Source organism: Companilactobacillus allii (assembly GCF_001971585.1).
GTDB classification, from domain to species: Bacteria; Bacillota; Bacilli; order Lactobacillales; family Lactobacillaceae; genus Companilactobacillus; species Companilactobacillus allii.
Map to the genome: position 1 here is coordinate 1 of NZ_CP019323.1, position 115343 is coordinate 115343.

At 35.4% G+C, this 115343-nt stretch carries 116 protein-coding genes, 1 rRNA gene, 1 other RNA gene, 1 pseudogene, 1 riboswitch and 2 other annotated features; of the genes and pseudogenes, 28 read left to right on the top strand and 91 right to left on the bottom strand.

Features of this window, described 5'->3' with window-relative positions; all coding sequences use genetic code 11:
* Positions 1–165: a sequence feature (23S ribosomal RNA rRNA prediction is too short), on the bottom strand.
* Positions 166–337: 172 nt separating this feature from the next.
* Positions 338–1914: ribosomal RNA gene (locus tag BTM29_RS00010) — 16S ribosomal RNA — on the bottom strand.
* Positions 1915–2256: 342 nt separating this feature from the next.
* Positions 2257–2631 (bottom strand): CvfD/Ygs/GSP13 family RNA-binding post-transcriptional regulator, encoded by a 375-nt coding sequence (locus BTM29_RS00015; RefSeq protein WP_076613494.1) that lies wholly within the window; start codon positions 2629–2631, stop codon positions 2257–2259.
* 78 nt (positions 2632–2709) lie between these two features.
* On the opposite strand from BTM29_RS00015, the gene BTM29_RS00020 reads away from it, so the two are divergent.
* Both BTM29_RS00020 and BTM29_RS00025 read left to right on the top strand, forming a co-directional pair.
* Entirely contained in the window at positions 2710–3702 is a 993-nt protein-coding gene (locus BTM29_RS00020; protein WP_076613495.1) for an NAD(P)/FAD-dependent oxidoreductase, read from the top strand.
* 96 nt (positions 3703–3798) lie between these two features.
* On the top strand, positions 3799–4446 hold the full coding sequence (locus tag BTM29_RS00025; protein WP_076618546.1) for a DedA family protein: 648 nt from the start codon (positions 3799–3801) through the stop codon (positions 4444–4446).
* A 15-nt stretch (positions 4447–4461) separates the two neighbouring features.
* Here BTM29_RS00025 and BTM29_RS00030 read toward each other — a convergent pair whose 3' ends face one another.
* From BTM29_RS00030 to BTM29_RS00055, 6 genes are read right to left on the bottom strand one after another with little or no spacing between them, the layout of a single operon-like run.
* Positions 4462–5067: a TIGR01906 family membrane protein gene (locus BTM29_RS00030; RefSeq protein WP_076613496.1), complete on the bottom strand. Its 606-nt coding sequence runs from the start codon at positions 5065–5067 to the stop codon at positions 4462–4464.
* On the bottom strand, positions 5060–5839 hold the full coding sequence (locus BTM29_RS00035) for a TIGR01457 family HAD-type hydrolase (protein ID WP_076613497.1): 780 nt from the start codon (positions 5837–5839) through the stop codon (positions 5060–5062). The genes BTM29_RS00030 and BTM29_RS00035 overlap by 8 nt, the downstream gene beginning before the upstream one ends.
* On the bottom strand, positions 5836–6393 hold the full coding sequence (locus BTM29_RS00040) for a YutD family protein (RefSeq protein WP_076613498.1): 558 nt from the start codon (positions 6391–6393) through the stop codon (positions 5836–5838). The genes BTM29_RS00035 and BTM29_RS00040 overlap by 4 nt, the downstream gene beginning before the upstream one ends.
* Positions 6394–6418: 25 nt before the next feature.
* A complete protein-coding gene (locus BTM29_RS00045; RefSeq protein WP_076613499.1) occupies positions 6419–7792 on the bottom strand; it encodes a bifunctional metallophosphatase/5'-nucleotidase in 1374 nt (457 codons plus the stop codon).
* Positions 7793–7800: 8 nt separating this feature from the next.
* Positions 7801–8412: a metallophosphoesterase gene (locus tag BTM29_RS00050; RefSeq protein ID WP_076613500.1), complete on the bottom strand. Its 612-nt coding sequence runs from the start codon at positions 8410–8412 to the stop codon at positions 7801–7803.
* On the bottom strand, positions 8412–8747 hold the full coding sequence (locus BTM29_RS00055; RefSeq protein WP_076613501.1) for a hypothetical protein: 336 nt from the start codon (positions 8745–8747) through the stop codon (positions 8412–8414). Before BTM29_RS00055 ends, BTM29_RS00050 begins: the two co-directional genes overlap by 1 nt.
* 102 nt (positions 8748–8849) lie before the next feature.
* Here BTM29_RS00055 and BTM29_RS00060 point away from each other — a divergent pair, with 102 nt between their 5' ends.
* The 4 genes from BTM29_RS00060 to BTM29_RS00075 all read left to right on the top strand — a co-directional run bounded on the left by BTM29_RS00060 (position 8850) and on the right by BTM29_RS00075 (position 14983).
* Positions 8850–10274: a glycerophosphodiester phosphodiesterase gene (locus tag BTM29_RS00060; RefSeq protein ID WP_076613502.1), complete on the top strand. Its 1425-nt coding sequence runs from the start codon at positions 8850–8852 to the stop codon at positions 10272–10274.
* Between the two features lie 67 nt (positions 10275–10341).
* On the top strand, positions 10342–11739 hold the full coding sequence (gene pepV, locus BTM29_RS00065) for a dipeptidase PepV (protein ID WP_076613503.1): 1398 nt from the start codon (positions 10342–10344) through the stop codon (positions 11737–11739).
* A gap of 117 nt (positions 11740–11856) precedes the next feature.
* Positions 11857–14592: a transglycosylase domain-containing protein gene (locus BTM29_RS00070; protein WP_076613504.1), complete on the top strand. Its 2736-nt coding sequence runs from the start codon at positions 11857–11859 to the stop codon at positions 14590–14592.
* 91 nt (positions 14593–14683) lie between these two features.
* Positions 14684–14983, top strand: a complete 300-nt coding sequence (locus BTM29_RS00075) for a hypothetical protein (protein ID WP_076613505.1) — start codon at positions 14684–14686, stop codon at positions 14981–14983.
* 108 nt (positions 14984–15091) lie between these two features.
* Here the strand turns inward: BTM29_RS00075 and ccpA are convergent, their stop codons facing one another.
* The gene (gene ccpA, locus BTM29_RS00080) at positions 15092–16093 is read right to left on the bottom strand and encodes a catabolite control protein A (protein ID WP_076613506.1); all 1002 of its coding nucleotides are present in this window, start codon (positions 16091–16093) and stop codon (positions 15092–15094) included.
* A gap of 167 nt (positions 16094–16260) precedes the next feature.
* On the opposite strand from ccpA, the gene BTM29_RS00085 reads away from it, so the two are divergent.
* On the top strand, positions 16261–17361 hold the full coding sequence (locus BTM29_RS00085; RefSeq protein WP_076613507.1) for a M24 family metallopeptidase: 1101 nt from the start codon (positions 16261–16263) through the stop codon (positions 17359–17361).
* A 56-nt stretch (positions 17362–17417) separates the two neighbouring features.
* Here BTM29_RS00085 and BTM29_RS00090 read toward each other — a convergent pair whose 3' ends face one another.
* The 4 genes from BTM29_RS00090 to murI all read right to left on the bottom strand — a co-directional run bounded on the left by BTM29_RS00090 (position 17418) and on the right by murI (position 19691).
* The gene (locus BTM29_RS00090) at positions 17418–17804 is read right to left on the bottom strand and encodes a YtxH domain-containing protein (RefSeq protein WP_076613508.1); all 387 of its coding nucleotides are present in this window, start codon (positions 17802–17804) and stop codon (positions 17418–17420) included.
* Positions 17805–17807: 3 nt separating this feature from the next.
* Complete coding sequence (locus tag BTM29_RS00095) at positions 17808–18215, bottom strand: DUF948 domain-containing protein (RefSeq protein ID WP_076613509.1); 408 nt, start codon at positions 18213–18215, stop codon at positions 17808–17810.
* Between the two features lie 67 nt (positions 18216–18282).
* Complete coding sequence (locus BTM29_RS00100) at positions 18283–18882, bottom strand: XTP/dITP diphosphatase (protein ID WP_076613510.1); 600 nt, start codon at positions 18880–18882, stop codon at positions 18283–18285.
* Positions 18879–19691: a glutamate racemase gene (murI, locus tag BTM29_RS00105; RefSeq protein WP_076613511.1), complete on the bottom strand. Its 813-nt coding sequence runs from the start codon at positions 19689–19691 to the stop codon at positions 18879–18881. Before murI ends, BTM29_RS00100 begins: the two co-directional genes overlap by 4 nt.
* Before the next feature lie 126 nt (positions 19692–19817).
* Between murI and BTM29_RS00110 the strand changes: the two genes are divergently transcribed.
* Complete coding sequence (locus BTM29_RS00110; RefSeq protein ID WP_083685879.1) at positions 19818–20306, top strand: DUF2507 domain-containing protein; 489 nt, start codon at positions 19818–19820, stop codon at positions 20304–20306.
* 74 nt (positions 20307–20380) lie between these two features.
* Here the strand turns inward: BTM29_RS00110 and trxA are convergent, their stop codons facing one another.
* The 24 genes from trxA to groES all read right to left on the bottom strand — a co-directional run bounded on the left by trxA (position 20381) and on the right by groES (position 48138).
* Positions 20381–20692: a thioredoxin gene (gene trxA / locus BTM29_RS00115; RefSeq protein ID WP_076613512.1), complete on the bottom strand. Its 312-nt coding sequence runs from the start codon at positions 20690–20692 to the stop codon at positions 20381–20383.
* A gap of 76 nt (positions 20693–20768) precedes the next feature.
* Positions 20769–23120, bottom strand: coding sequence for an endonuclease MutS2 (locus tag BTM29_RS00120; protein WP_076613513.1), 2352 nt, complete (start codon positions 23118–23120; stop codon positions 20769–20771).
* 94 nt (positions 23121–23214) lie between these two features.
* The gene (locus tag BTM29_RS00125) at positions 23215–23748 is read right to left on the bottom strand and encodes a CvpA family protein (protein ID WP_076613514.1); all 534 of its coding nucleotides are present in this window, start codon (positions 23746–23748) and stop codon (positions 23215–23217) included.
* A gap of 108 nt (positions 23749–23856) precedes the next feature.
* On the bottom strand, positions 23857–24165 hold the full coding sequence (locus BTM29_RS00130; RefSeq protein ID WP_076613515.1) for a DUF1292 domain-containing protein: 309 nt from the start codon (positions 24163–24165) through the stop codon (positions 23857–23859).
* Between the two features lie 35 nt (positions 24166–24200).
* Entirely contained in the window at positions 24201–24635 is a 435-nt protein-coding gene (gene ruvX, locus BTM29_RS00135) for a Holliday junction resolvase RuvX (RefSeq protein WP_076613516.1), read from the bottom strand.
* The gene (locus BTM29_RS00140; RefSeq protein ID WP_076613517.1) at positions 24635–24892 is read right to left on the bottom strand and encodes an IreB family regulatory phosphoprotein; all 258 of its coding nucleotides are present in this window, start codon (positions 24890–24892) and stop codon (positions 24635–24637) included. Before BTM29_RS00140 ends, ruvX begins: the two co-directional genes overlap by 1 nt.
* A 63-nt stretch (positions 24893–24955) precedes the next feature.
* Positions 24956–27595 carry an alanine--tRNA ligase gene (gene alaS, locus BTM29_RS00145; RefSeq protein ID WP_076613518.1) on the bottom strand — a complete coding sequence of 880 codons (2640 nt, stop codon included), beginning with the start codon at positions 27593–27595 and terminating at the stop codon, positions 24956–24958.
* Between the two features lie 234 nt (positions 27596–27829).
* The gene (locus BTM29_RS00150) at positions 27830–29170 is read right to left on the bottom strand and encodes a DEAD/DEAH box helicase (protein WP_076613519.1); all 1341 of its coding nucleotides are present in this window, start codon (positions 29168–29170) and stop codon (positions 27830–27832) included.
* The gene (locus tag BTM29_RS00155; protein ID WP_076613520.1) at positions 29171–30127 is read right to left on the bottom strand and encodes a DHH family phosphoesterase; all 957 of its coding nucleotides are present in this window, start codon (positions 30125–30127) and stop codon (positions 29171–29173) included. It abuts the gene before it with no gap.
* Positions 30127–31254: a DNA polymerase IV gene (gene dinB / locus BTM29_RS00160; RefSeq protein ID WP_076613521.1), complete on the bottom strand. Its 1128-nt coding sequence runs from the start codon at positions 31252–31254 to the stop codon at positions 30127–30129. Before dinB ends, BTM29_RS00155 begins: the two co-directional genes overlap by 1 nt.
* A gap of 18 nt (positions 31255–31272) precedes the next feature.
* Positions 31273–32715: a glucose-6-phosphate dehydrogenase gene (gene zwf, locus BTM29_RS00165; RefSeq protein ID WP_076613522.1), complete on the bottom strand. Its 1443-nt coding sequence runs from the start codon at positions 32713–32715 to the stop codon at positions 31273–31275.
* 175 nt (positions 32716–32890) lie between these two features.
* On the bottom strand, positions 32891–33382 hold the full coding sequence (gene yajC / locus BTM29_RS00170) for a preprotein translocase subunit YajC (protein ID WP_076613523.1): 492 nt from the start codon (positions 33380–33382) through the stop codon (positions 32891–32893).
* Between the two features lie 90 nt (positions 33383–33472).
* Positions 33473–34615, bottom strand: a complete 1143-nt coding sequence (gene tgt / locus BTM29_RS00175; RefSeq protein WP_076613524.1) for a tRNA guanosine(34) transglycosylase Tgt — start codon at positions 34613–34615, stop codon at positions 33473–33475.
* Positions 34616–34650: 35 nt separating this feature from the next.
* On the bottom strand, positions 34651–35685 hold the full coding sequence (gene queA / locus BTM29_RS00180) for a tRNA preQ1(34) S-adenosylmethionine ribosyltransferase-isomerase QueA (protein ID WP_076613525.1): 1035 nt from the start codon (positions 35683–35685) through the stop codon (positions 34651–34653).
* A 44-nt stretch (positions 35686–35729) separates the two neighbouring features.
* Positions 35730–36746 carry a Holliday junction branch migration DNA helicase RuvB gene (gene ruvB / locus BTM29_RS00185; RefSeq protein WP_076613526.1) on the bottom strand — a complete coding sequence of 339 codons (1017 nt, stop codon included), beginning with the start codon at positions 36744–36746 and terminating at the stop codon, positions 35730–35732.
* Between the two features lie 26 nt (positions 36747–36772).
* Positions 36773–37360, bottom strand: coding sequence for a Holliday junction branch migration protein RuvA (ruvA, locus tag BTM29_RS00190; protein ID WP_076613527.1), 588 nt, complete (start codon positions 37358–37360; stop codon positions 36773–36775).
* 2 nt (positions 37361–37362) lie between these two features.
* Entirely contained in the window at positions 37363–39267 is a 1905-nt protein-coding gene (gene mutL / locus BTM29_RS00195; RefSeq protein WP_164510775.1) for a DNA mismatch repair endonuclease MutL, read from the bottom strand.
* Between the two features lie 14 nt (positions 39268–39281).
* A complete protein-coding gene (gene mutS / locus BTM29_RS00200; protein WP_076613529.1) occupies positions 39282–41909 on the bottom strand; it encodes a DNA mismatch repair protein MutS in 2628 nt (875 codons plus the stop codon).
* Between the two features lie 29 nt (positions 41910–41938).
* Positions 41939–42745, bottom strand: coding sequence for a TIGR00282 family metallophosphoesterase (locus BTM29_RS00205; protein WP_076613530.1), 807 nt, complete (start codon positions 42743–42745; stop codon positions 41939–41941).
* A 286-nt stretch (positions 42746–43031) separates the two neighbouring features.
* Complete coding sequence (locus tag BTM29_RS00210) at positions 43032–43976, bottom strand: ketopantoate reductase family protein (protein WP_076613531.1); 945 nt, start codon at positions 43974–43976, stop codon at positions 43032–43034.
* Positions 43977–44086: 110 nt separating this feature from the next.
* Positions 44087–44767, bottom strand: a complete 681-nt coding sequence (locus BTM29_RS00215; protein WP_076613532.1) for a DUF554 domain-containing protein — start codon at positions 44765–44767, stop codon at positions 44087–44089.
* A 70-nt stretch (positions 44768–44837) separates the two neighbouring features.
* On the bottom strand, positions 44838–45647 hold the full coding sequence (locus tag BTM29_RS00220) for a MerR family transcriptional regulator (RefSeq protein ID WP_076613533.1): 810 nt from the start codon (positions 45645–45647) through the stop codon (positions 44838–44840).
* A gap of 525 nt (positions 45648–46172) precedes the next feature.
* Entirely contained in the window at positions 46173–47804 is a 1632-nt protein-coding gene (groL, locus tag BTM29_RS00225; RefSeq protein WP_076613534.1) for a chaperonin GroEL, read from the bottom strand.
* A gap of 46 nt (positions 47805–47850) precedes the next feature.
* Entirely contained in the window at positions 47851–48138 is a 288-nt protein-coding gene (gene groES / locus BTM29_RS00230) for a co-chaperone GroES (RefSeq protein WP_025023713.1), read from the bottom strand.
* 132 nt (positions 48139–48270) lie between these two features.
* Here groES and BTM29_RS00235 point away from each other — a divergent pair, with 132 nt between their 5' ends.
* Positions 48271–48897, top strand: coding sequence for a CPBP family intramembrane glutamic endopeptidase (locus BTM29_RS00235; protein WP_076613535.1), 627 nt, complete (start codon positions 48271–48273; stop codon positions 48895–48897).
* Positions 48898–49136: 239 nt separating this feature from the next.
* Here the strand turns inward: BTM29_RS00235 and BTM29_RS00240 are convergent, their stop codons facing one another.
* The 4 genes from BTM29_RS00240 to BTM29_RS00255 all read right to left on the bottom strand — a co-directional run bounded on the left by BTM29_RS00240 (position 49137) and on the right by BTM29_RS00255 (position 53018).
* Positions 49137–50417, bottom strand: a complete 1281-nt coding sequence (locus BTM29_RS00240) for a cation:dicarboxylate symporter family transporter (RefSeq protein WP_076613536.1) — start codon at positions 50415–50417, stop codon at positions 49137–49139.
* A 72-nt stretch (positions 50418–50489) separates the two neighbouring features.
* Positions 50490–51302 carry an alpha/beta fold hydrolase gene (locus BTM29_RS00245; RefSeq protein ID WP_076613537.1) on the bottom strand — a complete coding sequence of 271 codons (813 nt, stop codon included), beginning with the start codon at positions 51300–51302 and terminating at the stop codon, positions 50490–50492.
* Between the two features lie 67 nt (positions 51303–51369).
* Positions 51370–52338, bottom strand: coding sequence for a mannose-6-phosphate isomerase, class I (gene manA / locus BTM29_RS00250; RefSeq protein ID WP_076613538.1), 969 nt, complete (start codon positions 52336–52338; stop codon positions 51370–51372).
* 20 nt (positions 52339–52358) lie between these two features.
* A complete protein-coding gene (locus tag BTM29_RS00255; protein WP_076613539.1) occupies positions 52359–53018 on the bottom strand; it encodes a redox-sensing transcriptional repressor Rex in 660 nt (219 codons plus the stop codon).
* A 137-nt stretch (positions 53019–53155) separates the two neighbouring features.
* Here BTM29_RS00255 and BTM29_RS00260 point away from each other — a divergent pair, with 137 nt between their 5' ends.
* From BTM29_RS00260 to BTM29_RS00270, 3 genes are all read left to right on the top strand, one after another.
* The gene (locus BTM29_RS00260; RefSeq protein ID WP_076613540.1) at positions 53156–55072 is read left to right on the top strand and encodes an ABC-F family ATP-binding cassette domain-containing protein; all 1917 of its coding nucleotides are present in this window, start codon (positions 53156–53158) and stop codon (positions 55070–55072) included.
* A 68-nt stretch (positions 55073–55140) separates the two neighbouring features.
* A complete protein-coding gene (locus BTM29_RS00265; RefSeq protein WP_076613541.1) occupies positions 55141–55995 on the top strand; it encodes a DUF368 domain-containing protein in 855 nt (284 codons plus the stop codon).
* A 15-nt stretch (positions 55996–56010) separates the two neighbouring features.
* Positions 56011–56295 carry a DUF1905 domain-containing protein gene (locus BTM29_RS00270; RefSeq protein WP_076613542.1) on the top strand — a complete coding sequence of 95 codons (285 nt, stop codon included), beginning with the start codon at positions 56011–56013 and terminating at the stop codon, positions 56293–56295.
* Positions 56296–56427: 132 nt separating this feature from the next.
* Here BTM29_RS00270 and tsaD read toward each other — a convergent pair whose 3' ends face one another.
* From tsaD to BTM29_RS00430, 32 genes are all read right to left on the bottom strand, one after another.
* On the bottom strand, positions 56428–57420 hold the full coding sequence (gene tsaD / locus BTM29_RS00275; protein WP_076618552.1) for a tRNA (adenosine(37)-N6)-threonylcarbamoyltransferase complex transferase subunit TsaD: 993 nt from the start codon (positions 57418–57420) through the stop codon (positions 56428–56430).
* 33 nt (positions 57421–57453) lie between these two features.
* The gene (gene rimI / locus BTM29_RS00280) at positions 57454–57990 is read right to left on the bottom strand and encodes a ribosomal protein S18-alanine N-acetyltransferase (protein ID WP_076618556.1); all 537 of its coding nucleotides are present in this window, start codon (positions 57988–57990) and stop codon (positions 57454–57456) included.
* Complete coding sequence (gene tsaB / locus BTM29_RS00285) at positions 57974–58693, bottom strand: tRNA (adenosine(37)-N6)-threonylcarbamoyltransferase complex dimerization subunit type 1 TsaB (protein WP_076613543.1); 720 nt, start codon at positions 58691–58693, stop codon at positions 57974–57976. Before tsaB ends, rimI begins: the two co-directional genes overlap by 17 nt.
* Before the next feature lie 99 nt (positions 58694–58792).
* Entirely contained in the window at positions 58793–59314 is a 522-nt protein-coding gene (locus BTM29_RS00290) for a folate family ECF transporter S component (protein WP_076613544.1), read from the bottom strand.
* Between the two features lie 69 nt (positions 59315–59383).
* Positions 59384–59480, bottom strand: a riboswitch (THF riboswitch).
* Positions 59481–59587: 107 nt separating this feature from the next.
* The gene (locus BTM29_RS00295; protein WP_076613545.1) at positions 59588–60325 is read right to left on the bottom strand and encodes an acyl-[acyl-carrier-protein] thioesterase; all 738 of its coding nucleotides are present in this window, start codon (positions 60323–60325) and stop codon (positions 59588–59590) included.
* Between the two features lies 1 nt (position 60326).
* On the bottom strand, positions 60327–61199 hold the full coding sequence (gene rsmI / locus BTM29_RS00300; RefSeq protein ID WP_076613546.1) for a 16S rRNA (cytidine(1402)-2'-O)-methyltransferase: 873 nt from the start codon (positions 61197–61199) through the stop codon (positions 60327–60329).
* Between the two features lie 13 nt (positions 61200–61212).
* Positions 61213–61566: an initiation control protein YabA gene (locus BTM29_RS00305; protein WP_076613547.1), complete on the bottom strand. Its 354-nt coding sequence runs from the start codon at positions 61564–61566 to the stop codon at positions 61213–61215.
* Between the two features lie 8 nt (positions 61567–61574).
* Positions 61575–62531 (bottom strand): AAA family ATPase, encoded by a 957-nt coding sequence (locus BTM29_RS00310; protein WP_076613548.1) that lies wholly within the window; start codon positions 62529–62531, stop codon positions 61575–61577.
* 3 nt (positions 62532–62534) lie between these two features.
* Positions 62535–62858, bottom strand: coding sequence for a cyclic-di-AMP receptor (locus BTM29_RS00315; protein WP_076613549.1), 324 nt, complete (start codon positions 62856–62858; stop codon positions 62535–62537).
* A 1-nt stretch (position 62859) separates the two neighbouring features.
* Positions 62860–63510 (bottom strand): dTMP kinase, encoded by a 651-nt coding sequence (gene tmk / locus BTM29_RS00320; protein ID WP_076613550.1) that lies wholly within the window; start codon positions 63508–63510, stop codon positions 62860–62862.
* A 284-nt stretch (positions 63511–63794) separates the two neighbouring features.
* Positions 63795–64082: a YaaL family protein gene (locus BTM29_RS00325; protein WP_076613551.1), complete on the bottom strand. Its 288-nt coding sequence runs from the start codon at positions 64080–64082 to the stop codon at positions 63795–63797.
* A 1-nt stretch (position 64083) separates the two neighbouring features.
* Complete coding sequence (recR, locus tag BTM29_RS00330) at positions 64084–64683, bottom strand: recombination mediator RecR (RefSeq protein WP_076613552.1); 600 nt, start codon at positions 64681–64683, stop codon at positions 64084–64086.
* A gap of 3 nt (positions 64684–64686) precedes the next feature.
* Positions 64687–65016, bottom strand: a complete 330-nt coding sequence (locus tag BTM29_RS00335; RefSeq protein ID WP_076613553.1) for a YbaB/EbfC family nucleoid-associated protein — start codon at positions 65014–65016, stop codon at positions 64687–64689.
* A gap of 22 nt (positions 65017–65038) precedes the next feature.
* Positions 65039–66766 carry a DNA polymerase III subunit gamma/tau gene (gene dnaX / locus BTM29_RS00340; RefSeq protein WP_076613554.1) on the bottom strand — a complete coding sequence of 576 codons (1728 nt, stop codon included), beginning with the start codon at positions 66764–66766 and terminating at the stop codon, positions 65039–65041.
* A gap of 139 nt (positions 66767–66905) precedes the next feature.
* An RNA gene (gene ffs, locus BTM29_RS00345) (signal recognition particle sRNA small type) lies at positions 66906–66988 on the bottom strand.
* A 30-nt stretch (positions 66989–67018) separates the two neighbouring features.
* A complete protein-coding gene (locus BTM29_RS00350; RefSeq protein WP_076613555.1) occupies positions 67019–67507 on the bottom strand; it encodes a nucleoside deaminase in 489 nt (162 codons plus the stop codon).
* A gap of 4 nt (positions 67508–67511) precedes the next feature.
* Positions 67512–68114, bottom strand: coding sequence for a class I SAM-dependent methyltransferase (locus BTM29_RS00355; protein WP_076613556.1), 603 nt, complete (start codon positions 68112–68114; stop codon positions 67512–67514).
* An 88-nt stretch (positions 68115–68202) separates the two neighbouring features.
* Complete coding sequence (rplL, locus tag BTM29_RS00360; protein ID WP_076613557.1) at positions 68203–68571, bottom strand: 50S ribosomal protein L7/L12; 369 nt, start codon at positions 68569–68571, stop codon at positions 68203–68205.
* A gap of 33 nt (positions 68572–68604) precedes the next feature.
* On the bottom strand, positions 68605–69111 hold the full coding sequence (rplJ, locus tag BTM29_RS00365) for a 50S ribosomal protein L10 (protein ID WP_076613558.1): 507 nt from the start codon (positions 69109–69111) through the stop codon (positions 68605–68607).
* A gap of 45 nt (positions 69112–69156) precedes the next feature.
* Positions 69157–69274 (bottom strand) — a sequence feature (ribosomal protein L10 leader region).
* A 30-nt stretch (positions 69275–69304) separates the two neighbouring features.
* Positions 69305–69985 carry a 50S ribosomal protein L1 gene (gene rplA / locus BTM29_RS00370; protein ID WP_076613561.1) on the bottom strand — a complete coding sequence of 227 codons (681 nt, stop codon included), beginning with the start codon at positions 69983–69985 and terminating at the stop codon, positions 69305–69307.
* Between the two features lie 88 nt (positions 69986–70073).
* Positions 70074–70499, bottom strand: coding sequence for a 50S ribosomal protein L11 (rplK, locus tag BTM29_RS00375; protein WP_076613562.1), 426 nt, complete (start codon positions 70497–70499; stop codon positions 70074–70076).
* A 125-nt stretch (positions 70500–70624) separates the two neighbouring features.
* Positions 70625–71164, bottom strand: a complete 540-nt coding sequence (gene nusG, locus BTM29_RS00380) for a transcription termination/antitermination protein NusG (protein ID WP_076613563.1) — start codon at positions 71162–71164, stop codon at positions 70625–70627.
* 98 nt (positions 71165–71262) lie between these two features.
* Positions 71263–71451: a preprotein translocase subunit SecE gene (gene secE, locus BTM29_RS00385; RefSeq protein ID WP_076613565.1), complete on the bottom strand. Its 189-nt coding sequence runs from the start codon at positions 71449–71451 to the stop codon at positions 71263–71265.
* Positions 71452–71464: 13 nt separating this feature from the next.
* Positions 71465–71614 (bottom strand): 50S ribosomal protein L33, encoded by a 150-nt coding sequence (gene rpmG, locus BTM29_RS00390; RefSeq protein ID WP_076613567.1) that lies wholly within the window; start codon positions 71612–71614, stop codon positions 71465–71467.
* Positions 71615–71698: 84 nt separating this feature from the next.
* A complete protein-coding gene (locus BTM29_RS00395; RefSeq protein ID WP_076613569.1) occupies positions 71699–72250 on the bottom strand; it encodes a sigma-70 family RNA polymerase sigma factor in 552 nt (183 codons plus the stop codon).
* A 177-nt stretch (positions 72251–72427) separates the two neighbouring features.
* Positions 72428–73198, bottom strand: a complete 771-nt coding sequence (rlmB, locus tag BTM29_RS00400) for a 23S rRNA (guanosine(2251)-2'-O)-methyltransferase RlmB (protein WP_076613571.1) — start codon at positions 73196–73198, stop codon at positions 72428–72430.
* Positions 73179–73592: a Mini-ribonuclease 3 gene (locus tag BTM29_RS00405; RefSeq protein WP_076613573.1), complete on the bottom strand. Its 414-nt coding sequence runs from the start codon at positions 73590–73592 to the stop codon at positions 73179–73181. Before BTM29_RS00405 ends, rlmB begins: the two co-directional genes overlap by 20 nt.
* On the bottom strand, positions 73585–74988 hold the full coding sequence (cysS, locus tag BTM29_RS00410) for a cysteine--tRNA ligase (RefSeq protein ID WP_076613575.1): 1404 nt from the start codon (positions 74986–74988) through the stop codon (positions 73585–73587). The genes BTM29_RS00405 and cysS overlap by 8 nt, the downstream gene beginning before the upstream one ends.
* 79 nt (positions 74989–75067) lie before the next feature.
* The gene (gene gltX, locus BTM29_RS00415) at positions 75068–76564 is read right to left on the bottom strand and encodes a glutamate--tRNA ligase (protein ID WP_076613577.1); all 1497 of its coding nucleotides are present in this window, start codon (positions 76562–76564) and stop codon (positions 75068–75070) included.
* Entirely contained in the window at positions 76545–77801 is a 1257-nt protein-coding gene (locus BTM29_RS00420; RefSeq protein WP_076613580.1) for a PIN/TRAM domain-containing protein, read from the bottom strand. The genes gltX and BTM29_RS00420 overlap by 20 nt, the downstream gene beginning before the upstream one ends.
* A gap of 23 nt (positions 77802–77824) precedes the next feature.
* On the bottom strand, positions 77825–79195 hold the full coding sequence (radA, locus tag BTM29_RS00425) for a DNA repair protein RadA (RefSeq protein WP_076613583.1): 1371 nt from the start codon (positions 79193–79195) through the stop codon (positions 77825–77827).
* A 26-nt stretch (positions 79196–79221) separates the two neighbouring features.
* On the bottom strand, positions 79222–79764 hold the full coding sequence (locus tag BTM29_RS00430) for a dCTP deaminase/dUTPase family protein (RefSeq protein ID WP_076613586.1): 543 nt from the start codon (positions 79762–79764) through the stop codon (positions 79222–79224).
* Between the two features lie 165 nt (positions 79765–79929).
* Here BTM29_RS00430 and BTM29_RS00435 point away from each other — a divergent pair, with 165 nt between their 5' ends.
* The 5 genes from BTM29_RS00435 (at position 79930) to BTM29_RS00455 (ending at position 87198) form a co-directional block, all read left to right on the top strand.
* Entirely contained in the window at positions 79930–80229 is a 300-nt protein-coding gene (locus tag BTM29_RS00435; RefSeq protein WP_076613588.1) for a GNAT family N-acetyltransferase, read from the top strand.
* Positions 80230–80919, top strand: coding sequence for a ribose-5-phosphate isomerase RpiA (rpiA, locus tag BTM29_RS00440; protein ID WP_076613590.1), 690 nt, complete (start codon positions 80230–80232; stop codon positions 80917–80919). It begins immediately after the preceding gene.
* Between the two features lie 22 nt (positions 80920–80941).
* A complete protein-coding gene (locus BTM29_RS00445) occupies positions 80942–82285 on the top strand; it encodes a C1 family peptidase (protein WP_076613592.1) in 1344 nt (447 codons plus the stop codon).
* A 273-nt stretch (positions 82286–82558) separates the two neighbouring features.
* Positions 82559–84991, top strand: coding sequence for a Xaa-Pro dipeptidyl-peptidase (locus BTM29_RS00450; protein WP_076613594.1), 2433 nt, complete (start codon positions 82559–82561; stop codon positions 84989–84991).
* 122 nt (positions 84992–85113) lie between these two features.
* Positions 85114–87198, top strand: coding sequence for a KUP/HAK/KT family potassium transporter (locus tag BTM29_RS00455; protein ID WP_076613596.1), 2085 nt, complete (start codon positions 85114–85116; stop codon positions 87196–87198).
* A gap of 162 nt (positions 87199–87360) precedes the next feature.
* Here the strand turns inward: BTM29_RS00455 and BTM29_RS00460 are convergent, their stop codons facing one another.
* The 3 genes from BTM29_RS00460 to BTM29_RS00470 form a co-directional block, all read right to left on the bottom strand.
* Positions 87361–88035, bottom strand: a complete 675-nt coding sequence (locus tag BTM29_RS00460) for a 2,3-bisphosphoglycerate-dependent phosphoglycerate mutase (protein WP_076613599.1) — start codon at positions 88033–88035, stop codon at positions 87361–87363.
* Between the two features lie 109 nt (positions 88036–88144).
* A complete protein-coding gene (locus BTM29_RS00465) occupies positions 88145–89023 on the bottom strand; it encodes a cation diffusion facilitator family transporter (RefSeq protein ID WP_083685882.1) in 879 nt (292 codons plus the stop codon).
* Positions 89024–89113: 90 nt separating this feature from the next.
* A complete protein-coding gene (locus BTM29_RS00470; RefSeq protein WP_225972212.1) occupies positions 89114–89326 on the bottom strand; it encodes a hypothetical protein in 213 nt (70 codons plus the stop codon).
* Positions 89327–89526: 200 nt separating this feature from the next.
* On the opposite strand from BTM29_RS00470, the gene BTM29_RS00475 reads away from it, so the two are divergent.
* Entirely contained in the window at positions 89527–90324 is a 798-nt protein-coding gene (locus BTM29_RS00475) for a DUF4352 domain-containing protein (RefSeq protein ID WP_076613604.1), read from the top strand.
* Positions 90325–90328: 4 nt separating this feature from the next.
* Here BTM29_RS00475 and BTM29_RS00480 read toward each other — a convergent pair whose 3' ends face one another.
* From BTM29_RS00480 to BTM29_RS00505, 6 genes and pseudogenes are all read right to left on the bottom strand, one after another.
* Positions 90329–91069 (bottom strand): CPBP family intramembrane glutamic endopeptidase, encoded by a 741-nt coding sequence (locus tag BTM29_RS00480; RefSeq protein ID WP_076613607.1) that lies wholly within the window; start codon positions 91067–91069, stop codon positions 90329–90331.
* Between the two features lie 540 nt (positions 91070–91609).
* Positions 91610–91997: pseudogene (locus BTM29_RS00485) on the bottom strand (DUF956 family protein).
* A gap of 107 nt (positions 91998–92104) precedes the next feature.
* On the bottom strand, positions 92105–93016 hold the full coding sequence (locus tag BTM29_RS00490; protein WP_076613610.1) for a PTS system mannose/fructose/sorbose family transporter subunit IID: 912 nt from the start codon (positions 93014–93016) through the stop codon (positions 92105–92107).
* Between the two features lie 17 nt (positions 93017–93033).
* Entirely contained in the window at positions 93034–93846 is an 813-nt protein-coding gene (locus BTM29_RS00495; RefSeq protein ID WP_076613613.1) for a PTS mannose/fructose/sorbose transporter subunit IIC, read from the bottom strand.
* A gap of 32 nt (positions 93847–93878) precedes the next feature.
* Positions 93879–94856, bottom strand: a complete 978-nt coding sequence (locus BTM29_RS00500; protein ID WP_076613616.1) for a mannose/fructose/sorbose PTS transporter subunit IIA — start codon at positions 94854–94856, stop codon at positions 93879–93881.
* Between the two features lie 563 nt (positions 94857–95419).
* Complete coding sequence (locus BTM29_RS00505; RefSeq protein ID WP_076613619.1) at positions 95420–95878, bottom strand: helix-turn-helix domain-containing protein; 459 nt, start codon at positions 95876–95878, stop codon at positions 95420–95422.
* Positions 95879–95970: 92 nt separating this feature from the next.
* Between BTM29_RS00505 and BTM29_RS00510 the strand changes: the two genes are divergently transcribed.
* Positions 95971–96510 (top strand): NADPH-dependent FMN reductase, encoded by a 540-nt coding sequence (locus tag BTM29_RS00510; RefSeq protein WP_076613622.1) that lies wholly within the window; start codon positions 95971–95973, stop codon positions 96508–96510.
* Between the two features lie 87 nt (positions 96511–96597).
* Here the strand turns inward: BTM29_RS00510 and BTM29_RS00515 are convergent, their stop codons facing one another.
* Positions 96598–97275 carry a DUF4867 family protein gene (locus BTM29_RS00515; protein WP_076613625.1) on the bottom strand — a complete coding sequence of 226 codons (678 nt, stop codon included), beginning with the start codon at positions 97273–97275 and terminating at the stop codon, positions 96598–96600.
* A 179-nt stretch (positions 97276–97454) separates the two neighbouring features.
* Positions 97455–99437 carry an N-acetylglucosamine-specific PTS transporter subunit IIBC gene (nagE, locus tag BTM29_RS00520; protein ID WP_076613628.1) on the bottom strand — a complete coding sequence of 661 codons (1983 nt, stop codon included), beginning with the start codon at positions 99435–99437 and terminating at the stop codon, positions 97455–97457.
* Between the two features lie 424 nt (positions 99438–99861).
* Between nagE and BTM29_RS00525 the strand changes: the two genes are divergently transcribed.
* The 4 genes from BTM29_RS00525 to BTM29_RS00535 all read left to right on the top strand — a co-directional run bounded on the left by BTM29_RS00525 (position 99862) and on the right by BTM29_RS00535 (position 105337).
* A complete protein-coding gene (locus BTM29_RS00525; protein ID WP_076613630.1) occupies positions 99862–102525 on the top strand; it encodes an HAD-IC family P-type ATPase in 2664 nt (887 codons plus the stop codon).
* A gap of 142 nt (positions 102526–102667) precedes the next feature.
* On the top strand, positions 102668–103093 hold the full coding sequence (locus BTM29_RS13025; RefSeq protein ID WP_211333763.1) for a carboxylesterase family protein: 426 nt from the start codon (positions 102668–102670) through the stop codon (positions 103091–103093).
* 2 nt (positions 103094–103095) lie between these two features.
* Positions 103096–104094: a carboxylesterase family protein gene (locus BTM29_RS00530; RefSeq protein ID WP_250637851.1), complete on the top strand. Its 999-nt coding sequence runs from the start codon at positions 103096–103098 to the stop codon at positions 104092–104094.
* Positions 104095–104167: 73 nt separating this feature from the next.
* The gene (locus BTM29_RS00535; RefSeq protein ID WP_076613632.1) at positions 104168–105337 is read left to right on the top strand and encodes an MFS transporter; all 1170 of its coding nucleotides are present in this window, start codon (positions 104168–104170) and stop codon (positions 105335–105337) included.
* Positions 105338–105453: 116 nt separating this feature from the next.
* Here the strand turns inward: BTM29_RS00535 and BTM29_RS00540 are convergent, their stop codons facing one another.
* Positions 105454–106098 carry a winged helix-turn-helix transcriptional regulator gene (locus tag BTM29_RS00540; RefSeq protein ID WP_225972213.1) on the bottom strand — a complete coding sequence of 215 codons (645 nt, stop codon included), beginning with the start codon at positions 106096–106098 and terminating at the stop codon, positions 105454–105456.
* Between the two features lie 458 nt (positions 106099–106556).
* Here BTM29_RS00540 and BTM29_RS00545 point away from each other — a divergent pair, with 458 nt between their 5' ends.
* The 4 genes from BTM29_RS00545 (at position 106557) to pstB (ending at position 110146) form a co-directional block, all read left to right on the top strand.
* On the top strand, positions 106557–107456 hold the full coding sequence (locus BTM29_RS00545) for a phosphate ABC transporter substrate-binding protein (protein ID WP_076613637.1): 900 nt from the start codon (positions 106557–106559) through the stop codon (positions 107454–107456).
* Positions 107457–107535: 79 nt separating this feature from the next.
* A complete protein-coding gene (pstC, locus tag BTM29_RS00550; RefSeq protein ID WP_076613639.1) occupies positions 107536–108465 on the top strand; it encodes a phosphate ABC transporter permease subunit PstC in 930 nt (309 codons plus the stop codon).
* Positions 108455–109342 (top strand): phosphate ABC transporter permease PstA, encoded by an 888-nt coding sequence (gene pstA, locus BTM29_RS00555; protein ID WP_076613640.1) that lies wholly within the window; start codon positions 108455–108457, stop codon positions 109340–109342. Before pstC ends, pstA begins: the two co-directional genes overlap by 11 nt.
* A 9-nt stretch (positions 109343–109351) precedes the next feature.
* Complete coding sequence (gene pstB, locus BTM29_RS00560; RefSeq protein WP_076613641.1) at positions 109352–110146, top strand: phosphate ABC transporter ATP-binding protein PstB; 795 nt, start codon at positions 109352–109354, stop codon at positions 110144–110146.
* 19 nt (positions 110147–110165) lie between these two features.
* Here the strand turns inward: pstB and BTM29_RS00565 are convergent, their stop codons facing one another.
* Together BTM29_RS00565 and BTM29_RS00570 are read right to left on the bottom strand one after the other, a co-directional pair.
* Positions 110166–110498, bottom strand: a complete 333-nt coding sequence (locus BTM29_RS00565) for a hypothetical protein (protein ID WP_076613642.1) — start codon at positions 110496–110498, stop codon at positions 110166–110168.
* Positions 110499–110582: 84 nt separating this feature from the next.
* On the bottom strand, positions 110583–112343 hold the full coding sequence (locus tag BTM29_RS00570; RefSeq protein ID WP_076613643.1) for a thiamine pyrophosphate-binding protein: 1761 nt from the start codon (positions 112341–112343) through the stop codon (positions 110583–110585).
* A 500-nt stretch (positions 112344–112843) separates the two neighbouring features.
* Between BTM29_RS00570 and BTM29_RS00575 the strand changes: the two genes are divergently transcribed.
* Positions 112844–113155 (top strand): helix-turn-helix domain-containing protein, encoded by a 312-nt coding sequence (locus BTM29_RS00575; protein ID WP_076613644.1) that lies wholly within the window; start codon positions 112844–112846, stop codon positions 113153–113155.
* 165 nt (positions 113156–113320) lie between these two features.
* Here BTM29_RS00575 and BTM29_RS00580 read toward each other — a convergent pair whose 3' ends face one another.
* The 4 genes from BTM29_RS00580 to BTM29_RS00595 all read right to left on the bottom strand — a co-directional run bounded on the left by BTM29_RS00580 (position 113321) and on the right by BTM29_RS00595 (position 115216).
* Positions 113321–113566 (bottom strand): hypothetical protein, encoded by a 246-nt coding sequence (locus BTM29_RS00580; protein WP_076613645.1) that lies wholly within the window; start codon positions 113564–113566, stop codon positions 113321–113323.
* A 62-nt stretch (positions 113567–113628) separates the two neighbouring features.
* Positions 113629–114237, bottom strand: a complete 609-nt coding sequence (locus tag BTM29_RS00585) for a hypothetical protein (RefSeq protein WP_076613646.1) — start codon at positions 114235–114237, stop codon at positions 113629–113631.
* 10 nt (positions 114238–114247) lie between these two features.
* Positions 114248–114562: a PadR family transcriptional regulator gene (locus tag BTM29_RS00590; protein ID WP_076613647.1), complete on the bottom strand. Its 315-nt coding sequence runs from the start codon at positions 114560–114562 to the stop codon at positions 114248–114250.
* A 54-nt stretch (positions 114563–114616) separates the two neighbouring features.
* The gene (locus tag BTM29_RS00595; RefSeq protein WP_076613648.1) at positions 114617–115216 is read right to left on the bottom strand and encodes an undecaprenyl-diphosphatase; all 600 of its coding nucleotides are present in this window, start codon (positions 115214–115216) and stop codon (positions 114617–114619) included.
* Positions 115217–115343 lie beyond the last annotated feature (127 nt).

The following is a 115343-nucleotide window of genomic DNA, read 5'->3' on the forward strand; positions in this document are numbered from 1 at the left end:
GTATTCACATACAAGTAATCATCCATTACGATGATTGGGTTCCCCCATTCGGAAATCCCCGGATCAAAGCTTACTTACAGCTCCCCGAGGCATATCGTTGTTAGTTACGTCCTTCATCGGCTCCTAGTGCCTAGGCATCCACCGTGCGCCCTTTATAACTTAACCTTGACAAAATATGACTTGCGTCATTTTTATCGCGCAGTTTTCGGTGTTTCTTTAATTCATAATATTACTTAATATCCAGTTTTCAAGGTACGAGTTGAGAGATTATAGACCTCTCAAAACTAAACAAAGTTTTAACTTGTGTATTCCGTAGTGCTTTCGCACTTATCCTTAGAAAGGAGGTGATCCAGCCGCAGGTTCTCCTACGGCTACCTTGTTACGACTTCACCCTAATCATTTGTCCCACCTTAGACGGTTAGCTCCTAATAAAAGGTTACCCCACCGGCTTTGGGTGTTACAAACTCTCATGGTGTGACGGGCGGTGTGTACAAGGCCCGGGAACGTATTCACCGCGGCATGCTGATCCGCGATTACTAGCGATTCCAGCTTCATGTAGGCGAGTTGCAGCCTACAATCCGAACTGAGATCGGTTTTAAGTGATTTGCTTACCCTCGCGAGTTCGCAGCACGTTGTACCGACCATTGTAGCACGTGTGTAGCCCAGGTCATAAGGGGCATGATGATTTGACGTCGTCCCCACCTTCCTCCGGTTTGTCACCGGCAGTCTCACTAGAGTGCCCAACTGAATGCTGGCAACTAGTAATAAGGGTTGCGCTCGTTGCGGGACTTAACCCAACATCTCACGACACGAGCTGACGACAACCATGCACCACCTGTATCCATGTCCCCGAAGGGAAAGACTAATCTCTTAGCTTTTCATGGTATGTCAAGACCTGGTAAGGTTCTTCGCGTTGCTTCGAATTAAACCACATGCTCCACCGCTTGTGCGGGCCCCCGTCAATTCCTTTGAGTTTCAACCTTGCGGTCGTACTCCCCAGGCGGAGTGCTTAATGCGTTAGCTGCAGCACTGAAGGGCGGAAACCCTCCAACACTTAGCACTCATCGTTTACGGCGTGGACTACCAGGGTATCTAATCCTGTTTGCTACCCACGCTTTCGAACCTCAGCGTCAGTTACAGACCAGAGAGCCGCCTTCGCCACTGGTGTTCTTCCATATATCTACGCATTCCACCGCTACACATGGAGTTCCACTCTCCTCTTCTGCACTCAAGTTTACCAGTTTCCGATGCACTTCCTCGGTTGAGCCGAGGGCTTTCACATCAGACTTAATAAACCGCCTACGCTCGCTTTACGCCCAATAAATCCGGACAACGCTTGCCACCTACGTATTACCGCGGCTGCTGGCACGTAGTTAGCCGTGGCTTTCTGGTTGAATACCGTCAATACGTGAACAGTTACTCTCACGCATGTTCTTCTTCAACAACAGAGTTTTACGATCCGAAAACCTTCTTCACTCACGCGGCGTTGCTCCATCAGACTTTCGTCCATTGTGGAAGATTCCCTACTGCTGCCTCCCGTAGGAGTTTGGGCCGTGTCTCAGTCCCAATGTGGCCGATTACCCTCTCAGGTCGGCTACGTATCACGGTCTTGGTGAGCCATTACCTCACCAACTAACTAATACGCCGCGGGTCCATCCTAAAGTGATAGCAAAACCATCTTTTAAACATAAACCATGTGGTAAATGTTGTTATGCGGTATTAGCACTTGTTTCCAAATGTTATCCCCCACTTTAGGGCAGGTTACCCACGTGTTACTCACCCATCCGCCGCTCACTCAAATGTTTTATCATTTTGGTGCAAGCACCAAAAATCAAAAACCAGAGTTCGCTCGACTTGCATGTATTAGGCACGCCGCCAGCGTTCGTCCTGAGCCAGGATCAAACTCTCATATTAAAAGTTTGTGACTCAAAAATTAAAAACTAGCGAACATTGACTTCGTCAATGTTTCTTGTTACTTTGTTACAAATTAACCTTAATTAAAAGGCCTACACAATTGATTGTTAAAACTTTGTTCAGTTTTCAAAGGTCTACTGTCTGTCAAGAAGTGAACTTCTTAACAAGCGACTCAATTATCTTATCAAGTAGTCAACTATAAGTCAAGAACTTTTTAAAATAATTTTTCAATGTCTATCGAGTTGGAAGCTCTCAAGACGTTGTCGCCGTTGCACTGTCGCAACAACAAGTAATATATTACCAATCACAATAGATGTATGCAACCCTTTTTGCGAAAAAAGTTCATTTTTTTTGTTTTTCCTTTGAAATCTCACTCATAGCGCTGTTTATCCAGCGTCCTTTTTCACGCTTAATCGTCCTATATCCTATCTCATCTTTGTAATTCGTCCAAAAATGCTTATGAAGAATCGGTCGTCCTATCTTTTTATTATGCAATGCTCGAATGGATAAGCTAATTTTGTCATTGTATTCATCAATACCCATGACGATTACATCTATCTTGTTTCCAACTTGATAACTATTATCTATATTAGAAACAAAGCCATGCTTTAATTCAGAGATATGAATTAAACCTTGTTTACCATTACTTAGATTCACAAATACTCCATATGGTTGAATCCCGGAAATCTCTCCAGAGATTTTATCTCCTATTTTCATAATTTCCTCCTTTAACTTTATATTCAATCTATGCAACAATATATTGTAACAGATTATATAACAGAAACTGGTGACAATATGAATGAAACAACTTATGACATTACAATTATTGGTGGCGGACCTGCGGGGATATTCTCAGCATACTTCGCTCGCCTTAGAAAGTTGAACGTTGCTTTAATAGAAAGTTTACCTAAACTTGGTGGACAGCCTGAAACTCTTTATGCACAAAAGAACATCTACGATGTAGCTGGGCTACCTAAGATATCCGGTACTCAGCTATCTGATCAACTTATCCAGCAGTTGCATTTCTTGGACTGTGATGAGTATCTTAATACTTCAGTAACTAAACTTACTAGAAAAGACGATTTATGGGAGATTACTACTACTAAAGACACCATATACACCAAAGCTGTCATAATCGCTATTGGTAACGGAGCTTTTGAACCTAGGAAGCTTACTTTCGAATACGATAAGGCAATCGAGAAAAACAATCTTAGATATTTTGTTAATGATATAGAAGAATTCCGCAATAAAGACGTGGTCGTTGCTGGTGGAGGTGATTCAGCAGTTGACTGGGCAATAAGTTTAAATAACGTCTCTAACAAAACTTCCCTAATACATAGAAGAAACAAATATCGCGCTATGGAATCCAGCGTTGATGAATTGAATGATTCCTCTGTAGAACAACTTAATCCTTATATTATCAAAAACGTGACATTCAACTCAACTAATCCCGATAAAATAGATATTACACTAAAAATGATCAAATCTGATGAGGTTAAGATAATCACTGCTGATAAGTTACTAGTTAATTATGGTTTCATCTCTGATTCTAAAATTCTTCGTGATTGGAATATTGACTTGACCGGTCCATTCATCAAAGTTGATCAAGAAATGGAAACTAATTTACCAAATGTATTTGCCATAGGTGATATCGTATCTTATCCTGGAAAACTTCAATTGATCACCACATCATTTGCTGAGGGACCTATTGCCGTCACAAAGGCGCTTCGTAATTTATATCCTGACAAGGATTATTTCCAACACAGTACATCATTATTTGAAAAATAATTTTAAGATTACTCTACAATTTAAAGTTATTTTAAGCTAAGCTGGTATAATGAAGTTTAATTTGAAAAATTTGGAGTTGATTGATTGAGTTACGTAATGGGTCTGATCGACTTTATTCTGCACATTGATAGTCACATGGTCAATATCGTGAATAATTTCGGAATCTGGACATATCTTATACTATTTCTAATCATATTCATTGAAACTGGGGTTGTTATACTTCCCTTCTTACCTGGAGATTCACTAATATTTGCTGCAATGGCCTTAGCTGCTAATCCTCAGTATGGATTATCAAGCATTGGATTGTTCTTCTTGTTCTTTGTTGCCGCGGTTCTAGGTGATTCTATGAATTATGAGATTGGAGAACATTTTGGCGAATTTGCGACGAATAACCGGTATTTAAGTAAGCTGATAAATAAGGAACATCTGGATGAGGCACATTCCTTCTTTGAAAAGCACGGTGGAAAGACTATTGCCATTGGTCGTTTCATACCATTGATCAGAACATTTGTACCTTTTGTTGCTGGTAGTGGTACCATGCACTACAGAAAATTCTTAGAGTTCAACATGCTAGGAGCCTTTTTATGGGTTCTTGTATGTTCTCTAGCTGGACATCTTTTTGGAAACATTCCAGCTGTTCAAGAGCATTTTTCAATGATTATCATCGGAATAGTAATTGTTTCATTGATTCCAATTTTAATTACTGCTTTGAAAAATCGTAAGAAAAAATCTACTGAAAACTAAAAAAAGGCTAGGACATTATGTCCTGGCCTTTTTTATATACTTCCAAATATTCAAACCTTCAAATAAAACAAAAAATAGTACAAAACATTGCGTGAAAAATTCCTCTGGCAATATATTAATTACTGGATCTTTGTCAGGGTCAAATAGCCAATCGCTATTTCTAAACAGTACTTCATGAAATACTACAAAGAAACCATCGAAATCAACTGCCATCAAAATGGCTAAAATAACCCCACCTATCGCGATATACTTGAATACCGGTTTAAAATATATCCGCTTTTGTCTTTGAAACCACAGATAAATACCTGAACCTATGAGAACCCCAAAATTCAGCATGAAGAGTTTCTTGCAATCCTCAAAGTGTATTCTTCCGGCAAGTGACGATTGAAAGTCGTCCAGTTTGAAAGTCCCATTAAATGGGTTGATCAAATAATTCATCATCTGATTATAATTATGCATAATTGCACCAAAACTCATATTGACTGCTTGTTCTAAATAATAATGTTTTATAGCAAAGAAAAACAATCCATAACTTGCAAAAATAGTCACAGTGATTGAAAGAGTCAAAATAAAAAGTGCCAATATAACTGTATAAAAAGTATCCTTTTGAAAATTAGACATCCCACTGATCTAGACTTTCTACTTGATATGTAGGCTTTATTGTCTGATTATCGATATCATCGTGCGTACTTACGCCTGTATAAACCAACAGTGTATCCAAATCAGCGTTGATCCCACATTTAATATCAGTATTATAGTTATCACCAACCATTATTGCTGTTTTAGGGTCAAATCCCTTAACTGATACAGCAAAGTCAACGATATCTGGTTCTGGTTTACCGATATACTTAGCTTTTTGTTGTGTTGAGGTTTCAACTAATGAAATTACTGAACCAGCTCCAGGAACTAGTCCACGTTCATTAGGTAAATTAGTATCTGCGTTAGTTCCGATGAAAAAAGCACCACGTTTGATAGCCAAAGTAGCTAGTTCAAACTTGTGATATGTAACGTCATAATCCAAGCCAACAATCACTACATCTGGGTTGGTTTCGTTTAGATTGATACCAGTACCAAAAATAGCACTCTTTAATCCATATTCACCAACAACATAAGCGGAATGGTTTGAAACATCATCTTCAAACATATTCTTCACATATGCAGCAGTTGCTAAAGATGGAGTGATCACTTGATTTGCTTTTGCCGTGATCAAATGATTATTGGTTAAATTATCAGCTACTTGCTGTGGTGTTTTAGTAGTGTTGTTAGTTAAAAAATAATAATCGAGGCCATTGGCGTTGAGATTATCAATAAAAGTTTTTGCTTCTGGAATCCTATCTTTTCCTCGATACATAGTTCCATCTAAATCAATTAGATACGTTTGATACTTTTTCATTTGCTTTTTTCACCTATTTTTCTAATTTTAAAGTTTCTTGTCTTTGTTGACCCAGTTGCCTTTTTATTATGGCTAACTGGACGTTTTTTATTGTGAGTAGTGTTGTTGGCACTACTATTAGTATTATTCTTATGGATCGAACGAATTTTCCCAGTTTTAACATGATTTTGAGAATTTCTTTTGTGGGATTGATTCTTACGTTGCTTTTTCTCTGGAGCTTTTTTATCTTTCTCTAAGATAAAATAAGCACAGCCAAAATTACAATACTCAATCAAATAATCTTCCAAATGAGAAATCCTATTGTCTATGCCGCTCTCTTTTCTCACATCTTCATAAAATCCTTTAAATCTAAGTTGATCATATCCCCAATCACCAACGATAAAATCATATTTCTCTAAGACAGTATTGTAGCGTTCCTCAATTTTTTCACGATCAAAACCGTCATCGTGATTTTCTACCAAATGATACTTTTCACCATTAATAGTTACTAAGTTATCAGTCAAAACACTAACTTGTGCCTGTTTAACTACTTCTTTTTCTTCAGTCTCTTGCATAAAATCACCTCACATCTTTACATATTTACATAGGATATTTCTTTTTCAGATAATCACCAAATACATTTCTCAAAAACTTTGGATATAGGATTTCATTGTTTCCAACGATTTCAATTGCGGGAAAATACGGTACGAAAAGATAATGATCTAACAATGCCAGCGTGTATTCTTTGTCCATTTGTAACTTTTCATTGTTAATGTAGACATTTCTCTTTTCATCGACCGTAATACCACGATAAACAAGTTCGCCAAATATTTTACCACGAAAACCCATGCCTTTTTGCTGATGACTACGTAAATATGGACGATTTTTCTCCATTTCCATAATCATCCACCAAATATCACTACCACGCATTGTAGTTTTCATTGCATGAATTGCATGTGGCAACATATCGTGCAAGTCCTTGGCTGTTACTTCGCCAGCTTTTAATCCTTTCAAAAATAACCCAGAGCTCAAAATCCCAGCATCTGCTTTTGTATAATCAATGATTGCATCAAGTCCAGTTTGAATCACCGCGTTCTCATCATGCAGATCTAGTGTTAAATCATTAGGTATTCTAGCAATTTTTTGGGCTGATAATAATGCATTCCCAGTGTCCAATTGCTTCTCTATCCAAGCTTTATCTCCAGGTGATTCTGGTAAGTCAGAAGTCTTTTGTGTTCTGGCATATTTACTTATCACTTTTTTATTGTCATCTATAGTCAGTTCAATGGAACCGACATAATATCCATATTTACCTGCTGCTGCTAATAATACACCATCATCCATCTCTCCATTTTTAAACAGATGATGGGTATGTGAACCTATTATCACGTCAATATCTTGATACTTACTAGCAATCAGTCGATCCATTGAAACTCCCAAATGTGACAATAAAACAATCACATCACATTTTTCGTTTTTTAGTTCACCCAGCCACTTTGGTAACATCTCCTGTACCAAATGAATATCCCAATCGACTAAAGGGTAGGTTAAAATAAAGGGTGCAGTAAGTCCCAAGATTCCAATTTTACTATGCTTTTTAGTCTCAATTATCAAGTATGGCTTAGCAAATCTTGCCAGTTCATGACTATTTTTTTCGTATAGATTACCCAAGACAACTGGAAAATTAGCATTATCGTATAGATGCTCTAAAATTTCATGGCTATTACCTAGACCTTCATTATTTCCAACTGTAGCGGCATCATAATGTAATGAATTCAACCAAGAAATATTGGCTTGGCCATCACTGGCCTCGGTCAGTGGATGTGCTCTATCCATTGCATCCCCAATATCAAATAAGTAGAATTCATCTTCAGTATGTTTTTTGCGATTGTCATCAATGTATCGTTTGATTTTTGGAAAATTTTCAAAATGAGAATGTAGATCGTTGGTATGCATAATCTTTATAGTTTCCATACAGATCCCTACTTTCTATTTAATTCCGCTATATCAGCCTTTTTCTTATCATACATCTCTAAAATCTCTTCCCCACGTAATGGAGAACCCCATGGTAAATCTTCAGATAAGTAATCACGTTCTGGAGCATCCACTCCTACATTTATATTCTCTGCAATGGGAACACTGTAATGATGAATATGTCCATGAAGATTAATAATCTTATCGACTTTCCCTAGAAGCATTGGATAATGTGTACAGTAGAATTGATGATGATCAAACTTCAATAATGATCCAACATCCTCAAAGCTATATTTAAGCTTTCCATCTGGCATTTCTGGATTTCTTTTAGATATAAACTTGAAGAGTTCACGATAATCGTGATTTCCTTTGATCAAAACAATATGTCCATTCAACTGTTTGAGCATCGCATATGTATCCTCATTAGTAGGAGTATTTTGAGGGCGCATTGAAATATCACCTAAATGATAAACAGTATCATTTTCGTCAACTCGTTTATTCCATGCGTCAATCATAGCCTGATTCATTTGATCAACATCGCCAAAATGTCTGGGCGCAAAATTATTTGGTTCCAGTAATTGATAATGATAAAAATGTGTATCCGCGATGAAGTAATTCATTATTTTGCCTGGTCTTCCTTTGAAATGATTTTATTTGCCTTTAAAATATCACTAAAAGCCTCAGAAATTTTCCCTTGAGGTTTCTCCCATTCCACCCACTGATCCATTTCCATTGGTGGAATAGTATAATTCTCATTGATGTAATTCTCGTAAACGATCACAGCTGATGAATGAGGAATATTAAGTTTTAAAATTCTAACCTCCTGAATAAATCCTAGTTCAGCAGCCTTTTCAGCACGTCCATTCATTAGAACATTTGCCATTTCATAATATTTTGTGCCATCATTACGTGTAATCTGTTCAATTATATCAAGTGTTAATTTCTCATCATCCATATTTATTCCTCACAATTATTACTATTTATTCAGTACATCTAGTATATAATACCAGAGAATGAAACATCGCTAATAAGCCTCATTATATAGGGAGTTGTTTAAATGAATCCAAAAAATTCCATTTTAAAAGTTTTACTAGTTTGTTGTGTCTTCTTTTTTGCCAGTGGTTTTTCAGTTATTGGACACAGAGGGGATCCCATTAAGGCACCTGAAGAAACATTTCAAAGTTTTGATACTGCTTTTTCAGAGGGAGCTGATTATGTTGAACTAGATTTGCACGTTTCAAAGGATAATGTCTTGGTAGTATCACATGACAAAAATTTGGAACGAGTTACTGGTACCGCAGATATCGTTTCTCAGCATAACTTTTCTGAACTAAGCCAATTGACTCAAAAAAATGGTGAACCAATTCATAGTTTGGATCAAGTTTTTGAACATTATAAAAACAATCCTAAAGCTAAGTTCCTAATCGAAACTAAGAAGACTAGTAAAGGTAATCCACAAAACATGGAGTCGTTACTAAAAGAGTGTATTGATAAATACAATATGCAAAGTCGTGTAATGTTTCACTCCTTTTCAACAAAGAGTTTGCAAAATGAAGCTGAATTGATGCCAGACATCCCCAGAATATTTATTGCCGGAACTATTAAACGAGTCAATTTTGATGTTCTCTCATATGTTACTGGGGTCAACCTTTCATCAAAAATAATAACTCCAGAGGTTATTAACACTCTTCATTATATGGGAAAATCTGTTTATGTTTGGGATGAAATGAACGAAAGTCCCAAAAAATGGAATACTTTGGTAAATATGCCAATTGATGGTGTCGTAACTAATTATCCCGCGACTGGTAATGAGTATCGTAAGTTAAAAGATAAGTCTAAGAGTAAAACGCTCAATCAAAATGTCTACTATGTTAATAACAAAGATGAACCTATTTATGAGAATCCCTATCGTTTGATCAAAACTGACAAGGTCGTTCACCCAATGGATGGATACCATATTACAAATATCATTAAATTCAAGGGTAAGGAATATGTCCAGCTAGGAGAAAATCAATTCGCCAATTCTAGTGGATTCACTCCTGATTATGAATTAGGTGAAGTCGGGTCATACTTTGGTGCAAAGGCCATTTACCGTGATCAACAACCAAATAATTATTTGTATAAGGATCCTACTTCATCAAAGATTATCGGCAGAATGTCTGATAACGACTCTGAAAGAATCCAGTCTGTTAAAAAGTCTGGTTCAAACGTATGGCTCAAAGTCCGTAATGGATGGATCAAGTCACAATATGTATTGATTCAATTAACCGACAAGAATTATTATGGTAATACTAGTAAATTAAGTTATTATAATTTACCTGAAAATCAAAGATACAAAAATATTGATCTATTACAAAACTTGGAAGCATGGAAAATGTCTGATAATGCTGAAGATCTAAATACTGATTTATTGAGAGATTATCCAAATTCTAATCTCCTCTTTCCTATGAAAATCGAAAGCGATTCCATAAATCACATCTAGGTCAATTAGCTTATCTTTACAACGTTTGGTAGAATAGATAAAAACTTCGTGTGGAGGTCACACATATATGTCTATAGATTGGGAAAAAGAAGTTGCTCATCGTTCAGATGAACTAATTAATGATTTAACTGAATTGGTAAGCATTGATAGTCAAAGGGATATCGAACATAAAACAAGCGAATATCCGCTTGGAGTTGGACCAGCCGAGGCTCTGCAAACATTTTTAAATTTCGCTAACAGAGATGGTCTCAAAACAAAGAATGTGGATAACTTAGCCGGCCGTATCGAATTTGGTGATGGTGACGAGATGATCGGTATACTTGCTCACGTTGATGTCGTACCAGGTGGACCGGGCTGGAATACAGATTCTTTTACCCCAGTTATTAAAGACGGTAACCTATACGCCCGTGGAGCTGCTGATGATAAGGGCCCTGCTTTAGCATCATATTATGCTTTAAAAATCATCAAGGAATTAAAACTTCCTACAACTAAAAAAGCTCATCTTATTCTTGGTACTGACGAGGAAAGTGAATGGGTAGGAATGAACCATTATATGGAAAAGGAAACTATGCCAGAAACTGGCTTCTCACCTGATGGGGAATTCCCAGCTATAAATGGTGAAAAAGGTATCGTTTCATTCATACTTGACTTTCCTAAACCAAGTGTTGGACTAGTTACTAAATTCAATGCAGGAATCAGACCTAACATGGTGCCTCAAATAGCTAGTGCTGAATTAAACTTAGAATTTGGGGATATCGACGAAATTAAATCTGCTTTTAGTAAATTTATTAATGAATTTACTGATATCAAAGGGAAAATCAGCGTTGATGACTCTATCGCAAATATTGAAATAACTGGTAAAGGTGCCCATGCCATGGAACCTTTCAATGGGATAAATGCCGCAACTTATTTAGCCACATTCCTAAATAAATTGGACTTAAATGATAGTCAAAAATTGTATTTTAGCTTTATTGCTAACAGTTTGCATCTTGATTTTGCTGGAGCAAAACTAGGCATCCAAAATACTGATGACGTCATGGGATCTTTGACAATGACACCTGATATCTTCACCTTTGACGATACCAAATCTACAATACTGCTCAACATTCGTTATCCAAAGGGTGACACTGGGGAAACATTAACTGAAAAGATCAATTCTGCCCTACCCGACGGTGTCAGTGCCTCAATTGATGGTCACAATCAATTACCACACTTTGTCGATGCAAATGATCCATTAATTAAAGCACTAGTTGGTGCATATTTTGATCACACTGGTGACGATACAAAACCATTCACAGTTGGTGGTGGAACATATGGACGTATCCTAAAACACGGAGTTGCCTTTGGTGCAATGTATCCAGGCGATGAAAATGTTATGCATCAACCTAATGAATATATCAATATTGACAAGCTATTAAAGGCAACGGCCATATACGCTGACGCCATATATCGTTTAATCAAATAGTCTATCGAGAAAGTTCTCCGGAAGCATATTTCCTCAGAACTTTTTTGTTTTTGTCCCGATAATAGTTTTTTATTATATAATTGGGGTATGTAACTTTTTAAAGGGGTTTATCTAAAAGTGAAAAATTTATGGAATAATATTGTCTCCGGCTTTAAAAGTATCAAGAGCTGGTCAGACTTTGCTAGTAAAGCTAATCTAACAATCGAAATAATTCGACGAATCATACTCTACATTATTGCAGGTGCACTTATCATGTTGAGCTTGGCAGTTGGACTTGGAATGGGTTATGTTTCTTCTTTGACAAGCCAAGTTGATGTACCAACTAAACATGAGATGAAATCGGAGCTTAGAGATGTTAATAACTCCACATCATTGTATTTTGCAAATGATCAAAAAGTCGAGAATCTTCAAAAGGACTTAACTGGTACGAGTGTACCTTTGTCAGAAATGTCACCTTATTTAAAAAAAGCCATTGTCTCAACTGAAGATAGCGACTTTTATCGACACAAAGGTGTGGTCCCTAAGTCTATTTTTAGAGCCATAATTTCTGACGTTACTGGTATCGGTGCCCAAACTGGTGGATCTACTTTGACACAACAAACTGTCAAAATGCAGATGCTTTCGTCTGAAACCACCTGGAAACGTAAAGCTGTTGAAATATTCTTAGCTATGCGTGTCGATAAATACTTCACCAAAGACGAAATCTTACAAGATTATTTGAATGCAGCTACTTTCGGTAGTAACAATAAAGGTCAAAATATCCAAGGTGTTCAAGCCGCAGCAAAGGGTTTGTTTGGTAAGAACGCCGCAGATTTGAATTTGGCAGAATCTGCCTTTATCGCTGGCCTTCCACAAAGTCCTTCAATTTACACACCATATTCTACTGATGGTAAATTAAAGAGTGATTATAGTCTTGGTCTAAAACGTAAGAACGTTGTTCTTTATCGAATGTACCGAGATGAACAAATAACTGAATCTCAATATAATTCAGCCAAGAAGTTTGATCTTGCTAGTGACTTCCAAAAACCTGCTAAGATCAAAAATAAGACCATCAAGTATGGCTATGTTTATAACCTACTAACTGAACAAGCTAGAACAATCTTGATCAAGCGTTTAGCCAAAGCAGATGGACTTAAGTACAGTGTCGTTAAAAACGATGAGAATCTTTATGATAAGTACTACGAACAAGCAGATACTGAGCTTCACAACAAGAACTATCGTGTAGATAGTACTATTGATAAGAATCTATATATTGCTATGAACGAACAAACTCAAGCATACAAGTCTAATCTTGGTACTACACATAACAGTACTGCTACAGATCCTAATACTGGTAAAACCATCAAAGTTTCAGAACCAGTCCAAAATGGATCTGTCCTTCTAGATAACAAAACCGGACAAGTTCTATCATTTGTCGGTGGTGTTAATTTCAAGAAATCTCAAACTAATCATGCCTTTGACACTAAGAGATCTCCTGGTTCATCCATCAAGCCTTTGATTACTTTTGGACCAGCAATTGAAAATGGATTAATTGGATCTCAGACAATGCTAGCTGACTTTAAGACTAAGTATAAGGGCTATTCACCTACTGACTATGGAGCAACTATTCAAAATAGATTTGTTTCTGCTCGTGAGACCCTAGAAGAGTCATATAACATCCCTTCTGTTAATCTTTATAACTACATCAGGACTCAAGGTGTAGACTCAAGTAAATACATGTCTAATATGGGAATTAATTTATCTCAAAAGGAATACGGACAATTAGGTATCACATTAGGTGGTACAGCTACTGGTGTCACAGTCCTTCAACAAGCTAGTGCCTTTTCTACCTTTGCAAATAAAGGTGAACATGTTAATCCTTATGTTGTCAGCAAGATAACTGATCCATCTGGTAAAACTATCTACGCTCACAAAAAAGCTAAGAAACATGTCTTTTCAAAACAAACTTCATATATCATCAAGAATATGCTTCACGGAGTTGTTACAAAAGGTACTGCTTCTGCAGTTTCATATGAATCAAACTTCAATACTAAAAACCTTTTTGGTAAAACTGGTACATCTAATGATTACCGTGATAACTGGTTTATCGCTAGTACTGATGGTGTTACTTTGGCATCTTGGATTGGTTATGATAACTTTTATAGTCACAATTACAACTTGGGAAGTAATTCTACTGATCTTAACCAAGAACTTTGGACCAAGATGGCAAATGCCGTTTACTCTGAGGATCCTGGAGTAATGAACGTAAATAAGAAATTCAACAAGCCTTATGGTGTTAAGAGTTATAAAGTAGACAAAGAGACTGGTACTAAGACTGGTACTGTCGGGTACAATGGGGTTACAACCACCGTTGATCAAAATACAACTAACTCGCTATATTACAAAGGTAGTCCAAAACAGATGTCCTACAGTAACTTTGCAATCGGTGGAAAAGCTAAGAACTATAAGCTATTCTGGGATAATTACTTTGGACAAAGTAACGGGTACGCACAAGTCACTACCGTTGGAGATAATGCCAAGACTAGTGATGAATTGGCTTCCGAAAATGGTAGCGGACGTACTTCAGGATTCAGTAATAGTACAAACAGCAGTGACTCTTCAGACGTCACTACTAACACTTCTACTTCAACAACAAACAATACAAATAATTCAACAACCACAAACGGTACATCTGAAACAGGTACTGGATCAGGGTCCGGTTCAGGATCTGGATCTGGTAATTCTGATTCTGCTTCAGCAGAATCAACCGATACTAAGGTATCTGACACAGCCGATACTGTAACTACCGGTACTGGTGCTACTACAACCGATAAAGTATCTGGTGGTAATAGTAGTGAAGTTGTTGCTGAATAATTACTAAAAAAGCCAAATCCGCATGGATTTGGCTTTTTTGATTACTATGATAGACTGGTTATATTATTAATTTTTAGTCAAGGAGAATTATATGTACTTTAGTCCAGGCTTCTTACAAAACTCACTATATATTGTTGCTATACTATTGATTATTACAACAACTCTTGTATTTATTTATAAAGTAAAACATGGCATAGGACCTTTTGATAGATTATTTGCTCTATCGGTTATTATGTTAATTAACATATTGTATTCAATCCTACAAGGATTCATCAATCTTCCTTATATGCTAAGTACAATAATCACTGGTGGATTATCATTGATTGCATTTGGATATGTTGTCATTATTTTAGTTGATCTATATAAACAAAGATCCACTAAAACTAAATAGAGTGTTCAGTTTTTGTTTATAAGCCCAAAAGGCCAGCATTTACGCATGTAAATGCTGGCCTTTTGGGCTTTATATTGAGGAAATTATGTTATGGCACCGCTGTAATAATTATCTAGTAGATTCTCTTTTAACGATTGAATATGGCAATTTGATAGTATTTTCATCTATTGCTTCTTGATTCATCATCTTAGTTAATAGTCTCATAGCAACAGCACCTATATCATATAGAGGTTCTTCGATTGAACTCATCTTGGGTCTAGTAACTTCACAAAGAATAGTGTCATTACTTGTGATGATCTCAAAATCATCTGGGACTTTGATTCCAGATTTCATGGCTGAATTCAATAATCCAGATGCCAATAAGTCCTCTGATACATATGCAGCTGTAGCACCACTGTTTTTAACAGCATCCCATATAGCTTCACCGGCTCTAACTGAGTATTCTGCTTCAAAAACTAAGTTTGAACTGAAGTTGATATGTGCTTTTTTCAAAGCTTTCTTATATCCATCAAGACGGAATTTACCATCAATTGGGTTTTCAAGACTACCACCTACAAAGGCAATCTTTTTGTGTCCATTTTGAATAAGTTGATTTACAACACTATTTACTGCGTCTGCAAAATCAATATTTACACTTGCTGTCTCATTGTTCTTATCAACTGAACCTGCCAAAACGATTGGGGTCTTTGAATTAGACAAATTACGTTTTAACTTTTTAGATAATTGCTTACCCATGTAAATCAAACCGTCAACTTGCTTTGAAAGCAAATTATTCAAGATTTGTTCTTCGTCTCCAACTGATTCTTGTAAGCTAGTTAAAATGATATTGTACTTATACATTGATGCAACATCATCAATTCCTTTAGCAAGGGATGCATAATACAAGTCAGTTATATCAGGCAAAATAACACCGATCGTTGTACTTTTTTTGCTAGCAAGTCCACGAGCTACTGCATTGGGGCGATAATTCAATCGATCAATTACTTCAAGAACTCTTTTTCTAGTTTCTTCTTTAACATTTGCATTTCCATTGACAACACGAGAAATAGTTGCCATAGAAACATTAGCAGCCTCGGCTACATCATATATTGTTACTACTTTTTTATCCATTTAATATCCACTCTCTCAAATTTTCATTTAGACAACTTTAATTTATCAAAAATTTTCACATTTTGCAAGCGGTTTCCACGTTATTGTTGTAAGTTTTCATACTTTTTCAAAAAGAAAACCGTTTTCAGTGATATACTTTAGACAAAATTGTAAAGGAGACTTTTTTCATGAAGAAGCAACTATTAGAATTACAAAACTATTTGGCTCAAAATAATTTGGATGTAGCCTATGTTTCAAGTCCAACAGATATAAACTATTTCACTGGATTCTATAGCGAACCTGAAGAAAGAATTTTAGCACTTTTAGTTTTCCCTGATAAAGATCCATTTATCTTTGCCCCTCAACTAGAAGTTGAAGCAGCCAAAAAGGCTGGTTGGGATAAGGATGTCTTCGGATACCTTGACCATGAGGATCCTTTCTCACTGATGGCTGGACATATTAAGGACTCTGTTGGATCCCCTATTAAGTGGTCACTTGAAAAGGATCACTTGTCAGTTGAAAAATTGGAATCTATAAAACAACAATTCCCAGACGCAACTTTCCCAGACAATTTGTCACGTTACATGGAAAATGCCAAACTGATTAAGACTGACGAAGAGATCAAACTTCTTGATGCCGCTGGTAAAGAAGCTGACTATGCTTTTGAAGTTGCTTTTAACGCAATAAAAAATGGACGTACTGAACAAGAGATCGTTGCCGAGATAGAATATGCAATGATGAAAAAAGGTGTCATGCATATGAGCTTTGACACTATCGTTCAAGCTGGTGCTAATGCTGCCAATCCACATGGTGGTCCAGAAAAGAATCCTATCGTACCAAATGAATTGATTTTATTTGATCTAGGTACAATTCATCAAGGATACATCTCTGATGCATCCAGAACAGTCGCATTTGGCAAACCTGATGACAAGGCACTAGACATCTATAAAGTTGACATAGAAGCTCAATATGCAGCAATGGATGCAGCAAAACCAGGAATTACCGCTGCTCAACTAGATAAAGTTGCCCGTGATGTTATCACAAAGGCCGGCTATGGTGAATACTTCATTCATAGACTTGGACATGGTATGGGTACTTCAGAGCATGAATTTCCATCAATCATGGAAGGTAATGATATGGTACTTAAACCCGGAATGTGCTTCTCTATTGAACCTGGAATCTATATTCCAAATGTTGCTGGAGTTAGAATCGAAGATTGCATTCACATCACTGAAGATGGTAACGAACCATTTACACACACTAGTAAAGAATTGAAATACATCGATTAATTAGTAAATAAAAAAAAGTACTCCTAAGAAATTATCTTGGGAGTACTTTTTTACCCTTAATCTTTATCTGTTGAATCATCTTCATCAAAATTCTCTGAAGCACCACTAGTTGCATCGGTATCAACATTCAAATCATCAGCAGTTTTTTTATCTGATGATTCTAAATCATCCTCATCAAAAATAATATCTGATGCATCTTCGTCTTCACGAAGTTTGTCTGCAGTGGATTTCATTTGTTCTTTCAATGCATCGGTTTTCTCATTAAAGTTATTTACGATGTTATCTTTATCGGCAAAACCTATTCCACCATTATTGAAATCCCCACGAATAGTCTTAATATTCTCTAGTACACTTTGACCTGACTCACTAGTCAAGTACTTTGATACAGCATAACCAGCTGCACTACCCAAAACTATTCCAAGTAAAAATTGATTGTTCTTCATAATTTATCTCTTCTTTCTTGGCATAAACTTGGCCAATGTTTTAACAATTGTTGCGGCGTTACCAACTGTCAAAATGTTTTGTAGACCAAAGCCTGTGTTAGGTTTTTCTGCTGTAGCATTGGCAGTTTTCTTACCAATGTTCTCTACAGTATCGAACAATGGATTAAGCTTGCTTGACTTACTATTAACATCGTCCATCAATGTATTAGTTTTGTCTACCAACTGATTAGTTTGATCCATAATATTGTCAGTATTCTTTGATAAAACTTCAACCATCTTAGTTGTCTCTTTTATTGTATCCTGCAATTCGTTCAACAGCTTTGCCGTTGAAACTAGCATCTTAGCCAAGTACAATACCAAAACTACAAAAGCTAGTGCAGCAATCAATCCAGCAATTTGTCCCAGTGTCATAGTAGAACCTCCTTATAAACTCTTCGTTTTCTTCATATTAGCATTATACCAATAATGCTTCAATTATTTACCAAATAATCCAGTTAGGATACTCTTTTTCCAGTTTTTCTATAGCACGACCTCTATGACTTATTTGATTCTTTTGATCCATTGTTAATTGAGCCATAGTTTTCTTCTTCTCAGGTAAGTAAAACAACGGATCATAACCAAATCCATTGTCGCCTTCCGGAATCGTACCGATCAATCCCTTTACTTCACCCTCAACAACTAAGTCATCGTCATTTTTAGGATTAGAGAATACCAAAGTTGAAACGAACCTAGCTGTACGTTTCTCCATTGGGACACCACCTAGTTCAGACAACAATTTGGCATTATTAGCTGCATCGTTGTGATCTCCAGCGTAACGTGCTGAATAGATGCCTGGTTGACCAAATAATTCATCAACTTGTAAACCAGAATCATCAGCAATAGTTGGTAAGTTAAATTCCCTCATTACTGCATGTGCCTTTAATTTGGCATTTTCTTCAAAGCTTTGACCATTCTCCTTAATATCAGAGAATTCTGGGAAATCCAACAGAGTTTGGATAACAAATTCTGTTTTATCAAATATTTTTTCAAATTCTTTAGCCTTATTAGGGTTCTTTGTCGCAATAATTATTTTTTTCATTTATTTTCTCCAAGATTAACTAAACTTATCTCATCAATTTTTGTACCAGCAAGCCACTCTTTAGACAAACGTTTGAACTCATCAATTCCACCAGTTGCATGCAATCTAATATCTGAATCCTTAGTATCTGTTAACATATCATTCATTCTAAGATAGTCTCTAACATATGAGACGGTTTCAATTCCTGAATCAACCAAAGTTATCTCATTGCCTAAAGCTTCAACAATCTGAGATCTAAGCATTGGAAAATGTGTACATCCCAAAACTAAAGTATCATACTTGTTATTAAGGAATGGCTTCAATGTATCTGTAATAAGTTCTTGGGCCTGTTTTGTTTCAGCTTCGTCATTTTCCACAATCGAAACAAATTCTTGAGCAGGCACCCCTAAAACATTAATATTAGGATCAATATCATCAATAGCCTTGCTGTAACTCTTTGAATTAATCGTTGCCTTTGTACCAATAACTCCGACATTATTAGTCTTAGTATCTCGGCTAGCTGTTATTGCACCGGGCTCTATAACCCCAAACATGGGAATAGAAAATTCTTTTTTTAGAGTAGGTAAGGCATTTGCTGTAGCTGTATTACAAGCATAGATAATTACTTTTACATCTTGAGAAATCAAATACTTAACAAGTTCACGTGTGTACTCGATAATTTGTTCCTTAGTTTTCAATCCATAAGGCATCCTAGCCTCATCACCAATAAAAACAATATCTTCATTAGACATTTGTTTAATGACTTCTTTTGTGACTGTTAAACCGCCTAATCCTGAATCTAATAGGCCAATTGGTCTTTTATCGCTCATAAATGCACCCTCTATTTTATAAAATTATATTTTAAATGAAATTTCTTATGTTCTACATTGTACAATAGCTTAAAAACCTAATAGTCTAATGATATAATAAATTGTCTAGAAAAAGGAGCTAAAATAATGGCTGCAAAATCAAAAGGTACTAATGAACCAAAGTTAACTGACATCCCTGATGTTTTAAAACCAGGTCAAGATGGTGAAAATGTTGACGGGTTAACTGAAAGTTATTTTGCTGTTTCAGTACTCCGTGATTTCGTTCTCCCCGATTTGTTGGATAAAGATACTGTAGAACTACTGTATTGGGCTGGTAAGAATCTCAGTAGGCAATTGATTCTTGACATGCAAAGTCTCCCAGAATTGTTCACAAAAGCTGGATTTGGTGATTTGAATATCACTAAGCAAACAAAAGACAGCTATCAATATACACTGAGCGGTCCTGAAGTAGCACAGCGTTTCAATGTAAACAACGACAATCCTGAGTTCTCGCTTGAAACCGGAATAATCACCGAAACTGTCGAAAAAACTATTGAGGCTTTCTGTTTAGGCACATATACTGTCAACAGCAAAGCAAAGAGTGTTTCAATTAAAGTACAAATTGATCGAAACTAAAGTTTACAACAAAAAAGATGCTTAAGCAAAACCGCTTAAGCATCTTTTTTTGTGCAACATTTTTGGCTAATCTTCTAGTCTGTATAACCGTCCAAAATTTTAGCAAGTTGAGCTTTACTGTGGAAACCTGTCAACTTATCAACAACTTCGCCATCTTTTTTGATAACTAGTGTTGGAATTGCCATAATTCCAAATGATTCTGGAGTCTTTGGATTAGCATCAACATCCATCTTTGTAAACTTAACTGCATCATTTTCTTCTGATAGTTCTTCGATAACTGGTGATTGCATACGACATGGACCACACCATGTAGCCCAAAAATCAGTAATTACAACGCCATCTTTTGTTTCTTCTTCGAATTCTTTATCTGTTAATTCATCAACCATAAAATCACTCCTCTTTTACTCTGTCTAAGAAATATTATCACTTTTAAGTAGTTCTAGGAAATATTTTGTTTTGCAATTACAAGTCCACGATCGTAGCTCCAGAACCACCAGAACTTGCTGGTGCATAGCCAAATGACTTAACCCGTGGATTACTTTGTAGGTATTTAGTAACACCCTTTCTGATGACTCCAGTACCAAAGCCATGCACAATAGTAACTTGATTATAACCAGACAACAATGCTGAATCAATATATGAATCTAGCTCAGTCATTGCCTCTTCATAACGTTTACCACGAAGATCTAGTTTACTAGAAAGTCCTGAACTCTTGGTTCTTCTAACCATTGTCTTTTTGGTTTCTTCTTCAGGTTTAGCATCCGTCTTCTCCAAATCGTTCCCATCAAACTTCATCTTCAAAATACCCAATTGGACTTCAAATTGACCATTTTTATCCTTACGTACGATCGTTCCAAATTGTCCATATGTCAAAACTTTAACTTCATCGCCAACTTTAAGCTCTTGTCTGTGTTTATTACGTTTCAAGACTTTATTTTTCTTAACTGTTTCATCTTGATGTAGATTTTTCAATCCAGTTTTAGCTGAGATAATCTGATCTTCTTTAACAGCAATACCAGATTGTTCAAGCTTACGTAAACGATCGATGATTTTATCTGATTCCTTACGGGATTTTGAAACTATCTGATTAGCACGAACCTTAGCAGCTTGAAGTTCTGATTCCTTAGAGTTATCTAACTCAACTTGTTTATGCTCATAATTATCCTGAATTTCTTTGTTCTTGGCTAATTGTTCTTTTAGATCTTCGTTTTTCTTTTCAAATTCCTTACGACGATTCTCCAAGTCAGTGATCATATTATTCAGATCTTGGCTTTCACCACTCATCAAACTTTGACCACGTTCAACTACTTCTTTATCCATACCCAATCTAGCAGCAATATTAAAGGCATTACTAGAACCTGGGATACCAATCAATAATCGATAAGTAGGTTTTAGAGATTTCTCGTCAAACTCCATACTTGCATTGATAGTATCCTCGGTATTATATGCAAAGACCTTCAATTCTGGATAGTGAGTCGTTGCCATTATGACACAATGAGATTTGGCAAGTTTCTCAAGAATAGCAATCGCAATTGCGGCACCTTCTTGAGGATCTGTACCAGCTCCAAGTTCATCGATCAATACCAAACTACGATCTGAAACTTTACGAATAATATTAATAATATTATCCATATGAGATGAAAAGGTACTTAAATTCTGCTCAATTGATTGTTCATCACCAATATCCACGAATATCTCATCAAATACAGCAATCTGACTTTCTTCACGTGCTGGAATAAATAATCCAGCCTGTGCCATCGCTTGTAGTAATCCTAACGTCTTCATGGTAATAGTCTTACCACCAGTATTAGGACCTGTTATTAGCATCGTCTTAAAGTCGTCACCAATTGTAATATCATTAGCCACTACTTGATCAGGGTTAATCAAAGGATGTTTGGCATTCTTCATATCAACAACGTGATTCTTAGATATTATTGGCTCAGTGGCCTTAATTTCTTTTGCATATTTGGCCTTAGCATTAATCAAGTCAAATTGGCCTAATACTTCATTGTTCTTAACGATATCATCAATTTCTGGTCGAACTAAATCTGATAATTCGTTAAGAATCCTAATTTCTTCTAATTTCTCAGATGTTTGCATATCATGTAAGCGATTGTTAAGCCCTACAACAGCTTCTGGCTCAATATAAAGTGTTTGTCCACTAGCACTCTGATCGTGAACCACACCGCCAAATTTGTGGCGGTATTCGGTTTTAACAGGTACAACGAATCTATCATCACGTAATGTAACAATTGATTCAGTCAAAAACTTAGTATTATTCCCACGAACATACTTGTCCATAGAATTACGAATTTGTTCGTTTAAGCGCCCAATTTGTTCACGAATATACTTCAAGTCCTCAGAAGCCGTATCCAACACTTTACCAGTGTCATCAACAGACTTAGTAATCCTATTAGTTAAAGTTGGATTATCAATCAGATTTTCGTTTAATTCATACAATTGACGAAGATCGATCTGATCATCTTTTAGTTTTTCAAAGAATTCTTTTAATTCACTAGTATTTTTTAGAACTTCACCTATTGAAGCCAGTTCGGTTCCATTTAAATTTCCATCTTTTTTAAGACGATTAGCTTGATCATGCAGATCAGCCAATTTTCTAACTGGAATTTCACCCTTGATTCGAACAATATCCATGCCATCTTTAGTCTGATCAATTAATCGTTGCACAATTGACTCAACTGACATTGGCATAAGCTTTTTCAAAAGGGTATTCCCACGTGATGTTATTAGATATTTGGCAATTTCTGTCTTGATCTTACCAAATTCCAAAACATTTAAAGCTTTATTATTCATAACTTCTCCCTATTATTATTAATAATCACATCAAGTTTATTTTAATAATAAATAAGGCTGAAACAAAATAATTTGTCTCAGCCCATTTATTATTTTATATCCATAAACCTGTCATCATTGATGTCAATCCTGGCGTATAACGAATCATTATTGACGCCATAAATGAATGTTGCAATGCATTTTGAATACCATCAACCGGAATCATTGCCAATAATAAAAGGACCATAAACATAGTCACATAAGTAACTACTAATCCTAATATTCCCCCACTCAATAGATTAATATCATTGAACATTGGATAATAAGTCAGTCTCTTAAAGTAAAGACCAACAAAACGAACTATTATCCAACCAATAAAACAGATAAAGATAAATGCGAAAGCACGATAAAATGCATTATCCAATTCCATTCCAACTTTAGTTGAAAAGAAGGCAAACTCACTTCCTAAACTGGCAGATGGGTATGGAACTATCATTTCAAATTTTGGACCCAAAGCTTTGAAGGAAACTAGAGCAATCACAAAAAAGATTGCATATCCAACTGTAAAAAATGCTTGCATAACTAGGCCACGTCGGGCACCAACGTAAAACCCATAGGCTAACAACAAAATAAGTAACAGACTTAGCATTATATCCCCTTACACATTCTCTTTACTAAAAGCAGTATTTCTCACAACTATAACAGAAAATCACAAACCATGAATCAACAAATAATTGATCCATGGTTAATTTATAAACTATTGATCTTGACCGTCATCAGCTGTGAAAGTATTCAAAACCTCTTGAACCATATCCCATTCTTCTTCGTCTTCGATTGGAAGAAGATCACCGGCTGTAACATCACCGTTTGCATCTGGTTCAAATGAATATGCTTGAAGTTCTACTTCATCAGAATCTTCATCATTTTTAGGGTATAAGAAAACATATGATTTTTGGTAATCTTCAGAATCGAAGGTAAACAAAATCTTGTATGTCTCTTTATTACCTTGGTCGTCACTTAATGTAACTTCATCCAAATCCTTTGGTGATTCTGGATTTTCATTCATAATCGTCACCTCAATTTAGTTGCTGTTTCTTGCAACTATTCCTTCGTTAACTTGCCTTTTGCATCAAGATAATTTTGTAAAATCATCTCTGCAGCAATTTTATCAATAACTTTTTTTCTTTTCATACGTGAAACATTCGCTTCATCAATTAACATACGTTCTGCCTGAACAGTAGTCAATCTTTCGTCTATAAAGTCTACTGGTAGGTTAAATCTATCAACCACCATCTTACCGTATTCACGAGATTTCTCTACTCTTGGGCCTTCTGTATTATTCATATTCTTAGGAAGACCAATAACAATCCCTGTTGGTTTTTTATCATCGATAATTTCACCTAGACGATCCAAGCCAAACTCTTCCTTGTCCTCATTAATACGGATGATCTCAACACCCTGAGCGGTCCATCCCAATAGGTCACTTGCGGCTACACCGACAGTTCTGGAACCAACGTCTAATCCCAATAAGCGCATTATTTATCTTGATTGAGATAACTTTTAACTAATTCTTCGATTATCTCGTCTCTTTCGTGTTTTAAGATTAGATTTCTCGCATCATTGTGACGCGGAATATAGGCAGGATCACCAGACAATAAGTATCCAACAATTTGATTAATTGGATTATAACCTTTTTCCTCTAGTGATTGATAAACACTTTGTAATGTTTCTTTGACGTCCTTGCCTTTGTTTTCATTAAAATCAAAACTCATTGTTTTATCAAGTGAACTCATGGCAAACCTCCATATAGCAAAATTTAAGTGACCAGAAAGATTTCATTACAATTATAGCCCACTTTAATAAGATTTAATAACATCTTTGGCTAATTGTAACGCATTTGTAAGACCAGCGGGATTTTTACCACCAGCTTGTGCCATATCAGGACGGCCACCTCCGCCACCTTGAATTTCCTTAGAAATTTTCTTGATGACATCAGATGCCTTGATTCCTTTGTCTTGAGCATGCTTATTAACGGCTACAACAAGACTAGCTTTTTTATCAGCACTTCCACCCAATATTAATATGTCAGAACTCTGTTCATTCTTCCACTTATCTGCTAGCTGTCTTAATGCGGCCATATCTGCTGGAATTGCATTGGCGATAACTTTGAACTCGTTGATTTCTTCAACATCACTGAAGACCTCAGCGGATTTTTGACTTGTAAGTTTTAACTTCAAGTTTTGGTTATCACGATTCAACGCTTTGTTATCATCAATCAATTGAGTTGCTCTTGCAGGTACATCTTTCAATTGATTGACCTTCATATTTCTGGCCGTTTCTTGTAATAATTGTAATTGATTACTTAAGTATTCAAATGCCTCTTCACCAGTAACTGCTTCAACACGACGAATACCTGAACCAATTGCTGATTCAGAAGTAATCTTGAACAATCCAAGTTCTGAAGTATTACGTGCATGTGTACCACCACAGAATTCAGTTGAATAATCGTCAATTTCAACGACACGGACAACATCTCCGTACTTTTCACTGAATAAAGCAATAGCACCCTTCTTTTTCTTGGCTTCTTCAATTGGTAATACTTCTGTTTTTACAGGGATAGCATCCCAAATCTTTTTATTTACGATTTTTTCCAATTGACTGATCTGTTCTTCAGTCAATGCAGCATTACTGTTAAAATCAAATCTCAAATATTCTGGTTCAACTAAAGAACCAGCTTGATGTGTTCTTGAACCTAAAACATCACGTAATGCCTGATCTAGTAAATGTGTAGCAGTATGATTATGGCGAACTTTTTCACGGAAATCATTGTCAATCTTCAATTGATATTCAACATTTTTTTCTAAAGTTGTAGATACATTTACCAAATGGATATTTTGACCATTTGGTGCATGTTGTACATCAATAACTTCAGCGACTTCATTACCATTATTGTCATAGATTCCACCAATATCAGCAACCTGTCCACCCATTTCTGCATAGAAAGGTGTCTTATCAAAGATCAATTGTGCTTTTCCTTCAGCTACCTCTTCTACTTCAGAATCATCAACAACAATATTCTTCAAGGTTGCCTTTATGTCAACGTTTTTATAACCGACGAATTCACTAGGTGTTTTGATTTCCATTAGTGTTTCATCTTGCATACCCATTGATTGTAGGTTTCCACGAGCAGCACGGGCACGTTGCTTTTGTTCTTCCATGTTAGCTTTGAAACCATCTTCATCAACGTCTATATTTTCATCATGAGCATACTCACGAGTCATTTCCAATGGAAAACCGTAAGTATCATATAGCTTGAATGCATCGGCACCATTAATGATTTTTTTATTATTCTCATGAAGAGATTCAATTATACCATTCAATAATGATAAACCATCATTAAGTGTTTCTGAAAAACGTTTCTCTTCTAATTCGATTGTCTTAGCAATAAAGTCCTTTTGTTGACTAACTTCTGGATAATAACTCTCCATGATCTCACCAACAATTGGTACTAGCTTATAAAGAAATGGTCCATTAATACCTAACTTTTTACCATTAAGTACAGCACGTCTGATCAATCGTCTAATAACGTAGCCTCGACCTTCATTTGAAGGAAGTGCTCCATCACCAACTGCAAACGAAACAGTTCTAACATGATCGGCTATAATTTTGAACGAAACATCATCTTCAGCTTTATCACCATATTTACGACCATTACTAAGTGTTGCAACATGGTCAATGATTGGTTTGAATAAATCTGTTTCAAAATTCGTTTCTGTTCCTTGAATAATTGAAACAAGTCGCTCTAGTCCCATACCAGTATCAATATTCTTATGTGGCTGTTCAACATACTTACCATTTGGTAGATGGTTTAATTCTGAGAATACAATATTCCAAACTTCAAGGTATCTCTCGTTTTCACCACCAGGGTAGTTTTCAGGATCATCTGCATCTAGATTATTGAATGATTGACCACGATCATAGAAAATCTCTGAATCAGGACCACAAGGACCCTCACCGATATCCCAGAAGTTATCTTCTGTCTTCAAAATATGATCTTGAGCGATTCCAACTTTTGCCCAGAGTTTTTGTGTTTCAGTATCTTTAGGATATGTGGTTACATACAATAGATCTTTATCCATATCTAACCAGTCTGGACTTGTTAAAAATTCAAATGCCCATGGAATTACTTCTTCTTTGAAATAATCACCAACTGAGAAGTTACCTAACATTTCAAAGAAAGTTTGGTGACGGGCAGTTTTACCAACGTTTTCAATATCATTAGTTCTAATACACTTTTGAGCATTAGTGATACGTGGATTTTCAGGAATCACTGTACCATCAAAATACTTCTTTAATGTAGCAACACCAGAGTTTATCCACAATAAAGTAGGATCATCGACTGGAACTAATGAAGCACTAGGTTCAATCATATGTTTCTTTTCTTGAAAGAAATCCAAAAACATTTTTCTTATTTCAGAACTTGATAATTTTTTCATTATTTTCCCCTTAAAAAAAGAGAAAACCGTTGCCTTACAAGGACGCCACTGCGCGGTACCACCTTGTTTGCAACGATTTTCGTTAGCCTCTCAATAATTATTATTTACAATTTTAATTGGCAGCATCTAATTAAAACTACCTAGGCATTCTCATCAACTAGCCTTCTCTTAAGGTATTAATAATTAGACATATCCAATGAAAATATTAACTACTGATTGAAAAAAAGTCAATGACTAACTTCCACGTCTTTTATCTCTTAGTTGCTTACGTTCTTGACGATCTCTAATACGGTTCTTTTGACGTTTATCAGTAGAAATAGCTTGTCTAATCTTTTTCTTATATCCTGGCTTTTTCTTGGTCTTTTGTTTTTTAACAAATCCAACTAATTTTGGATCGAGTTTTTCTTGTGTAGCATGACGTTGAACACGACGATCTCTGTCATATGCTTCAACAATTTCTCCATTTTTTACATCCTTTGGAGAAAATTTGATGCCCATATGTTCAAGCTGAGCAATTTTATTTTCTTCACCTGGATTATACAACGTAATAGCAGTACCTGACATTTTGTTACGTCCAGTTCTACCGACACGGTGAATGAAAAAGTCCAAATCATCAGGTATCTCTGCATTAACAACGTGTGAAATACCAGGTATATCAATACCACGTGCAGCCAAATCAGTTGCCACAACAAATTGATATTCCATATTTTCAATCTGCTTCATAACACGTTTTCTCTCACGAGGAGTCAAACCACCATGTATACGTGCAACTTTTAGTCCTTTAGCTTTTAAATAATTATAAATATCATCAACTGATTTTTTAGTATTAGCAAAGATCAATGCCAAATATGGTGATCCTAAAGTCATCAATTGATAGATCATTTCCTTTTTATCACGGCCATGAGCAAACATTAGCCAATTATCAACATTTTTAGCGATAATATGTGAGTTCTTGATTTCGACTCTTTGTGGACCCTTCATGTACTTCTTCAAGAAAGGTTCAAGTCTTTGTGGAATTGTAGCAGAGAAAACCATCATTTCGTGGTTTTCAGGCATTTTGCTAGCTATATGATCAACATCTGATAAGAATCCCATGTCAAGAGTCATATCTGCTTCATCAACTACGAAACGTTCAACGTTTTCAACGTGCAGATCATTCTCACGAATCATATCCCATAATCTACCCGGAGTTCCGATCGCAATTTGTGGTTGATGAGCATCAAGCTTTCTCTTTTGACGTTCACGATCAGCTCCACCAACATAGATAAACGCATTATATTCTTCTGGATAATTCTTAAGAATTGCTTGCGTATCTTCATATATTTGGTAGGCCAATTCCCTACTTGGAGTTGCAATCACAGCCTGTACAGTTTGATCTTTAGTAATTGCATTCAAAATTGGCAATAAGAAAGCATGAGTCTTACCAGAACCAGTTTCTGATTGAACGATAATATCTTTCTTCTTGTTAACAAGTGAGATTACTGCTTCTTGAACCTGAGTTGGTTCCTCAAAGTGTATCTCCTTGAGCGATTTGTTTATCGCATCATTAAAATTATATTGTGAAAATTTAGTCATCTATTCACCCTTCGATTTGAAATCTTTAACGATCTCAATCAATTCCTTAAACATTTGGTTTACTTCATCCAAATCTTTAGCATTTGCACCACTAGCTAATGGATGTCCACCGCCATCATGTTCTTTGGCTAACTCATTGATGATAGGGCCTTGAGAACGCAAGTGCATTCTATATGTCTTATCATCTTTTTGAACTGCCTCTAACCAAGAAGTTACTTCATGTAATCTACCTGGAGTTGATACAACTGAGTTAGCTTTTTCTTGATTAATTCCCAATTTTTCCATTAAATCTAAGTCGATGATGGCTAGTGCAGCACCTGATTCATCAACTTGTAGTCGATTGAACAATTCACCTTGTAACTGGGCTTGTGCCAAGGTTATCTCATTCATATTTTGATTGATACCGGAAAAATCAATTCCCAAGCTAATAAAAGTTCCAACAACATTCATTGTATGTTGAGTAGTAGCTGGATACATGAAACGGCCAGTATCACCTACTATACCAGCATATAAATAATACGCAACGGATTTTGTTAAAGTTAATTCATCTGTTGAATCGATCAAGTCAGCAATTATTTCTGAACATGAACTAGCATCTGTATTAACAATTAATTGGCCACCATATGCTTCATCATTAGGATGATGGTCAATTTTAATCAAAAAGTCCCCGTCATTGAAACGTTCATCATCAACTCGTGGAGTGTTTGCAGTATCAACGCAAATCACCAATGCACCATTATAGTCGTCATCACTGACTTCGTCCATTGTTGCTAACCATTTAAGACCCTCAGCGTTGTGTCCACCAGTTAATATCTTCTTATTTGGATAGGCCTGGATAAGTGCTGTTGCCAACCCAACTTGTGATCCAAGAGCATCTGGATCGGGATTTTGATGACGTAGTATAACTATCTTGTCATATTTTTTGATTGTTGAAATAATCTCTTTGAAACTATTCATTAATTATCCTCCGTTTTAAATAAATTTAAAGAAACTTCCTCATAAGATAACGGATCTAAGTTAGTTAAAGTAATGCCAAGAAGCCTTATCTTTTGATCGCTTATGTCTAATTTATCATAAATCTCTTTGGCAATACGATATATTTCATCTTTATCTTGTACATAATCTTGAAAAGTCATACGTTTAGTAACCGTATCAAAATCAGAATTACGTAATTTCAAAACAACCGTCTTACCGTGTTGACGTTGTTTCTTCAAATCCTTACTTACCAAATCGGCCAAGAAATTAAGTTCCTTTTCAATCTGTTCCTTCAATACTAAGTTCTGATTATATGTTCGTTCACGACCGATCGACTTACGAACTCTATGACTATTAACAGGTGAATCATCGATTCCATGAACTCTTTTGAACATAATGTAGCCCATTTTACCAAAAGTGTTAATGAACACGTCTTGATCTAGTTCTTGTAAATCTCCACCAGTGTAAATATCCATGTCATGCAACTTTTGTTGCATCGCTTTTCCTATTCCATTAAATTTCTCGATCGGAATTGGCCTCAAGAAATCCTCAGCGTACTCGCCCAAAATAATTGTTCTACCAAACGGCTTACGATAATCTGATGCCATCTTAGCTAGAAATTTATTATAAGATATTCCAACTGAACAAGTCAGCTGTGTTTCACGAATTATCCTTTGTTGAATATAATTTGCTATTTTTAAAGTATTGGATTCATTTAATTTGTTCTCCGTCACATCAAGATATGCTTCATCAAGTGCAACCGATTGATAATTGTCTGTCACTTCTCCGAATATATTATGAATATAATCAGAAGTCTTACGGTACAATTCAAAATTTGGTGGAGCAATCACCAACTTATCACGAGGTATAAGTTCTATTGCTTGTTGTGCAGGCATTGCTGAATGCGCACCGTATTTTCTAGCATTATAATTGGCAGTTGTTACAACTCCGTGATGATGATTTTTTCTAGGATCTGGCGCTACTATTAGGCACTTATTTTTATATTGTGGATGAGCTCTTTCTTCTACAGAAGCGAAAAAAGCATCCATGTCAACATGGATGATTTTTCTATTTTCTTCAATTATAATTGGTATTTTTAAAAATCCGATAGTACACCACCATCTGGCCTAGTCATCCCAGACCCATGAATTTCCATCACGTTCTAGTAAAGTATCAGCAGCCTCTGGACCCATTGTGCCACTTAGGTAGTTAGGAAATTTGGGAGTTTCTAGGTCCCATTGTTCTCTAATTACATCAATATACTTCCATGTACTTTGAAGTTCATCCCACAAAGTAAAGTGAATCCTATCACCTGACAAAATATCGATAATCAAACTCTCATAAGCCTCACGAGCGTCATCAAAATATGTTTTGTCTTCTGGGAACTTGATCAAATCTTGATTTGAATCCTGATAATCAATTCCATTGACCAAAATACTATGACCGTTCTCAGGTTCAATCAACAAACTAACCGTTGTATTGGGATTAATTCCAAGTTTAGAAGCTTGGTCATTAAACACGATATCAATTCTTGATGATTTATCTGGCATACGTTTACCTGAACGAACATAAAATGGAACATTTGCCCAACGTTCATCATCAAACTCTATCTTCCCAGCAGCATATGTCTCAATATTAGAATTATCATCAACATTTTCTTCATCACGATAAGCTGTTTGTTTACCTAAACGGTCCGTATCATATTGTCCACGAACAAAGGCCCTATTGACCTCTTCTGGATCAAGAACTTTTAGGCTGGAGAATAAGTCAGTCTTAACTTTATGAATAGATTCTGCTGTCATTTCATCTGGTTTATCCATGGCAATCGATCCGATGATCTGCATAATATGATTTTGGACCATATCACGTAAGACACCAGAGGTTTCATAATATCCACCACGATCTTCAACACCAAGGGATTCACCTAAAGTAACTTGAATATTTGAAACATATTTGCCACTCAAGGCCTTGTCAAACTTAGGATTCTTCAAGCGTATATTAGGAATTTCTTGAATCATTTTCTTACCTAAATAGTGATCGATACGATAAATTTCTTCCTCTGGGAAAGCCTTTGACAAGTCATTATTAAGCTCTGAAGCACTAGCTAGATCACGACCAAATGGTTTCTCAATAACTAGACGATTGAATCCATTCTTTGTCTTCAATCCTTCGGAGTTGATGTGTTCGGCAACTGTACCAAAGAATCTAGGGGCAATAGCCATGTAGTATACACGATTATGACCAGCACTAAACTGATCATCGAGTTTGGCAGCTAATTCCTTTAGAGCAATATAATGTTTTGAATCATTAACATTATGTGATTGATAGAAGAAATGTTTTGCAAACTCTTCCATCTTTTGCTTATCATCGTCCAAATTCTCAAGTGAAGTTACCACTGTTTCACGGAAATAGTCATCACTCCAGGGACGACGTGCTGTACCAATTACGGCAAAATGGTCCTTTAATACGCCTGCTTTGTACAAACGATATAGGGCAGGATAGAGTTTTCTGTGAGCAAGATCTCCAGAACCTCCAAAAATAATAAAAATTGCTGATTTTTCTTTAGCCATTTTCCAAACTCCTTTTGATAAAGTCATATATATCTCTATTTTACAACATGCATCGATAAACATCTTTAATAAAGACTTTTAGTTATAATTCTTATTATAAATTCATCTTATACCTTGGAGTACACTTTAAGGCAACAAAAAAGATTGAAACTATCGCTTCAATCTCAAAAAAACTTTATTTCTCTTCTGAATCTTCTTTTACATCATCTTTATCTGAAGCATCAGCTGATTTTTCTTCAGGTTTTACATCTTCAGTATTATCATCTGATTTTGCTTCTTTAGGAGCTTCTTCTTTAGGGGCAACTTTTTCAGTAGTCTCTTCTTTTGGAGTAACTTCTTTTGGAGCATCTTCACTCTTAACTGTTCCAGTTGCGGCTGGAGTAGTTCTACGAATAAAGTTCAAATCAAATGTTAAGTAAATACCATCACAATCAACAACGACTTCTTTATTCTCACGGTCAATAGATGCAATAACACCCTTAACACCACCAAGTGTAACAACTTTGTCACCCTTGTCCATTTGTTTAAGCATTTCTTGACGTTTTTGTTGTTGTTTCTTTTGTGGACGAATAGAAATAAAGTACATACCAACAAACATGATTACGATAAATACGATAAATATCATGTTTGATCCACCTGCTGCAGCGCCTAATGTTAAATAATTCAAATTTTCCACCTCTTAATAGTTTTCATAAGTATATGGTATCAAAGATTTAACGGTCTAACCACATACATTGCTCTTTTATTAGAAATAATATTAGAAATTACGAGCATTTTCTTTATTTAGACCATATTCTTCAAAAACATGCTCCCTAAATTCTAATAAATTGTCATCACGTATTGCTTGACGAACATTCTTCATAAGATTTAACAAGTAGTATAAATTATGATAACTAGTCAAATGTGTTCCAAATAACTCATTTGCATTAATTAAATGACGAATATATGCACGACTGTAATTACGACATACGTAACAATCACAATCTTCATCTATTGGACGAAAGTCTCGTGCGTATTTAGCATTTTTAACAACTAAGCGTCCCTTTGTTGTCATACAAGTTCCATTTCTAGCAATTCTTGTTGGCAAAACACAATCAAACATATCGATTCCACGTATTACACCATCAACCAACGCATCTGTTGAACCAACTCCCATTAAATATCTAGGCTTGTTCTCAGGAAGTAGAGGAGCTGTGAAGTCTAGGACATGGTTCATCTCTTCTTTAGATTCACCAACTGATAATCCACCAATTGAATAACCTGGGAAATCCATGCTAGTTAAATCTTCCACACTTTGTTTACGAAGATCCTCAAAACCTGCACCTTGAACAATTCCAAATAGTGCCTGCCAATCAGGATTGCGATGTGCCTTTAATCCACGTTCTGCCCAACGACTAGTACGTGCAACGGACTTTTTAATATAGTCATAACTCTCAAAAAATGGTGGACACTCATCCAAACTCATCATAATATCTGGGCCTAGATAATTTTCGATTTTCATAGCCTTTTCAGGTGATAGGAATTCACGGCGACCGTTTAAATGATTCCTAAAATGAACACCAGCTTCAGTAATATCACGTGTATTGGCTAATGAAAATACCTGAAAACCACCGGAATCAGTTAAAATACCCTTGTCCCAGTTCATGAACTTGTGTAAACCACCGGCTTCTTTAACGATATCTTCACCAGGTCTAAGCCATAGATGATATGTATTGGCCAATATAATACTTGCTCCAATTTTCTCTAGATCTTCTGGAGCCATATTCTTAACAGATGCTTCTGTACCAACTGGCATAAACATTGGTGTTTCAAACGTTCCATGTGGCGTTTCTAACATTCCAAGACGTGCACCAGTATGCTTTTCTTTTTTAATTAAAGTATATTTAACCGCTGGTTCCATATATTCTCCTTTTTACTTAAAACCCATTTCACATTTTACTTAATGAACATCGCATCACCAAAACTAAAGAAACGATACTTCTCGTCAATAGCGTGTTGATAAGCATTCAAAATGTTTTCTCTTCCAGTAAATGCTGCTACAAGCATAACCAATGTTGATTTAGGCAAATGAAAGTTAGTTATAAACTCATCAACTACTTTCCATTCATAGCCTGGTTTGATGAAGATGTCTGTCCAACCACTGTCAGCTTTGATCTCTCCATCAAACTTTGTACCAATAGTCTCAAGTGTTCGAATTGAAGTCGTTCCTGTGGCAACAATCTTACCACCATGTTCTCTAACATCATTCAAAGTTTGAGCTGACTCTTCATCTAATCGATAGAATTCAGAATGCATAATATGCTTGCTGATATCTGATTCAGTAACCGGTCTAAATGTACCTAATCCAACATGAAGTGTTAAGTATACTAATTTAACACCCTTATCTTGTACCTTTTGTAGCAGTTCTTTTGTCCAATGTAATCCTGCTGTTGGTGCTGCTGCTGAGCCATTTTCTTTAGCATAAACTGTTTGGTAACGATCTGGATCATCAAGCTTTTCTTTGATATATGGTGGAAGTGGTGTTTCACCTAATTGTTCCAATATCTCCAAGAAAATCCCATCGTAATGGAATTCGATGATTTTCCCACCATGTTCTAGTTCTTCCAAAACAGTGGCAGAAAGCTTACCATCACCAAAATCAACTGTTGTACCAACTTTGGCACGACGTGCAGGTTTCATCAATACTTCCCACTTGTCACCTTCAATATTATTCAATAATAATACTTCTTCGTGACCATCTGTATCTTTCTTTGTTCCGTAGAGACGAGCTGGTAATACTCGAGAATTATTCATAACCAAAGCATCACCAGGATTCAGGTAATCCAAAATATCATAAAAGTGTTTATCTTCATATGAACCAGTTTTATGATCTAAAACAAGTAAACGTGAATGATCACGATTTTTTATAGGTGTTTGTGCAATAAGTTCTTCTGGTAAATCGTAGTCAAAATCTTCGGTAGTTAATGTCATTATTAATTATCTCTTTTCTTAACGAATTAAAAACTCATTTCAATCTATTCTTCTGGATAAGTATAGCCTAAATGTTCATAGCCTTTTCTAGTTACAATACGACCGCGAGATGTCCTCTTCAAAAATCCTTTTTGCATCAAATATGGTTCATATACTGACTCAATAGTCTCTTGGTCTTCACCAATATTAGCTGCAATAACCTTAATTCCAAGTGGACCACCACTATATAGCTCAATCATCATCGAAAGAATTCTACGATCAAGTCGATCAAGTCCTGCATCATCAACTTGTAATTGATTCAAGGCTGATTCAGCAATATCATAATCAATCGTATCGCTACCAGCAACTTGAGCAAAGTCACGAACACGCTTCAATAACCTATTGGCAATTCTTGGTGTTCCACGAGACCTACGAGCAATCTCATGTGCACCCTCTTCATCAACGTTGATATTCAGCACTTTAGCAGAACGAAATACTATCTTAGATAATTCTTCTTCAGAATAGTATTCCATGTGAATATCAATTCCAAAACGATCACGCAAAGGTGCAGAGAGTTTACCTGAAGTTGTTGTAGCACCGATAAGTGTATAAGGAACTAATTCATGATGAAGTGAACGTGCCTCTGTACCTTGTCCAACAATTATATCTATATAAAAATCTTCCATAGCGGAATATAATACTTCCTCAATTGCTCGTGGCATACGATGAATTTCATCAATAAATAAAACATCCCCAGGCTCTAATTCATCAAGTACGGCAACAAGATCACCTGATTTTTCAATTGATGGACCAGTGGTCGTATGAATATTAACGCCCATTTCATTAGCGATAATCATTGCCAGTGTCGTTTTACCCAAACCAGGTGGACCATATAATAGCACATGGTCTAGTGTTTGTTGACGCTGTTTTGCTGCTTTAATATAAACATCTAATTCGTGCTTTGCACGTTCTTGACCCAAATATTGATCAAACGTTTTAGGACGTAGAGTTTGATCCGCTAGATCCTCTTCGTCATCCAAAGAATCAGCGTCAGTTAAACGATCATTTTCGTCATTATCCAATTATTTCCCTCCTATCTATAATATATTTATTTTGTTAACAATTTTAATCCGGCACGCAAATAACCATCTGCTGAATCGAAATTTTCCTTGATAAGCTTAGGTTTGATCCTATCAATATCTCTAGTTGTGTAACCTAGTGACTCTAATGCTAACATACCATCTTCTAGGTTTTGATTACCATTGCTCAACACTGTAGGTTCAACACCAAGAACCATTTGGCCTTGTGATATTTTACCGCCCAGATCCAAAATGATCTGTTGTGCTGTCTTCTTACCAATCTTAGGAAATCTAGTTAAGAACTTAACATCATTAGTTTCAATCGCTTGAATCAAGCCATTTAGGTCTTGACCAGCAAGAATAGCCAAAGCACTCTTTGGTCCAATACCTGAGACACTAATTAAATGCAAAAAGATCTTTTTTTCTTCCAAATTATAAAAACCATAAAGCGCCTGTTCATTATCACGAACTATTTGTTCAACATAAACAGTGGCTTTTTCATCTTGTTGATAACGATATGGGTTAGCAACTTGGACCTTATATCCTACACCATTAACATCCACAACAACATAGGTTGGATCTATATATGTAATTACTCCATTTAAGTATTCAAACATAATTATTCACTTTCTCTAGTGTCATGAGGATCTTGAATTCTTTTGAACATTTTTTCAAGATCCTTGTTACTAAATTCTACCAATACTGGTCGTCCATGTGGACAATTATATGGATTTTCTGCTTTAGTTAAATTATTCAATAATTCGACCGCCTGAATTTCATCCAAATGATGGTTAGCCTTAATGGCCCGTTTACAACTCATCATGATTGCATTCTTCTCTCTAAATGATGCAACACTGATCTTGGAATCATTCAATACATAATCGATCATTTCTTTGATAGTTGATTCTTCCTGACCTTCTACAAACCACGTTGGATGTGTATTGACAACAAAACTATTTTGTCCAAAATCCTCTAAATATAGACCAATACTTTCAAGTATTGGCTTTTTTTCTCTTATCAAAATACTTTCAGAGTTTGGATAATCTAAGACGATCGGTACCAATAGTCGTTGTTGATCATCAGATACTTTACCGATTTCTTTACGATAATATTCATAATTAACCCGTTCTTGAGCCGCGTGTTGATCAATTAAATAAAATCCTTCGTTACTTTCAGCGACCAAATACGTTCCGTGGATCTGACCAATATATCTAAGATCAGGAAAGCCAGTATTAGTATTATCAACGACCTCACTATTATCAGGAATAACCTTAGTCTCTTTTTCATTAGCCAAGCGTTTGTCCCATTCTTCAAGATGCTTGGGCTCATCAAAAATCGGTGTACCTGTTAATTGCTTGTTAACAACTGGAGTAACAATATTACTATCCACAGGAAGAGTAGTCGGCATCGGTTCATTTATTTGATTCATCGTTGTTAATTCATCAAATGAAATCTGTTCAGGCTTAGGCTCGACTGGTTTAATGACCTGATCACTAGTCGTTTTACGATCTAAATTCTTAACAGCATCCGGAATTAGATTTTGGTTAGCTATCTTATTCTTGATCCCTTCACTGATCATGTCAGCAATATGACCTTCATTAGTCAGCCTTACTTCTTGTTTAGTTGGGTGCACATTGATATCCACAAGAGTTGGATCTAGTTTGATATCAATAATAGCAATTGGAAATCTTCCTACCATTAACTTAGAACCATAGCCTCTTATGACTGCATTTGTCAGTTGATAATTTCTAATATATCTACCATTTAAAATCAGTGAAATATATGATCGATTGGATCTAGTCGTATCTGGTTTAGAGAAATATCCTTTAATAGCATAATCCTCATCAGAATTCTCAAATTCAAACATGTGACTAGCGATAGTTCGCCCATAAATTCCTGCCATTGTCTGTTGCAAATTGTCATTTCCCGAAGTCCAAACAATATCTTTACCATCATGTATTAATCTAACTGATATCTCAGGATGTCCCATCGCAAGTCTATCAACAATATCAACGATCTTGTTCAATTCGGTGTGTAGCGACTTAACATACTTAAGTCGTGCTGGTGTATTGAAGAATAAATCTTCAACTGTGACTGTCGTACCTTTGGAACGTGCAAAGGTTTTTTTATCCACCAAAGTATTCCCAGAGAATTTTGCTTGAATCGCCGACTTTCCATCGGTACTAGTAACGATAGTAAGTTTAGAAACTGAGGCAATACTTGCCAAAGCTTCTCCACGAAATCCCAATGTTAAAACATTGAATAAATCATGTTCAGTCGATATTTTACTAGTGGTATGAGGTTGAAAGGCGATTTCTACATCATCGGCCTCAATACCATCACCATTATCATTGATTTCAATCGATTTCATCCCAGATTCTTTAACTGTAATAAGTATCTGTGTTGCATGTGCATCAATCGCATTCTCAACTAACTCTTTAACAACTGAAGCAGGACGCTCAATAACTTCCCCAGCAGCGATCTGGTTACTTAATTCGACTGATAATTCATGAATCAACCCCAAGTTTTCCACCTTCTTTATTTAAGTTCTTTTTGCCATTTATACAACAAATTGATTGCATCAATTGGCGTAACACCCATCAAATCCTGATTTTGTAACTCAGTAACAACTTTTCTTTCACCTTTATTTAACTTTTTAGGCGTAACTCCTACTTCTGGAAAAAGTGATAATTGTGACTCTTCATTTGCTGAATCATTTATCTTTTCAACATCGCTAGAAGTACTCTCAACTACTGGTTTTGATTTTACTTCTTCAACCTTGATATGTTTTGGTGCTGTATCTTCTAGACTACTCAAAATTGTATCCGCACGACTCAAGACCTCTTCTGGTAATCCAGCTAATTTAGCAACATGGATACCATAGGACTTATCAGCTGGACCTGACAACACCTTGTGCAAAAATACCAAAGTTCCGTCTTCTTCAGAGGCATCAACATGCACATTTTTAACACCTGGCAACTGACTTTCTAGTTCGGTTAATTCATGATAATGAGTTGAAAACATCGTCATTGCTTTAACATGTTTGTCGATATACTCAATAATAGCTTGAGCTAATGCCATACCATCATAAGTAGCAGTTCCACGACCTATTTCATCAAAAATTATCAAACTATTCTTTGTTGCATTTTTTAATGCATCATTTGCTTCTCGCATTTCAACCATAAATGTACTATCACCAGAGATTAAATCATCGGCCGCACCAATTCTGGTAAATATATGATCAAATATCGGCATAGTCGCCGATTCAGCGGGAACAAAACAGCCAATTTGAGCCATGATGACTGTTAGTGCCATCTGTCGCATATAAGTACTCTTACCAGACATATTTGGTCCAGTTATCAACAAGATATCTGTCTTGTCATCAAAAAACACATCATTTGGGATATAACTGTTATTGCTCAGGACTTTTTCCACAACCGGATGACGTCCGTTGACTATATTCAAACTATGACCATCGACAAATTTGGGAGCAACATAATGATAAGTCTCACTTATCACTGCAAAACTTTGTAAGACATCCAACTGAGACAATATATTGGCTAGTGCCTGAATACGTCTTATTTGTTCTTTGACAGATTTTCTAATATCCGCAAATAATTGATGTTCTAAAGCTTGAGACTTGTCTTCAGCTTCCAAGATCAAGCTTTCTTTATCTTTGAGCTCAGGTGTAATATAGCGCTCTGCATTAGTTAGAGTCTGTTTCCTTGTATAACGGCCTTCAGGGACCTTTTCAATATTAGACTTAGTCACTTCTATATAGTAGCCAAACACCTTGTTATAGCCAATTTTAAGGTTACTGATGCCAGTGACTTCTTGTTCATGGGCACGTAATTCTGCGATCCACTTTTTACCATTCTTAGAAGCATCAGTATACTTATCAAGTTGTTCATTATAGCCTTCCTTGATAACACCACCACCTGTTATTGAAATTGGTGGCTCATCAACAACAGCTTTTTCGATCAAGTCCCTTACATCACTGACCTCATCGATTTGTTCCACATATGAATTAAGATCATAATCTCCGATATCTAAAAGAATCTCTTTTATTTTGGGTACTTGTTCTAAAGACGTTTTCAATTGAATCAAATCACGTCCATTGACTGTTCCATAAGCGACTCTACCAGCTAATCTCTCCAAGTCATATACCTTAGTTAGATAGTCTTGAAAGGACAATCTTTGGAAATAATTATCCATGAAAACTTGAAGGATATGTTGACGCTTTTCTAGTTCACTTTGATTTAAGAGTGGTCTTGATAGCCACTGTTTCAACAATCTTCCACCCATTGCCGTTTTTGTTTCATCAAGTAGCCACAGAAGAGTTCCGGATTTTTTATTTGTTCTTAAATTCTTGAATAATTCAAGATTACTCTGTGCAGTATGATCCATTGATAAATAAGCAGTTGTCTTATATGTCTCTGCACTCTTTAAATGATCCAATGACCTCATCTGGGTTTCCATTAGATAAGAGATCAGAGTCTTAACTGTTGTTACCTGTAATTCTTCAGTAATCCGTGAATAATCATAGGTGAAGTTATCATCAAGCTCTTCAATGGTAGAAACTATAATTCCAAGGCGCTTGATTGGATCTGCGTATTTCTGTGGAAAACTCTTACTAACAACAGACTCTTTAGTACTTAAATTTTGTAGCTCATTCATCAAGTCCATTGAATTGTTTACTGACGTAACTTTGACTTCACCTGTTGATAAATCAGCATAAGCTAGTCCAAAACGATTCTTTTCATAAACAATAGATGTAATGTAGTTATTTTCAGTTGCAGTATTGGCAGATTCATCCATAACTGTACCTGGTGTAACGATACGTGTTATTCCACGTTTTACCATTCCCTCGGCAAGTTTGGGATCTTCCAATTGATCGCAAATTGCGACTTTATATCCTTTATCAACAAGTGTATCAATATACCCTTGAATAGCACGATGAGGCACTCCGCACATGGGGATGTCATCATCTGCTTTTTTGTTTCTAGATGTTAACGTTAGTTCCAGTATTTGTGAACCTTTGATTGCGTCATCGTAGAACATTTCATAAAAATCACCAACACGATACAACAAAAAAGCATCTGGGTTTTCCTTTTTCATATCCAGATATTGTTGCATCATTGGAGTTTCCTTTGTTTTTTGTGGCATGAATTTCCTCCACCAATCTTGAAATTAATTTAGAAAGTTAAAAATTTTTGATTATCAGGATTTATGACATAATTTTTGATACTACGTGCATAGTTTGTCTGATCGTTAATATCAATTACACAAAATCCAATTTGCATACGGCCATCTTCATCAACGTCGAATTTTGTTGGACGTTGTGTTAAAAAACGCGTAATAATTGGTTCATCTTTAACACCAAGAATACCATCATATGATCCTGTCATACCAACATCAGTTAGATAAGCTGTCTTCTTGTCAAATACTCTGGCATCGTTAGTTTGTACGTGTGTATGTGTTCCTACAACAGCAGATACTCTACCAGTTAGATACTTAGCAACCGCAATCTTTTCGCTAGTTGTTTCAGCATGAAAATCAACAAATTTAACTGCATCTTTATCTAACGTTGGTAATAATTTGTCGAATGCCAAAAAGGGATTGTCCAGTGGCTGCATTAATGCAGTTCCTTGCATATTTATTATATAGACCTTTTTTTGATTGACTTTCTTTTCAATTATTCCACGTCCAGGTACATCTTCACCTGAGAAATTGTAGGGGCGCAAAATATTCTTTTTGGGATCATCAATGAAATCTAGCACTTCTCGTTTATCCCATATATGATTACCACCAGAAACAACATCTGCTCCAGCAACTTGAATTCTTTGGTAGTCGTCAACTTTGATTCCTTTACCACCATTGGCATTTTCACCATTCACAATCGTCAATTGTGGTTTGATCTTTTGTTTAATTTTAGGCAAATAGGCCTCTATTGTCTTAAGTCCGATGTTGCCGACGACATCTCCAACGAAAAGTATTTTCATTATATAAAATTCCCCCATCTTTACCTATGATATTGTATCAATATTGACCAAATTAAAAAAGAGAGTGTACTTATACTTGTTGTGCAAACGCGAAATAAATTGCAATTTCTTCTATTTGAATTTTTAATTCTTAATACTGAATCGTTCTTTACTTATTTGTTCTCTCAAACTTGCTGTATAAACGCGAAATAAATTGCAATTTCTTCCGTCTAATTCAAAATGCCTCAGTATTTACTTTCGTAAATGCTGAGGCATTTTGAGTTAGTACTCGGAAATTAAGCGTGATTTATTTCGCTCTTGAAAACTCTGCCAAATGAACTAGGTTACGCACAAAATCATGTGTTGTTGCTTCGTAATGATATTTCAATCCTAAGTCATAAATATAGCCATTGATATAATCAACTTCTGTTGGTCGATTCTTAGACATATCCTGATACATTGATGGGTAATGTAGTGGCATCCCTACTGTACTGGCAAACTTAACCGCTTGCCACTCTTCTTCACGAGTATTTAATAGAGTTATACCTGCTCTTTCACAAACGTCAAATGCTTCGTTAATAAGTTGCTTACTCAAAGCCTCAGCTGTAGGTGCTTGAATAAAATCACCCATTTTGATACTAAACATTGTGCAAAGAGTATTACATACTGAATTCAAAATAACTTTTGCCATCAAAGTTCCTTGGAAGTTAGTTGTGATTTCTGGATTCAAATTTGCTTTTGTAAAATCATCAGAAATTTGATGCGTAGTTTCATCTGGTGTTTCATTTTGATTAACTAACTTCATACTACCAGCACCAGATTTACCCATGAAGTCAACATCACCAACTCCATTTAAAACAGTAGCAATCATTGCTGTACCACTGATTACTTTCTCGACAGCAAAATACTTATCAAGCTTTTCAATATGTCCCATACCATTCATTGGGGCAACCACATATTGTTCTTTTGTAAATAAGTGACTTGCTCGTTTCAAAGCATCATCTAGTTGCATCTGTTTAACAAAGACAATCCAAACATCTGGATTACCCGAATAATCTTCTGGAGAGTAAATATTGATTGGCACCAGGTGTTTATCTTTCCCATCTCTAGAAACATAGACTCCGTTTTGTTCTTTGACCTTGTTTATTTGGTCGTCCCAAATATCAACAAAGTCAACCGGAAATCCTGCTTCTTGTAAAAGAACTCCATATCTCAAACCCATGGCACCTGCACCTAGTACTCCATATTTCATAAATTGACGCCTCCAATATTGTATTGTTATGTAATATTAGACTTTTTATAATAAATGTCAATATTTTATAATTAATCATCTACAACATCAATTGTGTTACATTAAAACAATTAAAAAAGCTGTAATACCAAAACACCTATAATTGGGATGGCCAATGACGGCAAAAGGTTCAAAACACTGATCTTTTTAATTTCAAGAAGTCCTAATCCTGATGCCAAAATCAAAACTCCACCAACGATAGTTAATTCGGTGATCATATCGGAATTAATTGAACTTTGAAGCATTAACGCAATCGCATATATACTTCCCTGCCAAATAAACACAGCAATTGCGGCCAGCGCTATACCTAATCCAAAAGTTGAAGCCAGTACAACCGACGTTATTCCGTCCAACATACCATTAGTAAACAAAAAAGTGCTGTCATGTTTTAACGCCTCCTGGATAGGTCCAAGAATCGACAATGAACCTATACAATACAGTAAAACGGCTGTTGCTAAACCCTCAGCCAAGTTACCGCCACCAGAAAACTTACCAACCATATCGTTGAACTTCTTCTCAAGGTTTATTTTCTCTCCAATTAATCCACCAACGGCCAAACTAACGATGAACATTACTGGATAATTACTCTTAGCCATGTTAACTACAACTGCATTGATTCCGATAACACTCGCTGCCAATCCCAATGCTTGTGTAAGAATCCTCTGATATTCCGGTTTAATCCCCTTATGTAAGAATCTGCCTAAGATACTTCCTCCAATAATCATCGATACGTTAAAGAATGTTCCAATCATTATTAATTGCCCCCTGAGTTTAAATAATAATATTAATATAAACTCTCTAGTTACTATAGGGTCAACAAAATTATCTAACTGGTAATCTGATTTCAGTAACATACTTGTCAAAATCGTTAGTAATACCATAATCAATCAGCGTTATTTCAATAGCATCACCAACTATTGTAAGTAAGTTATCATCACAATATTGCTTCAATTGTAAATAAGTATCTGAAGCATCCTGATGCGTCCCATGGAATCTAACTCTTAAGTATGACCCCTTTTGTAATGTGGAACTATTTCTTCTCTGATCACCATTTTCAAGCATTAAAAGGATTCCGCTGTACTCATCGAATTTTTCATCCAAAATGTTTTGTTTACTCAATGACAAAGCAATTTTCCCCAAAAATATCGCCTCATTCAATCCATACTCTCTACGCAAAGCGGTCAACGGTAATTCAATATCTTCATTTAGGTTGTAGTCCCTACGCAAATAAACAATAGGAGTCTCTGGCAAATTTAAATATTCAATCTTACCCAAAATTGAATTCTCAGCATCATTGACTTGTTTTAAACGAGAAGATATTCTCCCATTGATAGCTTGAAGAGTTTTAATTTGTTGATTAACTTGTGTCTGTTGCCTTTTTAACATATCTTCCAATGTAGAAATATCACGAGCATCAAAAAAGTTCTTAATATCACTAATAGGCACATCAAGGGCACGCAAATACTTGATGACATTCAATCGTTCAAATTCAGCTGTGGAATAATAACGATAATGTGTTTTGGAATCCACTTTGGCGGGCTTTAAAATACCGACCTCATCGTAATAACGCAGTGTTGGTATTTTAATATCATATATTTTGGAAAGTTGTCCAATTGTAAATAATTGATCCATTTCATTCCCTCTATTTTTTAAAAATTGTAGCACAAAAAAACTAACCATTCCTACGTTGGCATAGGAATGGTTAGTTTTGTTTTGTTTTTAAGTTATTGTCTAAGTAACTTTTTTAGTAGTTTGTTTAAGATTTAAATATTTTTGGATCTATCGGTTCATTTATTTTTTGAAACGAGTTGCAAGAACCAGATTCCTGCGCTCGCTACGTATAATCGAACTAGTGCTTTGCACTACTTCAATTATCCTAGGCGATGCTCAAAATCTAGCGGGTTCTTTTCACTCTCTTTTTGAAACGAGTTACATGAACCAGATTCCTGCGCTCGCTACGTATAATCGAACTAGTGCTTTGCACTACTTCAATTATCCTAGGCGATGCTCAAAATCTAGCGGGTTCATTCCACTCTCTTTTTGAAACAAGTTACATGAACCAGATTCCTGCGCTCGCTACGTATAATTGAACTAGTGCTTTGCACTACTTCAATTATCCTAGGCAATGCTCAAAATCTAGCGGGTTCTTTTCACTCTCTACATCATTCCGCCCATACCGGCAGCTGGATTAGCACCTGCGGCTGGAGCTGCTGGTGTATCATCTGGTTTGTCAGCAACAACAGCTTCTGTTGTTAATAACAATGCAGCAACACTAGCGGCATTTTGTAATGCTGAACGTGATACTTTAGTTGGATCAATAATTCCGGCGTCAACCATGTTTTCCCATTTGTCAGTTGCAGCATTGTAACCAACTTCTGGTTTTTGACCCTTCATATGTTCAACTATAACTGAACCTTCCATACCAGCATTTTCAGCAATTTGACGTACTGGTTCTTCAAGCGCTCTAACAACGATGTTAATACCTGTTTGAATGTCGCCTTCACTCTTAACAGCCTTAACTGCATCTATAATATTCAAGAATGCTGTACCACCACCTGCAACGTAGCCTTCTTCAACGGCGGCACGTGTAGCGTTCAGTGCATCTTCAATTCTATATTTGCGTTCTTTCAATTCTGTTTCAGTAGCAGCACCGACTTTAACAACAGCAACACCACCAGCAAGCTTAGCTAAACGTTCTTGTAACTTCTCACGGTCAAAGTCTGAAGTTGTTTCAGCAATTTGCTTCTTGATTGTTTCAACACGTTCGCTGATAGCACCCTTGTCTCCAGCACCTTCAACGATTGTTGTATTGTCTTTTGTAACTGTAACTTTACCGGCTGTACCTAATTGATCCATAGTTGTGTCTTTTAGTTCAAGACCAAGATCAGAAGTGATAACTTGTGCGCCTGTTAAAGTAGCAATATCTTCCAATTGTTCCTTACGACGATCACCAAAGCCAGGTGCCTTAACGGCAACAACATTGAATGTACCACGAATCTTATTCAAGACTAGTGTTGGTAGTGCTTCACCATCAATATCATCAGCGATGATCAACAATGCCTTACCTTGTTGAACGATTTGTTGTAACAATGGCAAGATATCTTGAATACTTGAAATCTTCTTATCAGTGATCAAGATGTAAGGATTATCTAAATCAGCTTCCATCTTGTCGTTATCTGTAACCATGTATTGTGAAATATATCCACGATCAAATTGCATACCTTCAACAACATCAAGTGTTGTATCAATACCCTTTGATTCTTCAATTGTAATAACACCATCGTTACCGACTTTTTCCATAGCGTCAGCAATCAACTTACCAGTTTCTTCACTAGCTGATGAAACTGAAGCAACTTGAGCAATATCTGACTTTCCAGCTACTTTGTGTGAAATCTTGTGTAGTTCATCAACAGCAGCTTTAGTTGCCTTTTCGATACCAGTTCTAATACCAACAGGGTTAGCACCTGCAGTAACGTTTTTCATACCTTCTTTGATGATAGCTTGAGCCAAAACTGTGGCTGTAGTAGTACCATCACCGGCGATATCATTTGTCTTTGAAGCAACTTCGGAAACAAGCTTTGCACCCATGTTCTCAAAATGATCTTCTAATTCAATACTCTTAGCAATAGTAACACCATCATTTGTGATCTCAGGTGAACCATAACTCTTTTCAAGAACAACATTTCTACCCTTAGGTCCGATAGTTGTCTTAACTGTGTCAGCCAACTTATTGACACCATCTAACATTTTTGAACGAGCATCTTCTGAGAATTTAATTTCTTTTGCCATACTTTCACACTCCAATAATTTTTATTAATTTAATAATTTTAATTAATTATTTTTCAACGATTGCCATGATATCTTTTTCGTGTAAGATTAAATAATCAGTGTCATCAAACTTTACATTTGAGCCAGCATACTTATCGAAAAGAACCTTGTCGCCAACCTTAATGTGCATTGGTAATGTCTTTCCATCTTCTGTTATTGAGCCTTCACCTACAGCAACAACCTCTGCTGTTTGTGGCTTTTCTTTAGCGTTGTTAGCAAGAACAATGCCGCCTACTGTCTTCTCTTCTTCTTTATCGACTGTTACAATAACTCTGTCTCCAAGTGGTTTTAACAATTTGAATGCCTCCGATGATTAATATTTATTTTTAATTTAGCACTCTAAGTTACTTCGTGCTAATCACATGTTTTATATTAACATTTTATTGTGAACATGCAAGTATTTACCTTTATGAAAATAGGAGAAATTATGAAATATTCAACAAATCAATTTTTAACATTATTAACATACATCGCTTTGCTATTTGTCGGCTCAATTTTATCAATGGCAAAAGTCACTGGGTCCGCTTACTTCTTAGTAATCACAATAGCCGCTGTTGTAGCAACAGTTGTCATGATCTACTTAACTCAAAAAAGTACTCCCAATGAATTAGAAGAATCCACAACTTTCAATAATAAACTTCAGTGGATAATCGTTGGAACAATCGGAGCTTTAGTTATCCAATTAGGCTTAGGTTTAATTGATCAACATATTTTCCATGCAAGTACTGACTCAGCCAATACAATGCAATTATTAGCTTTGGTACGAGCCTATCCATATTATTTCTTGTATGTTTTGATTTGTGCACCAATCATGGAAGAAATTATTTTCAGACGTGTATTTTTCTCAAATTTAATTAAACCCACAAATATTTATTGGGCAGCCGCAATTTCAGCTTTGTTCTTTGCCTTCATGCACCAAGACACTAGGTTTTTGATTTACGTTGCCATGGGTTTATGGTTTTCCTTTATTTATTACAAGTCAAAGAATATATACGTTAGTGCTGGTAGTCACTTAGTTATGAATACTTTGGTAGTTATGATCAGTTTTATGTAGTGTGATTTTGTTTATAGTCAAACTTGCAGTTAAAACGCGTTAAAAAGCACAATTTCCTCCGTTTAATCGCAAATAAGGAATTGTGACATAACTTTTTTCTACTCAAAATTGCAGTGGAAACGCGTGCCAAAACACAATTTTCTACATATAAGCATAAAAAAAGCGATATTTACTTACGTAAATACCGTTTTTTCATGCTTATACACGAAAACTGAACGTGTTTTATCACGCTCTGATTCCTACATACCTCGTTTATATTCAGCGACGTACTTCTTCCTTTTTTCATCATCAAATTCATCTTCACTCTTAGCAATAATGATTGTAGCAAGCGAATTACCGACAACATTGACTGCTGTACGTCCCATATCAACTAATCTGTCGATACCGGCAATGAAGGTCAATCCTTGCATTGGTACACCAATTGTTGAAACCGTTGCTAATAAAACAACAAATGAAGCACCTGGGACACCTGCCATACCTTTTGAAGTTAACATTAAAACAACAACAAGTGTTATCTGTTGGCCAAGTGACAGATTAATGTGATATGCCTGTGCCAAAAATAGTGCTGCTAGTGATTGATAAATGGCTGATCCATCAAGATTAAAGGTATATCCGGTTGGAATAACAAACGAGACAATTCCTCTACTTGCTCCATATTTCTGCATTTTATCGATCATCTTTGGTAATGCGGCTTCTGAACTTGCCGTGGTGAATGCTAATACGAATTCATTTTCGATAATTCTAAATAATTCATAAAAATCAACGTGAAATAGTTTTCCAACAAAATACATAACAACAAAAACAAAAAATGCCATAGTTGCATATGCAATAATAATAAACAACGCCAATGGTTTTAACGAATCAAAGCCCATTTCAGCGACAGTAACACCAATCAATGCACAGACACCAATGGGAGCTGTACGCATAACCCAGTTGGTAACTTTGAACATAACATTGGCAACTGCGTTCAATAGATCAGTTATGATCTTACCTTGTTCTCCAAGTGATGCTGTACCTAATCCAAATAGAACTGAGAAGAAGATAATTGGTAACATATCTCCTTTGCCCATTGCGGCAAAAATATTCGTAGGGATGATTCCCATCAGAATGGACCAAATTCCTGAATGTTTGGCACTTGATGCAGAAGCAGTATATTGTGAAATACTTGAACCTTTAAGATCATTGATATTGATATAAGTACCTGGATGTGTGACGTTGGCAACAATAATACCAATAATAATAGCTAATGTGGTCATGACCTCAAAATAAACTAGAGTCTTTAAACCAATACGACCAAGTTTTCGAATATCACCCATATTGGCAATACCCACTGTCAAACAAGATATAACGATTGGCAAAACGATCATTTGAATCAATGAAATGAACATTGTACCGATATTTTGCATGACTGTAATGGCACCTTTATTATGATAAAAGACCTGTCCCAAAATGATACCTAGAACTAATCCAATAATAATTTGCCATCCTAAACTAAGCCGAAAAAATTTTTGCTTTTGCACTTTAATGCCCCCTTAAAACCTGGTTATTATTATAGCAGTTTTTTTCTTAAATTTAATCATATTAGAGAAATATTAATATATTTTCAGAAATTTATTAAAATAAAAATTTAAATCTTCAGAAATATCCGTTAATAAATTATGCCCAGCATCATTTAAAATCAATTCTTGAATATTGTTGTGTGAGTTCAATAGCCGCAGTTGTTCTTGATAACCGACTATGTAATCATTTTTACCTAACAAAATCGTAGTTTTAGACTGTAAGCCAGATAATGTAAGCGGTAATTCATCTTCAAATGAAAACTGATATTTCTTTTCACTTTTAATCTTATCCCAAAATGGTCGATTATATTTTGCCAAACCTGGTATGACAGTTGCTTGATAAGTCTCCCAAGCATCTTGGTTGATCACAACATTCCCTTTAACAAAATCCTGATATTTATCAGCGTTCTTGCCAATTTTGACATCTTCTAAAAAGATGTTTTTATGAACGGACACTTTCCTATCTGCTTTGTTTGCATGAATCACCGGACAAGTAATAAATGCGGCTTTAATTTGGTCTGGAATTTTTGCTAAGAGTCCAAGACAAATATATCCACCATAAGAGTGACCAATAATCGCTACCTTTTTCTCACCCGATATTTGCTTAATAAATTCTATTACTAATTCCAAAACGTCATCAGAAGAATTAACTTCATGAACATCCTGTGAATCTCCTAATCCAGGTAAGTCCAAATATATTCTTTGATAATTTTTGTTTTTAAACAGTGGTTCGTATACTACTTCAAGACTAGTAGAATCCAGACTCATCCCGTGGAAGAAATAAATTGGCTTGCCGGATCCATAAATCTTGTAGTTTAGGTTTGTATTTTTTATTTTAATTTGCATGTTAAATATTTTACCGCAAAGTTGATTTTAGACAAAAAAAAGCACCCCACATTGTGAGATGTTTTCTCTATTCTTCGCCTGATTCAGAAGCAATAATGTTCAAATCACCATCTAATGTCCATGAATCAACTGTTGCAGGTACGATCAAATGCACACCTTTATTCAAATCATAATCTTTGCCATCAACAGTAATCTTACCTTCACCACTAATAACAGAGATCAATGTGTACTTGCCAATATTATGTCTCAAAGTAACTGGCTCTTTGATTTCCCAACGATATACAGCAAAATATGGTGAAACTGGAGGCTGTACAAATGTAGTGAATGTATTCTTTCCTTCAGTCTTTGTTACGATATCTAGCTTTGGATCAACGTGTGGAACTGTAATTGTATCTTCAGATTGTTTAATGTGTAGTTCACGTTTCTTACCAGTACTCTTTTCAACACGATCATAATCATACAAACGATATGTTGTATCACTACTTTGTTGTGTCTCTAGTGCCATAATTCCTTTATTCAAGGCATGAACTGTACCACTAGGCACAAAATAGAAATCACCGGTTTTAACTGGTACTTTTCTTAATAAATGATCCCAATCACCTGATTCAATCATTGTATCTAGTTCTTCTTTGTTCTTTGCATTATGTCCATAAATTAAATATGAACCTGGTTCAGCATCAATGATGTACCAGCATTCTGTCTTACCTAATTCATGTTCATGTTCCCATGCATAATCATTGTCTGGATGTACTTGAACTGACAAACTAGCTTCAGCATCCAAGATCTTTGTAAGCAAAGGAAAGACCTTACCTTTTGGATTACCAAATAATTCACTATGGTTATTCCATAGATCATCAACGAACTCACCAGAGAACTCACCGTTCTCTACGAGGGATCTACCATGTGGATGTCCAGAAATAGCCCAACATTCACCAATATCACCATCAGGTATCTTGTAGCCAAACTTTGTTTCAAGCTTTCTACCACCCCAAATTTTATTATGAAAAACAGGTTTCAAAAATAATGGTTCACTCATGCAAATATCCTCCCAAAAAATTATTCTTTATCTTCGTTCTCTTGTTCTAATGACTTGTCACGATCTAAGAAAAATATCAATGTTTGTAATTCATTAGCCAAATCAACGTAATGTACACGAATTGAATTAGGCACATTGATAATAACCGGCGTGAAATTCAAGATTCCTTTAACACCAGCATCAGCTAGCAAATCTGCTGTTGTTTGGGCAGCATTAGAAGATACTGTCAAAATACAGACATCGATCTGTTGAACATTGAGTTGTTCCTTTAGTTCATTAACATGATAAACAGGAACACCGCTCTTAACAGTTCCAACGATTGATTCATCAATGTCAAATGCTGCGGCAATTCGAACATTATTAGTTCTCGAGAAGTTATAATTCAACAAGGCATTCCCTAAATTACCAACTCCGACCAAGGCAACGTTTGTTCTCTTGTCTTGATTCAAAAGTTTCTTAAAGAAAGCTACCAAATTATTAACATCGTAGCCGTATCCTCTCTTGCCAAGTGCACCAAGATATGAGAAGTCACGTCTTATAGTTGCACTGTCAATTTTTACTCCTTCAGACAATTCGCCTGAGGATATTTTCTTGGTACCTTCGTCCTTTAAGAACTGAAAGTATCGATAATATATTGGTAAACGTTTTATCGTTGCGTTTGGTACTGTTGTTTTTGTCATATTATCCCACCATGTGTTCATCGTTTCACTAACTATTATAGTAAATAAAAATGGATGAAAACGCAACATCTTACGACATAAAAGGCAGAAATTTCTAATTAATGATAAAATTGTGAATATATAAAGGAGTTTATACCGTGATTTTATTACAAGCCCAGAGCATAACTAAGAATTTTGGAACAAAAAAACTTTTTTCTAATGTTAGCTTCGAGATTCAAGATAACAGTAGAATAGGCCTAGTTGGTCGAAATGGTGTAGGTAAATCTACCCTACTCAAAATAATTTCTGACCAAGAAAATTATAACAGTGGGAATATTGCGCTGAAAAAAAATACTAATATCGGCTATTTGGCACAGGATTCAGGCCTCGATAGTGACAATATTATTTTTGATGAAATGGAAAAAGTCTTCGACTACTTAAAAGTCCAAGAAAAACAAATGCACCAATTAGAGAATAAATTGGCAGATAACACCGTTGACGACTATGACCAAATCCTAAAACAATACGATCAACTTCAAAACACTTTCCGTCAGGAAAATGGTTACGGATATCAATCAGAAATAAGAAGTGTCCTCAAAGGATTCGGATTTGAAGAAGATGTGTGGAAAGAACGTATCTCTACTTTATCCGGTGGTGAAAGATCTCGTCTTGCCATGGCCAAAATGCTACTAGAACATCATGATATCTTGTTACTAGATGAACCAACAAACCATTTGGATATTGATACTGTTGAATGGCTTGAAGGTTATCTAAAAGGTTATCGTGGTGCACTAGTGATTATTTCGCATGATCAATATTTCTTGGATAAGGTAGTAACTGAAATTGTAGAGATCAATCATCATTCTTCAACACATTATTCAGGTAATTACACCTTCTATCTAAAAGAAAAGAAGAAGAATCAAGACGTTGAGTGGAAACACTACGAAGAACAACAAGCCGAAATCAAAAAGACTGAGGAATATATTCAAAAGAATATCGTGCGTGCGTCAACGACCAAAATGGCTCAAAGTCGTCGCAAGAAGCTAGAAAAAATGGACATAATGGATCGTCCTGACTCTGATCAAGGCTCTGTTCATTTCTCATTTCAGATTGATAAGGAAAGTGGTAACGATGTTTTATTGATCAAAGATGCTGCTATTGGTTATGATGCTGATCAAATCATGTCAGAACCAATTAACCTAGATGTTAAAAAAGGTGAACGTGTTGGTATTATTGGACCTAATGGTATCGGTAAATCCACCCTTTTGAAGTCTATCTTAGGACAGATTCCTATGATCAAAGGTGAGTTTCAATTTGGTGCTAATGTTCAAGTTGGATACTATGATCAGAACCTAACTAACTTGGATCCAAAAAAAGACGTGCTACACGAAATTTGGGATAGATATCCTAGACTAGATGAACAAGTCATAAGAAATGTCCTTGGATCTTTTCTTTTTAGTGGTGATGATGTATTAAAACCAGTTTCTGGATTATCTGGTGGCGAAAAAGCCAGATTGACCCTAACTAAATTGTCGATGGAACATGATAATTTCTTAGTAATGGACGAACCAACTAACCATTTGGATATTGATAGTAAGGAAGTTCTTGAAGATGCTCTGAAGGCATTTGAAGGCACCGTGTTGTTTGTTTCACATGATCGCTACCTACTTAACACACTCGCAGATAGAATCGTTGATATCGGACCTAGTGGCAGTACAGTCTATCTTGGGGATTATGATTACTACCTTGAAAAGACAAATGAAGCTAGCTCTGAAGATTTGGATGAATCTTTGGATACACATAATATGAGTGAGAAAAAAGTTGAATATCAAAAATCCAAAGAGCAACAAAAACAAGAACGTAAATTACAACGCCAAGTTGAAGAATTAGAAGACAAAATTGCAACACTAGACAAGGAAAATGCCGCCATTCAAGTTGAAATGACCAAAGATGAAAATTTAAGTTCATATACTAAATTAGGTGATCTTCAAAAGGAACTGGACGAAAATAAAGCTAAACAGAGTGAACTCGAAGATGAATGGACTGAAAAGTCTATGGAATTAGAAGACTTATAGTTATAATTGTTTTAATATCAGTATTTTGATATTCTTTAATTTACAAATAAAACAAGTTGAGAATAAATATGCAAAATAAACAAGAGAATTTTTTCATCCGCTTTTTCAAGGGTGTCATAATTGCACTTGGGTTTATTTTACCAGGTGTCTCAGGTGGTGTTTTAGCTGCTATCCTAGGCATCTATGAAAGATTGCTCCATTTTATGGCACATATCCGCCAAAACTTCAAAACTGACTTCATGTATTTTCTACCCGTTGGGATCGGTGGGATAGTTGGTATTGGCCTTCTTTCTAAGCCGTTGGAGTTTTTACTGCAGCATTACCAAGTCATCGTTTTGTGGGGATTCGCCGGTGCGATTATCGGTACTATACCTTCATTGGTGCGTGCTTCAACTTCCCGTAGCCGACGTGATATGGTAGACGTATTGTGGTTTTTCTTTATGTTAATATTTGGTGGATTATTCTTATTCTTCATGAGTAAGATATTTGGAACTATCCCAGCCAATTTTATTGGGTTTGTTATTGCTGGAATGTTGATTGCCTTGGGAGTTTTAGTTCCGGGACTAAGCCCTTCGAACCTTTTACTCATACTGGGACTTTATACACCGATGCTAACCGGATTCAAAAATTTTGATATAACCGGCGTGTTCCTACCGATTGCCCTTGGTGGAATCATTGCTATGGTGCTGTTCTCTAAAGGGATGGAATTTTTGATTGAACATCATCATTCACGTGTATATCACTTTATTTTGGGTATTGTTCTAGCTAGTACAATATTGATTTTGATTCCAAATCCTTACTCAACTGAAACCATTAGCTATTCTGGTATTACCCCACTAACAATTATCCTCAGCTTAATTGCATTCATTGCTGGAGTTGTACTGGGACTTTGGATGAGTAGCCTTGAAAATAAATATAAGTAATCAAAGGTGAATATTATGAACAAAACTTATAAGTACAGCGCCACTATCCAAGCTTCAAAAGTTGGTAAAGGTGGAGCATTTGTGGAATTTCCTTATGATATTCGTAAAGAGTTTGGTAAAGGACGCATTAAAGTTCACGCTACTTTTGATAACGTGGATTATTACGGTAGCGTTGTTAATATGGGTGTCACAAATCCTGATGGATCGATCTGCTATATTATTGGGATTCGTAAAGATATCCGACAGGCTATTGATAAGGATATTGGTGATAGCGTTGATGTTTGTATTGTTGAAAGATAATGAAAACCGCTATAATTTCCCACCTTTGGGGATTATAGCGGTCTTTTTATTATTTCTGATTAAAAAATTGCATTAAAAAAAGATAGTATTCTGAAATAATTTTTCAGTATACTATCTTTTAAATTTATAATTTTAAAAATCCAAACTAGGATCAGAATTCAAATCCAAATCAGCAAAATCACCCTTCTCATATTGAATCTGGGCAATGGCACCAATCATGGCCGCATTATCACCACAAAGTCGCAATGGTGGGAAAATCAACTCCATATCCAAGTTACGCTTTTCGATATCTTCTTTCAATCGCTTACGGAGTCCTTGATTGGCAGCAACGCCACCAGCAACTACAAGCTGATTTACCGGATGTTGTTTCAAAGCACGAAATGTCTTGTTACTCAAGATGTCTAGAACAGCACCTTGGAAACTAGCTGCTAAATCATCTTTGTTTAATTCCTCATGAATTTGATCAGCATGGTGAACTCGATTAATAAATGAACTCTTCAATCCACTAAAACTAAAGTCCAAATTATCTTCTTGAACCATAGCTCGTGGAAAATCAAATACATCATTACCGATTGCTGCCATCTGATCAACTTTTTTACCAGCCGGATAATTAATACCTAGAACACGACCAATTTTGTCATAAGCTTCACCAACTGCGTCATCCCTAGTATCACCCAATGTTTCAAACTCACCAGGAGCCTTAACCAAGACCAATTCTGTATGTCCACCAGAAACTAATAAGGCCATGAATGGGTACTTCAAATCGGAAACAAAATTTGCTGAATAAATATGTCCCGCCAAATGATTCACTTTTATCAATGGCAAATCATGAGCAAAAGCTACTGTTTTAGCAGCCATTATACCAATCAACAATGAGCCAACTAATCCTGGACCGTAAGTAACTGCAACAGCGTCCAAGTCCTCATAGCCAACATTTGCTTCATCCATTGCAAGTTTTATACAGCGTGTGATTTCTTCAACGTGGTGTCGACTTGCTACTTCTGGTACCACACCACCGAATCGTTGATGACTCTTTATTTGTGTGGCAATTATATTCGATAATATTTCCTTACCATTTTTAATAACTGCAACACTAGTTTCGTCACAACTACTCTCAAACGACATGATCAATGTATCTTTTTTCAAAATTTTCTCCACCTATAGATCCACCACCATCTCTAATGCGTCATGATGATTTCTAAAATAATACTTTTCATGAATAGTTCTTGTTTTAAACCCAAATGCTCTATACAAACTAATTGCCGACTCATTCTCAATATCTGCTTCAAGTGAGAGACTTGAGAAACCACGTTTGCGACAATAATCAAAAATCTGATTAATAAAAAGATGTCCTATCCCCAAATGCTGTAACTTCGGAACAACAGCAATATTGGTTATATGGGCTTCTTTTTTATCTTTTAAAGACACGCCAATAAACGCTACACAAGTGGGTTCTTCTATTAATGACAAATACAAAGCATTTTTGTTTCTCAATTCCATACTAACGATATCCAAAGGCCACGGAACTGGCTTAGAGTATACCTGTTCTTGAATATCCATGAATTCCTTGGTATCTTTCATTTCAGATTTGCGCAAGGTGAAATGTCTACCATCAATACTAACCGACTGTTTTTCAAAAGAGAAATTTTCTACATGTCCTGTTGGCCAAATAGTCTGTTTAAACTTCCTCAACATAGGAAACATTCCCATCATCTTTATTACCTTTTTCATACCAATCATGTTCTGCCTGAGTAAGTCTTAGATATGTCGGAATAAAATTATCGATATCCTTAACTGGCTCAGTGTGTTCGGCCAATTTAGCGAGTTTAGTTGCATCAGGCAAGCTATCTTCACTAGTTATAATTTTTGCATGCGAATGTTCTCGAATAAGATCGGTTAAGTTTTGAGTGGCATTAATAAATTCTAGTTTATCCTCATCGTACTTTTGAAGAAGATCCAACAGTTTATCCATTGATGTATGATGATCTTCAACAATATTAACAATTTTACCTTGTTTCTTTTGGTAGACTCCAGCAAATGCATTGTCATTTCTGGCATCCATCAAAGGTACAATAAACATCCCTTCGTCCCCATTGGCAGCGAGAAGTTCAAGGCTAGATATACCGACCAAGGGTTTATTCAAAGTGAATGCTAATGTTTTAGCAACTGTAACAGCTATACGAACTCCAGTATAAGAACCTGGACCATCGGCCACAGCAATCATATCAATATCATCAACTGATAAGTTAGATTCTTTCAAAGATTTCTGAATATCTGGCAACAAAGTAATACTGTGTGTCTTCTTTTCAGTAGATTCTATATGTGCCAAAGTTTTACCATCTTCTACTAGGGCAACGCTTAACGGCTTATTTGATGTATCGAAAGCTAAAATTTTCATATAATCCCCTCAATCTTAATAGGAACATTTTACCACATAATATATTTTGTAGAGAATTAAGGAAACTATCATTAATTCAAGAAAATAAAAAATCGGCCATTAGCGACCGATTCTGTTAAATCTAGTATTACTTATCCATTTAAGGATAATGTATAACAATCCAGTTTGATATACCAAACTGAATGCTTCTTTGACAAGTCTAGGAATCAACAATGTCATATATGGTAAGTTAGTTATCATTTGAATCCACAAAGTATTCAACAAGGTATTAACAACTACTGTTATCAATACTATCGTTAGCAATACTCTCCAGATAGTAACCTTGTGGTTATATAGCATAAACCCATAAATAAGTCCTGCTACTAACGCTGAAAATGTGAAACCCCAGAAAAATCCGGTCGATGCAGGCATCACAACGTTACTAATAATATCGGCAATTACATTAGCAATTGCTGCTTTATAAGGTCCGAAGTAATATCCCATTAGTCCTATCGCAATGAAGCTAAACCCAACTTTCAAGGTATTACTACCTATCGACATTTTGCTCAACACCATCTGCATTGCAATTAATAACGCCATCCATGTAAGTTCATGGACACTAATACGACTTTTCGTATTCATTATAGACATCTCCTCGTAGGAGCTGCCACAGCATATAACTAGAGGCTAACGAATTAACTAACTATATAAAGTGACGAATGCGGAAACAAAATCGCAAGCAATAGCTTTTCGTCCGGTGTTCACATTCCGTTCCACCAGCACTTTACGCTTTGAATCCTACCCCAAAAATATTTTACTTGAACATATTACCACATGTATACATGTTTCACCTATAGATTTATCTTATAACATTTCTTATACATAAGTTATATCTAATATAATATTTTACCATTATTATTTTTCTTCCCAAGTAATCTGTGCAACTGCATTTAACTCGCCATTACTCTTTATCCAATGAGTTGTAACAAGATTATCTTTGTCTATAGATGCATAGATCTCAGGTTCACTTTCAATATTCAATTCCTTATCATACTTGATGTCCATACTCTTAGCACGATGTCTCTCAACAAAGTCTATTCCTAGAGAGTCGACCATCCAATCAAAGTAATAAGAATTATTCACATGACGATTAACATCAATATTGTAATATCCGATATGCTGAGATTTTTTAATTTCAAATTTCTTAGGCTCACGTAATCTAGCAAAGCGTTTGATTTTCGTTATCTCTTCTGCCCCAAAGAAATCAGTCAATTGTTCCGATGCACTAACCATTTTACGTTTATTAATATCGATAATAACAAACGCACTAGTTAGATCGACCATTCGATTACCGTCCAAGTCATCTATCCAAAAGTCACGATAAAAGAAGTACTTATTGTAGCTAGTTGCACGAGTACTTACCTTCAATTTTTGACCCAAAGTAGGCATTTTCTTAATATCCATGTGATATTGTACAACAACCCATCCTAATCCTCTTTGTACCATCTCTGAGCTGTCAGAATCGGACTCATGGAGTTGTTTTTCTGATATTAGTAACATTGCATCTACAAGTGCCGAAAGACGCATGTCACCAGTTAAATTAGCGAAATAAAAAGGGAATTCTATTTCCTGTGAATAAATTTGTTCTGCCATTTTATTCTTCCTTTCCAATTCCGTGATATAAGTTATAAACAATTTGCTTACGCAAATCATTTTGGCTGGCTACTTCTTTAATAGCTCTATTTGGTTTCTCTCCAGATTGTATCAAGAGGTCGATTGAATTGATGATTTCAGAATCTGACATATCTTCAATTTCTTCGATTATTTTACCAGATAATATCAATACATACTCGCCTTTTGGATCATGGTCTTGATAGTATTCAATAGCTTGGTCGATCGTTCCACGTAAGAAAGCTTCGTGAATCTTAGTTAGTTCACGTGCCAAAGTTATCCTACGATCACCACCAAAGAACCTTTTCAGATCTTCAACAGTCTTAACCACACGATATGGTGACTCATAAATAATCGACGTTTCAACACGATTAGACAAGTTGTCTAATGCTTCTGTACGCTCTTTTCCCTTTCGGGGCAAAAATCCATAAAAATAAAATGGTTGTGGTTCTATTCCTGAGGCAATCAAAGCAGTCGTTGAAGCACTGGCGCCTGGAAGTGGAACAACTGCGATATCTGCCTCAATTGCTGCTTTAACAAGTTCTTTTCCCGGATCACTTATTGATGGAGTTCCAGCATCACTAACTTGGGCAATACTGACACCGGCATTCATTTTTTCAATAAGTTCAGGAATACGTTGTGCAGTATTATGTTCATGAAAACTGATCAAATCAGTTGTTATTTCAAAATGATTCAGTAAAAATTTGGTATTTCTAGTATCTTCAGCAGCGATTAAATCTGCATCCTGCAAAGTTTTAACAGCTCGAAAGGTCATATCTTCTAAGTTACCAATTGGAGTTGGCACTAAAAAAAGGCAGCCCTTCGAATTATTAACAAAACTCCTTTGTTCATTCATTCAAAATGCTCCCTTACTTATTTTTATTTGGTTTACTGTGATTTCCATAAATCACACCGAGACAAAATACACATTCTTCGTTTTCTTTACGGTGAGAACCATAAAATTGTTGGCACACGTGAAATCCTTTGTGATATAGCTTCTCTAGATTCAAGCGTGAAGTAGGCAATTCACTTTCATTGAAACTCTTATCTTCATAACCTAATTTTTCTAATTGTTTACGCAGATTATGATTCTCCATCTTAAGCTCTTCTTTTTCCTCTAGATCCTTAGACAATTGTTCTTTAAGCGAATCTATTTGTCCACTTAAATTACCTAGCTGATTAGAAATAGCCTCAAACTCCTCATATAGATCTTTTTCTGCCATTGTTTCACCTACTCACCCACAAATTTTAATGACAAGTCCTCTAAAATCGACTGAAACGAAACGTTACTTTTCCACATCTCTTCAGCCTTAAATAATTCATCCGAAAAAATAACTATTTGTTGAATATTCTTATTTGAAAGAACATCTTCCTTAATTAGAAGTGTCTCAAACACATTGTATCTAATTGATAATATATCACTAAACATCTGATTCATCATATCGAATACCAAATGTTGATGATCTTTATTGTCCACCAATGGCATTATATCAGTTTGAACATCAAGAAAACTATTTATTTTATTCTTATTGCATTCTTTCATCCATCCAGACAACGCCACAATGAGATTCTGATAAGTTTCCCCTGTTACTGATTGCAAAAATTTAATATCAGATACTTTCAACGCCACTTCAGCTTGCTCAGTTTTAAAGCCAAGTTTTACTAAAGCGTCTATTTCATCTTCGTTACTTTTATTTGATAAATGAAATATTTGTACACGTGATCTAATAGTTTGTAATAATTGCTTAGCTGAGTTTGTCAAAAAAATGATCAGTAAATTACCTTCTGGCTCCTCAATTGTCTTAAGCAAGTTATTACTGGCGGCATTAGTCATTTTCTCGGCTTCATCAATAATCAAAATCCTACGATTACCTTGAGTTGCTGTCATATTTACTTCTTTTTTAAAATACTTTATATCGTCAACACCGATACTTTGCTTGTCTGTTTTAATTTCAAGAACATCTGGATTATCCCCCATAGCAATCGTCTTGCAACGTTGACAGGTTTGATCAGGTAATCCATCTTGCAAATTTTCACAGAACTGTGTTTGGGCAAGCCAAATAGCAACTTGTTGACGTACTTTAGAAGAAGCATTATCTATCAAATAAGCATGTGAAAGTTTATTTGAATTAATAATTTTTTTGAATTCATTAATAACACGTGGTTGCTCTTCTAATATATTTTCCATTTTTTAAAATCTTACGAATTTATCCACAGGTAGGATAAAGCAAGTAGCTCCTCCAACTTCAACCTCAACTGGATCATTAATACCAGCTGCTTCTGGCAATGCAAATGTTGAGGTTACATATTGTGTTCTTGTGTGACAGGTCTTTTTAATAACTTCAAGTGCATCATCAACTTTGTCATCTTCAACTCCGATAATGAAAGTTGAATTTCCGGCTTTTAAGAATCCACCGGTCGAAGGAAGTCTAGTTGCTCTAAAGTCACCTTTTATAAGGTGTGTTTGTAATTGTTGACTATCTTTATCTTGCACAATGGCTAAAATTACTTTCATATTATTCTCCTTTGTTGAACACATTCGGAAATCTATTAATAATTACATTTAATGCATCATCAACTACTTTTTCAGGAGCCTGATTCGCATTAATACTCTTTATTCTATCAGGATTAGCGTCTACTAAGTCAAGATATGCGCTGTGAACTCGTTTATGAAAGCTCAATGCTTCCTTTTCCAAACGATCCATTTCGCCTTCATGATCTTTGCGTATTCTAGATAATCCTACTTCTGGTGAGATATCAAAATAGATAGTTAAGTCTGGTAAAGTACCGTTAATTGCAAAATCATTTATTTCAGCAACTTCTTTAGTACCTATTTCACGTCCACCACCTTGATAGGCAATTGAACTGTCCACAAATCTGTCACTTAATAATATTTTGTTATCAGCCAATGAAGGTCTTATTACATCGACAACATGTTGACGACGTGCTGCTGCATACAAAAGTGCCTCAGTTCTATCGTCCATTTTTTCATCGTGAATTGCCAAAATTATCTTCCTGATCTGTTCAGCAATTTCACTACCACCAGGCTCTCTAGACAACACGATATCTTGGTTAGCACGTTGTTTCAACAATGGTACTAATGCATTTAAAGCAGTAGTCTTACCTGCTCCATCTGGTCCCTCAAAAGATATAAATAATCCTGACATTTAGTACTCTCCCTTTTAATACGTTGTTTCTATTTTACTTGATATTAGTATTTCGGTAAAGCGAACTACTAACTTTCCTAAAAAGTGTATGTAATAATATACTGTTAATTTTATAATTATGGGACAAGAAAAATTGTGGCATATATAGTTTTCTATCTAATTTGTAGTAGAGATTTGCGACTGAACACAATTTTCTCCTTATAAGTTCAAAAATCCGATATTTACTTGCGTAAATACCGGATTTTTGAATTTATAAACGAAAACTGAACGTGTTCAGTCGCACTCTACCAATGTTTCTCAGCTCGGCTAGGTTGCTTCAAGAAAGTATCCTCATCACCAAAAATAATATCTGTAGTCTGTTTGGCTTGGGCTTTTCTTCGTCTGGCCTCTAAATATAAAAATTGATATTTGGCACGATCTGCCCTCAACTGTAACTGAGTTGCATCTGTAACTTCTAGTGAGTTATTCATCAATCTTTGAACATTACTAATACGACGTTGAATATCATGAATACTATCCATTAGACGATCATTTTCGATTTTTTCAACGCTCTTCTTTTTCTTACCAAACATGTTAAATCTCCCTGCGTCCTAGAACAGCACTCTTCAAAGTCATTTCATCTGCATATTCAATATCAGATCCTACGGCCAATCCATGTGCGAGTCTAGTTACTTTGATACCTGCCGGTTTTACCAGTTTGGCTAAATATTGCGCTGTTGCTTCTCCTTCTGGAGTTGCGTTAGTTGCAATAATTAATTCCTGAACTTTGCTATTTTCACGTAAACGATTCAATAGCATTTTTATGTTCAAATCCTCTGGACCTACGCCATCAACTGGAGATAACACCCCTCCAAGAACATGATACAATCCGTTATAACTATTCATGTCATCTAGTGACATTATATCTTTTGGCTGTTCAACTACCAAGATTGTTGATTGGTCACGATCCTTATCACTACAAATGGAACAAATATCATCTGTTGTAATATTGCCACAGATCTTGCATGACTTAAGGTCTGTCTTAGCAGACATTAAGTTATCAGCAAATTCTTGTACCTGACTTTTGTCCATTCCTAATGTAAAGAACGCCATTCTAGTGGCCGTTTTACGACCTATTCCTGGTAATGTCATATAACTATCAATTAATTTTGAAATTGGCTCTGGATATCTCATTGATTACATCAACCCGTTTGTGTATTTGCCTAACTTAGCATCTTTATCTTTGTCGACCTTTGAAAATCCATCATTCAATGCATCAATCAACATATCCTGCAATGTATCTGGATCATCTGGATCAATAATCTTTTCATCGATTTTTATATCTATAATCTTTTTATCACCATTCATTTTAACAACTGCAAAGTCGTCAACTGAGTTACCAACATATTCTGTTTTACTTAATAACTCTTGTGCTGCTGCTACTTCTTTTTGCATTTTTTGAGCTTGGCGCATGATGTTACCCATGTTTCCACCCATTCCACCCATATTTGGCATTCCTTTACTCATAATAATTCCTCCTTAATTCTTATTAGTCATCTTTAATTTCAACTGCTCCATCATTACCAAATAACTTTAAAGCCTCATCGACAGTTGGATCAGTCTGTTTTTGTTCTTGTTTAGATTCTACATTTTCACTCTTAGATAAATCAATATTATTATCAATGTATTCTTTACGTACTACTGGCCATTGTGCTTTCGGAACTAAGACGATTTGATAATCTTTTTTTAACAGTTTACTTACATTATTAGTTAACTCGTCAATGAATTCATGATCTTCTTGTGCTTTTTCAAACCACATTTCATAATCAAACGCCACGACAATACCGCTGTCACAAGCAGCAACTGGATCTGAAACACTCATTATCGAACGTTGTGTAACTGAAAGCATACTCATCAAATCAGGCCAAATATCCTTCACAGTAATTAAATCTTTTTTTGTGGCCTTTTCCAATACTTGATAAATTGCTGTTTTATTGATACGAACTCCGCCAGCACGTTTAGTGGGTTTTGTACTTGCAGTTTTTTGTTCAGTTCTGTGATTAGAATTATCAGATAACTGTTTAACTTCTTGTTTAAGACTAACAATTTCATCACTTAATTTATCAATTTCACTATTATCAACGATAGGAGTCTGTGAATTTTGCTTTGGAGCAGTGATTTGAGGTTGTTGAATTTTAAGTTCACTTATTTTTACCGTTAAAATTTCCATATAAACGTCAGTTTGATTAGAATTCTTCAGGTTTTTTTGGGTCGCACTGACTTGATCAACTATATAAAACAACCTGGCATTATCAAACTTCGTAGCAATAGTTAACAATTCATCTGTCATAACAGATTTGTCCATTTGATCAGATAGATCTGAATTAGAATTATACAAAATCAAATTACGGCAAACTCGAATTATCATCTCAGTAAATCGTGTTGCTGAACGTCCACTAGCAAGTATCTGATAAAGACTATTTAAGGCATCTGCTGGCTTATTATCAGCAATAGCAGTCATATAGGCGACTATTTGTTCATTACTAAGGGCACCGGTAACTTCTTGAGCATTTTTTAAGGTCAACTCATCATCGCCATACGACAATGCCTGATCCAAAATGCTTAGTGCATCACGCATACCACCTTCAGCTGAGGCCGCAATAATGTTCAAAGCTTCTTCATCATACTTAATATTCTTATCATTCAAAATATAAACCATACGTTCTAATATATCTTGACGTGAAATTCTTCTAAATGTGAAGCTTTGGGTTCTAGATATAATTGTTGCCGGAATTTTTTGTGGTTCAGTCGTTGCTAAGATAAACATTACATTGGCAGGTGGTTCCTCAAGTGTCTTTAACAATGCGTTGAAGGCACCTTGTGAAAGCATATGTACTTCATCGATAATATAAACTTTGAACTTAGCTTCGGTTGGTGCATATTTGACCTTATCACGAATATCACGAATTTCTTCAACACCGTTATTAGAGGCGGCATCTATCTCGATAACATCATTCAGTCGATTCTCATTAGCTGCAAGACAAATCTCACATTCATTGCATGGTTCACCATCATGAGGATTCAAGCAGTTAACAGCCTTAGCCAAAATCTTAGCACAAGACGTTTTACCAGTACCACGAGGACCGCTGAATAGATAAGCATGACTGGTCATTTTACTAGCGACCGCATTACGCAAAGTCTGTGTAATAACGCCTTGACCAATTACATCTGAAAAAGTTTGGGGACGCCAAACTCGATATAGTGCTTGATATGCCATACTTCCTCCTTACATAACTACAGTACTTAAATTTTACCACAAATAACTACTTTAACTTATAGATTTAATATTCAGAATATTTTCTTAAAAAAGTGAAATAAAAAACTCCTAATCTTTTAGATTAGGAGGCTAATTTACATAACAAAAGGCACATGATGCAACTCACTTAGTGCTGCTTTCTTCCGAATCTGACACGATTCACAAGAGCACCATTGCCCTAAGGCCTTTCGGCAATAACTATCATACTATAAATTAATTCTTTTTACCACTATTCAGACGGATTTCTCTAAAGAAGTTTCTTAAAAGATCCCCAGTTTCTTTTTCCTTAACATTTGCCAATACAGTTGGCTGATGATTATAGCGTGTCTCAGTCAATAAGTTATTGATGGATCCTACCGATCCTGCTTTAGGATCATTAGCACCAAAAATGACTTCTTCAATACGACTATTAATAATAGCACCAGCACACATTGGACATGGCTCAAGCGTCACAAAAAGACTTGTGTTCTCTAATCTCCAACTGCCAATAGTTCTACAAGCTTCTTCTATTGCAATTATTTCAGCATGCTTAATAGCATCCTGAGTCTCTTCTCTTTCGTTAGATCCACGACCAATTACTTCACCAGTTGTATTATTAACAATAATACAACCGATTGGAACCTCTGATCTACTCTTGGCTTTCAAAGCTTCACCAATAGCTTCGTCCATATAATTATTAATTTGTTCTTCCGAAAAAATCATATTATTATGCCAACTTGCTTCTCAAGATATAATATCCCTTAGATTTAGTAACGACATCAACATTACCATAAGTAGCTTCCATTAATTTTTTAGCTGATGGAGCACCTTGTTTCTTTTGAATAACTATCCATAGCTCGCCGTTTGCCACTAAGTGACTTGCAGCACCACTAATTATTCCAGAAACAACATTTTTACCAGCACGGATTGGTGGATTAGAAACTATCAATGAATAATTTTCAGTAACTTTTTCATACATATTGGATTCAAAAATATTAATATTATTCACTTTATTGGATTTAGCATTCTTTTTAGCAAGATCTATAGCACGTAAATTAACATCCGTCATGTCTACATTACGCTGGTCTTGTTCTTTTGCTAGAGACAACCCGATTGGTCCATAACCACAACCTACATCTAAGATATTACCCGCAGGAATGTTTTCAAAATCAATTGCCTCAATCAAAACTCGTGATCCAAAATCCACTGTTTGTCGTGAGAATACCCCACTATCTGAAGTAAAGGTAAAATTATTATTTCTTAAAGTAAAATTGAAATCTTTTAGTTCATGTTCTAGATCAGCTGAATTCTCAAAATATTGATTAGCCATATTGGTTTCCTTCCTAAACGAAAATGAGAACAAAAAAATAATCCTCTTACGAGGATTAATTTTATCATAATAAACTTATTAAAAGTTATTATTTCAATGTAACTGTTGCGCCAACAGCTTCAAGTTTTGACTTCATGTCATCAGCGTCAGCCTTAGCAACGCCTTCCTTGATAACCTTAGGAGCACCATCAACAAGGTCCTTTGAGTCCTTCAAGCCAAGTCCAGTGATACCACGAACTTCCTTGATAACCTTAACCTTTTCTTGACCTGCTTCTGTAAGTTCAACATCAAATGAATCCTTTTCAGCAGCAGCTTCGCCACCTGCAGCAGCACCTGCAGCAACTGGTGCAGCAGCTGTAACGTCAAATTCTTCTTCGATAGCCTTAACAAGGTCGTTAAGTTCTAGAATTGAAGCATCTTTTAAATCATCGATAATCTTTTGTGTATCTAAAGCCATTTTAATGTCCTCCAAATTATGTTTGTTTTTTAATTAAGCAGCTGGTTCGTCGTCTTTCTTTTCAGCAACAGCTTTAACAGCCAATGCGAAGTCGCGAACTGGAGCTTGTAATACAGATACCAACATAGATAGCAAGCCATCTCTGTTTGGTAGTGTTGCAAGTGCTTGAATTTCTTCAAGTGTAGCAGCCTTGCCTTCGATGATTCCACCCTTGATTTCAACGGATTCAACATCTTTGGCATATTTAGCAGCAACCTTAGCAGGTGCAACTGGATCTTCATTAGAATAAGCGATGGCTGTTGGGCCAACGAAGAATTCTTCAAGACCATCTAATCCAGCTTCTTCAGCAGCACGTCTTAAGACAGTGTTCTTAATAACCTTCATAGTAGCACCTTGCTCACGTAATTCGGCACGCATAGAAGTAGCTTGTTCAACTGTAAGACCTAAGTAGTCAACAACAATAACTGACTTAGCATCCTTTAAACTAGCAGCAACTCCTGTAACTAGTGCTTCTTTTTGTGATAATTTTTCTTGCTTCATTTTTATGTTTCACCTCCACAATTTATTTAGTTAACTCTACAAATTTCGGCTAAAATAAAATCTCTGCGCCCGAAAGACACAGAGATTAATTAACAATCTTCTGGCCTCGGCAGGATATTAAGATTCACATCACCTGAGTCTTCGGTAGAAATCAACTATTGTACGTTATCATTATTTTGGTTATTAGTCAACACTAAGCGTTGATCTTTAGACCAGGGCCAAATGTTGATGTCATATTAACACTAACAATATAGTTACCCTTCAATGATGCTGGACGTGCCTTTGCGATAGTTTCGTAGAATGCGTCAAAGTTAGCAGCAATCTTCTCTGTATCAAATGACAATTTACCAATAGGTGCGTGAATCAATCCATTAGGATCTACACGGTAAGTAACTTGTCCAGCCTTAACATCGTTAACAGCCTTTGTAACATCCATTGTTACAGTACCTGTCTTAGGGTTAGGCATCAAGCCTTTAGGTCCAAGTACACGACCTAAACGTCCAACTTTAGCCATCATTGGTGGTGTTGCAACAGCAACATCAAAGTCCAACCAGCCATCTTGGATCTTTTCAACAAGATCATCAGAACCAACGATGTCAGCACCGGCAGCTTCAGCAGCCTTTGCTTGTTCACCTTCAGCGAAAACGATAACCTTTTGTGATTTACCTGTTCCGTTAGGTAGAACAAGTGCACCACGAATTTGTTGATCAGCTTGTTTTGGATCTACATCCAAGTTAATAGCAACTTCAACAGTTGCGTCAAATTTTGCGTAATTTACTTTCTTAAGTAAGTCAGCAGCTTCTGAAGCAGTGTAAGATTTGTTCTTATCAACTTGCTTCATAGCTTCTATATAATTTTTTCCATGCTTAGCCATGCTAAGTTCCTCCTTGCTTTGTGGTCATATTGGGGATTTTCCCCTCCCACTTGTTAGGAATACTTTCGTATCCTTATAAACTGCTTGTCTAGTCTTCTACTGTAAAGCCCATACTTCTTGCAGTACCAGCGACCATACGCATTGCAGATTCAACACTTGCAGCGTTTAGGTCTTTCATCTTGGTTTCAGCAATTTCGCGAACTTGGTCGTTTGTGACTTTGGCAACTTTATTTTTGTTAGGTTCGCCAGAGCCCTTTTCAACACCAGCAGCCTTCTTCAATAGAACTGCTGCAGGTGGTGTCTTAGTAACGAAGTCGAATGAACGGTCTTCATATACTGAAATAACAACAGGAATAATCATTCCTTGTTGGTCTTGTGTACGTGCATTAAAGTCCTTTGTAAATGCAACGATGTTAATACCAGCTTGTCCTAAAGCAGGACCAACTGGTGGAGCTGGAGTAGCCTGACCAGCAGGAATTTGTAATTTTACTACGTTAGCAACTTTTTTAGCCACGGTGCATACCTCCTTAGTCCGTGATGTGGTAATATTGAGAATCTAAATTTTCTCTCCCACATGCATGTTTAAAAAACATACCATGTAATAGTAGCACGGATTATATCCATTATCAATATTATTTATTATTTTTGTACGTCACTAAAGTCAACTTCTGTACTAGTCATACGACCAAACATATCGACATCGACCTTAAGTTTATCGTGATCTGCATCAATCTCTGTAACTTTACCAGTCATTTTTGAGAATGCACCTTCAATGATAGTTACACTTTCACCAACTTCAAAGTCGTTTCCGGCTTCAACACTGATTCCAAGATCATCTAGAATATGATCGATTTCTTCTGGTAATAGTGGTGCTGGCTTACTACCTGAACCGTGGCTTCCAACAAATCCAGTAACACCAGGTGTATTACGCACAACGAACCAAGATTCATCGCTCATAACCATCTCAACCAAAACATATCCTGGGAATGTTTTCTTCATTTCTGTCTTTTGTTTACCATTTTTTGTTTCTGTCTCTTCTTCTTCAGGAACAACTGCACGGAAAATATAATCTTCCATACCCATTGATTGGGCACGTGATTCTAAGTTCTCTTTAACCTTGTTTTCGTATCCTGAATAAGTATGTAGAACATACCATTGTTTATCGCCAGCTTCAGCCATAATTTCCTCCAAAAAAATCAAAATAAAAAAACTTCGAACAAAGCCGAAGTTTTCTCTCATTAATTCAATCATATCAAATTATTGAATTAGTTACAATGTTATTTGCTTCCCATAATGAATTGTTGCAATAAGGCAACCAATGCCCAGTCAACAGCTGCAAAGAAGATAGCGTACATCAATGATGTTGCTACAACAGTCCATGTATCACGTCTGTTTTCCTTAGCAGTAGGCCAAACAACTACTTTCATTTCTTTTTTAACGCTACCGAAAAATTTAAATAATTTCATTTAGTCCTCCAAATTAACGTGTTTCTTTATGTAAGGTATGTTTACCACAATGTTTACAAAATTTCTTAACTTCTAGACGTTCGGTTCTATTAGGATTCTCAGAAATCGTGTAATTTCTTGATCCACAAACGCTACAAGCTAATGCTACTTTTCTTAATCCCATGATTCTCTCCACATTCTATGCAGTTTATATCTTTACTAGTATAGATTTTTAATACATAAATGTCCATGACAAACACATGACAAATTATAAATATTGCATCATTTTCATCCTACAACGACTTGCTGCACGATTTAACTGGTTTGAATTACAGCTTCCAATTTCACATGCAATTTGCAATTTTACTTCCCCAAGTAAAAATTGCAAGGCCACAAGCTCCAGTGCACTTAGTTCAGAAATAGCTTCCTCAAGATAGCTAGAAGTATTTAGCAAATGAACATAATTTTGAATAAATTCTGCTGGATCATTGCTCTCAATTAACAATTCATATGAACACGCAAATTGGTTAGCTTGTCGTTTAAATGTGTTCTCTCTTCTGACAATATCAATAATATGATTTTTAAATTTTAATTTAAAAAAGCTTCCAAACTTCGAACCACTCGCACCATCAAAAATTTGACAGGTTGAGTAACATACTAAAAGTGCTTCTTGATACCAATCATTTCGATCATAAAGGCCAATTTTATATTGAAAATACATATTGTCAATCATCGGTTTATAACGTTGAACTAGTGATTCTAATGCTTCATTGTTTTTCTCCTTTACTAACTCAATTAGTTCTACTTCAAAAGTGTTCATAAATTATCCCCTAAATTATTTTGTAACTGTATTACATATTTAAAATTAACACGGATTTTATGCCTTTTTAAGAGAACATTTGTTTACAAAAAGTTCGTTAAAACTTTAATCCGTTGGGGAATGAAAACCATATTACAAAAAAAGATTCCACTATATTAGTGAAATCTTTTTTTATTATTATGAATGTCTTGAAGCAAATGCTTGATACAACAATACACCTGTTGCAACACTAGCATTTAAACTTTGAACATGTCCAACCATTGGTATGCTTAAAGTTTGGTCTACTTGCTTTTGAACTAAAGGAGACACTCCTTTACCTTCATTACCTATAACTAATGCCACAGCACCTTTAGCGTTCCATGTACGATAGTTATTACCTTCCATGGCTGTACCAAATATCCAGATGTTTTGTTTTTTCAAATCATTAATTGTATTAACTAAATTAGTAACACGAACAACTGGGACGTGCTCAACTGCACCTGTAGATGTCTTAGCAACAACAGATGTCAATCCGGTCGATCTGTGCTTTGGCACAATAATTCCGTGCACGCCAACTGCATCTGCTGTTCTTAATATCGATCCTAAGTTATGTGGATCTTCAATTTTATCTAATATCAAAATGAATGGATCTTCATTCTTTGCCTTTGCGGCCTTAAAAATATCATCTAATTCTGCATATTGATAAGGGGAAATATAGGCTGCCATCCCTTGATGATTACCACCGTTACTAATATCATCCAGTTTGTTCTTAGGAACTTCTTGAACGATCAGTTTACTACGTTTGGCCAACTCAATAACTTCACCAATGTGTGAACTCTTCAATCCCTTTTGTACAAGGACTTTATTAACTCGTTGACCAGCAGTTGGTGATTTTAATAATTCAACAACTGTGTGATGACCGAAAACTAGTTCACTTTCTTCACTGTTTTCACTTAAATTCTTCTGCATCTGTTTCCCCCGCTTCTACTTTTCCAATGCACCATTGTGCAAGTTCTTTAACACGATCTTTTTGATTGCTTACATCCAAATACCCAAATAATGCCTCAAATCCTGTAGACATATGATACGTTATAACACTAGTATTCTTAGCCTTAGTATATTTCTTAGCATTGCGTCCATTTTTATAAACTCTAAGTTCCTTTTCAGACAGCATATTTTCATCAATCATCAAAGTAATTAACGCTGCTTGAGCTTTAGCTGAAACATAATGTGTCGCTTTTTTTTGTAATTGATTAACTTTAGTAATATCGAGATCTAACAAATGTTCACGAATGAACACTTCATAAACTGCATCACCTAAATATGCCAAAGTTACTCCATTTAACTGATCAATCTTAACCATCTATATGCCACCGTGTTCCTTGTGGAGTATCTTCTAAAATTACTCCCATTTCTTTTAGCTTATCACGAAGATCATCACTAGTTGCAAAGTCTTTATCTAAACGTGCTTGATCACGTTTTTCAACCATTGCTTGAATCTCATCTGATAAGTCATTCTTTTCTTTAAATTCAATCCCAAGAATTCCTGACAAATTGGCCAAAGTATCCAAGATATATTGGGCATTATCAGCATCGATATTATCTTGTGAACTATAATTGTTTGCCAAAGTTACCAAACCAAATATCTCAGTAATACCATTTTGCACATTGAAGTCATCATCCATGGCTACTTTGAACTTGTCTACAATCTTATCGACCTGTTTCTTAGTGTCATCCTCAATTGCCGTAGCGTCTTTAATTCGGAAGTTCAAATTATTGTATGCTGTTTTGATCTTCTCATAATTATCAGTAGCCTTTTGTAAATTAGACTCTGAATACTCTAAGGGTCTACGATAATGTGTTGATGACAAAAAGAATCTCAATACTTGGGGATCGATATTCTTAACCATATCATGAACAGTAACGAAGTTTCCCAATGATTTACTCATTTTTTCATTATTTTCAACGGTTACAAAACCATTATGCATCCAATAATTAACAAATTTCTTACCAGTTTTAGCTTCACTTTGGGCTATTTCATTCTCATGATGTGGGAACTCTAGGTCTTGTCCGCCACCGTGAATATCAAAAGTATCACCAAGATATTTAGTGGACATAACTGAACATTCAATATGCCATCCCGGGCGTCCTTTTCCCCAAGGTGAATCCCAGTTTATTTCACCAGGTTTAGCTTTTTTCCACAGAACAAAATCAATGGGATCTTGTTTCTTATCAAATTCAGCCTCACCAATGTGCTTACTGGCACCTTGAACTAATTGATCGATATCTTGATCAGACAACTCACCATAATGTTTGAATTTTCTTGCACGGTAAAGTACATCACCGTCTGATTCATATGCATAGTCTTTAGCAACCAAATCAGAAATAAAATCAATGATTTCTTTAATATTATCAGTAGCCCTAGGATTGACTGTTGCACGTTCAACGTTTAATTTATCAATATCTTCAAAGAATGCCTTTATAAACCTATCAGCAACTTCTGGAACGGTAATATTCTCACGATTAGCTTCTTTAATCATCTTATCGTCAACATCGGTAAAATTGGAAACAAACTTGACCTTATATCCTAAATATTCTAGATATCTACGAACCGTATCAAAAGCCACAATAGATCTAGCATTTCCAATATGAATATAGTTATACACTGTTGGTCCACAGACATACATACGAACCTCATTTGGGGTTATTGACTTGAATTCTTCTTTTTCACGAGTCAGTGTGTTGAATATTTTTAGCATATATTATCCTTTCTACAGCAAAAGAGAGATTGAGGCAAACCTTTGTTTTGCTTCAACCTCTCTTTTAAAATATGTATTTTTATTTCATTTGATCCAAAGTCTTATCAATATTTGACAATGACTTTTCTTTACCGATCAATTCGATAGCTTCAGCAATTGCTGGACCATGCATTGTTCGTGTAGCGGCAATTCTAGCTGGCATATAAAGTTTTCTACCTTTAACACCTGTATCAGCACGAACCCCTTGAATAGCGGCCATGATTTGAGTAGCTGTAAAACGATTAAGTTTTTCCAACTTGCCACGTAGATCTTCAATGGCCTTTCTTGAATCATCATCAACCAATTCAGCTTGTTCGTCATCTGTTAATACATCAGGTTGGTTGAAGAAAATATCTGATAATTCAACAATTTGTTGTGTATAAGACATTTGTGGCATGTAAAGTTCTGTCAAATGTCTTACCCATTGAATCGTATTTGTATCCGGATCATCTGCAATACGTTTTGCTTCAATTAAGTTTTCTAGTACTAAGTCAGTGATTTCGCTGGCATCAGCAGTTTTAACATATTGGTTATTAACCCATTCAAGTTTCTTTTGATCAAACTTAGCGGGTGACTTACTCAAACGATTCTCATCAAAGATCTTAATGAATTGTTTACGATTAAATAATTCATCTTCTCCAACTGGGGACCAGCCAAGTAAGGTAATAAAGTTGAACATAGCTTCTGGCAAATATCCTAAAGCACGATATTGTTCGATAAATTGTAGGATGGATTCGTCACGTTTGCTTAGTTTCTTACCTGTTTCAGTATTTATGATAAGTGTCATGTGGCCAAATCTTGGTGCATCCCAACCTAGATCTTCATAAATCATTAATTGTTTTGGAGTATTAGCAACATGGTCATCCCCACGAAGAACATGACTAATTTCCATTAAGTGATCATCAACAACAACAGCAAAATTGTATGTTGGCATACCATCACGTTTTTGGATAACCCAATCTCCACCAATTGTATCTGAATCAATTGAGACTTTACCTTTAACGATATCGTCCCATTCATAAGTTTTGCCCTTTGGTACATGGATTCTAATTACTGGAGTTAATCCAGCGTCTTTTGCATCTTGTATCTTAGCAGCTTTTTCTTCTTCAGACATTCCGGCAAACTCATATTCATAATGAGGCATTTCACCATTGGCTTCTTGTTTCTCACGCATCTTTGTAAGTTGTTCTTCAGTCAGATATGATTCATAAGCCAATCCCTTATCGAGAAGCTCTTGAATGTATTTTTGATAGATATCTTTTCTTTCTGATTGACGATATGGACCATAATCACCGCCTATATCAGGGCCTTCATCCCAGTCAACACCTAGCCATTTGAGGTTTTCTAGTTGACTTTCTTCTCCACCTTTAACGTTTCTTTTTGTATCAGTATCTTCAATACGGATTACAAAAGTTCCCTTGTGGCTTCTTGCAAATAGGTAATTAAAAATAGCTGTTCTTGCATTACCAATGTGTAAATGACCTGTTGGACTTGGTGCATATCTTACTCGAATTTTATTATCTGACTTTTTTGCCATTTCTATGTTCTCCCCTTTTATTTCTAGAGTTGTTCTTAGAGTTCTTATTGGCATTATTAGTACTCTGTGTTGAACTACTCTTTTTATTGCCATTGTTACTTGTATTGCTTTGGATACCATTCATTGAATGTTTAGGCTTAGCAAATATCATTTTACCAGCATCAGTTTGTAATGCACTAGTTACAACGACATCCACTTGCTTATCTATGAAGTACTTACCATCTTCAACGACTACCATCGTACCATCCTCTAGATAAGCAACACCTTGTTCACGTTCAGTACCCGCTTTAATTACTTTAACAGTCATTGTTTCGCCTGGCAAAACCATGGGTTTCAAAACTTTGGCTAACTCATTAATATTAAGTACTTTAACATTTTGGAACTCACTGACCTTACTTAAATTATAGTCATTTGTGAGGACTGCACCACCTATTTCTTTAGCCAATTTCAATAATTTCATATCAACTTCGGGAATATTATCATAATCACGAGTGGTTGTTTCAATATTAATGGTTTGATCCATCTTCATTTCGTTCAAAATATCTAATCCACGTCTACCACGTTCACGTTTTTGATTATCACTTGAATCAGATATCAATTGTAATTCATGGACAACAAAATCTGGAACCATGATTTTACCTTCGAGGAATCCAGTTTGAGCCAATTGATGAATTCGACCATCAATAACAACTGATGTATCGACGATCTTATATGGATAGAATTCCTTTTTTACTGAACGACGTAAAACTTCACCGTCATAATCCATATCTTTTTTATCTGGTTCTGAATTTGTCTCTGTAGTCTTTCTTTTAGTGATAGAAAAACTCTTCCAGTCATTTCTTCTACTAGTACCCATACGAAATCCAATGAATCCAAAGATTATCATTAGAATCGGTGGAATAATATTAGCAAACATATTGTGCATCATATAAAAAGGAATGGAAATAATATTTGCTAAAATCAATCCTCCTATTAGGAATAGTGAACCAAATATGATCCATCCCGGTGATCGGGAATTCAAATACTTCTCTATCCTAGTGTTTGCATCTGTAATAGGTTTAATAAATAAAAACGACAATAGGTAAAATATAATTAATCCAATAAGTCCATCAATATAGCCGTTATTCAATAAACGCACATTATCTAATCCTGAAGCAATCCACAGCGCTGGCAAAATGGTTATACCAACCGCTAAGCCAAATAACGCGAAGACTGCATTAATAATATATTTTCGCATATATAAATATATACCTCCTCAATTTAATTAAATATCTTATTCATAGCTTCCACAACTGTATTAACACCAATAATTTCAATTTTATTATTCTTTGTCCAGTCGCCTAAGTTATTCTTAGGAACAAAAATACGCTTGAATCCTAATTTTTCAGCTTCATTCACACGTTGATCAATTCTATTCACACGACGAACTTCACCAGTTAATCCTACCTCGCCGACAAAACAGTCAGTAGCAGGAATCCCAATATTTTTATAACTCGACGCAATAGACATTACTAGTGCTAGATCAATTGCTGGTTCATCTAATTTTACACCACCAGTTGATTTCAAATAAGCATCTTGGTTTTGAAGCATTAAATTCCCACGTTTTTCTAAGACAGCCATTATAACAGATACTCGATTGTGGTCCAATCCAGTAGCGGTTCTTTTGGCATTTCCAAAAATAGTTGGAGTAATCAACGATTGAATTTCAACCAAAATAGGACGTGTTCCTTCCATTGAAACAACAACGGCAGAACCATTAGCATCTTTCAAACGTTCCTCAAGGAATATTTCAGATGGATTAGCCACTTCAACAAGTCCTTTAGTCTGCATTTCAAAAATACCAATCTCATTTGTTGAACCAAAACGGTTCTTAACTGAACGCAATATGCGGTAACTATGATGTGTGTCACCTTCAAAGTATAGAACAGTATCAACCATATGTTCCAGTATTTTAGGACCAGCGATGGCACCGCCCTTTGTAACATGTCCAACAACAAATACTGTAATATTTTGTTGTTTAGCAATATTCATCAATTCTGCAGTAACTTCTCTAACTTGAGAGATACTACCAACTGCGGAGGATATTTCTGGTTCATCCATAGTTTGAATAGAATCTATCACTAAATAATCAGGGTCCATATTATTGATCTGATCACGAATATAACTCATATCTGTTTGAGGATACACATACAATTCATCCCCACTAACGCCCAATCTATCAGCACGCATCTTTATCTGAGATGCACTCTCTTCACCAGAAACGTATAATACCTTTCCTCCAGTTTTTTGGAGTTGTCCCGAAACTTGCATCAATAAAGTTGACTTACCAATACCAGGATCACCACCTATAAGTATAAGTGATCCAGGAACGATTCCTCCACCGAGTACTCGATTCAATTCAGACATATCAGTTTTAACACGAGCTTCTTTTTCGAATGAAACATCATTGATTTTGATAGGTCTAGATGTAACATCGCTTGTTCTACGGCTTGGTGTAGCTTGAGCTGTTTCAACGTGCTCTACTTCTTCCACCATTTGGTTCCATGAACCACAATTAGGACAACGTCCCAAGTATTTTGGTGAAACGTAGCCACAGTTTTGACAAACGAATTTTGATTTTGATTTAGCCAATAAAATATTTCCTTTCTTCAGTTACATTATAGTCCAGATGAACCGAATCCACCTTGACGTTCTTTCAAACCACCTTCATCTGCGTCGGTAGTTAAATACTTCATAAAGATACCTTGAGCAAGACGTTCACCCTTTTTGATTTTATAATCTAATGGGAAGAAATTGATCAGTTGAACAAATAATTCTCCTTCATTTCCATCGTTATTATAGTAGTCGGCATCAACTACCCCAATACCATTTGGAATAGATAATCCACGTTTCAATGGGTTGCTTGAACGACTGGCAATAATTAATACTTCATCATCTTGCATATAAGCCTTGATACCAGTTGGTACTAAAACCGGCTTTATGCTCTTCTTTATTTCTTCAGTTTTGTTTTCGTCAATTTTACCTTTACCAAAAATAAACTTAATAACATTCAATACTCCAAACTTCCAAATTGAAGGAACTATAAAATCTTCTGAACTTTCAATATCATACCCAGCGGCATTTGTAGTTTGACGGACTGGTAAATTAACATCTGCATCTTTATATTTTGATACAATTTCAAAGCCACGTTTTTTAGTCAAATTAGTACTCTCCCATAGTATTAGATACTTAAAATAATAGCATTTATAGCCTTATAAAACTATTGATTCGACTGACTTTCTTCCATTAATAAGGTAATATTAAAGTAATCAAAGAGTGAGTGGAAATAATTTGGTTTCCTGTAGCTCGTTTAAGGGAGGTAGTTTATGGAAATAAAACACGTAGACGGTCGTTTCTACATTGAAGATAGTGAATTGATTGGTGAAATAACTTATTCTCCAGTTAAAGAAGGAATTATTTCAATTGATCACACTTTCGTCAATGAGAAATATCGTGGACAAGGTATTGCCGGTAGACTTTTGGATGAGGTTTTAACTTATGCAGATAGGGAAAACTTAAAAATTGTTCCTGTCTGTTCTTACGCAAAACTAGTATTTAAAAACAAACCTTCAATACGCTATTTATTAACTGAAAATTACCGCAAACTTTTGCAGGAGGATAACTAGTTGAATCAAAACGAATTAAAAAAGGCAGTCGGTGTTAAATCCGTCGACTTTATTGAGAGTAATACAGTCGTAGGTTTGGGTACTGGATCTACCGTTTACTATATGATAGAAGAACTTGGTAAAAGATACCAAGAAGGCAAAATCAAAAATATCGTTGGTGTTGCGACTTCCTCACGTTCAAGAAAACAAGCTGAAGAACTCGGAATCCCTATGAAGGACCTTAATGATGTTGATCACATTGATCTGACAATTGATGGTGCCGATCAAATAGACAAAAACTTCCAAGGAATCAAGGGTGGTGGTGCTGCTCACCTGCTTGAAAAGATGGTTGCTACAAATTCTCACAAGAACATTTGGATTGTTGATCAATCAAAAATGGCCGATAAACTTGGCAGTTTCCCACTACCTTTGGAAGTGATTCCTTTCGGTTGTGAAAAAACATTTGAAGATCTAAAAGCAGAAGAGTTGCATCCTAAGTTTCGTTTGGACGACAATGGTAGTAGAGTTTTGACTCATAACAAAAACTACGTTATTGATTTGAGCATTGGAACCATCAATCACCCACACTTATTAGCCGATTGGTTAGATCATCAAGTAGGGATCGTTGCACATGGACTATTTCTTGATCTAGTCAACACTGTTATCGTTGGATATGATGATGGTCCAAAAGTTATCAAAGATGTACGTTAATTATCGATAAGGGAGAGATTTTATGTCAAAAGAGATTACTTCAAAAGAACTAGAAAAATTTCAAACTGCCTTTGAACAAACACCAGGTTCATCCGCAATAAAAAATGCTGTTGCCAATAATGGTATCTTTGCATCAAGTGAAACTATGGCTTCTAAAATAGCCATGGATCCTACTTTTTCAGTAGAATTAGACACTGGATCTGTTTCTGATCAAAAACAATCAGGTCTATGTTGGGTATTTGCTGCATTAAATACTATGAGACATCCTATTCAAAGCAACTTCAAAATTAAAGGATTCGAACTTTCAGAAGGATATATGCTATTTTGGGATAAACTTGAAAAGTCAAACTTCTTCTATGAAAATGTTATTAACACTGCTGCTCTTCCAGTTGGTGATAGAAAAGTCGACTTCCTAATGACAACACCTCAACAAGATGGTGGTCAATGGGATATGATTATGGCACTTGTTCAAAAGTACGGTGTAGTACCAAAGAGCGTTATGCCTGATACTTACAGTAGAACAAAATCTTCAGAACTTAATACCGTTCTTAATACCAAATTACGCAAGAACGCTATCACATTGCGTGCCTTAGTAAATGAAAACAAATCTACTGAAGATATTGAACGTATAAAGGATGAAATGCTCAGTGAGATCTATAAGATCTTGGTATACACAGTTGGTGAACCACCAACTAAATTCGATTGGGCATATCGTGATGATGATAAAAATTATCACAAGGAAAGTAACATCACACCTCAAGAATTCTTCAAAAAGTATGTTGGTTGGAATCTAGACGACTATATTTCAACAATCAATGCTCCAACAGAAGACAAGCCATACAACCATGTCTACACAGTTGAAATGCTTGGAAATGTTCTTGGTGGACGTCAAGTACGTCATTTAAATCTTGAAATAAATGACTTCAAGAGTCTTGCTGTTAAACAACTTCAAGACGGAGAAGCTGTTTGGTTTGGTAGTGATGTTGGTCAAAGTTCCGATCGTAAAATCGGTATTATGGATACAGATGTATATAATATTGAAGATCTATTCAACACTGACCTTTCAATGACTAAGGCCCAAAGACTCGACTATATCCAAAGTATGATGACTCACGCCATGGTACTTACTGGTGTAGACTTGGACGACAATGGTCAACCCACAAAGTGGAAAGTTGAAAATTCATGGGGTGAAAAGGTTGGAACAAAGGGATATTTCGTAATGAGTGACTCTTGGTTTGATGAATTCGTATATCAACTAGTTATTAATAAGAAATATCTAAACGACGATTTAAAGAAAACCTTTGAAACAGAATCAAAAGATCCTAAAGTTCTAGCACCATGGGATCCAATGGGTGCTTTAGCTTAGAGTATAACTGAGTTGTAGTACAGAGAAGTCTGGTATTTACGTAAGTAAATGCTGGACTTTTTTGTACTAGATGGAAAAAATATATTTTTATAGCGAAAACGTGCGACAGAACACAATTTTCCTCGTATAATCCCCCCAAAAACGATATTTACTTACGTAAATACCATTTTTGGGGGGATTATACGTGAAAACTGAGCGTGTTCTGTCGCACTCTCTTTTTTTAATACCTTGAATACCCTATAATGAGACATATAATACGAAGGAGTTGTTCATATGAAAAATAATCAATTTGCCATCCGTCCAACTAACTTTGACACACAGATTAAAGAGCTACAAGACATTCATTTTTTAACATCAAATAACGAGATGATAACTGACCCAATCGACTTATTTAAAGATTTTCTACGAATAAGCTTTCTGGAAGCAAATTCAAAAGCTGTTTTTGAACAAAAATTATCGTCATACATGGCGACTCCAACTCAAAATGCACTAGAATATTTGAACTCTAATAATGAATTATCAGTAGAATCTTTCTATAATATTGCTTTACAGTTATTAAAGTTCAATCCAGATGTAGATTTCTCTTTTGAGGATCCACTTGGAGCAATGAAAAAAATACAATTAAATATTTCTGATCATGAAGGTGTTGTATTCACACTAAACGAACTAAAATCCGCTTGGTATTATTTACTTGCTACACATAATAAGAATGGCCAGACTTTTATCGATTCACTTGCCGCCAGAGGATACTTCACTCCTTTTTACGGGGATGTTGGTGAACCATTATTATTTAATGGTAAAACTATGCCAGTATTTGATCCACATAAGACAATTCGTGAAGTGGTCTATGTTGAGTCACCTCAAGATACTGATAACGATGGAAAACTAGATTTATTAAAAGCTGAAATACTCCGCCCATATGAATCAAATTCTGGGCTTAAAGTCCCATCTTTATACACAGCTAGTCCTTATAACCAAGGTACAAATGATGAGACCGGCGAAAAAGTTATGCACAATGTAAATATTCCCCTTGAACGAAAAGAACCCAATAATCTCAGTTATGATGATATTAAATATGTGGCACCACAAAAGAAACTTCCTAATAAAAGGACTGTTAACAGTCACGCCGAAGTCGCCGATGAGACCTTTTCTAGAGAACAATCGTATACATTGAACGATTACTTCTTAGCGAGAGGCTTTGCAATAGTTTATGCGGCCGGTATTGGAACTAAGGATTCTGACGGAATAAGAACTACTGGAGATCCTCAAGAAACAACTTCTACAGTTTCCATCATTGAATGGCTGGCCGGAAATCGTCGTGCATTTACTAATAAGTCAGACAACATAGAAATAAAAGCTTGGTGGTCTAACAAACATATCGCCATGACCGGTAGATCATATCTAGGAACACTTGCAACTGCTGCTGCTACATCCGGTGTCAAGGGTTTAAAAACTGTTATTAGTGAAGCGGCTATTTCCAGTTGGTACGACTATTACCGTGATGGTGGTTTAGTTATTGCTCCTGGTGGGTTTCCTGGTGAAGATGCAGATGTTCTAGCCGAGGAAACACTTAGTCGACGTCTGCAACCTGGTGATTTTTATAAAATCCAACCATTCTGGGACAAAAAGCTTCAGGAAATAACTGATAAACAAGACAGAGCCAGTGGTAACTATAATACATTCTGGGATGCTCGTAACTATCATAAGAATTTCAAGAATATAAAAGCTGATGTACTAATGGTTCACGGTTTGAATGATTGGAACGTTAAGCCTAGAAATGTCGAGAGATTATGGAATGGTATACGTAATAACGGCGTTATACAAAAGATAATATTGCATCAAGGACAACACATCTATATAAACGCGTTTCGTTCAATCGATTATACGGATATTATCAATTTGTGGTTAACTCATGAATTATTAGATATTGATAATCAAGCTGAAAAAATAATTCCTGATGTTATTATTCAAGACAATGTACAGCCCGAGACTTGGAACAAGTATTCTGACTGGAGTAATAAAGACAATCAAAAGATTAAATACAATTTATCGGATGATAAGCTATCAATTTCCGCACCTACCAATGAAACATTGACCTTTAGTGACCAGTTGAATTCAGACTTATTTGACCGTTATAAGAATCATAACGATACCTGGCAACATGACTTAGTCGACATTTCTAATAACAACATGACACATAATCGACTACTATTCACTACTAACAATATAGAAGAAACTGTTATTGATGGAATCGTTAAGATCAACTTAAATGTTGCTTCAAGTGAAGATCTAGGTATGTTAAGTTTCCAACTCATTGACTATGGATTAAGCAAGCGACTTAAAGTTTCACCAACGCTATTATCAAAGAATGGTCTAGCTGGAACCTTTGATTGGCGTGAAGATGATCTTCGTGAATTTGAACTTGGTGAACCAACAGATTATAAAATGATAACCAAAGGTCATGTAAACTTGCAAAATCGTGATAATGCGTATAGAGTAAACGACCTTGAGCCAAATACGTTCTATCCACTATCTGTTGAACTTCAACCAACCTTTTATCGTGTTCCAAAGGATCACAAATTAGGATTGATAATTTACTCAACTGATTTTGGAATGACTGTTCGTGGCAATAAAGATATTAAATACTCAATTCAAACTGGTGAATCAAATATTGTTGTTCCAATTCATTCGGACACAATAATTTAAACCAAAAATCGATTTTAACACTTAGAATAAGCTTCTCTAACTAGACCAAAATTAAAGGGTTCCATGCGGTCATCTCTAATGTTATAATCGCGTTTGAACTGTTTAATTTGGAGATTATTTATATGGAAAAAAATCAATTGAATTCACTAAAAAATAACCCCCACTCAAAAATGAGCGTAGCAGGATTCTTAATTGCCTTAGGAATCGTTTACGGAGATATTGGTACTTCACCTCTTTACGTTATGCATTCATTAATGGTTGGGAATGGTGGTCTAGATAAAATGTCCACCAACTTTATTTTGGGTAGTGTATCTTTAATATTTTGGACACTTACGATAGTTACGACTGTCAAATACGTGTTAATCGCATTGCGAGCTGATAACCGTGGTGAGGGTGGTATTTTTGCCCTTTACACTTTAGTCAGAAAGCGTGCCAAATGGCTAATTATTCCAGCCATGATTGGTGGAGCAACATTTTTAGCTGATGGTATGATGACGCCTGCTGTTACAGTTACTGCCGCTATTGAAGGACTTAAAGGTATTAAATTCAATGGCAATGTTTTAATAAGTAACCAGACACACGTTATTATTATAACGATGGTGATTCTTTCTACCTTATTCTTTATTCAAAGATTCGGGACACAATTAATTGGTCGTGCATTTGGACCAATTATGCTAGTTTGGTTTTCATTCCTTGGCCTAATGGGTATTTATAATATTACCTTTGATTGGACAATTATTAGAGCTTTGAATCCATACTATGCTATTGCATTACTGCAAAGCCCCGTTAATATCCGTGGTATCTTTATTTTGGGTAGTATTTTCCTAGCAACTACTGGTGCTGAGGCATTATATTCTGATATGGGACACGTTGGACGTCCAAACATCTATACTAGTTGGCCATTCGTTAAAATATGTCTCTTGCTTAGTTACTTAGGACAAGCAGTTTGGATTTTACGTTTAAAAGATGATCCAAAACTATTGGCAATGGGCTCAACAATGAATCCTTTCTACCAATCAATGCCTGACAATTTGCGATTATTCGGTATTTTGCTTTCAGCAATGGCCGCAATTATTGCCTCACAGGCTTTGATTTCTGGTTCATATACCTTAGTTTCTGAAGCAACAAAATTAAGAATTCTTCCTCGTTTAAAGACCTATTACCCAACTAACTTTAAGGGACAGTTGTATATTCCAACTGTCAATTCAATAATCTGGGTAGTTTGTCTGTTCATAGTTATGTTCTTCAAAACATCTGAGAATATGTCAAACGCGTACGGTCTAGAAATAACTATTACAATGTTAATGACGACAATTCTCTTGCACCAATGGTTGTTAATGAAACGAGCCAATCGCTTCTTCTCAACGATAGTCATTAGTTTCTTCTTCATTATTGAAATAATATTCTTCATCACAAATAGTAGTAAGTTCATTCATGGTGCTTATATCACAATGGGTATTGCTGCTATTTTGATAAGTGTTATGTTCATTTGGAGATACGGCGATAGGTTGATGGATGACAATACATTCAGAAGTCATTTTGCCTCACTATTGGCTTTTAAGCATCAATTAAACGACCTTAGAAAAGACCCTAGTTATCCACTTTATACAACAAATTTAGTTTATTTAACAAAGGTTCATGATGGCTATAGGATCAAAAAGAATATTCTTTATTCAATCTTAGATAAAAGGCCAAAACGCGCTGAAGTGTATTGGTTTGTAACTGTAAATGTTACCGATGAACCTTATACTGCAGCTTACAGTGTTGAGACTTTTGATACTGATTATATGGTCAGTGTTCAATTGTATCTTGGTTTCCGTGTTGATCAAAAGGTTAATGTCTACTTAAGACAAGTTGTTAATGACATGATGGCAAACGGTGAGATCAAACCACAGCCACAGAAATATACAACGATTCCTGATCGTCAAGTTGGTGACTTTTCATTTGTTCTTATTAAAGAAGCACTATCTCCTGACACTAAAATCAGTGGACTTAAAAAGGCCATTATCCGCGCACGTTTAGCACTTCAAAAATTCATCTCACCTGCTAGCTGGTTTGGATTATCATATAGTGATGTTATTGAAGAACGTGTTCCTCTTGTTCTAGGAAAGATCTCAATGAATAGACTTCGCCTAGTACGTAAGGATCGTTCAGCATTACAAGATATCCCTATTGACCAACCGATTGATGACGATGACGATGAGTAAACAAATCAGAGTATGGAAAAACACGTTCAGTTTTCGAGTCTAATAAAAAAGAAGCTGGTATTTACGAAAGTAAATATCGGCTTCTTTTTTATTAGACGGAGGAAATTGTGTTTTGGAACACGTTTTCACTACAAATTTGAGTAAAAACAAAGTTTGTCACAATCACTTTTGTTGTCTATTTGTTTTTAGAATGTTCAATTTAGTATCCATTTCATAGATCAACGGAACACCATTTTCAACCTCGACCCCATCAATATCCTTATCACTGATATTCTCAAGATATTTAATTAAGGCTCTAATAGTACTCCCATGTGCAACGATTAATTGGTTTTCACCAGCTAACAATTTTGGTGCAACGACATCAATATAATATGGAACGATACGATTATATGCTTGAAATAAACTTTCTGACAAAGGCATTACCCTTCTATCTAGATACTTATAAGGCCCAATTGATGGATCTGGCTTATCCAATTGTGGTGGAATTGTGTAATAACTTCTACGCCACAATCTAACTTGCTTTGCTCCATATTTATTACGTGTCATTTCCTTATTCTGGCCACGAAGTGCTCCATAATGTCTCTCATTTAAGCGCCAAGATTTAATTATTGGCACATAATTAATATCCAAATCATCCTGAATAATATACGCTGTCATAATTGCGCGTTTCAAAACGGAAGTATGAACACATTTGATATCCAATCCATGTAGCTGTTTAGCTGCATCATGAGCTTGTTTGATTCCCTCTTTAGTAAGATCAACATCACTCCAGCCGGTGTAGTGATTCAATGCATTAGCGGTACTTTGTCCATGTCTGACCATGATAAGCTTTACCATTTATGACATTACCAACTTTCTTGAAATATACCTACTTATACTATCACAATCATCATTTGAAATAAAAAAAGTGATTGAAAATTATAATCATATTTTCAATCACCAATTCCTAATCAATTAAGGGATCCTTCAACCCACGTGTACATTCTGCTTGCAACGTAACATGTGAGACACCGAATTCTTTTTTTAATAGTGAATCAACCTGATCGTATATCACTTCAAGCTGATCCATATTGCATTTTTTACGTACGTTTAAATGTGCATCCAAGATTATGAAATTTTCATCAATCATCCAAACATGGACGTGATGAATGCCAACGACATCTGGTACAGTTAAAACGCATCGCTTGACAGCCTCTAAATCGATATTAGGACTAGCTTCCATCAAGATGTTGATAGTTTCCTTAACGACATCAAAAGCTTCTTTAAGAAGCCATATGGCGATAATTATCGTAATTAACGGATCAACCCAAGTCCAATTGAATAGAATAATAAATATTGAGGCAACAAAAACACCTATTGATGATAATGTATCTGACAACATGTGCAAAAATGTGGCTTTAATATTTAGGTTATCCTTCGAACCAGACCAAAGTGCCAGCATGGATATCACATTAGCCAACAAACCAACAATGGACACTCCCATCATTAATAATCCATCGATGTGTTGCGGCTTTTGAAATCTTCTAATTGACTCAATAATCATTATAATAGTAATAATTATCAGAATGCTAGAATTTACAAACGCAGCTAATATTTCAGCACGCTTATAACCAAATGTTTTAGCAGAATTATTATGTCTTTGGCCAATAACGTTGGCAACATATGAAATAACAATGGAAATAGAATCTTCCAGGTTATGAACGGCATCAGATAATAGTCCTAAACTTCCAGAAATAATTCCACCAAAAAATTCAGCAATTGTGATAATCAAATTTAAAATGGTTACGGCAAGAAATTTTCTGCCAGTGATTTTTGTATGATCCAAAAATATCACTCCCTTTAAGTAAATAATAACATTTACTCAAAAAAAAGAAGACTAGTTTAAACTAGTCTTCACACACAAATACAAATTTTGTTATCTAGTTGTAACCGGCTTTGCTGCAACTTTGATAGGATGAGCAACATCAATGATATCAGAGAATCTGTTTGTAACATAATCTCTCATACCGTCACGTGCTTCTTTTTTAGAAACGTTGTGACAAATGCGCTTCTTAGCAATTCTTTGGCCTGTCTTATCTAGAAAATTACAAGTAACCTCGTAATCGCCATTACCAAAAAACAACATCATTGTGACCCCCTTTTATATTAAGATAAAAATACCCCTGATGTTTCGACCAGATATTTATACCACTTTTCAAAAGACGTTACAACACCTTGAGATGAAATTTCTGAAAAAAGAACTTTTAAATGACAATTTTTAATTTACATGAAAAAAATATGCTATTATTGCTCTATATAGTTTCATGCAGATTGTTATAGGAGAAAAACATGAACACACGTAGTGGTAAAAACAACAACAAAAATAATCAAAGATATCCACAAAAAAACATTGAAAATAGTCGTCTTTCACGTGATAAAAGACGTAGAAAACAATTACCCTTTTATAAAAAAAATGGCTTTATAATCACTACAATTATTGTAGTGATTATTGTAGTTGTCGCTGCCTTCATTATTTGGAATGTTAATGAAAAAAGTGACAATAAAACTGTTGAAAATAATATTCAAAAGGTTTCTCCAACAAAAAAGACTACTGAGAAAAAGCCAAAAGCAGTTGAAAAGAAAAGTAAAAAACAGGCTGACCAAAAAGTTAAAGATGAAACAAAAAATAGTGATGAATCAAAATCATCTGATAACGAACAATCTACTGATACGTCCAATGATATAAAGAATCCTGGTTCGTATGATAATTTAGTTTACAAAACTGATTGGTATACTTTTAAGTTTTCAAATGATGTTAAATTGGTTAAAGATGCTAATGGGGATGCTGCTTTATTAGTTAAATATACTTATACAAATAACACTCAAAGTGCTGAAAATCCTCAAAAAGTTCAAGCTAACGATATTACTCTTAAACAAGACGATAAAGCCTTATCACCTACATCACCGACTGGTGACTATGCTGACTTAGTGAATGCTACCAACTCTCAATCAGTAAAAACTGGGGATAGTTTTGATGGTGCACTATTAGTCAAAGTTGACAACACTGACTCAAATGTCAATATGTACTTCAAAAATGTTCAAACAAACGCTGACTTAGACACAATGCAACCATTCAAACTTAAGTAAAATCTTATACTTCTGTATTTATCTTCAATCCCTTAGTCTGATATCCCGAAATAAACAACGCAATAACTAGTAAGAACAAACAAGCAACTAAAGCAGCTATTGAAAATTGCATCTTGCTAGCTTCCCTAAGCGTACTTGGGGATAACAATGGGAAAAGATCCTTAAGCATGTGCAAAACAATAACCAAGCTCAAATTATTCGTTTTCACATATATTGTACCCAACAATAGTCCAAATGATATGGCAAAAATAACTTGTATACTAACATATCCAAACGATACGCTTTTCAAGTTTATTAAATGCATCAAGCCAAATAAGACACTTGATCCTAGTACTGCTTGAAATGCTCTACCTCTGAATAGACGCAAGAATAGCGGTATCATCAAGCCACGAAAGCAGAATTCTTCTGCTAAACCAACCAAAATCGTCATTATAAGTATTTCTATTTTGAATGACATATCATTTACAAAGAACATCGCTGAACTCAAATATGCTACAAAAATGATTGTCGGTAAGGCAGTCATTATTTGTTGTTCTATTTTATCAAAATTTATCCAATGAATTTGTTGATGAAGCCAATATTTATTCAACATAAAACTTGCTACGAAAACAATTAAGTCAGCTATTCCCTGTCTTATGTTAGTGTTCAATCCATTTGGAATTACCATTGAGGAAATGAATAACATGATCGGAAAAATAATCCATGCAATAAATATATTTAACAGATTTGATTTCAATATTTTCATTTAATATCCTCTTTTTTTGCCTAATTCTAACATTTACAATTATTTTTTAAAATAAATTGACATGGAACGCGTTCCATGTAGTATCCTATAGTTGTTGATGAGAGGTGGTAACGACCACTTACCTCGACATTTTAAATGACAATTGTAAAACATTCAGCCATGTTAATTACAATTATATATATTTTTTGAAAGATGCTCACCCTTCAACGACTCTTTCAAATTGGTCTAACGACCCAAAAACACCCAGGCTTACCTTTTGGTAAGTCTTTTTGTGTGGAACAAAAAAGGGAGCTGTGACGTAACCATTTTTCTACTCAAACTTGCAGTGAAAACGTGTGACAAAACACAATTTTCTCCCTATAAGTCCAAAAAGGGGTTGTGACATAACTCCTTTTCTACTCAAACTTGCAGTGAAAACACGTGACAAAACACAATTTTCTCCCTATAAGTCCAAAAAACCGATATTTACTTACGTAAATACCGGCTCTTTGGGCTTATAAACGAAAACTGAACGTGTTTTGTCACGCTCTTTGAATTATATTATGATTTCTTATTTCTTTTTCTAAATATATTCTTAAGACTTCGACTGATAACTTGGAAAAAGCCAAGTGATTGCACAATATCCTTAGGCTTAATGTACACACGAATGGCCCTTAGAACACGTTTTGGATCCTTTGATGAGAAAGTAAACATTCCATTTTTTTTTCGTTTGTATGGCAAATCTTGGTATCCATTTGCCCTTAAACATAACAGAAACGATAACTCTTCTGACCTCGTCCCAAGGAATTTGAATAAAGTTCTTATTATCCCTATCACTATAAAATTCAAAACCTTTATCACCAACCATGATTTTACCGTACTCGGATAATCCCATGTGTGATGTTCCATTAATTACTAAATCGGATTTTGTATTTATTGATTGGACCATTTAATCCACTCCATTTCTTAAAATACTAATAGTTAATCATATTATACAACTAAAAAAGGATGAACCCATAAGAGTCCATCCAATAAGGAACCTGATTCATTAAATTATTACATAATGTGAATAACGTGTAGAATTACACCAACAACGAATAATCCAAGGATAATAACGATTGGTGAAACTTTCTTCTTAAGTAACCACATACAGAACAATGTTAGAAGTAAAGCAGCCAAACCTGGTACCAATTGGTCCAAGTTATCTTGCAAAGTTGTAACCTTGCTTGATGTCAATGATAGACCAGCTTTTTGTTGAATCAATGCTTCTTTAACACCTTGTGCACCTGCTGGAAGATGTGCCCAGTCAATAAATGCACCTTTGTCCAACTTAACAGTTGAAACAGTTGGTGTAAACTTAACAACAACCCAACGGTTAATCAAGGATCCTAGAATAAACATACCTAGAATTGAAGCACCTTTAGTAATGTCTTGTAGCAAACCACCAGACATATCTTCAGTAATTGCTGAACCTGCTTTGTATCCTAATTCTTGTGTATACCACATGAATCCCATACGAATAGCATTCCATACTACGAAGTAAATGATTGGTCCTAAGATGTTACCAGTCATAGCAAGTGAAGCAGCTAGTGCACCAACGATAGGCTTAACAGTGAACCAGAACACAGGATCACCAATACCTGCCAATGGACCCATCATACCAACTTTAACACCTTGAATAGCAACGTCATCAACGGGAGCACCATTAGCACGTTCCTCTTCAAGAGCCATAGTAACACCCAAAATAGGTGAAGCTAAGTAGGGGTGACAGTTAAAGAACTCCATGTGACGCTTTAATGCTGCGGCACGGTCTTCTTTAGTTGTATATAATTTTTTTAGTGCTGGAATCATTGCATAAGTCCAGCCACCGTTTTGCATACGTTCGTAGTTCCATGAACCTTGAATGAAAGTTGAACGCCACCAAACGGAGATTCTATCTTTTTTACTTAATTTTAATTCTTCAGCCATATTAATCTTCCTCCGTCCTAGTAATTATCTATTATGTCGCCAACTGGATCACCGGTGTTTGAACCTCCACCGCCGTTATTTGAACCACCGCCACTCTTTGAAAGAGTTAGGTAGATCAAAGCTAGTGAAATACCGATAGTACCAAGTGCGATTAATGTAAGATCTGTAACAGTTGCTAGAACAAAACCAATAGCAAAGAATGGCCATACTTCTTTAGAAGCCATCATGTTGATAACCATTGCATAACCAACGGCAACAACCATACCACCACCAATGGCAAGACCATCAGTTAACCATGCAGGCATGGATGATAACATAGCTCTAACGGGACCAGGACCAACAGCAAGAATCAATGCTGCAGGAATAGCAATACGAACACCTTGCATAGCAATGGCGACGATTTGCCAAATTTCAATCTTTCTAAAACTACCTTCTTCAGCAGCCTTATCCATGATATGAACAATACCAGTTGCTAATGTACGAACAATAATTGTTAGTAACAAACCAGCAACAGCAAGTGGAACGGCAATGGCAATAGCTGACGCTACACCCTTTCTACCTTCTCCACCTAAAACTAAAATTATAGCAGAAGCTACAGATGCCAAAGCGGCATCAGGTGCAACAGCGGCACCGATATTTGCCCAACCTAAGGCGATCATTTGTAATGAACCACCTAAGATCAAACAAGGAATTAAGTTACCTGTAACTAATCCGATCAAAGTACAGGCGATAACTGGTTGATGAAAATGGAATTCATCCAAAATACCTTCCATACCAGCTAAGAAAGATACTAGAACGACTAGTATTATTTGAATAGCATTCAATTGCATGAGTATTTATCCTCCATATATATTCTAAAAATTTACTTGTTTTTATTTAATTCAGCTTGAGCCTTATTCAAAATTGAGTCCATGTTGTCTTGTGAATCTGTTGGGACTTTACGAACATCAAATTTGATACCCTTATCTTCAAGCTTCTTAAATGTATCAATATCATTTTGGTCAAAAGCCAAAACTTTATTAGGTTGAACTTTTCCGGCAGAATGTGCCATTGATCCAACGTTTAGTTCCTTCAATGGAACTCCACCTTCAATTGCACGTAGTGCATCTTGAGGTGTTTCGAATAATAGTAAAGCACGTTGACCACCAAAGTGCTTATCATCCTTTGCTAACTTGATCATTTGGTCAACTGGAACAACGTGAGCTTTAACACCAACTGGTGCAGCTTGTTGAATCAATTGTGTACGCAAATCATCTTTAGCAACAGCATCAGATACAACGATAATACGTGTAGGTGTTACTGACTTGGACCATGCTGTAGCAACTTGTCCATGAAGTAAACGTGAATCGATACGTGATAATACGTATTTGAATGATCCTGGTTTACCAGTATTAGCTACTTGTTGTTCTGAAGTTGCAGGTTTTGCAGCTTCTTTAGGTTGTAGTTCTTCTGGACGAACTTTAACCCCATCTTTTGCTGTCTCAAGAATATGTGCAGCGATCTCATGTGCACTATCCATTGACAAACGTGAAGCATAAGCTTCAATAAGCATTGGCAAGTTTAAGCCGGCGACGATTGCCCACTTATCCTTATGTGCTTCAAACAAGCCATTAACTTGATTGAATGGTGTACCACCCCAAAGATCGACTAGGAACAAGACTTGGTCTTGATCTTTAAAAGTAGCAATTGCTTCTTCCAACTTTGCCTTTAAGTCATCAGGACCCATATCAGGCATCAATGTAACGGCTTGAACTTCTTCTTGTTCGCCGAAAATCATTGATCCGGACTGTTTGATGCCCTTGGCAAATTCGCCATGACTGGCAATGATAATTCCTACCATCTTTAATCCTCCTTATTTTTTGTATCGAAGCGCTTACATCAGCTACCCATTGATAACTTTTATAATATAAATAACAAATTATGTCTTAATAAAACGCCTCAATCGAGCTCACCCTTCTTGTGAACCCTTTCATAATATCATTTTTTCAGAAAAAAAACACCTCTTTAAACAAAAAAAATCACACTATAAGCAATTAAATTATTCTCAACAGAATAATTATTCGTATTTTTTGATTCTTTTAATAAGATAACCGCTACCAAAGGCCTGTCGCCTGTGTTTCATAATCCCCATCTTATGGTCTAGACTAAAGGTTTGCTATTGTTCTAAACGAACAATAGCACTCAAAAGCAAAGGCTGAAAATCCAAACGTTTTAGTCCTCTTTCAGCCATTTTGTTCTACAAAACTATTTTTTTATTTTTTTTCAATTTTTTAACCAATATTAAAATTTTAATAAATCAGTTTTCACTTGTTTTAAATGTATAACATTATTCATTCGGCTTTCTTCCTATTGTAAGTTAAAAAAATAATTGGTAATGATAATCCAATTTACTGAAATTGGTAGCTACCTCTTGTCGTTAACGATTATTCTCAAAAAATCAATTATTGTCCTAATATCTTCATCTGAAAATTTTGAAGTAGCCTTTTGAAGACTCAATAGAGTTATTTTATCCAACTTGATTTTTACTTTTAATAACTCTTGTCCCTCACTCGTAAGTCTTAATTGCCATTCTTTTTTATTATCTTCATCTTTGAACTTATCAATTACTTTTAATCTTTGTAATTTAGTAGCCGATCTTGAACTAGTAGCCTGCGATACTTTTAATTTTTCTGGCAAGGATTTTAACAATATAGTATCGCTATTTTTAAATAAACCAACCAGACGGAATTCCCTTGTATCGCATTGTTTGATTATATTCTTTAGCCGTGGATCATTTGTCTGATCTAGTGCCCACTTTTTTTCTTGATCATTTTTAGAATCATTTGCTAAAAATTGGTTAAGTAATTCAATTATATTTTCCATATTATTTATTCTCCTGAATACATATTGACATATCTACAGATTGTTGTAAAATATCTATTCAGATGAATAAATATTGAAAGAAGATATGATTTATGAAGAACATAGGTATTATTGTAGGAAGTAGTCGACCAACCAGAGTATCTCTAAGTATTGCCAACTGGGTAAAGGATAATCTAGACTCGAATTCTTTAAATTTTGAGATAATCGACTTAAAAGAAATCAGTCTACCCTTTTTAGATGAACCAGATATTCCCGCTCATGGAAATTATCAGAATAAACATACTAAAGACTGGGCAAAACTAATCAACAACTATGATGGATTCATTATTATTTATCCACAATATAACTGGGGATATCCGGCTGTATTAAAAAACGCTTTGGACTATCTTTATAAAGAATGGGCTCATAAACCAGTTTCTAGCGTTGTTTACGGGTCACATGGAGGATTTCAAGCTGAAATTGCTTTGGACCTTGTTTTGAACGGATTACATATGAACATTTTAAATAGTAAGGCGAGTTTGAGCTTTGATAACTCTAAGGAATTGAACCCTACCATTGATTTCAAAAAGTACGAATTTAGTATTAAACAAATCGGTTATGAACTCGAATCTATATTTAATGAAGATATATAACCTACTTAGCGTTTTTTAAATCAGATGTAAAAATGGCATTTACTTTGCGTAAATACCATTTTTTTGGATATATTCAGATAGTAAAAGTTATTTAACTTGTTTCATTTCAACAAGTTTACCTGTAAGACCAACCTTTACACCAATTGCAATCTTATCTTTTCTGATTGGATCAACAACTTGGAACTTATTCTTTTTAACAATACGAGGATTACTGCTCTTAAAATCCGCAGGAAGTTCTTGATTCGTTCCAGCAATCAGCATGACAATAAATTTGAATCCTGATTCATGAACTTTAATAGGTGCATAGTGAAGTGTATCGCTATAAAATTCTACTACTGTGCCAGCTGGTACAAAGAAGATTTGTCCATCTTCACTTGGACTATAAAGACCCTTAGTATCCAAAGTTTGACGTTTTCCAAGAACCATAATTACATCGGTCTGAAAAATATTCAATTCACTACCCTGATGATACTCAATAGCAGTGAAACTTGTTGATTGTCCTGTACATTCACCAGCTTCAATTGGCATCCCAGCAAATACATCAATTCCAATTTCTTGAATAGTTGAAATTTCTTCTAGTTCTGGATTTGAAGGAACATATTTATTATCAGGACTTGAGATTTGTACCTTTGTATCCATAAATTGATTTATTTCACTCAAATTATATTTTGTATACACTGTTCCATACTTCTTAAAGTCAGGATCATCGATCGTTAGAATTTTGTAGTCTGGATTTTTCTTTTTAAAATCTTCATATGTACTCATTAAAAAATATCTCCTCTATTGTTTGCTGTTGTTTAATTCAAACATAATCTAGCATTTGGAAGCGTTTTAGTCAAGTGCCCTAATTTTTAACTTCTATCTATTTTTCTACTTAAAAAAATCTGGTGATAATTAAATAGCACAAAAAATGAGCCTAGAAAATTCAGGGCTCATTTTTTGTACTATTTAATTGTGACTTTAGTGACCTCATCTGTTGCAGTGACTTCTTTATCCAAAACGTTGTATTTCATATAAGAAACAACTGCCATATTGGTTACAATAACCATAACATCGGTCTTTTTACCAGCTTTAACAACTGCATCTAAATCCATATTTGCTAACACGTCTCCGTGTTTTATTTCTTGTCCTTCACTTACTTTAACATCAAATGGTTCACCCTTTAATTGAACAGTATCAATTCCCATATGAACTAGAACTTCTAATCCATTATCAGTCTTGATCCCAATCGCATGTTTTGTTGGGAATACTGTGGAAATAACACCATCAACTGGAGCCACAATTTGATTATCAGAAGGAACAACACCATATCCATCCCCCAACATCTTTTGGGCAAATGTAGGATCGTCAACTTTTTCGATATCTTCTAATTTACCATTAGCTACACTGTAGAAGACATCAGTCGAGCCAGAATGATCATTGACCGTAGGTTCAGCGGATTTTGCTGTATTGTTTTCTGAGGTAGTAGTATTTATTGGCGCATTTTCATCGTTCAGCTTTTTAAGTGCATCAGCTACAAATTGAACTTCTGTACCAATAACAATGTGTATATTGGTTTTATCCAAGACATTTGTACCTGCAGCACCTGATGATTTAATAATATTTTTATTAATTTTCCCAGTATCATTTAATTGCAAACGTAATCTGGTTGTACAGTTATCGATAACCTTTATATTATCATGACCACCAATACCAGCATAAACTTTCTTAGCAGCAATCATATACTTGTCATCTTTATCTGAAGTTTCGACCTCAACTGCTTCACTATCATCTGTATCTTCAAGTGGTTCACGACCAGGCGTCATTAGATTGAACTTCTTAATAGCAAAATCAAATCCGAAGTAATAAATAAAGGCCATTACTACACCTTGTACCAGGAGCATCAAAGGATGATTAGCAATTGGCATATGTAAACTCAATAAGTAATCAACTAATCCGGCACTAAAAGTAAATCCGGCTGTCCAGTGCATATATGCAGCAAATGCCATTGATAATCCAGTGAACACAGCATGTATAACATATAGTGGCCATGCAACGAACATAAAAGAAAACTCTAGTGGTTCGGTAACACCTGTGAAAAATGATGCAAAGGCCCCTGCCATCATCAATCCAGCAGTTTCCTTTTTACGTTCTGGCAAGGCATTACGATAAATCGCATATGCACCAGCGGGTAATCCAAACATCATAACTGGGAAATAACCAGCTAGATACATACCAGTAACACCCTTTACTCCTTTATTGGCCCAAAAATTACCAATATCATTTATACCAGCAATATTAAACTCAAACACTTGGTTCAATGCTTGATGTAATCCAGTTGGAATCAACAAACGGTTGAAGAATCCAAACAGTCCAGCACCAAGTGCACCTAATCCAACGAAAAACTTACCAAATGTAATTAAGGCATCATATAATGTTGGCCAAATGAACAATAATAATATTGTAACTAAAAGCATCACTAATGATGAAAGTATAGGTACTAATCTTTTACCACTGAAAAATGATAAAGCCATTGGAAGCTTGGTATTATGGAATCTATCATATAAAGCAGCGGCAGTAAGACCAGCAATGATACCTATAAAAACATTACCTGAAATGGCATTAAATGCAGGATCAACATTTTTAACACTTATGCCCTTTAACAAAGCTACGTTTGCTGGTGCAAGAACACCAACCGGTACAATGTATGCGACAACTCCGGCAAGAGCTGAAGCTCCATCTTTTTCCTGTGCCATCCCCAAAGCTAGTCCAACGGCAAATAATAACGCCAATTGACCAAGGATTGCGGTACCACCTGCCTGTAAAAATTGAGCTAATGCCCATTTTTCAGGAAGCCAATGGCCAATCCCTACAAGAAGTGCAGCTGCTGGTAGCACAGCTACAGGAAGTTGCAATGAGCGTCCCATTCTCTGTAAATAAGTTTTCATTTTTCCCTTTTCCTCCTCATGAAAATGAAATAAATATAACAAATCCCATAATAATGGTATATATACGAGTTTGCAAGAGTTAATTTCATAGGTATATACCTATGAAAGCACATTAACCGTTTTCATTCTAAAATTTAAGATATTTTTGTGATATATTGGTATACTACCTGAATTGGATTTAAAATCTATAAAGTTTTAGTATTTATTACCTATAATTTTTTTCTAATATAATTATTAAGTTTGACATAATTTTAAATACCTGTTACTTTATAATTAGAATATATCTAAAGGAGTGTAGCTGGACTGAAAGCGAATATCACAACTATATCCGGTAACAAAATAACCTAGTTTATTTAGTACACACTGTCATCATGGCAATGTGCTTTTTTTAACCCTAATTTTACAAATTTTGAGGAGGAAAAAATTGAAAAAGAAATTTTTTCAAATGGGATTAAGTGAATTACAGGAACAAAATAATATTGAGGACTTCAAACAAGGTTTAACTGACGAGGATGCCGGACAGCGGCTCATAAAAGACGGCCCTAATAAATTAGAGGCACATAAAACATCAAAATGGAAAATATTCTTTAGACAATTCAAGAGTATGATCATTTACGTTTTGATTGCTTCAACTTTAATTACCCTACTTATGGGACACTATTCTGATTCAGTGATTATTGGTTTAGTGGTCATTATCAATGCATTAATAGGATACTACCAAGAAACTAACGCTTCAGATGCACTTGAAAAAATAAAAAATATGCTATCGACCAACGCTACTGTTTATCGTGAAGGTCAAAGAAAAGACGTTCCCGCTACTGAGCTTGTTGTTGGTGATCTAGTCTTTCTTGAAGCCGGTGACAACGTACCAGCTGATTTAAGAATAGTAGATTCTGATAATTTAAGAATTCAGGAATCAGCATTGACTGGTGAAGCTAACTCAGTTGAAAAGACCGTCGATGCTATTGAAGAAGAAGCTGTATCATTAGCTGATCAAACAAATATGGCATTCGCATCTACCTCTGTAACAAACGGTAGTGGTACCGGACTAGTCGTAGCTACTGGTTCAGATACTGAAATTGGTAAAATATCTACAAGTGTCAGCTCTGTAAAAGAACGTAAAACACCATTAATGCAAATAATAGATAAATTAGGAACCAACACTTCTTACTTTATCGTAGCGGCTTCAATTGCTATTTTCATCATTGGGTTGATTTTTGATACTTACTCAGTATCCGTTCTTGCCTTAGCCGTTGTTGCTATGATGGTTGGTGCCATTCCCGAAGGATTACCTGCCACTACATCTGTAATTTTGGCTAAAGGTGTTAGTGATATGGCCAAAAATCAAAATACAATTGTTAAAACCCTTCCAGCAGTTGAAACACTTGGATCTGTAGATGTGGTTGCAACTGATAAAACTGGTACATTAACACAAAATGAAATGACTGTTACCGACATAATGATTGGTAACACGGAATATCAAGTAAGTGGTACAGGATATCGTCCAGATGGTCAAATAACCAAAAACGGTCAGCCAGTTGAAATAGATGATAAGTTAGAATTATTCTTAGAGGCTGGATTTGAGGCCAATGATACTGAATTAACAAAAGAAAATGGACAATGGATAATTAATGGTGAACCTACTGATGGTGCATTTTTAACTCTATATCATAAAGTTCATCCCTACGGAAACGAACCTAAATATGAAGAATTAGACATTTTACCATTTGATTCAGAATTCAGATATATGGCCAAGCTAGTCAAAGATAAAGATGATAATAGAACACTCTTTGTTAAAGGCTCTCCTGACAAACTGTTAGAGATGGCCAAAAAGAATGACCCTAAGTTTGATTTTGACATGTGGTTTGAAAGAGTCAAACGATTCTCTGAAGACGGAAAACGTGTTATTGCTGTTGGATACGAAAACGAAAAGAAAACAACTAACGAGATAACTCATGATATCATCACCGATGGTATCAATTTCTTAGGACTGGTTGCTATTATCGACCCACCTAGAGAAGAAGTTATTGAGGCTCTTAAGGTTATGAATACTGCCGGTGTGGATGTAAAAATGATAACTGGTGACAATGCGATTATCGCCAAGTCGATCGGTAAACAATTAGGTTTAGCAGATGAGATTCACGCTATCACTGGATTGGAATGGGATAAATTAACCGATGAAGAAAAAGTTGAAGCAGCCAATGAGAACCAAGTATTCGCTCGTACAACACCAAGTAACAAAATTGAGATTATAGAAGCTCTCCAAAAAAGCAATAAAGTTACTGCCATGACTGGTGATGGCGTAAATGATGCCCCTGCTTTAAAACGAGCCGATATTGGTGTTGCCATGGGTATAAAAGGTACTGACGTAGCTAAAGACTCTGCAGATATGATTCTAACTGACGATAACTTTGCAACTATTTCTACTGCTATCCGTGAAGGTAGAAGAATTTTTGATAACATTAAAAAGAGTATCTTGTATTTATTACCTATCTCCTTTTCTGAAGGTTTAATAGTTGCCTACGCAATCCTTACTAAAAACGATATTCCACTACATCCCACACAGCTTTTGTGGATCAATATGGTTTCAGCTATAACGATTCAGTTTGCATTGATATTTGAACCTGCCGAAGATGGAATTATGAACCGAGCACCACGAAAGACTGGTGCTAAATTCATGAATCGACATGATATATTCCAAATGGCTTACGTTGCAATGTTAATAGCTGGAGTTAGTTTGGTTATTGATGCTTGGATGATCCAAAGTGGTTTCAGTACTGTTATTGCTAGTACAACAATGGTAAACGTCTTGGTAGTCGGCAAAATTTTCTACTTATTTAATATTCGAACACCAAAACTCGCTCTATCAAAAGAACTATTCTCCAATATCTATGTCTTCATCTTTGTTGGATTAATGTTGATTTTACAATTAATATTAACTTATGTACCATTCATGCAAGACATCTTCCATACAGGTCCAATAGGACTCAAGGAATGGGGATTAGCAGTTATCGGTGGTATCATAGTTCTATCAGTCGCCGAGCTTGATAAAATCATTCGTATTTTACATAACAAGAAAAAAGCATAAAAAATTTACTTCAAAGAACCCTCTAGTTTGGATGTTTGTTCAAGCTAGAGGGTTCTTTATGTTAAAAATCCATTTGACTATAACGTTAGGGTATAGTTTAAAATTAAATAATACTTAAAAAAGTGAAAAGAAGGGATTTAGAATGTCACATCCTAGTAAAAAATTTAACAATGTAAAAGAATGGCTCGGAGTCCCTTACGGCACTGCAAAGCGCTTTCAAAAAGCACAAATTGTTCCTTTTGAATCCAAATATGATTACAGTCAAAGTGGACCAGCCTCAATACAATTTACAGATCCCGCTTTTTTAACCTCAGACAAAGGTGAAAGTGAAGACTGCTTAAATCTTAATATTTGGGATCCAGATAATTCCCACGAAAAATTACCAGTTGTGGTCTATATTCACGGTGGTGGTTGGACTTATGGTTCCAATTCTCAAGATACATCAGACTTATCTGGATTAGTGGCCAGTGGTAAGGCCATCGGTGTTTCCATCAATTACCGTCTTGGACCCTTGGTTGGCTTGAGTTATCCCAATATGGTGGAAAGTTCAAGGATGCTAGTAATCTAGGTTTGCAAGACATCGTCTTAGCTTTGAAATGGATTAATCAGTATATTGATCTCTTTGGAGGAGATTCTAATCGTGTCACCCTTACAGGTCATAGTGCTGGCTCTTTCTCATTGTTAACACTTTTGGCTGTGCCTGAAGCTGACGGATTATACAATAAATTGGCAGCATTCTCCGGCTATGCAGCACGTTATATTCCAGCCTGGTGGGCTGAAGAACTAACACATAAAGTTTTAGAAAAACTAGAACTTACTTCACCGGAACAATTATTAACCATTGATAACAAATTATTGATTGATACAGTTAATCAAGCGTTACCAACTGATGTTTTGAAACGTGGTAATTTAAATACCAATTCAATTGGAATTGTCGATGACGAATTTTTGCCAAATGGAGTTTTGAAAGCAAATCCCGCTGACATTATTAAAGGTGGACAGCATAAAGATATTGATTTAATAATAACTTCAACAACGGACGAAGCAAGTTGGTATGCTGCTAACATTCCGGATAACGTCGACCCTAAAACAATTGAAGCTGTGATTGATGAAATGATTTATGATTGCCATATACCACGTAAACAAGCTGAAGATATTGCTTTACATTGTGGAGCTGGAAAAGAGCAACCACTTAATGTCAGAACCAGATTCTATACAGATTATAATTTCACTTTACCAGCTATCCGTGAAGCACATGATCATGCTAAAGCTGGTGGACGTGTTTATCAACTAAGCGTTGGACCAGTTGAAGGTTCCCCAGCTTATCATGGTACAGATATGTACGGTATTGTCGGACAAGCTGCACCTAATGCTAGTCAAGAGCAACTCAAACGCGATAGTTTTATTAGTCAAACATTGCTTAACTTTGCGACTGATCACTACGAAAAGTTATGGTCACCTACGACGGCAGATAAATTAATTATCAAAGATATTGGACAAAGACCTTATAACGGAATTGAACATGCAAAATTGGTACTAGAACTATTTAAAGACATCTCTCGTCCATAATAAAACTCATAAAAAGGTGATCAAACACCTTTTTTAATTTGGCTAAAATAGATTTCAAAAAGAGGAACAAACTTTGACAAAGAAATTTTCATTTTTTTCAAAAGATATTATTTGTGTTATGTTAGCAACATTTTTTTATCAATTTAGTATTCAATCAGTTAATCCACTAATCAATGGGTATGCACGTAATTTAGGGATAAGTAGTGCTTTTGCGGGCATCATTGTAGGAATTATGAGTATTACTTCAATGTTTTTAAGACCCTTTGCTGGAAATTTAACCGATCGAGTTTCTAAATATCATTTAGCGCTAATCGGTGGTAGCCTGTGTGCGATTAGTGACTTTGGTTACCTTTTTGCTTTCAACGCAACTTGGTTATTGACCTTTAGAATCATCAACGGTTTAGGTTTCGTTTTATGTACTGTTTGCCTTGCAACATGGATGGCATTTTTAGTTCCACGCCAGCACCTTGGTGCAGCAATGGGGTACTATGGATTGTTAAACGCCCTCGCGATGGCAATTGCCCCTGCTCTAGCAATAAGTATCTATAAACTTATGGGGTATAAATTTATTATAGTGCTTGCAGCCTTGAGTGCTATAGCTATGGTAGTTGTCATTCAATTTATCCACAATCGTGCAAAACCTTCAGTTGAATCAATGAAGGACCAACATTTTAAGATTATTCAGCGTGATGCACTACCAGTAGCAATAATTTTTTCTTTGTTATCTATTCCTTACTTCGTTACCCAAGCCGACATTGTTATATACGTTCAAGAACGTCATTTGAATATTAACGTAAGTCTATTCTTTTTATGTTATTCGCTTGTTTTGATTGTTATTCGGATTATATTAAAAAATTATTTTGATACTATTCCATTTGGTATTTGGTTTTCTATCTGTATAACTGCAACAATTGGTTATATACTTCTTTTATCAATTATGCGAAATAACTTTGAAATGATATTAGCAGCTGGCTTAATGGCACTCGGCTTTGGAGTTATGGTTTCTGTCTCCCAATCAACCTCACTATTATTAGCTCCCCTAGAAGAACAAGGCCTTGCCAATGCTACTTATTATTTGGGAAGCGACATCGGCATGTCACTGGGACCAATCATCGGTGGAATCTTACCAACTATTTTTCCACTTAGATTCTTTTATCCATTAATGTTAATTATTATTCCTTTAACTGTAATTCTATATTTATGTAATCGACATAAACTAAATTCCGCAGTTCAATATAATTAAAAAAAGTCCTCTACTATTAGATTTTGAATCTAACAGTAGAGGACTTTTTAAGTCTATGTATTGAATTACTTTTGAACTGTTTAACCTGATAACCTAGTAAATAGTTCAGATTGTTTTTATTCCACAGAAACTAATGGATAATCGTTATTTAAAATATATCCAAATCCCCTTACGGTTTTAATCCACTGTGGTTCCTGCGGATTCTTTTCTAATTTATCCCGTAAATGACTAATGTGAATATCGATCGTACGAGTTGAGCCAGCATTATCATAACCCCAAACTCCAGCTATCAACTGGTCTCTACTTAACACCTGTCCTCTATGTTGCATTAAATACCACAAAATACTGAATTCTTTAGGTGTCAATCCCAAATCATTGCCTGATTGTGAAACGCGATAATGTTTCAAATCAATTGATAAGTCATGACATTTAACAGTTGTATTAGTGTCTCTAGATAATTGTTTTCTAGCTTCATTAACAGCAAACTTATCATATACCCAAAACAGTTGTTTAAATTTAGCAATCAATTCTGGATATTCTAGGGGTGCAACAAGATATGAATCAACATTTATATCATAAAATAATTTACGTTCGTTTCTTTTTTTTATTGGAGACAACACAATAATAGGACCATCAACTTTGTTTCGAATCTTTTCCAATATTTCTAATGATGTTTGTAAATCAGTTGTAGCTAGATCCCAGATGAGTCCTGATACATTATTGTTATCCACCATTTCAACAGTTTTTTGCGGTGATGTCATATTATGTATGAACCACCCCTGACTGTTGCAGTAACTATTCATTTCTATAAATAATGGTAAATTTTTGCTTAATAGCACCAATGGTCGCATCTATCCAAACTTCCTTCCAGTCATCTGTATTGCAATGATTGTCATCTATCACGACTGACATTACCACTATGGATAGAATTACAAGAACAGATAAGTGGTTTCGCCGTATTTACAACCTTGCTAATTGATTATAACTTAATAACACATTATCGTAATCTATTTTGCGTAATTTGAATATTGTAATTTGATATAGACCAATACAAATTGAATAATTGATTTTTAAGAAAAAAATTAACAACCAAACTTATATGCTTGAACAAATAAATAAATTCAACATTTACACAATTTTTACAAAAGACAAACAAGAATTATACATTAACAAGTTATATTTTTAGTAAGTACTAAATATTGTTAACAAGGGGTTAATTATGAAGAAGAAAAATATCATTTCTGCAATTATCTTATTCGGTGCTTTCATTGCCGTGTTAGCTGGTTGTAGTAACAGTAGCAAGAGTAGTAGCAGTACAAGTTCAGCAGACTCTAGTGCTTCTGGTAAAGTTACAGTTGTTGGTTCAACCGCTCTACAACCATTGGTTGAAAAAGCAGCAAGCAATTTCCAAAAGGACAATAGTAAGATCAACGTTACAGTGCAAGGTGGCGGTTCCGGTACTGGTTTAAGCCAAGTCCAAGATGGTTCAGTTTCAATCGGTAATTCAGATATCTTCGCAGAATCAAAAGATGGAATTGATGCTAAGAAGTTAGTTGATCACAAGGTTGCAGTTGTCGGTATGGCACCAGTTGTCAATAAAGAAACCGGTGTTAAGAACTTAACTATGGAACAACTAAAAAATATCTTCACTGGTAAAATCACAAACTGGAAAGATGTTGGCGGTAAAGATCAAGAAATTACAGTTGTTAACCGTGCCGAAGGTAGTGGTACACGTGCTACTTTTGAAGATGCCGTACTAGGCGGAAGCAAAGCGGTTAAATCACAAGAACAAGACTCAAATGGTACTGTTCAAAAAATTGTTTCAAGCACACCTGGTGCTATAAGTTACTTAGCATTCTCATACTTAAACGACAAAGTTCAAGCTGTCTCAATCAATGACATTAAACCTACAGATAAGAATGTTGAAACAAGTGACTGGCCTATATGGTCATATGAACATATGTATACAAAAGGTGATGCCAAAGGTGCAACAGCTAAATTCTTGAAATACATGGACTCAAGTGCAGTTCAAAAAGAATTAGTTGGTAAGATGGGATACATTAGTATTCATGATATGAAAGTTCAAAAAGACGCCAAAGGTAATGTTTCTAACAAGTAATTCTGAGGGATTTTGACTAGTAGTGTTTTTGACTTGTCGGAATCTCTTTTTTTATGTCTCAATTTATAGGAGGCTCCAAATGGATGATATTCAAAAAAAATTACAACAAAGTTCAAAAGCCACCAGACAAGAACGTCTAGGTAAATCAATTTGTTATACATGTATTGGTTTAATTATTCTTTTGGTTGCATGTATATTGTATTTCATTGCATCAAAAGGAATTGCCACATTTACTAGAGATCATGTAAATATTTGGCAATTTTTAACTACATCTAACTGGGAACCAGGAAATCTGGATAGTAAAGGCAGACCCATGATTGGTGCCTTACCAATGATAGTAACCTCTTTTAGTGTTACTTTACTTGCAGCTTTAGTCGCTACCCCTTTTGCAATTGGAGTGGCAATCTTCATGACCGAAATTTCAGCAAGAAATGGTGCCAAGTTCCTACAACCAGTTATTGAATTATTGGTAGGTATTCCTTCTGTTGTCTATGGATTTATCGGACTTTCATTGATAGTCCCATTCATAAGAAACATATTTGGAGGTACTGGATTTGGTATATTATCAGGAACACTAGTCCTTTTTGTCATGGTATTACCAACCATTACTTCATTGACCGTTGATAGTTTAAAGTCAGTTCCCATGCACTATCGTCAAGCATCTTTAGCACTTGGAGCTACAAGATGGCAGACTATTTACAAAGTTATTCTTAGAGCTGCAACACCTGGAATACTCACTGCCATTATTTTTGGTATGGCACGTGCCTTTGGTGAAGCTCTAGCAGTTCAAATGGTTATTGGTAATGCACTTTTGATGCCAAAAAATTTAGTATCACCAGCTTCTACTTTGACAAGTAAATTAACAACCGATATTGGTAATACTGTAATGGGTACTCTTCCAAATGATGCCTTATGGTCACTTGCCTTGATTCTTTTATTAATGTCTTTAATTTTCAACATGATCGTTAGATTCTTAGGAAAGAGAGGTAACATAAAAAATGCATCCTAAACGTACAGACAAAATTGCAACCGGAATTATCTATTGCCTAGTCGCTATGGTAATTATGATACTGATTTTCTTACTGGGATATATTTTAATTAACGGTGTTCCCGATATTTCTTGGCACTTTTTAACTTCCCAAGCACAATCCTTTAGTGCCGGTGGTGGTATTCGTGATCAATTATTTAACTCGATTTACTTGTTAATTTTAACTTTAATTATTTCGTTTCCAATCGCTATTGGAGCTGGTATCTATTTAGCTGAATATGCCAAAGATAACTGGATAACCGATATAATTCGTACTTCAATTGAAGTTCTAAGTTCATTACCTTCTGTTGTTGTTGGATTATTTGGATATTTACTACTGGTAAATCAGTTTCACTTCGGATTTTCTATTTTATCCGGTGCCATTGCCTTAACCTTTTTCAATCTCCCACTATTAACTAGGAATATTGAAGAATCTCTTAACGCTGTACCAAATCTTCAAAAAGAAGCTGGAATCTCGCTAGGATTATCTGAATGGAAAACAATTACAAAAATCATCATACCTGAAGCTCTACCAGGTATTTTAACAGGTGTCATTCTTAGTTCTGGTAGAGTCTTCGGTGAAGCCGCTGCTTTAATTTACACAGCCGGTCAAAGTGCACCAGAAGTTTCTTACACTAATTGGAATATTTTTAGTGCTAGTAGTTTTTTAAACCCCATGAGACCAGCTGAAACATTGGCAGTTCATATTTGGAAAGTTAACACTGAATCAGTGACCCCTGATGCCCATATAATCTCAGCTGGATCATCTGCTGTCTTGATCATAGTGATTTTGCTCTTCAATCTGAGTGCCAGATTCATTGGTAATCGAATCTATAAAAAAATAACGGCTGCAAAGTGAGATGATATTTTGAAAACATATGACTTTAACGATAACTTCTTTATTAAAATCGATGCTGAAAATGCGATTGAAACAAAAAATGTTCAAGTATCTTATGGAAAAAACCAAGCAATTTTTGATACAAGTCTTAATTTTCCTAGATTCAAAATAATATCTTTAATTGGCGCCTCAGGATCTGGAAAATCCACTTATCTTCGTTGTCTAAATCGTATGAATGATAAAATTGCAACAGTAGACGGCAAGATAATGTATCGTAACGTAAACATAAACGATCCAAAAACAAACGTATATGAAGTAAGAAAGCATATCGGTATGGTATTTCAACGTCCTAATCCTTTTGCTAAATCGATTCGAGATAATATTCAATTTGCTCTTAAAGAAAATGGTATTCACGACAAAAGCGAGCTTGAAGAAAGATTAGAAACTAGCTTACAAGATGCCGCTTTGTGGGAAGAAGTAAAAGACGAACTGGACTCTAGTGCTTTAGCACTTTCTGGTGGACAACAACAGCGACTTTGCATTGCTAGATCAATCGCCATGAAGCCTGATATTCTATTATTAGATGAACCGGCTAGTGCATTGGATCCTATTTCTACTTCAAAAATAGAAGACACTGTTCAACTACTCAGTAAAAATCTAACCGTAATAATTGTTACACATAATATGCAACAGGCTTCACGAATTAGTGATTACACTGCTTTTTTCCATATGGGACACGTTATTGAATATAATGAAACCCGAAAAATCTTTACAAATCCAAAAATAAAAGCCACCGAGGATTATATTTCCGGTGACTTTGGTTAATATGAGAAATGTGTGAGTATTATTTTCGCACATTTTTTTTATGCTTTAATTCAAGAAGATAGGTATTTTCCTTTTTTGTTCTACGAATTACATATTTATTAATAATAATTCTTTTCAAATTCTCTAATTGCTTACTAGATGAACTCATGAATAATCTTTTAATAGACTGGTTAAAGCCACTGAAGATTGCCAACCAACCACCTGATCCAGTTATTGACCAATCGTTACCTGTCGCAGAGATTTGTGATTGCAACACTGAATTACAAATTTCATACGCATCCCCGACTACTTCAATATTATTCTCTCCAGCAAATAAAGCTTCATATAAAACGTTTTGATCTGCAATTTGCATAATTAACTCACTCCTAATAAATCAATTATCCCACAAAAACAAAAAAAGAATACCCATGATATTACATCACGGATATTCAAAATTTTATAAATTATCACCTTTGGATCTCAAAATTTCACCTAATGATGGTTGAACTGATGGATCAATATGATATTTAGCAGCATACTCATCTACAGCATCTTGACCATACAATTTTGCATCAAGTGGCATAAAGGCAGTTGCTACTGGATCATCTTGTTTGATAACAGCATTAATTACAATTGGCTTTTTATTACCGGACTCTTGCAATTCTTTAACTTGCTTGAATACGTCATCAGCTTCTTTAATTGATGTAATTGTAAATCCAATTCCACCTAATCCTTCAGCAACTTTAGCCCAATCTGCACCAGTTAAATCTACTCCATAAAGATGTTGTTTAGTTGCAACTTGTTCATAATATATGAAGCCTAATCTCTCATTAGAAAGAACGACATTAATAACTGGTAAACCATAACGTGCTTCAGTGATGATATCTGGAGCGACCATTGAAAAGCCTCCATCACCAGACATTGTCCAAGCTTGTCCATCTGGAACACTCAGGGCACCAGCTAAACCAGATGGAACACCAAAGCCCATTGTTGCAAATAATCCAGATAAAGCAAAGCGTTGATTCTTATTCATTGGTAAACCACGAACACCAAATTCTGAAACATTACCAGTATCAATACCATAAGTATCATTTGGTCCGGCCATTTCAGCCATTTTTGATGTGATTGTCTCTGGATTTAAACCGTTAGAATCATCTTTGGCCAACTTATCTAACCATTTATCCCAGTTTGCTTTATTTGTTTGATTGGATTTAAGCCAATCTCCTGCCGGCAAAGTCTCACCGGTATCAATAAGTGCTTCTAGATAACTTTTGGCGTCAGAGATAATTGCATAGTCAACATCAACAGTCTTACCAATATCATAAGGATTATTGTTTACCTCAATAATCTTCAAGTCCTTTGGCCAAAATCCTGCAAATGGGAACTCGGAACCAAGGAATAGAATCAAATCAGCATGTTGCAATGCTTCAAATCCCGACTTTGTTCCTAATCTTCCGAACGTACCAATAAAATTGGGATGATCTGTGCTAATTACTCCTGTTGCAGGAACTGTATTCATAACTGGTAAATTAAATTGTTCAGAGAATTTTGTTAAAGTATCTCTAGCACCTAGCAATCCACGTCCAGCATATACTATCGGATGTTTAGCTTCTTTCAGCATCTTCAATGTGTTTGAAATATCTTCTGGATTAATTGTTTGAGAATAATCATTTTCAACAACTTTTGGTGTCTTTGGTGATACATAATCAATCTCTTCAGCTGTTAAATCTTCTGGTAATGTTACTACGGCAACTCCCTTTTGTCTGTATGCTTCACGAATCGCCTGATTAATTACATATGGAATCTGGTCAGCTGTGGTTACAGTACGGTTATATACTGAAACGTCAGCAAACATAGGTGTTTCATCCATTTCTTGGAAATAATTTGTATTCATAGCTGTTTGAGGAACTTGTCCAACTAAAGCAAGGACTGGTACATGATCCATTTTTGCATCGTATAAGCCATTAAACAAGTGTGTTGCACCAGGACCGGCTGATCCGAATGCTACACCAATCTTTCCAGTAAACTTAGCGTCAGCTGATGCTGCGATTGCACCAACTTCCTCATGCCTTACTTGAATATATTTGATCTTGTCCTTTTCTAGATAAAGTCCCTCAACTGTATGATTTATTGAACCACCAGGAATACCATAAACATGGTTAACTCCCCATTCTTCTAATACCTTTACTAGTGCTTGACCAGCTATCATTTTTGTCATTTTCTAAAACTTCCTTTTATATATGTCTTGGTTATGAAAACGAATTCACACTCATTTTTACAATAATCTAATTAATTGTCAAAGATTCTTTCTCGAGATATTTTAATTTTGATTATTATTACAATTTCATTTTACATTTACCGGCTAAAATGAAGGATTAGAATACCTAATATTCATAAAAACATGTAAATACTTTTGTGAATCAAAAAAAAAAATCACAAATTATATCTTTTTTAGTTATTTTTAAGGTTATTGGTTTAAACTATCAATAGATTTTTTAGGGGTCAAATACCTATTAAAAAATCATTACTGCCATATTATTACCACTAACACAGCGAAAATCATGTATTTTTATTCGTTTGTGAAAAATTATTTTGTTAACGCTTAATGTTGTGCTAATATGCCTTTTTTTGATAAACTAATGTCTCACACTTGCTCTTCAATGAACAAAACAATTAATCTATCGTTAAAGGGAAACATTTTGGACTGGAGGTGCATTAATGCTTGGTAAAATAAGTAAACTTATCCGAGAACGCAGGAAATCTTTAAATTTAACAATTGAGCAATTAGCAGAAATATCTGGTGTTTCAGAGAGCTTCATTTCACGAATTGAACGTGGTGAAGTAGACAATGTGAGAATCAAAAAGCTAAATGACATTGCCATTGCATTGAATATGCAACTGTCAGATTTTTTCATTGATCAAAAATTGTCAGATATTTACACACTTGATTTGATTAAATATCTATCTAGTTTATCTGACGACGAAAGAAAACGTGTTTCAGAAGTACTTCTAAAAGTTATCAATTTATAAAACTGATTTATTAGTAAATTAGTTTTATTGTCTAATCATTTATGTCCGTAATTTTTAGTCCCCCTCGATTAAAAATAACCAGTAATAATTTTAGATACTGTTGATTTTTAGATACAAATAGGGTCCTAAATCTTGAAATATCGAGATTTAGGACCCTATTATTTTTTACCCATTAAAAAACGAAGTTAATATTAAAAATACTATTCCACCTACGATAATACCGATTCCAACGATGAAAAAGTTCCAAAGACCTAATACACCAAATATTATAAGAATAATTCCTATAAATGGATGGCGTAACAACGCTGCTCCAGTCTTGATGAACAACCAAATTATTACCAGGATTGCCACACCAATTGCAATCAACAATGGTGTTGAACTTGATGCATTTGTTGCCATTAATGTGAACATTTAATTCCTCCTTTTGCAGAAAAATTATATCATTATCTCATGAAATAAGTATGAAGAAGCAACTACTTTCTTATTAGTACCTTATTTAAAATGTTATACATAACAAATGACATAAAAAATCCAGCTGCATAACAAAATAATGTAATTTGTAAAACTAATAACAATACATTACCATTAAGAATTTTGGCTACAAGGTAAACAAATAATCCCGCAATTATTAATATAAGTCCTAATCCCAACAAATATTTATGTACATGAACAAAAAAAACATCCATATTATTTGATTTATGCAATTCTTCATTCTTAAATTGACTAATAATCTCCGCTATTGCAGTATTTTCATTTTTGCCCAATTCCTTTTGATCGGTAACATAGTCAACCATCATTGTTCTTATTTCCATTTTTTCATCACTTGTCGTATCAAGATCTCGAATAAATTGATCAATAGAATCATAAGTTTTGTACAAAGGATTTATCCTCAAGTGATCAATATAATTAATAATTGACCAAAATGCTGCTAACATTATGGCAAACATATATCCAACGACAAAAACAAACTCTGTATTAGACGGATCAATTACCTTATCCAAATAGTAACAAACAAAAAACAATATCATAGAAACGACTAAAATGGCCTTATAACTTATTTGTTTGATCGAAAAATAATTCATCTTTCTCTCCTCACATAAACTTTTTAACAACGGTTGCTAAAGACTGAAAATCATCTTTCATTGTACTCAACTGCTCAATTCCCAAATCCGTAATATGATAATACTTACGCTTACCCCCATGGGTCTTCTCACCCCAGTAAGCTTCTACGCATTCTTGTTTTTCCAAACGTTTGAGTGCTAAATACAATGTCGCCTCTTGAATTTCAAAAGTTTTATCTGATTTATCAGTTATAATCTTTGAAATTTGATAACCATAGTTGTCGCTTTCTTTTAGTACCGCTAAAATCAATAAATCTATTGTTCCCTTTAACATTTCCTTATTCATTAGGTCAAATCCTCTTACTAGACATCATTAACTATATTTTACAGAATATGAATGCTAATTACTATTAATCCTAGATCTGAATATACTATTTTCTTTTTTATTAATAAAAATAAGTAGATTATTCAAAAATTTAGAATTAAATAGATATTGATAACTTATAATACTTACTATTGTGCCAATTGAAGCTCCAACAAAGACATCTATAGGATAATGTACTCCTACGAATATTCTTGATATACCAACTAATACTGCTAAAATTAAATATCCATATTTGGCTTTGGATTTAGAATAAATAAAAAAAATAGTCATGATACTAAAAAAGACTATCGTATGATCACTAGGAAAACTATTTCCAACATTTTTAACAATCAATTGATGTACATGCGGTAATACTGCAAAAGGTTGTCGATGATAATAAATATTACCAGCAATAAGTTTACCAATTAACTCTGAAATAATACATGAGATAAAACCCATTATTAACATTTTTCTAGTTCTAATGCTTTTTCTCTTGAAGAACCAAAGATAAATCATTGCCACTGCAAGTGCATAAACTAGATATTTGGCAAAAACAATTCCTATATCATCAGTGATTTTAGAAAATCCAGCCATATTATTTACTAATCTAAATATGGCTATATCGTAACTATCCATAATAAACCTCTACATAACATTATTGAGTACTTGATTACTAAATAATATAAAGTAATGTGCACATTAATACAAGCTTTTTTAAACTAATCATAATTTTGATTGCTATACTATATATTAATATTGGAGG

Excerpts from the sequence above, each read along its gene's own strand:
- BTM29_RS00015 (WP_076613494.1), bottom strand. The coding sequence starts at position 2,631 with ATGAAAATAGGAGATAAAATCTCTGGAGAGATTTCCGGGATTCAACCA.
- queA (WP_076613525.1), bottom strand. The coding sequence starts at position 35,685 with ATGACATTAACTACCGAAGATTTTGACTACGATTTACCAGAAGAACTT.
- BTM29_RS00075 (WP_076613505.1), top strand. The coding sequence starts at position 14,684 with ATGTACTTTAGTCCAGGCTTCTTACAAAACTCACTATATATTGTTGCT.
- BTM29_RS00265 (WP_076613541.1), top strand. The coding sequence starts at position 55,141 with ATGCAAAATAAACAAGAGAATTTTTTCATCCGCTTTTTCAAGGGTGTC.
- BTM29_RS00355 (WP_076613556.1), bottom strand. The coding sequence starts at position 68,114 with ATGGCTAATCAATATTTTGAGAATTCAGCTGATCTAGAACATGAACTA.
- BTM29_RS00120 (WP_076613513.1), bottom strand. The coding sequence starts at position 23,120 with ATGAATAATAAAGCTTTAAATGTTTTGGAATTTGGTAAGATCAAGACA.
- BTM29_RS00270 (WP_076613542.1), top strand. The coding sequence starts at position 56,011 with ATGAACAAAACTTATAAGTACAGCGCCACTATCCAAGCTTCAAAAGTT.
- BTM29_RS00290 (WP_076613544.1), bottom strand. The coding sequence starts at position 59,314 with ATGAATACGAAAAGTCGTATTAGTGTCCATGAACTTACATGGATGGCG.
- BTM29_RS00255 (WP_076613539.1), bottom strand. The coding sequence starts at position 53,018 with ATGACAAAAACAACAGTACCAAACGCAACGATAAAACGTTTACCAATA.
- BTM29_RS00515 (WP_076613625.1), bottom strand. The coding sequence starts at position 97,275 with ATGAGTACATATGAAGATTTTAAAAAGAAAAATCCAGACTACAAAATT.
- zwf (WP_076613522.1), bottom strand. The coding sequence starts at position 32,715 with ATGGCTAAAGAAAAATCAGCAATTTTTATTATTTTTGGAGGTTCTGGA.
- BTM29_RS00420 (WP_076613580.1), bottom strand. The coding sequence starts at position 77,801 with ATGCGAAAATATATTATTAATGCAGTCTTCGCGTTATTTGGCTTAGCG.
- trxA (WP_076613512.1), bottom strand. The coding sequence starts at position 20,692 with ATGGTTGATGAATTAACAGATAAAGAATTCGAAGAAGAAACAAAAGAT.
- BTM29_RS00580 (WP_076613645.1), bottom strand. The coding sequence starts at position 113,566 with ATGTTCACATTAATGGCAACAAATGCATCAAGTTCAACACCATTGTTG.
- ccpA (WP_076613506.1), bottom strand. The coding sequence starts at position 16,093 with ATGGATAAAAAAGTAGTAACAATATATGATGTAGCCGAGGCTGCTAAT.
- BTM29_RS00435 (WP_076613588.1), top strand. The coding sequence starts at position 79,930 with ATGGAAATAAAACACGTAGACGGTCGTTTCTACATTGAAGATAGTGAA.
- BTM29_RS00055 (WP_076613501.1), bottom strand. The coding sequence starts at position 8,747 with ATGGATGATGAGAAATTAACACTTGATATAATTGAACAGATTACACGT.
- BTM29_RS00460 (WP_076613599.1), bottom strand. The coding sequence starts at position 88,035 with ATGGTAAAGCTTATCATGGTCAGACATGGACAAAGTACCGCTAATGCA.
- groL (WP_076613534.1), bottom strand. The coding sequence starts at position 47,804 with ATGGCAAAAGAAATTAAATTCTCAGAAGATGCTCGTTCAAAAATGTTA.
- BTM29_RS13025 (WP_211333763.1), top strand. The coding sequence starts at position 102,668 with ATGTCACATCCTAGTAAAAAATTTAACAATGTAAAAGAATGGCTCGGA.
- BTM29_RS00245 (WP_076613537.1), bottom strand. The coding sequence starts at position 51,302 with ATGCAAATTAAAATAAAAAATACAAACCTAAACTACAAGATTTATGGA.
- BTM29_RS00565 (WP_076613642.1), bottom strand. The coding sequence starts at position 110,498 with ATGCAAATTGCAGATCAAAACGTTTTATATGAAGCTTTATTTGCTGGA.
- BTM29_RS00490 (WP_076613610.1), bottom strand. The coding sequence starts at position 93,016 with ATGGCTGAAGAATTAAAATTAAGTAAAAAAGATAGAATCTCCGTTTGG.
- BTM29_RS00590 (WP_076613647.1), bottom strand. The coding sequence starts at position 114,562 with ATGAATAAGGAAATGTTAAAGGGAACAATAGATTTATTGATTTTAGCG.
- BTM29_RS00095 (WP_076613509.1), bottom strand. The coding sequence starts at position 18,215 with ATGACACTGGGACAAATTGCTGGATTGATTGCTGCACTAGCTTTTGTA.
- rplA (WP_076613561.1), bottom strand. The coding sequence starts at position 69,985 with ATGGCTAAGCATGGAAAAAATTATATAGAAGCTATGAAGCAAGTTGAT.
- BTM29_RS00480 (WP_076613607.1), bottom strand. The coding sequence starts at position 91,069 with ATGAAAATATTGAAATCAAATCTGTTAAATATATTTATTGCATGGATT.
- BTM29_RS00035 (WP_076613497.1), bottom strand. The coding sequence starts at position 5,839 with ATGAAAAAGTATCAAACGTATCTAATTGATTTAGATGGAACTATGTAT.
- rimI (WP_076618556.1), bottom strand. The coding sequence starts at position 57,990 with ATGTTGAGGAAGTTTAAACAGACTATTTGGCCAACAGGACATGTAGAA.
- BTM29_RS00030 (WP_076613496.1), bottom strand. The coding sequence starts at position 5,067 with ATGTCTAATTTTCAAAAGGATACTTTTTATACAGTTATATTGGCACTT.
- BTM29_RS00050 (WP_076613500.1), bottom strand. The coding sequence starts at position 8,412 with ATGAATTACTTCATCGCGGATACACATTTTTATCATTATCAATTACTG.
- nagE (WP_076613628.1), bottom strand. The coding sequence starts at position 99,437 with ATGAAAACTTATTTACAGAGAATGGGACGCTCATTGCAACTTCCTGTA.
- BTM29_RS00545 (WP_076613637.1), top strand. The coding sequence starts at position 106,557 with ATGAAGAAGAAAAATATCATTTCTGCAATTATCTTATTCGGTGCTTTC.
- BTM29_RS00295 (WP_076613545.1), bottom strand. The coding sequence starts at position 60,325 with ATGGCAGAACAAATTTATTCACAGGAAATAGAATTCCCTTTTTATTTC.
- BTM29_RS00215 (WP_076613532.1), bottom strand. The coding sequence starts at position 44,767 with ATGATTGGAACATTCTTTAACGTATCGATGATTATTGGAGGAAGTATC.
- BTM29_RS00205 (WP_076613530.1), bottom strand. The coding sequence starts at position 42,745 with ATGAAAATACTTTTCGTTGGAGATGTCGTCGGCAACATCGGACTTAAG.
- rsmI (WP_076613546.1), bottom strand. The coding sequence starts at position 61,199 with ATGAATGAACAAAGGAGTTTTGTTAATAATTCGAAGGGCTGCCTTTTT.
- gltX (WP_076613577.1), bottom strand. The coding sequence starts at position 76,564 with ATGGCAAAAAAGTCAGATAATAAAATTCGAGTAAGATATGCACCAAGT.
- alaS (WP_076613518.1), bottom strand. The coding sequence starts at position 27,595 with ATGAAAAAATTATCAAGTTCTGAAATAAGAAAAATGTTTTTGGATTTC.
- BTM29_RS00455 (WP_076613596.1), top strand. The coding sequence starts at position 85,114 with ATGGAAAAAAATCAATTGAATTCACTAAAAAATAACCCCCACTCAAAA.
- ruvX (WP_076613516.1), bottom strand. The coding sequence starts at position 24,635 with ATGCGCTTATTGGGATTAGACGTTGGTTCCAGAACTGTCGGTGTAGCC.
- BTM29_RS00020 (WP_076613495.1), top strand. The coding sequence starts at position 2,710 with ATGAATGAAACAACTTATGACATTACAATTATTGGTGGCGGACCTGCG.
- BTM29_RS00500 (WP_076613616.1), bottom strand. The coding sequence starts at position 94,856 with ATGGTAGGAATTATCATTGCCAGTCATGGCGAATTTGCCAAGGGCATC.
- BTM29_RS00310 (WP_076613548.1), bottom strand. The coding sequence starts at position 62,531 with ATGGAAAATATATTAGAAGAGCAACCACGTGTTATTAATGAATTCAAA.
- nusG (WP_076613563.1), bottom strand. The coding sequence starts at position 71,164 with ATGGCTGAAGCTGGCGATAAACAATGGTATGTTCTACATACTTATTCA.
- pstC (WP_076613639.1), top strand. The coding sequence starts at position 107,536 with ATGGATGATATTCAAAAAAAATTACAACAAAGTTCAAAAGCCACCAGA.
- BTM29_RS00395 (WP_076613569.1), bottom strand. The coding sequence starts at position 72,250 with ATGAACACTTTTGAAGTAGAACTAATTGAGTTAGTAAAGGAGAAAAAC.
- rlmB (WP_076613571.1), bottom strand. The coding sequence starts at position 73,198 with ATGCAGAAGAATTTAAGTGAAAACAGTGAAGAAAGTGAACTAGTTTTC.
- BTM29_RS00060 (WP_076613502.1), top strand. The coding sequence starts at position 8,850 with ATGAATCCAAAAAATTCCATTTTAAAAGTTTTACTAGTTTGTTGTGTC.
- BTM29_RS00235 (WP_076613535.1), top strand. The coding sequence starts at position 48,271 with ATGAAATATTCAACAAATCAATTTTTAACATTATTAACATACATCGCT.
- BTM29_RS00100 (WP_076613510.1), bottom strand. The coding sequence starts at position 18,882 with ATGAAAAAAATAATTATTGCGACAAAGAACCCTAATAAGGCTAAAGAA.
- BTM29_RS00155 (WP_076613520.1), bottom strand. The coding sequence starts at position 30,127 with ATGAATAGTTTCAAAGAGATTATTTCAACAATCAAAAAATATGACAAG.
- BTM29_RS00510 (WP_076613622.1), top strand. The coding sequence starts at position 95,971 with ATGAAGAACATAGGTATTATTGTAGGAAGTAGTCGACCAACCAGAGTA.
- BTM29_RS00350 (WP_076613555.1), bottom strand. The coding sequence starts at position 67,507 with ATGATTTTTTCGGAAGAACAAATTAATAATTATATGGACGAAGCTATT.
- rplL (WP_076613557.1), bottom strand. The coding sequence starts at position 68,571 with ATGGCTTTAGATACACAAAAGATTATCGATGATTTAAAAGATGCTTCA.
- BTM29_RS00570 (WP_076613643.1), bottom strand. The coding sequence starts at position 112,343 with ATGACAAAAATGATAGCTGGTCAAGCACTAGTAAAGGTATTAGAAGAA.
- pepV (WP_076613503.1), top strand. The coding sequence starts at position 10,342 with ATGTCTATAGATTGGGAAAAAGAAGTTGCTCATCGTTCAGATGAACTA.
- tmk (WP_076613550.1), bottom strand. The coding sequence starts at position 63,510 with ATGTCAGGATTATTTATATCTTTTGAGGGACCAGATGGAGCAGGTAAG.
- BTM29_RS00450 (WP_076613594.1), top strand. The coding sequence starts at position 82,559 with ATGAAAAATAATCAATTTGCCATCCGTCCAACTAACTTTGACACACAG.
- manA (WP_076613538.1), bottom strand. The coding sequence starts at position 52,338 with ATGAGTGAACCATTATTTTTGAAACCTGTTTTTCATAATAAAATTTGG.
- BTM29_RS00405 (WP_076613573.1), bottom strand. The coding sequence starts at position 73,592 with ATGGTTAAGATTGATCAGTTAAATGGAGTAACTTTGGCATATTTAGGT.
- mutS (WP_076613529.1), bottom strand. The coding sequence starts at position 41,909 with ATGCCACAAAAAACAAAGGAAACTCCAATGATGCAACAATATCTGGAT.
- rpmG (WP_076613567.1), bottom strand. The coding sequence starts at position 71,614 with ATGGGATTAAGAAAAGTAGCATTAGCTTGTAGCGTTTGTGGATCAAGA.
- BTM29_RS00125 (WP_076613514.1), bottom strand. The coding sequence starts at position 23,748 with ATGCTAAGTCTGTTACTTATTTTGTTGTTAGCCTATGGGTTTTACGTT.
- BTM29_RS00040 (WP_076613498.1), bottom strand. The coding sequence starts at position 6,393 with ATGCAAGAGACTGAAGAAAAAGAAGTAGTTAAACAGGCACAAGTTAGT.
- dnaX (WP_076613554.1), bottom strand. The coding sequence starts at position 66,766 with ATGGCATATCAAGCACTATATCGAGTTTGGCGTCCCCAAACTTTTTCA.
- BTM29_RS00575 (WP_076613644.1), top strand. The coding sequence starts at position 112,844 with ATGCTTGGTAAAATAAGTAAACTTATCCGAGAACGCAGGAAATCTTTA.
- rplJ (WP_076613558.1), bottom strand. The coding sequence starts at position 69,111 with ATGAAGCAAGAAAAATTATCACAAAAAGAAGCACTAGTTACAGGAGTT.
- BTM29_RS00150 (WP_076613519.1), bottom strand. The coding sequence starts at position 29,170 with ATGACTAAATTTTCACAATATAATTTTAATGATGCGATAAACAAATCG.
- cysS (WP_076613575.1), bottom strand. The coding sequence starts at position 74,988 with ATGCTAAAAATATTCAACACACTGACTCGTGAAAAAGAAGAATTCAAG.
- BTM29_RS00505 (WP_076613619.1), bottom strand. The coding sequence starts at position 95,878 with ATGGAAAATATAATTGAATTACTTAACCAATTTTTAGCAAATGATTCT.
- tgt (WP_076613524.1), bottom strand. The coding sequence starts at position 34,615 with ATGGAACCAGCGGTTAAATATACTTTAATTAAAAAAGAAAAGCATACT.
- BTM29_RS00130 (WP_076613515.1), bottom strand. The coding sequence starts at position 24,165 with ATGAATGAAAATCCAGAATCACCAAAGGATTTGGATGAAGTTACATTA.
- BTM29_RS00335 (WP_076613553.1), bottom strand. The coding sequence starts at position 65,016 with ATGAGTAAAGGAATGCCAAATATGGGTGGAATGGGTGGAAACATGGGT.
- BTM29_RS00585 (WP_076613646.1), bottom strand. The coding sequence starts at position 114,237 with ATGAATTATTTTTCGATCAAACAAATAAGTTATAAGGCCATTTTAGTC.
- BTM29_RS00220 (WP_076613533.1), bottom strand. The coding sequence starts at position 45,647 with ATGGATCAATTATTTACAATTGGACAACTTTCCAAAATATATGATATT.
- BTM29_RS00595 (WP_076613648.1), bottom strand. The coding sequence starts at position 115,216 with ATGGATAGTTACGATATAGCCATATTTAGATTAGTAAATAATATGGCT.
- BTM29_RS00085 (WP_076613507.1), top strand. The coding sequence starts at position 16,261 with ATGAAGAAGCAACTATTAGAATTACAAAACTATTTGGCTCAAAATAAT.
- BTM29_RS00325 (WP_076613551.1), bottom strand. The coding sequence starts at position 64,082 with ATGTTTGGTAAGAAAAAGAAGAGCGTTGAAAAAATCGAAAATGATCGT.
- secE (WP_076613565.1), bottom strand. The coding sequence starts at position 71,451 with ATGAAATTATTTAAATTTTTCGGTAGCGTTAAAAAAGAAATGAAAGTA.
- ruvA (WP_076613527.1), bottom strand. The coding sequence starts at position 37,360 with ATGTTTGAATACTTAAATGGAGTAATTACATATATAGATCCAACCTAT.
- BTM29_RS00445 (WP_076613592.1), top strand. The coding sequence starts at position 80,942 with ATGTCAAAAGAGATTACTTCAAAAGAACTAGAAAAATTTCAAACTGCC.
- BTM29_RS00090 (WP_076613508.1), bottom strand. The coding sequence starts at position 17,804 with ATGAAGAACAATCAATTTTTACTTGGAATAGTTTTGGGTAGTGCAGCT.
- BTM29_RS00110 (WP_083685879.1), top strand. The coding sequence starts at position 19,818 with ATGGCTGCAAAATCAAAAGGTACTAATGAACCAAAGTTAACTGACATC.
- BTM29_RS00210 (WP_076613531.1), bottom strand. The coding sequence starts at position 43,976 with ATGAAATATGGAGTACTAGGTGCAGGTGCCATGGGTTTGAGATATGGA.
- pstA (WP_076613640.1), top strand. The coding sequence starts at position 108,455 with ATGCATCCTAAACGTACAGACAAAATTGCAACCGGAATTATCTATTGC.
- recR (WP_076613552.1), bottom strand. The coding sequence starts at position 64,683 with ATGAGATATCCAGAGCCAATTTCAAAATTAATTGATAGTTATATGACA.
- tsaD (WP_076618552.1), bottom strand. The coding sequence starts at position 57,420 with ATGTCGTTTGAGAGTAGTTGTGACGAAACTAGTGTTGCAGTTATTAAA.
- BTM29_RS00140 (WP_076613517.1), bottom strand. The coding sequence starts at position 24,892 with ATGAGTTCACTTGATAAAACAATGAGTTTTGATTTTAATGAAAACAAA.
- BTM29_RS00025 (WP_076618546.1), top strand. The coding sequence starts at position 3,799 with ATGGGTCTGATCGACTTTATTCTGCACATTGATAGTCACATGGTCAAT.
- tsaB (WP_076613543.1), bottom strand. The coding sequence starts at position 58,693 with ATGAAAATTTTAGCTTTCGATACATCAAATAAGCCGTTAAGCGTTGCC.
- BTM29_RS00475 (WP_076613604.1), top strand. The coding sequence starts at position 89,527 with ATGAACACACGTAGTGGTAAAAACAACAACAAAAATAATCAAAGATAT.
- BTM29_RS00495 (WP_076613613.1), bottom strand. The coding sequence starts at position 93,846 with ATGCAATTGAATGCTATTCAAATAATACTAGTCGTTCTAGTATCTTTC.
- BTM29_RS00470 (WP_225972212.1), bottom strand. The coding sequence starts at position 89,326 with ATGATGTTGTTTTTTGGTAATGGCGATTACGAGGTTACTTGTAATTTT.
- BTM29_RS00045 (WP_076613499.1), bottom strand. The coding sequence starts at position 7,792 with ATGGAAACTATAAAGATTATGCATACCAACGATCTACATTCTCATTTT.
- BTM29_RS00540 (WP_225972213.1), bottom strand. The coding sequence starts at position 106,098 with ATGACATCACCGCAAAAAACTGTTGAAATGGTGGATAACAATAATGTA.
- murI (WP_076613511.1), bottom strand. The coding sequence starts at position 19,691 with ATGAGCGATAAAAGACCAATTGGCCTATTAGATTCAGGATTAGGCGGT.
- BTM29_RS00305 (WP_076613547.1), bottom strand. The coding sequence starts at position 61,566 with ATGGCAGAAAAAGATCTATATGAGGAGTTTGAGGCTATTTCTAATCAG.
- BTM29_RS00315 (WP_076613549.1), bottom strand. The coding sequence starts at position 62,858 with ATGAAAGTAATTTTAGCCATTGTGCAAGATAAAGATAGTCAACAATTA.